This is a genomic window from Kitasatospora sp. NPDC030952 (assembly GCF_055571335.1).
This window is the reverse complement of sequence record NZ_JBVIFM010000027.1, coordinates 1-112,540: the sequence shown is the minus strand read 5'-3', so window position 1 is coordinate 112,540 and position 112,540 is coordinate 1. Positions and strand designations below refer to the sequence as shown.

98 protein-coding genes, 5 tRNA genes and 1 riboswitch are annotated in these 112,540 nt (G+C 73.7%); of the genes, 43 read left to right on the top strand and 60 right to left on the bottom strand.

What is annotated here, in order from left to right; genetic code table 11:
• The first annotated feature begins 308 nt into the window (after positions 1–308).
• Entirely contained in the window at positions 309–1,421 is a 1,113-nt protein-coding gene (locus tag ACZ47G_RS33815; RefSeq protein WP_465749355.1) for a hypothetical protein, read from the top strand.
• Here ACZ47G_RS33815 and ACZ47G_RS33810 read toward each other — a convergent pair.
• The 4 genes from ACZ47G_RS33810 to ACZ47G_RS33795 all read right to left on the bottom strand — a co-directional run bounded on the left by ACZ47G_RS33810 (position 1,418) and on the right by ACZ47G_RS33795 (position 4,276).
• The gene (locus ACZ47G_RS33810) at positions 1,418–1,864 is read right to left on the bottom strand and encodes a GNAT family N-acetyltransferase (RefSeq protein WP_465749353.1); all 447 of its coding nucleotides are present in this window, start codon (positions 1,862–1,864) and stop codon (positions 1,418–1,420) included. The two genes, ACZ47G_RS33815 and ACZ47G_RS33810, sit on opposite strands and share 4 nt — an antisense overlap.
• A gap of 36 nt (positions 1,865–1,900) precedes the next feature.
• Positions 1,901–2,668, bottom strand: coding sequence for a hypothetical protein (locus ACZ47G_RS33805; protein WP_465749351.1), 768 nt, complete (start codon positions 2,666–2,668; stop codon positions 1,901–1,903).
• Positions 2,669–2,781: 113 nt separating this feature from the next.
• Positions 2,782–3,525 (bottom strand): sensor domain-containing protein, encoded by a 744-nt coding sequence (locus tag ACZ47G_RS33800; protein ID WP_465749349.1) that lies wholly within the window; start codon positions 3,523–3,525, stop codon positions 2,782–2,784.
• A gap of 181 nt (positions 3,526–3,706) precedes the next feature.
• On the bottom strand, positions 3,707–4,276 hold the full coding sequence (locus ACZ47G_RS33795; protein ID WP_465749347.1) for a GNAT family N-acetyltransferase: 570 nt from the start codon (positions 4,274–4,276) through the stop codon (positions 3,707–3,709).
• A 42-nt stretch (positions 4,277–4,318) separates the two neighbouring features.
• On the opposite strand from ACZ47G_RS33795, the gene ACZ47G_RS33790 reads away from it, so the two are divergent.
• Positions 4,319–5,191, top strand: a complete 873-nt coding sequence (locus tag ACZ47G_RS33790; protein ID WP_465749345.1) for a hypothetical protein — start codon at positions 4,319–4,321, stop codon at positions 5,189–5,191.
• An 81-nt stretch (positions 5,192–5,272) separates the two neighbouring features.
• On the opposite strand, the gene ACZ47G_RS33785 is transcribed toward ACZ47G_RS33790, so the two are convergent.
• Positions 5,273–6,106, bottom strand: a complete 834-nt coding sequence (locus tag ACZ47G_RS33785; protein ID WP_465749343.1) for a M23 family metallopeptidase — start codon at positions 6,104–6,106, stop codon at positions 5,273–5,275.
• A gap of 12 nt (positions 6,107–6,118) precedes the next feature.
• Positions 6,119–6,277, bottom strand: a riboswitch (cyclic di-AMP (ydaO/yuaA leader).
• A 195-nt stretch (positions 6,278–6,472) separates the two neighbouring features.
• Between ACZ47G_RS33785 and ACZ47G_RS33780 the strand changes: the two genes are divergently transcribed.
• From ACZ47G_RS33780 to ACZ47G_RS33730, 11 genes are all read left to right on the top strand, one after another.
• Positions 6,473–6,763, top strand: a complete 291-nt coding sequence (locus ACZ47G_RS33780) for a YiaA/YiaB family inner membrane protein (protein ID WP_465749341.1) — start codon at positions 6,473–6,475, stop codon at positions 6,761–6,763.
• Positions 6,764–6,863: 100 nt separating this feature from the next.
• Positions 6,864–7,688: an alpha/beta fold hydrolase gene (locus tag ACZ47G_RS33775; RefSeq protein WP_465749339.1), complete on the top strand. Its 825-nt coding sequence runs from the start codon at positions 6,864–6,866 to the stop codon at positions 7,686–7,688.
• Positions 7,689–7,734: 46 nt separating this feature from the next.
• Positions 7,735–8,307 carry a TetR/AcrR family transcriptional regulator gene (locus tag ACZ47G_RS33770; RefSeq protein WP_465749337.1) on the top strand — a complete coding sequence of 191 codons (573 nt, stop codon included), beginning with the start codon at positions 7,735–7,737 and terminating at the stop codon, positions 8,305–8,307.
• 275 nt (positions 8,308–8,582) lie between these two features.
• Positions 8,583–10,718, top strand: a complete 2,136-nt coding sequence (locus ACZ47G_RS33765) for a SpoIIE family protein phosphatase (protein WP_465749335.1) — start codon at positions 8,583–8,585, stop codon at positions 10,716–10,718.
• 280 nt (positions 10,719–10,998) lie between these two features.
• A complete protein-coding gene (locus tag ACZ47G_RS33760) occupies positions 10,999–12,210 on the top strand; it encodes a sensor histidine kinase (protein WP_465749371.1) in 1,212 nt (403 codons plus the stop codon).
• Positions 12,211–12,269: 59 nt separating this feature from the next.
• Positions 12,270–12,683, top strand: a complete 414-nt coding sequence (locus tag ACZ47G_RS33755; protein ID WP_465749333.1) for a roadblock/LC7 domain-containing protein — start codon at positions 12,270–12,272, stop codon at positions 12,681–12,683.
• Positions 12,680–13,045 carry a DUF742 domain-containing protein gene (locus ACZ47G_RS33750; protein ID WP_465749331.1) on the top strand — a complete coding sequence of 122 codons (366 nt, stop codon included), beginning with the start codon at positions 12,680–12,682 and terminating at the stop codon, positions 13,043–13,045. Before ACZ47G_RS33755 ends, ACZ47G_RS33750 begins: the two co-directional genes overlap by 4 nt.
• Entirely contained in the window at positions 13,023–13,649 is a 627-nt protein-coding gene (locus tag ACZ47G_RS33745) for a GTP-binding protein (RefSeq protein ID WP_380462380.1), read from the top strand. Before ACZ47G_RS33750 ends, ACZ47G_RS33745 begins: the two co-directional genes overlap by 23 nt.
• Positions 13,646–15,172 carry a cytochrome P450 gene (locus ACZ47G_RS33740; RefSeq protein WP_465749328.1) on the top strand — a complete coding sequence of 509 codons (1,527 nt, stop codon included), beginning with the start codon at positions 13,646–13,648 and terminating at the stop codon, positions 15,170–15,172. Before ACZ47G_RS33745 ends, ACZ47G_RS33740 begins: the two co-directional genes overlap by 4 nt.
• Positions 15,157–16,248, top strand: a complete 1,092-nt coding sequence (locus ACZ47G_RS33735) for a cytochrome P450 family protein (RefSeq protein WP_465749326.1) — start codon at positions 15,157–15,159, stop codon at positions 16,246–16,248. Before ACZ47G_RS33740 ends, ACZ47G_RS33735 begins: the two co-directional genes overlap by 16 nt.
• A 79-nt stretch (positions 16,249–16,327) precedes the next feature.
• Positions 16,328–16,585 carry a hypothetical protein gene (locus ACZ47G_RS33730; RefSeq protein WP_465749324.1) on the top strand — a complete coding sequence of 86 codons (258 nt, stop codon included), beginning with the start codon at positions 16,328–16,330 and terminating at the stop codon, positions 16,583–16,585.
• A 69-nt stretch (positions 16,586–16,654) separates the two neighbouring features.
• Here ACZ47G_RS33730 and ACZ47G_RS33725 read toward each other — a convergent pair whose 3' ends face one another.
• Positions 16,655–17,467: an isocitrate lyase/PEP mutase family protein gene (locus ACZ47G_RS33725; protein ID WP_465749322.1), complete on the bottom strand. Its 813-nt coding sequence runs from the start codon at positions 17,465–17,467 to the stop codon at positions 16,655–16,657.
• 8 nt (positions 17,468–17,475) lie between these two features.
• Complete coding sequence (locus tag ACZ47G_RS33720) at positions 17,476–17,949, bottom strand: carboxymuconolactone decarboxylase family protein (RefSeq protein WP_465749369.1); 474 nt, start codon at positions 17,947–17,949, stop codon at positions 17,476–17,478.
• Positions 17,950–18,178: 229 nt separating this feature from the next.
• Between ACZ47G_RS33720 and ACZ47G_RS33715 the strand changes: the two genes are divergently transcribed.
• From ACZ47G_RS33715 to ACZ47G_RS33705, 3 genes are all read left to right on the top strand, one after another.
• The gene (locus ACZ47G_RS33715; protein ID WP_465749320.1) at positions 18,179–18,961 is read left to right on the top strand and encodes an NRDE family protein; all 783 of its coding nucleotides are present in this window, start codon (positions 18,179–18,181) and stop codon (positions 18,959–18,961) included.
• A 250-nt stretch (positions 18,962–19,211) separates the two neighbouring features.
• Positions 19,212–19,406 carry a hypothetical protein gene (locus ACZ47G_RS33710; RefSeq protein WP_465749318.1) on the top strand — a complete coding sequence of 65 codons (195 nt, stop codon included), beginning with the start codon at positions 19,212–19,214 and terminating at the stop codon, positions 19,404–19,406.
• Positions 19,407–19,505: 99 nt separating this feature from the next.
• Entirely contained in the window at positions 19,506–20,423 is a 918-nt protein-coding gene (locus tag ACZ47G_RS33705) for an undecaprenyl-diphosphate phosphatase (protein WP_465749316.1), read from the top strand.
• A 152-nt stretch (positions 20,424–20,575) separates the two neighbouring features.
• Here ACZ47G_RS33705 and ACZ47G_RS33700 read toward each other — a convergent pair whose 3' ends face one another.
• Complete coding sequence (locus ACZ47G_RS33700; RefSeq protein WP_465749314.1) at positions 20,576–21,472, bottom strand: sigma-70 family RNA polymerase sigma factor; 897 nt, start codon at positions 21,470–21,472, stop codon at positions 20,576–20,578.
• A gap of 256 nt (positions 21,473–21,728) precedes the next feature.
• Here ACZ47G_RS33700 and pdxR point away from each other — a divergent pair, with 256 nt between their 5' ends.
• The gene (gene pdxR, locus ACZ47G_RS33695; protein ID WP_465749312.1) at positions 21,729–23,150 is read left to right on the top strand and encodes a MocR-like pyridoxine biosynthesis transcription factor PdxR; all 1,422 of its coding nucleotides are present in this window, start codon (positions 21,729–21,731) and stop codon (positions 23,148–23,150) included.
• A 54-nt stretch (positions 23,151–23,204) separates the two neighbouring features.
• Here pdxR and ACZ47G_RS33690 read toward each other — a convergent pair whose 3' ends face one another.
• The 8 genes from ACZ47G_RS33690 to ACZ47G_RS33655 all read right to left on the bottom strand — a co-directional run bounded on the left by ACZ47G_RS33690 (position 23,205) and on the right by ACZ47G_RS33655 (position 32,747).
• Entirely contained in the window at positions 23,205–23,411 is a 207-nt protein-coding gene (locus ACZ47G_RS33690) for a DUF6126 family protein (RefSeq protein ID WP_465749310.1), read from the bottom strand.
• Between the two features lie 30 nt (positions 23,412–23,441).
• Entirely contained in the window at positions 23,442–24,077 is a 636-nt protein-coding gene (locus ACZ47G_RS33685) for a helix-turn-helix domain-containing protein (RefSeq protein ID WP_465749308.1), read from the bottom strand.
• 75 nt (positions 24,078–24,152) lie between these two features.
• Positions 24,153–25,886, bottom strand: a complete 1,734-nt coding sequence (locus ACZ47G_RS33680; protein ID WP_465749306.1) for a pyruvate dehydrogenase — start codon at positions 25,884–25,886, stop codon at positions 24,153–24,155.
• A gap of 122 nt (positions 25,887–26,008) precedes the next feature.
• Positions 26,009–28,414 (bottom strand): glycoside hydrolase family 65 protein, encoded by a 2,406-nt coding sequence (locus tag ACZ47G_RS33675; protein WP_465749304.1) that lies wholly within the window; start codon positions 28,412–28,414, stop codon positions 26,009–26,011.
• A 100-nt stretch (positions 28,415–28,514) separates the two neighbouring features.
• Positions 28,515–29,264 carry an HAD family hydrolase gene (locus ACZ47G_RS33670; protein WP_465749302.1) on the bottom strand — a complete coding sequence of 250 codons (750 nt, stop codon included), beginning with the start codon at positions 29,262–29,264 and terminating at the stop codon, positions 28,515–28,517.
• An 89-nt stretch (positions 29,265–29,353) separates the two neighbouring features.
• On the bottom strand, positions 29,354–30,154 hold the full coding sequence (locus ACZ47G_RS33665; RefSeq protein ID WP_465749300.1) for a VOC family protein: 801 nt from the start codon (positions 30,152–30,154) through the stop codon (positions 29,354–29,356).
• A 249-nt stretch (positions 30,155–30,403) separates the two neighbouring features.
• A complete protein-coding gene (locus ACZ47G_RS33660) occupies positions 30,404–30,853 on the bottom strand; it encodes an SRPBCC family protein (RefSeq protein WP_380460676.1) in 450 nt (149 codons plus the stop codon).
• Between the two features lie 106 nt (positions 30,854–30,959).
• Entirely contained in the window at positions 30,960–32,747 is a 1,788-nt protein-coding gene (locus ACZ47G_RS33655; RefSeq protein ID WP_465749298.1) for an LCP family protein, read from the bottom strand.
• A gap of 675 nt (positions 32,748–33,422) precedes the next feature.
• On the opposite strand from ACZ47G_RS33655, the gene ACZ47G_RS33650 reads away from it, so the two are divergent.
• Positions 33,423–34,142 (top strand): G1 family glutamic endopeptidase, encoded by a 720-nt coding sequence (locus ACZ47G_RS33650; RefSeq protein WP_465749296.1) that lies wholly within the window; start codon positions 33,423–33,425, stop codon positions 34,140–34,142.
• Positions 34,143–34,504: 362 nt separating this feature from the next.
• Here ACZ47G_RS33650 and ACZ47G_RS33645 read toward each other — a convergent pair whose 3' ends face one another.
• The 3 genes from ACZ47G_RS33645 to ACZ47G_RS33635 all read right to left on the bottom strand — a co-directional run bounded on the left by ACZ47G_RS33645 (position 34,505) and on the right by ACZ47G_RS33635 (position 35,998).
• On the bottom strand, positions 34,505–35,014 hold the full coding sequence (locus ACZ47G_RS33645) for a F0F1 ATP synthase subunit B family protein (protein WP_465749294.1): 510 nt from the start codon (positions 35,012–35,014) through the stop codon (positions 34,505–34,507).
• A gap of 110 nt (positions 35,015–35,124) precedes the next feature.
• Positions 35,125–35,197: transfer RNA gene (locus ACZ47G_RS33640), tRNA-Lys, on the bottom strand.
• 48 nt (positions 35,198–35,245) lie between these two features.
• Positions 35,246–35,998, bottom strand: a complete 753-nt coding sequence (locus ACZ47G_RS33635; RefSeq protein ID WP_465749292.1) for a nucleotidyltransferase domain-containing protein — start codon at positions 35,996–35,998, stop codon at positions 35,246–35,248.
• A 123-nt stretch (positions 35,999–36,121) separates the two neighbouring features.
• Here ACZ47G_RS33635 and ACZ47G_RS33630 point away from each other — a divergent pair, with 123 nt between their 5' ends.
• The 3 genes from ACZ47G_RS33630 to ACZ47G_RS33620 all read left to right on the top strand — a co-directional run bounded on the left by ACZ47G_RS33630 (position 36,122) and on the right by ACZ47G_RS33620 (position 38,941).
• Positions 36,122–37,342 (top strand): DNA glycosylase AlkZ-like family protein, encoded by a 1,221-nt coding sequence (locus tag ACZ47G_RS33630; protein ID WP_465749290.1) that lies wholly within the window; start codon positions 36,122–36,124, stop codon positions 37,340–37,342.
• 10 nt (positions 37,343–37,352) lie between these two features.
• Positions 37,353–38,114: an SDR family oxidoreductase gene (locus ACZ47G_RS33625; protein WP_465749288.1), complete on the top strand. Its 762-nt coding sequence runs from the start codon at positions 37,353–37,355 to the stop codon at positions 38,112–38,114.
• Positions 38,115–38,245: 131 nt separating this feature from the next.
• Positions 38,246–38,941 (top strand): tyrosine-protein phosphatase, encoded by a 696-nt coding sequence (locus ACZ47G_RS33620; RefSeq protein WP_465749286.1) that lies wholly within the window; start codon positions 38,246–38,248, stop codon positions 38,939–38,941.
• A 14-nt stretch (positions 38,942–38,955) separates the two neighbouring features.
• Here the strand turns inward: ACZ47G_RS33620 and ACZ47G_RS33615 are convergent, their stop codons facing one another.
• On the bottom strand, positions 38,956–39,411 hold the full coding sequence (locus ACZ47G_RS33615) for an RICIN domain-containing protein (protein ID WP_465749284.1): 456 nt from the start codon (positions 39,409–39,411) through the stop codon (positions 38,956–38,958).
• A gap of 278 nt (positions 39,412–39,689) precedes the next feature.
• Here ACZ47G_RS33615 and ACZ47G_RS33610 point away from each other — a divergent pair, with 278 nt between their 5' ends.
• Positions 39,690–40,784 (top strand): hypothetical protein, encoded by a 1,095-nt coding sequence (locus tag ACZ47G_RS33610; RefSeq protein ID WP_465749282.1) that lies wholly within the window; start codon positions 39,690–39,692, stop codon positions 40,782–40,784.
• A gap of 127 nt (positions 40,785–40,911) precedes the next feature.
• Positions 40,912–41,247, top strand: coding sequence for a hypothetical protein (locus ACZ47G_RS33605; RefSeq protein ID WP_465749280.1), 336 nt, complete (start codon positions 40,912–40,914; stop codon positions 41,245–41,247).
• A 36-nt stretch (positions 41,248–41,283) separates the two neighbouring features.
• Here the strand turns inward: ACZ47G_RS33605 and ACZ47G_RS33600 are convergent, their stop codons facing one another.
• The 6 genes from ACZ47G_RS33600 to crcB (ACZ47G_RS33575) form a co-directional block, all read right to left on the bottom strand.
• Positions 41,284–42,117: a TIGR02452 family protein gene (locus tag ACZ47G_RS33600; RefSeq protein ID WP_465749278.1), complete on the bottom strand. Its 834-nt coding sequence runs from the start codon at positions 42,115–42,117 to the stop codon at positions 41,284–41,286.
• A 233-nt stretch (positions 42,118–42,350) separates the two neighbouring features.
• Positions 42,351–44,513: a DEAD/DEAH box helicase gene (locus ACZ47G_RS33595; protein ID WP_465749276.1), complete on the bottom strand. Its 2,163-nt coding sequence runs from the start codon at positions 44,511–44,513 to the stop codon at positions 42,351–42,353.
• A gap of 195 nt (positions 44,514–44,708) precedes the next feature.
• Positions 44,709–45,326 carry a hypothetical protein gene (locus tag ACZ47G_RS33590; RefSeq protein WP_465749274.1) on the bottom strand — a complete coding sequence of 206 codons (618 nt, stop codon included), beginning with the start codon at positions 45,324–45,326 and terminating at the stop codon, positions 44,709–44,711.
• Between the two features lie 142 nt (positions 45,327–45,468).
• Positions 45,469–45,843 carry a fluoride efflux transporter CrcB gene (gene crcB / locus ACZ47G_RS33585; protein WP_465749272.1) on the bottom strand — a complete coding sequence of 125 codons (375 nt, stop codon included), beginning with the start codon at positions 45,841–45,843 and terminating at the stop codon, positions 45,469–45,471.
• Positions 45,840–46,196, bottom strand: coding sequence for a DUF190 domain-containing protein (locus tag ACZ47G_RS33580; protein WP_380460641.1), 357 nt, complete (start codon positions 46,194–46,196; stop codon positions 45,840–45,842). Before ACZ47G_RS33580 ends, crcB (ACZ47G_RS33585) begins: the two co-directional genes overlap by 4 nt.
• The gene (crcB, locus tag ACZ47G_RS33575) at positions 46,193–46,666 is read right to left on the bottom strand and encodes a fluoride efflux transporter CrcB (protein ID WP_465749270.1); all 474 of its coding nucleotides are present in this window, start codon (positions 46,664–46,666) and stop codon (positions 46,193–46,195) included. The genes ACZ47G_RS33580 and crcB (ACZ47G_RS33575) overlap by 4 nt, the downstream gene beginning before the upstream one ends.
• A gap of 70 nt (positions 46,667–46,736) precedes the next feature.
• On the opposite strand from crcB (ACZ47G_RS33575), the gene ACZ47G_RS33570 reads away from it, so the two are divergent.
• From ACZ47G_RS33570 to ACZ47G_RS33555, 4 genes are all read left to right on the top strand, one after another.
• Positions 46,737–47,078, top strand: a complete 342-nt coding sequence (locus ACZ47G_RS33570) for a metallopeptidase family protein (protein ID WP_380460707.1) — start codon at positions 46,737–46,739, stop codon at positions 47,076–47,078.
• Positions 47,079–47,195: 117 nt separating this feature from the next.
• A tRNA-Glu gene (locus ACZ47G_RS33565) sits at positions 47,196–47,268 on the top strand.
• Between the two features lie 55 nt (positions 47,269–47,323).
• Positions 47,324–47,397 (top strand) — tRNA-Asp (locus tag ACZ47G_RS33560).
• 27 nt (positions 47,398–47,424) lie between these two features.
• Positions 47,425–47,498: transfer RNA gene (locus ACZ47G_RS33555), tRNA-Phe, on the top strand.
• Positions 47,499–47,586: 88 nt separating this feature from the next.
• On the opposite strand, the gene ACZ47G_RS33550 is transcribed toward ACZ47G_RS33555, so the two are convergent.
• Both ACZ47G_RS33550 and ACZ47G_RS33545 read right to left on the bottom strand, forming a co-directional pair.
• Complete coding sequence (locus ACZ47G_RS33550; RefSeq protein WP_465749268.1) at positions 47,587–48,636, bottom strand: alpha/beta hydrolase family protein; 1,050 nt, start codon at positions 48,634–48,636, stop codon at positions 47,587–47,589.
• Between the two features lie 29 nt (positions 48,637–48,665).
• On the bottom strand, positions 48,666–49,586 hold the full coding sequence (locus ACZ47G_RS33545) for a zinc-binding dehydrogenase (RefSeq protein WP_465749266.1): 921 nt from the start codon (positions 49,584–49,586) through the stop codon (positions 48,666–48,668).
• 541 nt (positions 49,587–50,127) lie between these two features.
• Between ACZ47G_RS33545 and ACZ47G_RS33540 the strand changes: the two genes are divergently transcribed.
• A complete protein-coding gene (locus ACZ47G_RS33540; protein WP_465749264.1) occupies positions 50,128–51,087 on the top strand; it encodes a LysR family transcriptional regulator in 960 nt (319 codons plus the stop codon).
• 48 nt (positions 51,088–51,135) lie between these two features.
• Here ACZ47G_RS33540 and ACZ47G_RS33535 read toward each other — a convergent pair whose 3' ends face one another.
• Together ACZ47G_RS33535 and ACZ47G_RS33530 are read right to left on the bottom strand one after the other, a co-directional pair.
• On the bottom strand, positions 51,136–52,182 hold the full coding sequence (locus ACZ47G_RS33535; protein ID WP_465749262.1) for a hypothetical protein: 1,047 nt from the start codon (positions 52,180–52,182) through the stop codon (positions 51,136–51,138).
• Positions 52,179–52,697 carry a SigE family RNA polymerase sigma factor gene (locus ACZ47G_RS33530; protein ID WP_465749260.1) on the bottom strand — a complete coding sequence of 173 codons (519 nt, stop codon included), beginning with the start codon at positions 52,695–52,697 and terminating at the stop codon, positions 52,179–52,181. The genes ACZ47G_RS33535 and ACZ47G_RS33530 overlap by 4 nt, the downstream gene beginning before the upstream one ends.
• 267 nt (positions 52,698–52,964) lie before the next feature.
• Here ACZ47G_RS33530 and hrpA point away from each other — a divergent pair, with 267 nt between their 5' ends.
• Complete coding sequence (gene hrpA / locus ACZ47G_RS33525; RefSeq protein WP_465749258.1) at positions 52,965–56,945, top strand: ATP-dependent RNA helicase HrpA; 3,981 nt, start codon at positions 52,965–52,967, stop codon at positions 56,943–56,945.
• Positions 56,946–57,086: 141 nt separating this feature from the next.
• A tRNA-Asp gene (locus ACZ47G_RS33520) sits at positions 57,087–57,160 on the top strand.
• Between the two features lie 336 nt (positions 57,161–57,496).
• Here ACZ47G_RS33520 and bldC read toward each other — a convergent pair.
• Complete coding sequence (gene bldC, locus ACZ47G_RS33515; protein ID WP_014137253.1) at positions 57,497–57,703, bottom strand: developmental transcriptional regulator BldC; 207 nt, start codon at positions 57,701–57,703, stop codon at positions 57,497–57,499.
• A gap of 487 nt (positions 57,704–58,190) precedes the next feature.
• Positions 58,191–59,105: a DUF8083 family protein gene (locus ACZ47G_RS33510; protein ID WP_465749256.1), complete on the bottom strand. Its 915-nt coding sequence runs from the start codon at positions 59,103–59,105 to the stop codon at positions 58,191–58,193.
• A 206-nt stretch (positions 59,106–59,311) separates the two neighbouring features.
• Between ACZ47G_RS33510 and ACZ47G_RS33505 the strand changes: the two genes are divergently transcribed.
• Both ACZ47G_RS33505 and ACZ47G_RS33500 read left to right on the top strand, forming a co-directional pair.
• On the top strand, positions 59,312–60,469 hold the full coding sequence (locus ACZ47G_RS33505) for a Glu/Leu/Phe/Val dehydrogenase dimerization domain-containing protein (protein WP_465749254.1): 1,158 nt from the start codon (positions 59,312–59,314) through the stop codon (positions 60,467–60,469).
• Positions 60,470–60,852: 383 nt separating this feature from the next.
• A complete protein-coding gene (locus ACZ47G_RS33500) occupies positions 60,853–61,110 on the top strand; it encodes a DUF3073 domain-containing protein (RefSeq protein ID WP_380463500.1) in 258 nt (85 codons plus the stop codon).
• A 202-nt stretch (positions 61,111–61,312) separates the two neighbouring features.
• On the opposite strand, the gene purM is transcribed toward ACZ47G_RS33500, so the two are convergent.
• From purM to ACZ47G_RS33485, 3 genes are all read right to left on the bottom strand, one after another.
• Complete coding sequence (gene purM / locus ACZ47G_RS33495) at positions 61,313–62,398, bottom strand: phosphoribosylformylglycinamidine cyclo-ligase (RefSeq protein WP_380459343.1); 1,086 nt, start codon at positions 62,396–62,398, stop codon at positions 61,313–61,315.
• 98 nt (positions 62,399–62,496) lie between these two features.
• Positions 62,497–64,080, bottom strand: a complete 1,584-nt coding sequence (purF, locus tag ACZ47G_RS33490) for an amidophosphoribosyltransferase (RefSeq protein WP_380459341.1) — start codon at positions 64,078–64,080, stop codon at positions 62,497–62,499.
• 240 nt (positions 64,081–64,320) lie between these two features.
• Positions 64,321–65,169 carry a diacylglycerol kinase catalytic domain-containing protein gene (locus tag ACZ47G_RS33485; protein ID WP_465749251.1) on the bottom strand — a complete coding sequence of 283 codons (849 nt, stop codon included), beginning with the start codon at positions 65,167–65,169 and terminating at the stop codon, positions 64,321–64,323.
• Between the two features lie 126 nt (positions 65,170–65,295).
• Here ACZ47G_RS33485 and ACZ47G_RS33480 point away from each other — a divergent pair, with 126 nt between their 5' ends.
• Complete coding sequence (locus ACZ47G_RS33480) at positions 65,296–66,579, top strand: adenylosuccinate synthase (RefSeq protein ID WP_380459335.1); 1,284 nt, start codon at positions 65,296–65,298, stop codon at positions 66,577–66,579.
• Positions 66,580–66,719: 140 nt separating this feature from the next.
• The gene (locus ACZ47G_RS33475) at positions 66,720–67,322 is read left to right on the top strand and encodes a GNAT family N-acetyltransferase (protein WP_465749249.1); all 603 of its coding nucleotides are present in this window, start codon (positions 66,720–66,722) and stop codon (positions 67,320–67,322) included.
• A gap of 51 nt (positions 67,323–67,373) precedes the next feature.
• On the opposite strand, the gene ACZ47G_RS33470 is transcribed toward ACZ47G_RS33475, so the two are convergent.
• From ACZ47G_RS33470 to ACZ47G_RS33415, 12 genes are all read right to left on the bottom strand, one after another.
• Positions 67,374–67,637 carry an acyl-CoA carboxylase epsilon subunit gene (locus ACZ47G_RS33470; protein ID WP_465749247.1) on the bottom strand — a complete coding sequence of 88 codons (264 nt, stop codon included), beginning with the start codon at positions 67,635–67,637 and terminating at the stop codon, positions 67,374–67,376.
• A gap of 87 nt (positions 67,638–67,724) precedes the next feature.
• Positions 67,725–68,834, bottom strand: coding sequence for a class I SAM-dependent methyltransferase (locus tag ACZ47G_RS33465; RefSeq protein ID WP_465749245.1), 1,110 nt, complete (start codon positions 68,832–68,834; stop codon positions 67,725–67,727).
• 46 nt (positions 68,835–68,880) lie between these two features.
• Positions 68,881–69,621 carry a 3-oxoacyl-ACP reductase FabG gene (gene fabG, locus ACZ47G_RS33460; RefSeq protein ID WP_465749243.1) on the bottom strand — a complete coding sequence of 247 codons (741 nt, stop codon included), beginning with the start codon at positions 69,619–69,621 and terminating at the stop codon, positions 68,881–68,883.
• On the bottom strand, positions 69,618–70,652 hold the full coding sequence (locus ACZ47G_RS33455; protein ID WP_465749241.1) for a beta-ketoacyl synthase N-terminal-like domain-containing protein: 1,035 nt from the start codon (positions 70,650–70,652) through the stop codon (positions 69,618–69,620). Before ACZ47G_RS33455 ends, fabG begins: the two co-directional genes overlap by 4 nt.
• Before the next feature lie 64 nt (positions 70,653–70,716).
• Entirely contained in the window at positions 70,717–71,949 is a 1,233-nt protein-coding gene (locus ACZ47G_RS33450; protein ID WP_465749239.1) for a beta-ketoacyl-[acyl-carrier-protein] synthase family protein, read from the bottom strand.
• Positions 71,950–72,022: 73 nt separating this feature from the next.
• The gene (locus ACZ47G_RS33445) at positions 72,023–72,271 is read right to left on the bottom strand and encodes an acyl carrier protein (protein ID WP_380459318.1); all 249 of its coding nucleotides are present in this window, start codon (positions 72,269–72,271) and stop codon (positions 72,023–72,025) included.
• A gap of 35 nt (positions 72,272–72,306) precedes the next feature.
• Complete coding sequence (locus tag ACZ47G_RS33440) at positions 72,307–72,513, bottom strand: MbtH family protein (RefSeq protein WP_030289532.1); 207 nt, start codon at positions 72,511–72,513, stop codon at positions 72,307–72,309.
• 156 nt (positions 72,514–72,669) lie between these two features.
• Positions 72,670–79,815, bottom strand: a complete 7,146-nt coding sequence (locus ACZ47G_RS33435; RefSeq protein WP_465749237.1) for an amino acid adenylation domain-containing protein — start codon at positions 79,813–79,815, stop codon at positions 72,670–72,672.
• Positions 79,812–87,602, bottom strand: a complete 7,791-nt coding sequence (locus ACZ47G_RS33430; protein ID WP_465749235.1) for an amino acid adenylation domain-containing protein — start codon at positions 87,600–87,602, stop codon at positions 79,812–79,814. Before ACZ47G_RS33430 ends, ACZ47G_RS33435 begins: the two co-directional genes overlap by 4 nt.
• A gap of 32 nt (positions 87,603–87,634) precedes the next feature.
• Positions 87,635–88,642 carry a 2,3-diaminopropionate biosynthesis protein SbnA gene (sbnA, locus tag ACZ47G_RS33425; protein ID WP_465749233.1) on the bottom strand — a complete coding sequence of 336 codons (1,008 nt, stop codon included), beginning with the start codon at positions 88,640–88,642 and terminating at the stop codon, positions 87,635–87,637.
• 317 nt (positions 88,643–88,959) lie between these two features.
• Positions 88,960–89,178 (bottom strand): hypothetical protein, encoded by a 219-nt coding sequence (locus ACZ47G_RS33420; RefSeq protein WP_465749231.1) that lies wholly within the window; start codon positions 89,176–89,178, stop codon positions 88,960–88,962.
• A 254-nt stretch (positions 89,179–89,432) separates the two neighbouring features.
• Positions 89,433–89,735 carry a hypothetical protein gene (locus ACZ47G_RS33415; RefSeq protein ID WP_465749229.1) on the bottom strand — a complete coding sequence of 101 codons (303 nt, stop codon included), beginning with the start codon at positions 89,733–89,735 and terminating at the stop codon, positions 89,433–89,435.
• A gap of 153 nt (positions 89,736–89,888) precedes the next feature.
• Between ACZ47G_RS33415 and ACZ47G_RS33410 the strand changes: the two genes are divergently transcribed.
• On the top strand, positions 89,889–90,902 hold the full coding sequence (locus ACZ47G_RS33410; protein WP_465749227.1) for a LuxR family transcriptional regulator: 1,014 nt from the start codon (positions 89,889–89,891) through the stop codon (positions 90,900–90,902).
• An 80-nt stretch (positions 90,903–90,982) separates the two neighbouring features.
• Here ACZ47G_RS33410 and ACZ47G_RS33405 read toward each other — a convergent pair whose 3' ends face one another.
• Together ACZ47G_RS33405 and ACZ47G_RS33400 are read right to left on the bottom strand one after the other, a co-directional pair.
• Positions 90,983–91,801 carry an ABC transporter permease gene (locus ACZ47G_RS33405; protein ID WP_465749225.1) on the bottom strand — a complete coding sequence of 273 codons (819 nt, stop codon included), beginning with the start codon at positions 91,799–91,801 and terminating at the stop codon, positions 90,983–90,985.
• Complete coding sequence (locus tag ACZ47G_RS33400; RefSeq protein ID WP_465749223.1) at positions 91,798–92,877, bottom strand: ATP-binding cassette domain-containing protein; 1,080 nt, start codon at positions 92,875–92,877, stop codon at positions 91,798–91,800. Before ACZ47G_RS33400 ends, ACZ47G_RS33405 begins: the two co-directional genes overlap by 4 nt.
• A gap of 455 nt (positions 92,878–93,332) precedes the next feature.
• Between ACZ47G_RS33400 and ACZ47G_RS33395 the strand changes: the two genes are divergently transcribed.
• Both ACZ47G_RS33395 and sbnB read left to right on the top strand, forming a co-directional pair.
• Positions 93,333–95,564 carry an MMPL family transporter gene (locus tag ACZ47G_RS33395; RefSeq protein WP_465749221.1) on the top strand — a complete coding sequence of 744 codons (2,232 nt, stop codon included), beginning with the start codon at positions 93,333–93,335 and terminating at the stop codon, positions 95,562–95,564.
• Positions 95,565–95,606: 42 nt separating this feature from the next.
• Positions 95,607–96,614 (top strand): 2,3-diaminopropionate biosynthesis protein SbnB, encoded by a 1,008-nt coding sequence (gene sbnB, locus ACZ47G_RS33390; RefSeq protein ID WP_380459291.1) that lies wholly within the window; start codon positions 95,607–95,609, stop codon positions 96,612–96,614.
• Positions 96,615–96,797: 183 nt separating this feature from the next.
• On the opposite strand, the gene metG is transcribed toward sbnB, so the two are convergent.
• The 3 genes from metG to ACZ47G_RS33375 form a co-directional block, all read right to left on the bottom strand.
• Complete coding sequence (metG, locus tag ACZ47G_RS33385) at positions 96,798–98,519, bottom strand: methionine--tRNA ligase (RefSeq protein ID WP_465749220.1); 1,722 nt, start codon at positions 98,517–98,519, stop codon at positions 96,798–96,800.
• 173 nt (positions 98,520–98,692) lie between these two features.
• The gene (locus ACZ47G_RS33380; protein ID WP_465749218.1) at positions 98,693–98,893 is read right to left on the bottom strand and encodes a DUF397 domain-containing protein; all 201 of its coding nucleotides are present in this window, start codon (positions 98,891–98,893) and stop codon (positions 98,693–98,695) included.
• The gene (locus tag ACZ47G_RS33375; RefSeq protein ID WP_465749216.1) at positions 98,890–99,738 is read right to left on the bottom strand and encodes a helix-turn-helix domain-containing protein; all 849 of its coding nucleotides are present in this window, start codon (positions 99,736–99,738) and stop codon (positions 98,890–98,892) included. Before ACZ47G_RS33375 ends, ACZ47G_RS33380 begins: the two co-directional genes overlap by 4 nt.
• Before the next feature lie 349 nt (positions 99,739–100,087).
• Here ACZ47G_RS33375 and ACZ47G_RS33370 point away from each other — a divergent pair, with 349 nt between their 5' ends.
• Positions 100,088–100,240, top strand: coding sequence for a hypothetical protein (locus tag ACZ47G_RS33370; protein WP_465749214.1), 153 nt, complete (start codon positions 100,088–100,090; stop codon positions 100,238–100,240).
• 132 nt (positions 100,241–100,372) lie between these two features.
• On the opposite strand, the gene ACZ47G_RS33365 is transcribed toward ACZ47G_RS33370, so the two are convergent.
• Positions 100,373–102,370 carry a serine hydrolase domain-containing protein gene (locus ACZ47G_RS33365; protein ID WP_465749212.1) on the bottom strand — a complete coding sequence of 666 codons (1,998 nt, stop codon included), beginning with the start codon at positions 102,368–102,370 and terminating at the stop codon, positions 100,373–100,375.
• Positions 102,371–102,688: 318 nt separating this feature from the next.
• Here ACZ47G_RS33365 and ACZ47G_RS33360 point away from each other — a divergent pair, with 318 nt between their 5' ends.
• Both ACZ47G_RS33360 and ACZ47G_RS33355 read left to right on the top strand, forming a co-directional pair.
• A complete protein-coding gene (locus ACZ47G_RS33360) occupies positions 102,689–104,056 on the top strand; it encodes a sensor histidine kinase (protein ID WP_465749210.1) in 1,368 nt (455 codons plus the stop codon).
• Positions 104,020–104,670, top strand: a complete 651-nt coding sequence (locus tag ACZ47G_RS33355; protein ID WP_380459276.1) for a LuxR C-terminal-related transcriptional regulator — start codon at positions 104,020–104,022, stop codon at positions 104,668–104,670. Before ACZ47G_RS33360 ends, ACZ47G_RS33355 begins: the two co-directional genes overlap by 37 nt.
• Before the next feature lie 4 nt (positions 104,671–104,674).
• Here the strand turns inward: ACZ47G_RS33355 and cutA are convergent, their stop codons facing one another.
• From cutA to ACZ47G_RS33335, 4 genes are all read right to left on the bottom strand, one after another.
• On the bottom strand, positions 104,675–105,004 hold the full coding sequence (gene cutA / locus ACZ47G_RS33350) for a divalent-cation tolerance protein CutA (RefSeq protein WP_465749208.1): 330 nt from the start codon (positions 105,002–105,004) through the stop codon (positions 104,675–104,677).
• 81 nt (positions 105,005–105,085) lie between these two features.
• Complete coding sequence (locus ACZ47G_RS33345) at positions 105,086–105,979, bottom strand: methyltransferase domain-containing protein (RefSeq protein WP_465749206.1); 894 nt, start codon at positions 105,977–105,979, stop codon at positions 105,086–105,088.
• Between the two features lie 62 nt (positions 105,980–106,041).
• Positions 106,042–107,010 carry an NAD(P)/FAD-dependent oxidoreductase gene (locus ACZ47G_RS33340; RefSeq protein ID WP_465749204.1) on the bottom strand — a complete coding sequence of 323 codons (969 nt, stop codon included), beginning with the start codon at positions 107,008–107,010 and terminating at the stop codon, positions 106,042–106,044.
• Between the two features lie 64 nt (positions 107,011–107,074).
• Positions 107,075–108,043, bottom strand: coding sequence for a hypothetical protein (locus ACZ47G_RS33335; RefSeq protein ID WP_465749202.1), 969 nt, complete (start codon positions 108,041–108,043; stop codon positions 107,075–107,077).
• 155 nt (positions 108,044–108,198) lie between these two features.
• Between ACZ47G_RS33335 and ACZ47G_RS33330 the strand changes: the two genes are divergently transcribed.
• Positions 108,199–109,254 (top strand): aldo/keto reductase, encoded by a 1,056-nt coding sequence (locus tag ACZ47G_RS33330; protein WP_465749200.1) that lies wholly within the window; start codon positions 108,199–108,201, stop codon positions 109,252–109,254.
• Positions 109,255–109,317: 63 nt separating this feature from the next.
• Here the strand turns inward: ACZ47G_RS33330 and ACZ47G_RS33325 are convergent, their stop codons facing one another.
• Together ACZ47G_RS33325 and ACZ47G_RS33320 are read right to left on the bottom strand one after the other, a co-directional pair.
• On the bottom strand, positions 109,318–109,887 hold the full coding sequence (locus tag ACZ47G_RS33325; protein WP_465749198.1) for a GNAT family N-acetyltransferase: 570 nt from the start codon (positions 109,885–109,887) through the stop codon (positions 109,318–109,320).
• Positions 109,888–109,910: 23 nt separating this feature from the next.
• Positions 109,911–110,795, bottom strand: a complete 885-nt coding sequence (locus ACZ47G_RS33320; protein ID WP_465749196.1) for an NAD(P)-dependent oxidoreductase — start codon at positions 110,793–110,795, stop codon at positions 109,911–109,913.
• A 97-nt stretch (positions 110,796–110,892) separates the two neighbouring features.
• Here ACZ47G_RS33320 and ACZ47G_RS33315 point away from each other — a divergent pair, with 97 nt between their 5' ends.
• Positions 110,893–111,225, top strand: coding sequence for a winged helix-turn-helix transcriptional regulator (locus ACZ47G_RS33315; protein WP_380459258.1), 333 nt, complete (start codon positions 110,893–110,895; stop codon positions 111,223–111,225).
• A 10-nt stretch (positions 111,226–111,235) separates the two neighbouring features.
• On the opposite strand, the gene ACZ47G_RS33310 is transcribed toward ACZ47G_RS33315, so the two are convergent.
• Positions 111,236–111,724, bottom strand: a complete 489-nt coding sequence (locus tag ACZ47G_RS33310; RefSeq protein WP_465749194.1) for an LURP-one-related/scramblase family protein — start codon at positions 111,722–111,724, stop codon at positions 111,236–111,238.
• Positions 111,725–111,810: 86 nt separating this feature from the next.
• On the opposite strand from ACZ47G_RS33310, the gene ACZ47G_RS33305 reads away from it, so the two are divergent.
• The gene (locus ACZ47G_RS33305; protein ID WP_465749192.1) at positions 111,811–112,317 is read left to right on the top strand and encodes a GNAT family N-acetyltransferase; all 507 of its coding nucleotides are present in this window, start codon (positions 111,811–111,813) and stop codon (positions 112,315–112,317) included.
• Positions 112,318–112,540: the final 223 nt, after the last annotated feature.

Genomic DNA, 112,540 nt, shown 5'->3' with positions numbered 1-112,540 from the left:
GCCGCCCCTGCCTGCGCAGGGTGAGGCCCCTGGCCTCCGGCAGGCGAAATCCACAGCAGTCACCCGGTCCGCGGGCTCACCGGAACATCCCCGGTGCCGCGACGCCAGGCCAGTGCACGGGCCGGCGTCGCGGAGCAGCCCGCGGGCCGTCTGCGTTTCCGGGGCCGGGCCTCCTCAGCGGCCGCCCCCGTCGTAGCGGCGGCGCCCCCGGGGCGTTCCCGTGGTGGGGCCCCGGCGCTAGAGTCGGCGCGGCCCTACCACGGGAACGACGGGGCGCGGCGGAGCGGCGCGGACACAGGGGGTGGGCGATGACCAGGGCGCGGCGACGGGCCGGTGCGTCGGCACTGCGGACGGCGCAGTGGACGGCGGCCGGGGTGCTGGCCGGCACCGGACTGCTCGGACTGCTGATGTTCTCGCTCGGCCGGGAGCACGCCTGGCAGGCGCTCGGCGGCGGCCTGGTGGTCGCCGGGGCCTCGACGGTGCTCGGCGGTGCGCTGGGCTTCCTGTTCGGGGTGCCCCGGGTGAAGAGCGGCTCCGGCGAGCCGCAGGGCTCGTACGCGCCGAACACCAATCTGGAGCAGGTCTCCGACTGGCTGACCAAGGTGCTGCTGGGCGTCGGGCTCACCCAGCTCGGCTCGCTCGGCGAGCGGCTGCACCAGCTCGGTACGGCGCTGGCGCCCGTGCTGGGCGGCGCGGACGCCGCGGTGCCGTTCGCGGCCGCGCTGGTGCTGTACTTCCTGGTCCTCGGCTTCCTGGCCGGCTGGCTGGTCACCCGGCTGGCGCTGCCGCGGGTGCTGACCGAGACCGACGAGGCGCTGGACCTCTTCCTGGCCGGGCAGGACCGCGACCGGCGGGGCGACAAGGTGGGCGCGGACGACCTCCGGGTGCGCGCGATGCAGCAGCTCGGACTGCTCGGCGGCAGCGCCGACCAACCCGCCGCGCTGGCCGCGCAGTTGCCGCCCGCCTCGGACTCCCCCAACGGGCCGGAGGGCGTGGTGGCGGAGGTCCGCTCGACCGCGAAGCGCTCGGCGCTCACCGCCGACCAGGTGCGGGACCTCTACGCCGACGGCTCCGAGGGCCGCCGGATCCAGGCGCTCGCGCTGATGCAGGGCGACCCTTCGCTGGCGGACCTGCCGAGCGTGCTGGACGCGATCGAGCACCCGCGCTCGGGCTTCGAGCAGTACCACGCGCTGCTGGCCGCCCGGGGCCTGCTCTCCCGGCTGCCCGGCGCCGAGGCGCAGCGGCTGCGGGACGCGGTGGCGGCGCAGTTGGTCGACCCGCGGGGCATCCCGTACGGGTCGGACCGCAGTTGGCTGGCGGAGAAGATACTGTCCCGGCTGCAGACGGCGGCCTTCGTCCCGGCCCAGTCGGCGGCGGCACCGGACCCCGCCCAGGGCGGCTGCCCGCAGGTGAACTCCTAGACGGTGAAGCGCAGTTCGGGCTGTTCCCAGGGGGTCTTGGGCCGCGGCGGGCGGGTGCCGGTGCGCTCGGCGCCCACCTGGCGGTAGAAGCCCTCGGCGGGCGGGTGCGAGACGACCTTGACCGCGGCGATGCCGGCCGCCCGGGCCCGGTCCAGCATGTCCGTGATCAACGCCCGCCCGATGCCCAGTCCCTGGGCCTCGTCGGCGACGAACATCAGGTCCAGTTCGGCCGGTTCGTGGATCAGCGCGTAGAAGCCGAGCAGTCGGTCGTCGGTGCCGTCCACGGCCATCCGCACCTCGTGGCGCTCGATGTAGTCGGGCCTCACGACGTAGCCGTCGATCATCGCGAAGTAGGCGCCGCGGTAGGCGGTGGAGGCCTGGATCAGTGCGGTGAGCCGGTCGGCGTCGGCCGGCCGGGCGGGCCGGATCGTGGTCTCGCTCATGCGGGCGAGTATAGGGGCAAACCAGGGTAGTGACCATTACGGGCCGGTTGTCGGGGACGACCGGCCGAGGCGTCGGTCGGCGGCCCGCAGGACCATGACCCTCCCGGCGCGGCCGTCCCCGAGCGGCACCCGGCGGACCTCGCTGGCTATCCGGCGCTCGCCGAGCGCGTACCGCAGCCGGTCCAGGTGCCCGCAGCGGCGGCCGTGGCCGTCGTTCAGCGGCTGGACCCGTACTTCGCCTCCCGGGGCCGTCACCCGGACCAGCTCGGCGAGAGCGGCCAACTGGTGCTCCGGCCCGAACAGTTCGGGGTAGGCGAAGATCAGGTAGCCGCTCAGGGTGAGGGCGAAGGCGCCGTCCGCGAAGGGCAGCCGGGGCAGCACCGCGGCCAGGTAGCTCTGCGGGTGGGCGGCCGAGTCGGCGGCGAACAGCAGGCGGGCGCGGTCCCAGCTGCGCAGGTAGCGCTCGGGGCGGGGCGGCCGGTACGGGCGGGACGAGGGGTAGAGGTGGGGTCGCGCGGCCATCGCGAGGGCCATCGAGGCCCGGGCGGCCAGTGCCCGGGCCTGGATCTCGGGGAGCGGCAGCGCGTACGCCGGGTCGACCGCGATCACCCGGCAGCCCAGCTCGCGTGCCTCGGCGGTCAGGCCGGCCGCGCCGCCCGGGCAGTCCAGCAGCGGGCCGGGCAGGGCGGCGAGCTGTGCGCGGGTGAGGCCGAACAGGGCGCAGTACTCGTCCAGCGGGCGGGAGGTGACCAGGACGGCCTGGTCCGGGGCGCGGGGCCGGCCCGGGTCGGGGGCGGTGATCACCCGGTCATCCGAACACGAGCCCGCCCCGCCCGCATCCGGAACACGGACGGGGCGGGGCGGGGGCGGAACGGGGGGCGGGGGCGGCGGCGGAGCGGAGTGGCGGGCGCCGGGGCTCAGCGGCCGAGCAGGCCCTGGGCGGCGGCCCGGTTGACGCCGGTCAGGCCGCGGACCATCCGCGCGGTGAGGAAGATCAGCAGCACCCCGATCGCCGAGAAGGCGGCGATCTGCCCGGTGCCCTCGACGTAGTAGGCGTGCCGGACGTGGTGGCTGTCGGTGAAGTCGAACAGCTGGTAGCCGCGCCAGGAGGTGTAGCGCGGGAAGACCCAGTGGTAGAGCGGGTAGAGCGCCATCGCCCAGCCGAGCACCAGGAACGTCAGCGTCATGCAGAAGCTGAACACCGCCCAGGGGAACATCACCAGCTGGTACAGCGCGGCCTTCCAGCCCGGGCCGTCGGCCAGCCGCGCCGTGATCGCGCCCCAGTTGCCCGGGCGCACCTGGCGCACCGGCGCCGGGCCGGGCACGTCCAGGGCGAGCATCCCGCGCACCCGGGCCCGCTCCGCCCGGCCCAGGCCCCGGGAGGCGCTGGTCAGGCCCGCCAGCACGGGCAGGCCGAGGACGGTGACGAAGGTGCCGATCCCGACCGAGAACAGGGCGATCGCGACGGTGAAGCCGACGATCGCCACCGGCAGACCGGTGAGTGCGTAGCCGACCTCCCGGTAGTAGTGGCCGGAGAACGGCGCCCGCCAGAAGCCCGGCGGCTGCTCGGTGCGACGGGCCCCGGCCGGGCGCGCACCGTCGTCGCCGTAACGGCCAGGGGCGTCCCACTCCTGACCCAGCGTGCTTCGGCTACTGCTCATCCCCGGCCCCCGGCCCCTCGTTCGTGCTCGCGTTCGTACCTGCTGACGTGTTCAAGTCTGGCCGGGGGGCGGCCCGGCAAACATCCGGAGGACCGGCGGATCGGGGGTGGGGTTAACCCCCGGCCGCTGCCCTCAGCCCCTGCCCTCAGCCCCTGCCCCCTGCCCTCAACCCCCGCCCCCGCTACTGCCGGCCGGGCCACTCGTCGGCGAGCAGCGAGTACTGGTACGAGTCGCACCAGACCCCGCCCTTGAACAGGTCGTGCCGGACCCGCCCCTCCAACTGGAAGCCGAGCCGGGCGAGCACCCTGGCCGAGGCGGTGTTGTCCACGTCGACCCGGGCGGCCAGCCGGTGCAGGCCGAGCCGGCCGAAGGAGAGCTCGCAGAGCAGTCCGGCGATCTCGCCCGCGTAGCCGAGGCCCCACACCGGGCGGCTCAGCACGTAGCCGAGGTAGGCGGAGCGGGACCTGCCGAGGGTGAGGCTGGCGTGGGCGACCGGCACCGCGTCGGCCGGGTCCTCGGCGTCCTCGCGCCGGACGACGGCGAGCCGGTAGGTGTCCCGCTCGTCGGCCATCGCCTCCTCCAGGTAGAGCTCGATCTGGTCGGCGCAGGTCTCCCGGTCACGCGGTTCGAAGGGGAGGTAGCGGGTCACCTCCGGGTCGCCGAACAGCGCGTGCAGCGCGTCCACTTCCGCCGGGGTGTGGTGGTACTCGCGGACGGCGAGCCGGGGGCCGGTGAGACGTACGGGGACCATGGCTGCCGACCCTATCCCCGTCCGGCGGCTACCGTTCGGAACATGAACGACGAAGACCTGCGACTCGCCCCGCGCACCAGGGCCGCCGACCTGCTCGCCTGGGCGGCCGGGCAGGACCGGGCGCCGGTGGCCGAGAGGCCGCTGCGCACGGTGCTGGCGCTGCTGGAGCTGGGCGAGGGCAGGATGCACGACGGCTGGCCCGAACTGACCTCCGACGCGGTGGAACACCTGCTGTACGAACGGCTCCACCTCTACGTCCAACCCGACCCGGAACAGGACCCGTTCGCCTACGGCGAGGCCGTCCGGCTGCTGGTCGACCACCAGCGGGCGGCGAAGCGGCTCAACGCCAAGCGCCAGGAGCGGCTGCACGCCGAGGCCGAGTGGCAGGGCGAGGTCGCCGTCGGGCTGCTGCGCCGCGCCGACCTGGTGACCTGGCCCCGGCTGTACGCGGTGCTGCTGCACGCCCACGGGGTGGACGTCACGGACCCGGCGGCCGTCCGGGACTGGCTGGCCGGCTTCGCCGGGCTGGGCGAGGAGGAGCGGCTCGCCGGGTACGAGGCGCTGACGCCGACCGGCTGGCTGGACGATCCGGACGAGCAGGGCTGGGGGCCGGGCCGGGTGCTGTCGGTCGGCATGGCCACCGACGGCGCGCGGCGGCTGCTGGAGCAGGGCCTGATGCGGCGCAGCTACCGCAACCTGGCCGAGCTGAACGCGCTGGGGCGGCCGATGCCGGACGAACTGGCCGGGGACTTCGAGGACTTCGAGGCGGCCGCGGCCGAGGTGGCGCTCGACCTGCTCGGCGACTGGACGGTGCCCGGGCTGCCGCGGCTGCTGGTGGAGGAGTTCCCCGAGCTCGCGCCGGAGCCGGGACCGGCCGAGATCGACGCGTACCTGGCGCAGCTGCCGCCGGAGTGACGCGTACCCGGCGCAGCTGCCGCCGGAGTGAGGTGCCGCGGAGGCCCCGGACGCGGGTGCGTCCGGGGCCTTCGACGGTGGCTACGGGGTGAGGCCGCGCTGCTGGAGCCAGGTCTCCGGGTCGACCGGGGCGCCGCCGTCGGGGCGGACCTCCAGGTGCAGGTGCGGGCCGGTGACGTTGCCGGTCGCGCCGACCTTGCCGATCTGCTGGCCGGCGGTCACCTTGCCGGAGCCCTTGATGATCGAGGAGAGGTGGCAGTACCAGATCTCGGTGCCGTCGGGCAGGGTCTCGACGATCCGGTAGCCGTACGAGCCGGACCAGCCGGCCGAGGTGATGGTGCCCTGGCCGACCGCGAAGACCGCGGTGCCGGTGTCGGCGGCGAAGTCCAGGCCGGTGTGCAGGTGGGCCCAGTAGCGGGCGCTCTGGCCGTAGTGGGCGGAGAGGTTGTAGTCCTTCACCGGCAGGGTGAGGGCGGCGGCCTTGGCCCGCTCGACCTCGTCGGCGGCGCGCTTGGCCTCCGCCTCCTTGGCGGCGGCCTTGGCCTCGGCCTCCTGGGCGGCCTGCAGCCGGGCGCCCTCCTCGGCGGCGGTGCGCTGGCTGTCGGCCTGCTGCTGGATGCGGGCGGCGAGCGCGAGGCCGGGGTCGGCGGCCAGGGCGACGGGCGACTCGTCCGGGGCCTCGACGGCGGGCGCGGCGGCCGGGGTCGCGGAGGCGAAGCCGGTGGCGCCCAGGGTGGCGGCGACGGCGGTGACGCCGAGCAGCGGGGAGGCTCCGCGGGTCTGACGCGGCATCCGGTGGCGGTTGGCCTCGGCCTCCGGGGCGAACGCCTCCGGGCCGTCCGGGCCGGGGTGGTCGAGGAGCTGGGTACCGGCTGCGGGGCCGGCCGGGTGTGCCGGGGTGTGCGTCGACGCCACGGAGGCGCGCTCCTTTCCTTCCTTCGCGCCTACCGGGTTAGCTGACGGGTTCGGAGCAGGAAGGTCTCCTACGGCCGGGCCGGGGCCCCGCCGATTCACCCCAAGGAACGTGGTTCCCCGGCTCCCTGACCTGCCCGGAGGCCGGCCGGTGGGATTAGGCGACGGCGCACGGTGCCGTCTGGGTACGGCGTTGACGACCGCGCTGCGTTATCAAACGTTAATCCTAGGAGGCCCTGATTCCAAGCCATCCGTCCGGGACGGCTGGGGAACAGGTGATCGGTCGTCAACGAACGGCCCTTCATTCGCCAGGCCCATCTGAGTACTCCTACTCATGTGCGACCGGCCCGCTCGCCGCATCCTGGCGCCATGAACGCACCGATGCAGTCACGGACCACGGCCGCGTACTACGTCCAGGCCGTCCTCTCCTTCACCATCTCCGGCACCGCCCTCGCCGCCGGGATCGCCTACCTGCCCGTCGGCGGCTGGACCCGGGCCTTCCTCGGGATCGGCCTCCTCTACACCGTCACCTCCACCTTCACGCTCGCCAAGGTGATCCGGGACCGGCAGGAGTCCTCGGACACCGTCGCCCGGGTCGACCAGGCCCGGCTGGAGAAGCTGCTCAGCGAGCACGACCCGTTCAGGGTCGAGGGGGTCTGAGCGGATCCGGGAAGGGCCCTTGACGGCTAAGGCTATTAGCCTTAGCTTTATGGCTATCGGAAGCAATCGCCAGCACCGAGCGAGCCAGCGGAGGCCCACCATGACCGGCACCACCACCCCGAGCACCCAGTACCTCGACGTCCCCGGCGGCCGCCTCGCGTACGACGACACCCGGCAGGGCGACGGCACCCCCGTCGTCCTGCTCCCCGGGATGCTCGACTCCCGCCGCGCCTACCGGCACCTGCACCCGCTGCTCACCGCCGCCGGCCAGCGGGTCATCACCATGGACCTGCGCGGCTTCGGCGAGTCCTCCATCGTCTGGGACGACTACGGCCCGGCCGCCGTCGCCACCGACGTCCTCGCCCTGCTCGACCACCTCGGCATCGAACGGGCCGTCCTGGTCGGCCAGTCCTACACCGGCGCGACCGTCGTCAAGGTCGCCGGGGACGCCCCCCAGCGGGTCGCCGGGATCGCCCTGATCGACGCCTTCGTCGAACACCGGACCAACGCCCTCATGCGGAGCGTCATGGTCGCGATGGGCGCCGCCATGGTCCAGTGGCCCGGAGTCTGGGGCTTCTACCTGCGCAAGATGGCCTTCCCCGGCCCCCGCCCCGCCGACCTCGACGGCTACGTGGACGGACTGGTCGCCGCCCTGCGCACCCCCGGCCGCAAGACCGCCACCCGCGGCCACGTCACCGGCGACTCCGCGCCGATCGGCTGGACCGCGGCCGTCCGCTGCCCCGCCCTCGTCCTGATGGGCAGCAAGGACCCCGACTTCCCGAAGCCGGAAGCCGTCGCCGACCTCCAGGCCGAGAAGCTCGGCGCGCGGAAGGTCATGATCGAGGGCTCCGGGCACTACCCGATGGCCGACAACCCCCGGGCCGTCGCCGACGCCCTGCTGCCCTTCCTGGCCGAACTCGCCTGATCCCCCGCCTGCCCCGCCCCCACCGCCGCACGGAGAGCCCGAAGCCATGCCCCGCGTAGGACTGACCCCCGACCAGGTCGTCGACCACGCCCTCGCCCTCATCGACGACCAGGGCGCCGAAGCCCTCACCCTCGCCTCCGTCGCCACCCGCGCCGGAGTCGCCACCCCCTCGCTGTACAAGCACGTCAGCGGCGGCCTCGCCGAACTGCGGCGGCTCGTCGCCGTCCGGGTCACCGAGGAACTCGCCGACCGGCTCGCGGAAGCCGCCGTCGGCCGCAGCGGGGACGACGCGGTCACCGCCGTCCTGCGCGCCTACCAGGACTACGCCACCGAACACCCCCACCGCTACGCCGCCCTCCCCCAGGCCCCCCAGCCCGACGACGACCTCACCCGCGCGGCCACCCGGCTCGTCGGCGTCATCGTCGCCGTCCTCCGCGGGTACGGCCTCGACGGCTCCGAGGTGATCCACGCCGCCCGCACCGTCCGCTCCCTCGCCCACGGCTTCGCCGCCCTCTCCATCGGTGGCGCCTTCCAACTCTCCGAGGACCTCACCACCACCCACGACCGCCTCGTCACCACCCTCACCACCGGCCTCCGCACCTGGCCCCGCTCCCGGTGACCGAGCGGCCCCGGCCGCCTTCCTCCGCGCCGCCGGCGGGAGCGGCGCGCGCTGGGCAGCGGGTTCGGGCGTGCACGGGAAGTCGGGCCCGCCGACTTCCCGTGCAGCGGACCTCCCCTGCAGCGGACGTCCCGTGCAGCGGGCGGGTGGCGCGGGACGTCGCGGACGACCGGCCCCTGGTGCTGGTGCGGCGGCTGGGGCGACGGGCCCGCGCTGAGCCGGACGGGGCCGAAATGGGGTATGAAGATTCAGTGCCCACCCCCGCCCGTAGTCCGATGCGCTGTGTGCGCCTGCTGCTCGGCTGCACCAGTGCCGCCGAGCTGCTCGGCACCGTGCTCGCCGAGGGCCCGGGCTGGATCACCGGTGAGGGCTCCGCGCTCTACCTGCTGGACGCCGCCGGGTCGCTCCGGCTGACCGCCTCGCACGGGCTGCCGGACTGGGCGCTCGAGCGCTACGGCCTGGTCGACCCGGCCGGCGAGCTGCCCGCCGCGATGGCGTTGAAGCTGCGCCGCCCGTACCTGCTCAGCCCGGAGCACACCAGCGTCGACCACCCGAACCGGAACGCCGGCCCGGGCACCGGGATGGTCGCCGTGGTGAGCCTGCCGCTGGTGGTGGACGAGCGGGCGATCGGCGTGCTGGCCCTCGCGCTGGCGCACCGGGGCACCGTCCCGGGGCGCGACCTGGACGTGCTGGAGACGATCGCCGGGGCCTGCGCCCACCGGCTGCACCACCTGCTGGACCACGTGCTGGAGCACACCGCCGCCCCGCCCCCGCGGCCGGCCGGTCCGGGCCCCGCGCCGGCCCGTCCGCTGCTGTCGCTCGCGGTGCGGGCCGCCGGGCACGGCGCCTTCGAGCGGGACCTGGTCACCGGGGAGAGCCACTGGGACGCCGCCGCCTTCGCGCTCACCGGGCGGCCCGTCGACCCGGAGGGGACGGCCCCGCCGCTGGAGCGGATCGTCCACCCGGAGGACCTGCCGGACGTGCAGGCCGCGCTGGCGGAGGCGCTGGCGAGCGGCGGGCGCTACCGGATCGGCTACCGGGTGCTGCGCGCGGGCGGGAAGGTCGCGCGGGTCGAGGAGTCCGGCGAGGTGATGCTGGACGTGCACGGCCGCCCGGTGCGGATGGCCGGGCTGCTGGCCGACGTGGACCACCGCCCGGCCCGGGACACCGGGCCGCCGAACGACCCGGCCGGGGCCCGGACGGCGCTGCTGCTGTCGCTCACCCGGGCGCTGTCCCGCGCGGTGACCGTACGGGACGTCACCACCGCCGTCACCGACGTCGCCCGCCCGGCCTTCGGCGCCGCCGGCATCGTGCTCGACCTGGTGGACGAGGGCCGGCTGCTGCCGGTCTCGCACACCGTGTACGGCGGTCCGCGCCGGGCCGAGCTGACCAGGTTGGCGGACCTCTCCGAGCCGGTGATGCAGCACTCGCCGGCCCGCTCCGCCCCGCTGTTCAGCCAGCCCGGCGGCACGCCGCGCGGCTCGGACGCCCCGGCCGCCTGGGCGGTGCTGCCGCTGGTGGCCTCCGGCCGGCAGGTCGGCTCCTGCCTGATCACCTTCGCCGCCGAGCGCGCCTTCAGCCGCGAGGACCGCACCCTGTACTCGGCCTTCGCCGGCATCCTGGCGCAGTCCCTGGAGCGGGCCCGGCTGTACGACATCCACCACCACCGGGCCGGCGAGCTGCAGCGCGCGATGCTGCCGCGCTCCCTGCCCCGGCTGCCCGGGATCGCCAGCGCCGCCCGCTACCTGCCGAGCACCGAGGGCATGCAGATCGGCGGTGACTGGTACGACCTGCTGAGGCTGCCGGACGGCCGGATCGGGCTGGTGATCGGCGACGTGCAGGGCCACAACGCCGAGGCGACCGCCGTGATGGGCCAGTTGCGCAGCGGCCTGCGGGCGTACGCCACGGACGGGCACGACCCGGCCGCCACCCTGGCCCGGACCAGCCGGCTGCTGGCCGAGCTGGACACCGAGCTGTTCGCGACCTGCCTCTACCTGACCCTGGACCCGGCCGACGGCCGGCTGACCGCGGCCCGGGCCGGGCACCCGGCGCCGGTGCGGATCACCGCCGACGCCGCCGCCGTGGAGCTGGAGCTGCCGGGCGGCCCGCCGCTGGGGGTGGACCCGGGGCAGCCCTACCCGCTGGTGGTCGACCGGCTGGCGGGCGGCGAGACGCTGCTGGCGTACACCGACGGGCTGGTGGAGGACCGCGAGGAGGACTACGACGAGTCGGTGCAGCGGATGCTCGGCGGGCTGGAGCTGTGGGCCCGGCAGACCGGTCCGGGGCGGATCGGGCCGGCGTCGGCGCTGGAGCGGCTGGCCGATCTGCTCACCCTGAACGTGACGGAGCGCAGGCACCGGCCGGACGACGTGGCGCTGCTGCTCCTGCACCGGGTGGCGTCCGTTCCGTAGCGCCCGCGGAATGGTTCACCTGCACCGAATGTCGCACGTTCAACAACATGGTGCACACAAGCCCCACACATTCCGGGATGCGAACCGGCCACCACCCGTCACACCGAAGGGGGCCGGAAGCCCCTGGACGAACGACCGGATACCTCGTCAGCAACCCGGGATCGCGTCCGAACGACGGGGGAATGACGGCGTATTGACTCGATATTGACGAGATCCGGTCACTTGGCGGGATCCGTTCACACCTTCGTAGGATCATCGCCCTAGAATTCGCCGCGTGACGATGACTCAGTGGTGCGCAACGGCTACCGGCGTGCTCGCCGTCCTCGCCCTCGTGGCAGCCGCGCGGTACCGCGCCGTGTCCGTCACCCAGCGCGGCCGGGCCGACCGGCTGGACGGCGAACTCGCCCGGCTCCAGGAGCGGCTGACCACCGAACTCTCCCACCGGGGCGCCGACCTGGCCGCCGTCCAGCAGGAGCAGGAGCACACCGCCTCCACCCAGCGGGCCTTCCTCAGCGTCGCCCGCCGGATCCTCGTCATGGCCCACGACCAGCAGGCCCTGCTCGACGAGATGGAACGCACCCACGACGACCCGGCGCTGCTGGAGGGCCTGCTCAAGGCCGACCACGCCGCCGCCCAACAGGCCCGGCTGGCCCAGACCCTGGCCGTGCTGTGCGGCGCCCGGGCCGGCCGGCACTGGCCGGAACCGGTCTCGCTGGAGGACGTGGTGCGCGGCGCCCAGTCGCGCATCCTGCCGTTCCAGCGGGTGGTCGTGCGCAGCCGGATCGAGACCGCGGTGGTCGGCGCCGCCGCCGAGGCGCTGATCCACGCCATCGCCGAGCTGCTGGACAACGCCACCCGCTACTCCCCGCCCAGCACCCAGGTGTTCGTCACCCTGATGCCGGTGCACAACGGCGCCGTCATCGAGATCGACGACGGCGGGGTCGGCATGCCGGAACAGGCCGTCGCCAAGGCCGCCGACGCGCTCGCCGGGGGCAGCAGCCTGGAGGTCTCCCGGCTCGGCGAGCTGCCGCAGCTGGGCCTGGCCGCGGTCGGCCGGCTCGCCGAGAGCTACGGCTTCCGGGTCACCCTCAGCTCGGCGCCCTCGCCGTACGGCGGGGTACGGGTCGTGGTGCTGCTGCCGAACGCCCTGCTCACCGAGCCGCTGCCGCCCACCGTCCCCGGACTCGGGCCGGACGACCGGGCGTTCAGCCCCGGCCCGAGACCGGCCGCCGGCTTCGACCGGCCCGCCGCCGGCCACCCCCTGGTGGACACCCCGCCCGGGCCCCCCGCCGCCGACACCCCGCCGCCGCTGCCCCGCCGGAGCCACCGGCGCGACCGCGCGAACCGCCCCGCCCAGCACGCCGCTCCCCCGCCGCCCGAGCCGCCGTACCGCTCGGCCCGGGACGCCCAGGCGTTCATGGCGATGTTCCAGGCCGGGACCGCCAGCGGCCGCTCCGCCGCCCGCGGCCAGCACCCGCCCGGCCCCCACTGACCTTCCCGCTCCCCGTCTCCCCCGTCTCCCCCGACTTCCCCAGCGCTCCGGAGAGTTCCATGACCACGACCCCCGATCTCGGCTGGCTGCTCGCCGACATCATCGCCGTCCCCCACGTCCAGCACGCCGTCGTCGTCTCCAACGACGGCCTGGAGATCGGCCGCAGCGCCGACATCGCCCGGGAGGACGCCGAACGGCTCGCCGCCGCCTGCTCCGGACTGCAGTCGCTGGCCCGCGGCGTCGCGTCCGGCTTCGGCGGCCCCGGCAGCGCCACCCGCCAGATCATCATCGAGTACGGCGGCGGCTACCTGTTCATCGTCGCCGCCGGGGCCGGCGCCCACCTGGCCGTGGTGACCAGCGAGGCGGTCGACGCGGGACTGGTCGCCTACCAGATGCAGGTCCTGGTCGAGCGGATCGGCACCCACCTCACCAGCCCGCCGCGTGTCGACCACGCGGCGGGGGGCCACCGGTGAACGGGCCGGTCCGGCCCTACGTCATCACCGGCGGACGCAGCCGCCCCACCCGCACCGACCTCGCCGTCGAGAGCCTGGTCAGCGCCCTGCCCGGACCATTAGGGCTGGCCGAACCCCCGGCACTGCCCGAGCACGTCCTGCTCAACCGGGAGCACCGGCGCATCCTCGGGCTCTGCCACAGCCTGCTGTCCGTCGCCGAGGTGGCGGCCCACCTGGGGCTGCCGCTCGGCGTCGTCAAGGTGCTGGTCGGCGATCTCTGGGACCTCGGCGCCGTGCAGGTGCTCCCGCCCGTCCCGCAGGCCGAACGCCTGCCCACAACCCTTCTGGAAGAGGTGCTCGTTGGCCTCCGCCAACTCCGCTGAAGCCCCCGCCGCCCGGCCGACCGGACCGCAGTACCTGCCGTCCTCGGTGCAGGGCGCGGTCAAGATCCTGGTCACCGGCCCGTTCGGGGTCGGCAAGACCACCCTGGTCGGCTCGCTCAGCGAGATCACCCCGCTGCGCACCGAGGAGACCATGACCGCCGCCAGCAGCGGCGTGGACGACCTCACCGGGCACAGCGGCAAGACCACCACCACGGTCGCGCTGGACTTCGGCCGGATCACGCTCAACTCCCGGCTGGCGCTCTACCTGTTCGGCACGCCCGGGCAGCAGCGGTTCTGGCCGCTCTGGGACGACCTGTCGCGCGGCGCGCTCGGCGCCATCGCGATGGTCGACCTGCGCCGGCCGGACGAGAGCTTCGACGTGCTCGGCCGCCTGGAGGAGCAGCGCATCCCGTTCGCGGTCGCCGTCAACACCTTCCCGGACACGCCGAGTTACCCGGAGGAGGAGCTGCGCTCGGCGCTGGACCTGCTGCCGGACGTGCCGATCCTCCACTGCGACGCCCGGGACCGGCGGCAGTCCTACGACCTGCTGATCGACTTCGTCGACCACCTGCACCGCAGCTCGCTCCTGGAGCTCCAGCCGTGACCGCGCCCGAACCGCCCCGGGGGTCCGGCTGCCCGGTCGCGCACGGCGCCCCGACCGGCCCCTCGCGCGGCCCCTCGCACGGACCCTCGCACGGCCCCTCGTACGGTCCCCCGCACGGCAGCGGACTGCCCGTCGGCGTCCCGCTCACCCCGCTGTACGGGCAGGCCGTCGCCGACGACCCGCACGGCCTGTACGCCCGGCTGCGCGAGCGCTACGGGCCGGTCGCGCCGATCGAGCTGGAACCCGGGGTGGAGGCCTGGCTCGTCCTCGGCTACGCCGAACTGCTCGAACTCACCCGCAACGAGGCCCTGTTCTCCAAGGACTCGCGGCACTGGAGGGTCCCCGCCGAGGGCCGGCTCGCCCCCGACTCCCGGCTGCAGCCGATGACCGCCTGGCGGCCCACCCTGCTCAACCTGGACGGCGCCGAGCACCAGCGGCTGCGCGCCGCCGTCTCGGACACCCTGGCCCAGATCGACCACCGGCAACTGCGCGAGACCACGGAGGCCGCCGCCGACGGCCTGATCGACAGCTGGGGCCCGGACGGCACCGCCGACCTGATCGGCCAGTACGCCCGGGCGCTGCCGCTGCTGGTCTCCACCCAACTGGTCGGCCTGCCCACCGGCAGCGGGCCGCGGATGATCGACCTGATCAGCCACTTCGTCGACAGCGGGCCCGAATCGGTGCGCGCCGCCGGGGAGTTCCAGAGCACCCTGGCCGAACTCGTCCGGCACCGGCGCACCGCGCCCGGCGCCGACCTCACCTCCTGGCTGCTCGCCCACCCGGCCGCGCTGACCGACGAGGAGGCGGTGCACCACCTGGTCGTGATGATGGTCGCGGGCAACGAGACCTGCATCAACTGGATCGGCAACACCCTGCGGCTGCTGCTCACCGACCGGCGCTTCCGGGCCACCCTGACCGGCGGGCGGCTCACCGTCTCCGACGCGCTGGAGGAGGTGCTCTGGCGCGACCCGCCGACCCAGAACTTCCCCGGCCGCTGGGCCACCGGCGACACCGTGCTCGGCGGCCAGTACGTCAGCGCCGGCGACATGCTGGTGCTCGGCCTGGCCGCGGCCAACGCCGACCCGGCCGCCCAGGGCGCCGCCTCCGCCGCCCAGGGCTCGCTCGGTGGCAACCGGGCCCATCTCGCCTGGGGCGCGGGCAGGCACGTCTGCCCGGCCCAGCACCCGGCCCGGATCATCGTCGAGACCGCGATCGAGACCCTGCTGCACCGACTGCCGGACCTCCAACTGGCCGTACCACCCAGCGAGTTGACCTGGCGGCCGTCCCCCTGGTCGCGGGCCCTGGTCGCCCTGCCGGTGCTGTACAGCGCCTTCACCCCGCCCCGCCCGCCAGCCCCCGAGAGGCCCGCATGGACACCGCCGACGACTCCCGCGGCTCCCGCCCCGAGCCCGTCCGGCTCGACCCCTTCGGACGCGACCAGCACGGAGAGAACGCCCGCCTCCGGGCCGCCGGACCGGCCGTCCTGGTGGAACTCCCTGGTGGGGTGGTGGTCTGGGCGGTAACCCACCACGACACCCTCCAGGCGCTGCTGGCCGACCCCCGGGTCGGAAAGAACCCCCAGCTGTGGACGACCTTCCGGGAGGGCCGGCTGCCGTACGGCTGGCCGCTGCTCAACTTCGTCGTGGTGCCCGGCATGATCACCGCCGACGGCGAGGACCACAAGCGGCTGCGCGGGCTGGTCAGCCAGGCCTTCACCCCGCGCCGAATAGCCGCGCTGGCCCCCGCGATCGAGTCCCGGGCCGTCGCCCTGCTGGACCGGGTCGAGGAGTTGGCGGGCGAGTTCGACCTGCGCGAGCACTTCGCCTACCCGCTGCCGATGCAGGTGATCGGCGAGCTGCTCGGCCTCGCCGCGGCGCAGCAGGACGCCCTGCACGCCCTGTCCGACACCATGGTCTCCAGCTCCGCCACCCCGGACGCGGCCCTCGCCGCCCAGCGCGACCTCAACGCGCTGCTCGCCTCGGTGGTCGCCGCCAAGCGGGCCGAACCCGGCGACGACCTGACCACCGACCTGATCGCCGCCCGCGAGGCCGGCGACGGGCTCAGCGAGGCCGAACTCGTCGGCACCCTGCTGCTGATGCTGGTCGCCGGGCACGAGACCACGCTCAACCTGATCACCAACGCCGTCCGGGCCCTGCTCGCCCACCCCGACCAGCTGCGGCTGGTGCTGGACGGCGCCCTGCCGTGGTCGGCGGTGGTGGAGGAGACCCTGCGCTACGACTCGCCGGTCGGCCAGTTCCCGCTGCGCTACGCGAGCGAGGACATCGAGGTCGGCGAGGTGGTCATCCGGCGCGGCGAGGCGCTGCTCGCCTCCTACGCCGCGGCCGGCCGGGACGCCGGGCACTACCCGGACGCCGACCGCTTCGACCTCACCCGGCAGCCCGCCCGGCACCTGTCGCTCGGCCACGGCCCGCACTTCTGCCTCGGCTCGGGGCTCGCCCGGTTGGAGGCCGAGACGGCGCTGCGGCACCTGTTCGGCCGGTTCCCCGGGCTGGCCCTGGCGGAGGGCGAACGGCCGGAGCCGATCGGCTCGTTCGTGAGCAACAGCGTGCGGACCCTGCGGGTGCGGACCCGGAAGTGACGTGACGCCACCGGGCCGTTCGAGGGTGACGGTCGGCGTCCCCCGGTTACCTGAGGGCGGCCCGGTCGTTCGGCAGGGCATGAAGAAACTCGCCACCCTGGCCGCCCTCACCATGGCGGGCCTCGCCCTCGCCGTCCCGGCGGCCTCCGCCACCAGCCAGACCGCCAGCTCGCCGGACGCCACCGGCGGCCTCACCGACGGTCTCAACCTCTCTCCCGCCGACCTCGCCCTGCAGACCGCGGGCAAGCTCCCGGTGGTCGGGCACACCGCCGACGAGGTGGAGGCCATCGGCACCAACCAGATGAGCCACCCGGGGATCAGCGGGCAGATCGGCTGACCGACCCCCGTCCGGCCAGCCGATCCGCCCGGGGACGGGCCCGTCCGGGCCCGTCCCCGTCCCGTACCCTCAGCCCTGGAAGAGGCCGTTGAGCTCCGGGTAGGTCAGCCCGCCGTCCAGGGAGGTGTACGTGCCGCTCGCGTACACCTCCTCGGCCGCACGGCGGACCGCCGCATAGGCCACCCTGGCCAGGCCCGGGCCCAGGCTGATCCGGGCCACGCCGAGCTTCGCCAGTTCGGCCACCGACGGGGAGCCGGGGCCGGCCAGCAGGTTCAGCGGGGCCGGGACGGCCTCGACCAGCGCGGCCACGGTCTCCGGGTCGGCGACGCCGGGGACGAACACGCCGTCCGCGCCCGCCTCGACGTACGCCCGCAGCCGACGGACCGCCTCGTCCAGCCGGCCCTCGGGCTCGCCCAGGGCGTGCAGGAAGACATCGGTGCGGCCGTTGACGAAGAGCGGCACGCCCGCCGCGTCCGCCGCCGCCCGGGCCGCCGCGATCCGCTCGGCGGCCTGCTCGGGGGTGTGGTCGGCGTCCTCCAGGTTCACCCCGACGGCGCCGGTGGCGAGCAGCGCGGTGACGGTCTCGCCGACCCCGGCCGGGGTGTCCGCGTAGCCGCTCTCCAGGTCCGCGGTGACCGGCAGGTCGACCGAGCGGACCACCTCGGCGGTCCGGGCCAGCACCTGGTCACGGTCGGCGCCGCCGCCGTCCGGGCTGCCGAGCGACCAGGAGACGCTGGCGCTGGCCGTCGCCACCGCCCGCGCCCCGGCGCCGGCCACCAGCCGGGCGCTCGCCGCGTCCCACACGTTGGCCAGCACCAGCGGCTCGCCCGGGCGGTGCAGCTCCCGGAGCAGCCGGGCCTTCTCCCGCTGACTGGTCACCATGGGCCCGCTCACTTCGCGGCCGGGCTCATGCGGGTGGACACGCCGATCCGGTTCCAGGCGTTGATGGTGGTGATCAGCGCGATCAGCTGGGCCAGCTCGGCCGGCTCGAACTGCGCGGCGGCCTCGTCGTACACGGCGTCCGGCACGTGGCCCTGGGTCAGCAGGGTGATCGACTCGGTGAGGGCGAGGGCGGCGCGCTCACGGGCGGTGAACCAGGGGGTCTCGCGCCAGGCCGGGAGGGAGAGCAGGCGGTGGTCCTGCTCGCCGTTCTTGCGGGCGTCGGTGGCGTGCATGTCGATGCAGAAGGCGCAGCCGTTGATCATCGAGGCGTGCACCTTGACCAGCTCGGCGAGGGTCGGGTCCAGACCCTCCCGAGAGGCCCGGTCCACGGCGATCATGGCCTGGTAGAAGGCGGGGGCGAGCTTCGGCATCGGGAGGCGCTGCTCGGGGGCGGGCACGTGGGGCGCGGTCTCGTTCGTCATGGTCTCGTCCTGGGTCGCGTTCATCGGCTCGGCGGTCGGCTCGGCGGTCGTCACGGCCGTCGGCTCAGCCGTCGGCTCGGCGGTCGTCACGGGAGCCAGCCTAGAAGCCCACTGGCCCCCGGCACTGGTGCATTCGGCACCTGCTTCCTTGGGCCACTTCCGGTCCGCGAACAGGCGTGCGAGGATCGCTGGTGGATCTTCGGGACGACCAGGTCAGGGGGACGGGACCGTGTGCACGGCGTTCATCAGCATCGAACCCGACGCGGCGGTACCGGTGCTGCTGCTGTCCGTCCGGGACGAGTACCTCGGCCGCGCCTGGCAGCCCCCGGGCCACCACTGGCCGCAGCGGCCCGGACTCGTCGGCGGACTGGACCTCGCGGCCGGCGGCACCTGGCTGGCCGTCGACCCCGACCGGCGCACCGCCGCCTGCCTGCTCAACGGCTTCGGCCCGCTCGCCCCCGCCGCCAGCCGGCTCAGCCGCGGCGAACTGCCGCTCACCGCCGCGCGCGAGGGCGGGATCGGACACCTCGACCTCGCCCCGTACGACCCCTTCCACCTCGTCCAGGTCCACCCGGACGGCGCCGAGGTCACCAGCTGGGGCGGCGACGGACGGCCGACCGAGCACCAACTGCCCACCGGGCTCAGCGTGGTGGTCAACGACGGCCTGGAGGGGACGGCCGCCAACCGTACCGCCTCCGAGCGGATCCGCTCCCTGATGGCCGCCCGCGCCGACCACTTCCGGGCCCGCCTGCTGGCCGAGCCCCGGCCCGAACCGACCGCCGACGGGACGGCCGAAGCGGCCTGGGGCAGCTGGCTGCCGGTCGTCACCGGCGACGGACTGGCCCTGGACGACGACGCCGCGCTGATCCAGCGCCGGGACTTCGGCGACGGACGGATCTGGGGCTCCTCCTCGATCTCGCTGCTGGCGCTCGGCCCGGAACTGCTGCGCTACGACTTCGCGACGGCGCCGGTGCCGGCCGACGGGTCGGGCTGGCGGCGGGTGGACGTCTGAGCCGACCGGGCGCCCGTCCGGGTCGTACGTCCGCTCAAGACGGACGTACGACCGATACGGACGTCCGTCCAAGTCGGACGCCTGAGACGGAAGCCTGAGATGCAAGTCTGAGACGGACGTACGAGCCAGACGGACGTACGCCTGAGACGGACGTCCGAACCGGCCCCTCCCGAAAAGGACTTGAACCTGACGCTGCGGCAGGCCGCATCGTGGGCGGGTGTCGACCCCCTGCCCCGATGGAGGCCTCCCGATGGACCGTCGGCCGCGGCTGTACGCCGCACTGACCGTCGCCCTGCTGCTCGGCGGCACCCCGCTCGCGGCGACCGCCGGGGTGCTGCTCGGCCAGGCCGTCCAGCAGGCGGTGCCCGCCGGACTGCCGGGCGCCGTCGCCGAGTTGCTGGTCCACCGGCTCGGAGCCGGTGACACCCGGACATACGCTCGATGAACTTCTGGCGGCGGGGCTGCCGGGCGTCTACATGCCCGTAGTAGCTTCGCGGAGGCCACCGGAACCCACCGGCCGCAGACCCCAGAGCGAAGGTGCGCGATGTCCACCCTGACCTACCCGGAAGCGATAGGCGTCGGCCTGCTGCAGGGTGTGACGGAACTCTTCCCGGTGTCCAGCCTGGGCCACAGCATCCTGGTCCCGGCCGTGATCGGCGGGAAGATCCAGCAGGACCTCGACATGACCGCCGACGGCTCCTCCTACCTCGCCGCCCTGGTCGCCCTGCACCTGGCCACCGCGCTGGCCCTGGTGGTGTTCTTCTGGCGGGACTGGGTCCGGGTGGTCAGCGGACTGGTCGGCTCGATCCGGCACCGCCGGGTGCAGACCCGGGACGAGAAGCTCGCCTGGCTGCTCATCATCTCCACCATCCCGGTCGGCGTGGCCGGCCTCGTCCTGGAGAAGGCCCTGCGGCACGCGCTCGGCAAGCCGCTGCCGGCCGCCGTCTTCCTCGCGCTCAACGGGCTGGTGCTGCTCGGCGCGGAACGGCTCAAGCGCGGCGGCAGCGGCCGCCGCCGGGCCGGACACGCCGCCCCCGCCGACGAGCCCGGGCTGGACCCGGCGGCCGCCTCCGACGTCCGGCTGACCAGGCTCAGCTTCGTCCAGGGCGCCTGGATCGGCTCCGCCCAGATCCTCGCGCTGTTCCCGGGCATCAGCCGCTCCGGCGTCACCATGAGCGCCGGCATCCTGCGCGGACTCCACCACGAGGACGCCGCCCGGTTCTCCTTCCTGCTCGCCACCCCGGTCATCCTGGCCGCCTCGGCGCTGAAGGTCCCCGAGCTGTTCAAGCCGGAGAACTCCGCCGTGCTCGGCCCGGTGGCGGCCGGCAGCGTCGCCGCCTTCGTGGCCGGCTACATCTCGGTGCGCTTCCTCACCAAGTACTTCGAGACCCGCAGTCTGACGCCGTTCGCGGTGTACTGCTTCCTGGCCGGCGTCGGCAGCGCGATCTACCTGTCGGTCTGACCCCTCCCGAACCCGCCACGGGCCGTCCGGCAGCTCGCCGGACGGCCCGTCCGCGTTCCGTAGCGCGTCGTTCCCGTGCCCCGCAGTTCCCGTACGGCGCAGTTCCCGTGCCCCGCAGTTCCAGTACCGCGCAGTTCCCGTACCGCGTCCGGCTACGCGGTGAGGCCCAGCGCCGCCAGCCGGACCGGGTCGGTGAGGATGTCCAGACCGGTGATCCGGCCCTGGTGGATGGTGAACGACATGACCGACAGCGCACGGCCGTCGGCGAAGGGCACCACCCCGGGCGAGCCGTTGACCAGCACCAGGCGCCCGTCCGCGGCGAACCGGGCGAAGGTGATCGCCTGGGAGGCCACGTCGGCCGCGCCCCGGCGCAGCACGCTCGGCACCAGCGTGCCGCCGTCGGACCGGGCCACCACCTCCGGGTCCAGCACCGTCATCAGGGCGTCGAAGTCACCGCCCCGGGCCGCGGTCAGGAAGGCCTCCACCACCTGGCGCTTGCGGACCTCGTCCGCGTCGGCGGCCGGGGTCGCGCCCTGCACCCGGCGGCGGGCGCGGCTCGCCAGCTGGCGGGTCGAGGCGGCGGTGCGGCCGAGCACCTCGGCGATCCCGTCGAAGGGCACCTCGAACATGTCGTGCAGCACGAAGGCCACCCGCTCCGCCGGGGAGAGCGTCTCCAGCACGACCATCAGCGCGATCCCCACCGAGTCCGCGACCAGGATCTCGTGCACCGGGTCCAGTGCCGTCAGCCCGCTCACCACCGGGTCCGGCAGCCGCACCTGCCCCTCCTGCTCGGGCAGCGGGTCCTCCCGGCGGGAGGCCCGGGAGCGCAACTGGTCCAGGCAGACCCGGCCGACCACGGTGGTCAGCCAGGCCCCGAGGTTGCGCACCTCGCCCACGTCGCTGCGGCTCAGCTTCAGCCACGCCTCCTGGACGGCGTCCTCGGCCTCGGCGACCGAGCCGAGCATCCGGTAGGCCACGGAGCGCAGTTGGGGGCGCTCCGCCTCGAACTGCGCGGCCAGAAGATCGGTTCGGGAGGTTTCCTCGCTCATCTGTCACATCCTCGCGTCGGGATCCGTCGGTCCAGTGACGGACGCTAACCGACCCGGAGGACAGCACGATGACCACCACCGCCGGCACCACTACCCCCGCCGCCCCCGCCGGCACCGCCCGGATGCTTCGACGAGGAGCAGCTCTCCGCGATCATCCTGATGATCGGCCTGACCAACTTCTTCAACCGCGTCAACACCGCGATCGAGGAGCCCGCCGGCGCCACCTGGTGACCACCGGCCACGCGAGAATGGGTCCGTGAACGGCTCCTGGACCTCCTTCGGCGGCGACCTGCACCTGGACCTCAGCGAGCGGCGCGCCGCCGGCGCCGGACTGCGGGCCGCCCTGGAGGACGCCCTGCGCGAGGCCGTCCAGGACGGGCGGCTCGCGCCCGGCACCCGGCTGCCGTCCTCCCGGGCCCTCGGCGAGGACCTCGGCATCGCCCGCAACACCGTGGTCGAGGCGTACGGGCAGCTCGCCGCCGAGGGCTGGCTCAGCTCCCGGCAGGGCTCCGGCACCACCGTCGCCCGGCGGGCCGTGCCCGTGCGCGGCGAACGGCCCGTCCCGGCCCGGGAATCGCCGCGCACCCCCCGGCACGACCTGCGGTCCGGGCGCCCCGACCTCTCGCTCTTCCCCCGCACCGCCTGGCTGGCCGCCGCCCGCCGCGCCCTCGCCACCGCCCCGCACGAGGCGCTCGGCTACGGCAGCCCGCTCGGAAGGATCGAACTGCGCGAGGCGCTCACCCACTACCTGGCCCGGGTCCGCGGCGTCCGCACCGACCCGGACCACCTGCTCATCTGCGGCGGCGTCCAGCAGGGCCTCGGCCTGCTCTGCGCGGCCCTGCGGGAGCGCGGCGCCCGCTCGCTCGCGGTCGAGGCGTACGGGCTGCCGCCGCAGCACGCCGTGGTGCGGGCTTCCGGGCTGTCCACCGTCCCGCTGCCGCTGGACTGCGAGGGCGCCGTCGTCGACCGGCTCGACGCCCACTGCGGCGCCGCCCTGCTGACCCCCGCCCACCAGTACCCCACCGGCGCACCGCTGTCCGCCGACCGGCGGGCCGCCGCGGTGCGGTGGGCGCGCGAACACGACCGGTACGTGGTCGAGGACGACTACGACGGCGAGTTCCGCTACGACCGGCAGCCGCTCGGCGCGATGCAGGCGCTCGACCCGGAACGGGTGGTGTACGCCGGCACCGCCGCCAAGAGCCTCGCCCCGGGCCTGCGACTGGCCTGGCTGGCCCTGCCGGACGCGCTGGTCGAGCCGGTCGCCCGGCTGAAGGTGCTGGCCGACACGATGTCCCCGGTGCTCGACCAGCTGACCCTGGCCGAGCTGATCACCTCGGGGACGTACGACCGCCACGTGCGGCGCTGCCGGCTGCACTACCGGCGCCGGCGCGACCGGCTGGCCGCCGCGGTCGCCGAGCACACCCCGTGGGTCGAGGTCACCGGCATCGCGGCCGGCCTGCACGCCGTCCTCCAACTCCCGCCCGGGTCCGCCCCGGAGGCCGAACTGATCGCCCGCGCCGAGGCCGCCGGCCTGGCTCTCAGCGGTCTCGACTGGCACCGCGCCGACCCGACCGCCGAGGCGGGCGACCCCGCCCTGGTGATCGGCTACGCGACCCCGCCGGAACACGCCTTCCCGGCGGCCCTGGACGCGCTCTGCCGGGTGCTCCGCACGGCGTGACCGGCCCGCCCCGGGGCGGCCGGGGGCGGGCGCTCGCCAGCCGGGGCAGCCGAACTACTTGTTCCGGCTGCCCAGTTCGAACAGCAGCATGATGAAGCCGGCGAAGGCGTGGATGCCCGCGGTGTAGATGACCAGGCGGAGGTAGACCCGCTTGTTGGCCCACTTCCCGGCGTCCATGGTCTTCGGGCCGGTGGCGGTGTCGGCGGCACCGACCGGGACCGCGGTGGCGGCGGGGGCGGTGGGGGTGGTGGGATCGGCCATCGGGATCTCCTCCAAGCGTCTGACGGCTGGTCAGTGGGTCGGGGCGGGGCCGCCGCCGAGGCAGAGTTCGCCGCCGGGGCTCTGCAACAGGGTGTGGACGAAGAGCAGTTCGACGCCGGCGTCGGATTCGGCGGCGATGCAGTGCGGGGTGAGCGAGTCGTAGTGGGCGGAGTCGCCGGGCGCGAGGTGGTGGACGCGGTCGCCGAGGGTCACCCGCAGCTGCCCGCGCAGGACGTAGATCCACTCCTCGCCGGGGTGGACCCGGACCACCGCGTCCTGGACGCCCGGCGGGACGTGCACCCGCAGGGCCTGCATGGCGCGGCCGGGGGCGCCGGCCCGCCGGTAGCCCCAGCCACCGGCCCGGCCGGGATCGATGGCGCCGCCGCGGACCACCGGGTCGGGTTCGACCATGGCCTCGCCGAGCAGCCCGGAGACGGTGGTGCCGTAGGCGCGGGCGAGGCCGAGCAGGACGGGCAGCGAGGGCTGGCGGCGGCCGGTCTCCAGCCGGGACAGATAGGCTGGGGAGAGGCCGACCCGGCCCGCGGCGACCTCCAGCGTGAGCCGGCTGCTGTGCCGGTGCTCGCGGAGGCGGGCGGCGAGGCCGGCGACCTCCTGGTCGTCGAGCTGGTCGCCGTCGCCGGGGGTGCCGGTGGAGCTGGTGGTCATGTTGTCCAGTGGACACCCGGCCTGCCGCAGGGGCAAGAAAGTTGCCTCAGAGGCAAAGCCGGCGACGAGGTCCGCTCACGGCCGGGGAACGTTGCGCAGGTTGCTGCGCGCCAGGTCGACCATCCGCCCGACACCGCCCGACAGCACCGTCTTCCCGGCCGCCAGCGCGAAGCCCTTCAGCTGGGCGGCGGTGATCCGCGGCGGGATGGACAGCGCGTTCGGGTCGGTGACCACGTCCACCAGGGCCGGACCGGGCCGCTCCAGCGCCTCCGCCAGCACCTCCCGGACCCTCGCCGGGTCGGCGACCCGCTTGGCCGGGATGCCCATCGCCCGGGCGATGCCGGCGTAGTCCACGTCCCCGTTGTCGATCTCGTACTCCGGGTAGCCGGAGACCAGCATCTCCAGCTTGATCATGCCGAGCGCGCCGTTGTTGAAGACCACCGTCTTCACCGGCAGCCGGTGCTTGGCCACCGTGAGCAGTTCGCCGAGCAGCATGCCGATACCGCCGTCGCCCGCCATCGCGATCACCTGCCGCCCGGGGCAGGCGAGTTGGGCGCCGATCGCGTGCGGGAGGGCGTTCGCCATCGAGCCGTGCAGGAAGGAGCCGATCACCCGGCGGCGGCCGTTCGGCTGGAGGTAGCGGGCGGCCCAGACGTTGTTCATGCCGGTGTCCACGGTGAACACCGCGTCGTCGGCGGCGACTTCGTCCAGCACCGAGGCGACGTACTCGGGGTGGATCGGCAGGTGCTTCTCGATGTCCCGGGTGTAGGCGCCGATGACGTCCTCCAGCGACTTGCAGTGCTTGCGCAGCATGCCGTCCAGGAAGGTCCGGTCGGGCTTGGCGTCCAGCAGCGGCAGCACGGCCCTCAGGGTGGCCGCGACGTCGCCGTGCACGGCCAGTTCCAGCGCGGTGCGGCGGCCCAGCCGGGTGGCGTCGTGGTCGACCTGGACGGTGTGCGCCTGCGGCAGGAAGGAGTCGTACGGGAAGTCGGTGCCGAGCAGCAGCACCAGGTCCGCGGAGTGCAGCGCCTCGTGGCAGGCGCCGTAGCCGAGCAGCCCGCTCATGCCGACGTCGTACGGGTTGTCGAACTGGATCCACTCCTTGCCGCGCAGCGAGTGCCCGATCGGCGCGTTCAGCGCCTCGGCGACGGCCATCACCTCGGCGTGCGCCCCGCGCACCCCGGCGCCGCAGAACAGGGTGACCCGGCGGGCCGCGTTGAGCAGCCGGGCCAGCTCCTGCACCTGGGACCAGGGCGGCGCGGCGACGGCCTGCTCGGTGAGGAAGTGGCTGCTGCCGGTCGGCCCGGCGGCCGGCAGGGCGGCGACGTCCCCGGGGAAGGCCAGCACCGAGACGCCGTGCGAGCCGAGCGCGTGCTGGATGCCGACCCGCAGCAGCCGGGGCAGCTGGGCGGGGGTGGAGAGCATCTCGCACCAGTTGCTGCAGTCGGTGAACACCCGCTCGGGGTGGGTCTCCTGGAAGAAGCCGGTGCCGATCTGCCCGGACGGGATGTGCGAGGCGAGCGCGAGCACCGGCAGGCCGCTGCGCTGGGCGTCGTACAGGCCCTGGATGAGGTGGGTGTTGCCGGGGCCGCAGGAGCCCGCGCAGACCGCCAGCCGGCCGCTGAGTTCGGCCTCGGCGGCGGCCGCGAAGGCGCCGGCCTCCTCGTTGCGCACGTGCACCCAGCCGATGCCCTCCGCCCGCCGGATCGCGTCGACGACGGGGTTGAGGCTGTCGCCGACCACGCCGTACACCCGCTCCACCCCGGCCTGCCGGAGCACCTCCACCATCTGTTCGGCCACGGTCGCCACGGGGACTTCCCTTCGCTCGCCACAGGACACCTGCAGCCTCCGACGGGGCGCAGCCGGCCGCACACGGGGCCGGGCGAACGAGTGAGCGGGTACGGGGCCGGACGCGGGGCCCGGCCCCGCGGCTACTCCGCGGCCAGGTGGTCCTGCTGGCCGAGCTTGCCGGCCACCAGCCCCGCCTGGGGCTGGCGGCGGGCCGGCTCGCGGCCGGGCGGCTGGGCACAGCGCTCCTGGGCGGGCGGGGCGGTGGTGGGCACGGTGACCGGGGCGCCGGCCTTGACCTGGACCAGCTCGCCGTCGTGCCGCAGGTGCATCACCTCGCCGCGGCGCAGCGTGTAGGTGGTGCCCCCGTGGGTGATCCGGACGCCGAGCAGGTGGCCGCGGACCATCAGGGAGAAGCTCAGCTTCATCAGCCCGGAGGGCAGCCGGGGCCGGAAGTCGAGGATCTCGCCGTGGTCGCGCAGGCCGCCGAACCCGGCCACCAGGGCGATGCAGGCGCCGGCCAGGGAGGCCATGTGGAGGCCGTCGCGGGTGTTGCCGCCGAGGTCGTGGAGGTCCATCAGGGCGGCTTCGGCGGTGTAGTCGTACGCGAGGTCGAGTTGGCCGACCTCGGCGGCCATGACGGCCTGGGTGCAGGCGGAGAGCGAGGAGTCGCGGACGGTCAGGCGCTCGTAGTAGGCGAAGTTGCGGGCCTTCTGCTCGTCGGTGAAGGCGTCGCCGCGGACCTGCATGGCGAGCACCAGGTCGGCCTGCTTGACGACCTGCTTGCGGTACAGGTCGAAGTACGGGTAGTGCAGCAGCAGCGGGTAGTTCTCCGGCGGGGTGTTCTCGAAGTCCCAGACCTGGTGGTGGGTGAAGCCGTCGGCCTGCGGGTGGACGCCGAGGTCCTCGTCGTAGGGGACGTACATCGCGGCGGCGGCGTCCCGCCAGGCCGCGGTCTCCTCGGTGTCGACACCGAGTTCGGCGGCCTCGCGGGGGTGCCGGACGGCGGCCTCGGCGGCGGCGCGCAGGTTCGCCTGCGCCATCAGGTTGGTGTAGACGTTGTTGTCGGCGACGGCGCTGTACTCGTCGGGGCCGGTGACGCCCTCGATGCGGAACTTCCCGGCGGTGTCGTGGTGGCCGAGCGAGCGCCACATCCGGGCGGTCTCGACGAGCAGTTCCAGGCCGTACGCGCGTTCGAAGTCCTCGTCCCCGGTGGCCCGGACGTAGCGGGCGACGGCGGTGGCGATGTCGGCGCCGATGTGGAAGGCCGCGGTGCCGGCCGGCCAGTACCCGGAGCACTCCTCGCCGCGGATCGTCCGCCAGGGGAACACCGCGCCGGCCAGGCCGAGTTGGGTCGCCCGTTCACGGGCGAGCGGCAGGGTGGTGTGCCGCCAGCGCAGGGCCTGGTTGACGGCCCCGGGCAGGCAGTAGGTGAGCACCGGCAGGACGAAGGTCTCGGTGTCCCAGAAGCTGTGCCCGTCGTAGCCGGGGCCGGTCAACCCCTTGGCGGGGATGGCGCGTTCCTCGCTGCGGGCGCCGGCCTGCAGGACGTGGAAGACGGCGAACCGGACGGCCTGCTGGAGTTCGACGTCGCCCTCGATCTCGACATCGCTGGTCTCCCAGAACTCCTGGAGGAATTCGGCCTGTTCGTCGACCAGGCCGTCCCAGCCGGTGTACCGGGCGGCGGTCAGCGCGGCCTCGACCTGGTCCCGGACGGCGGGCAGCGAGCGGGTGGCGGACCAGCCGTAGGACATGAACTTGACCAGCCGCAGCCGCTGTCCGGGCTCCAGCACGGTGGTGACGCTGATCCGGCAGTGGTCGGCCTCGGCCTCGGCGACGGTGTCCAGCCGCTCCGGTCCCTCGATGAGGTGGTCCATCCCGGCGGCGACCCGGATGCCGCTGAAGCGGGTGCGGTGCACCAGGACGGCCTTGGTGCCGCTCGCGTGGTGCACCTCGGGCTGCAGCGGCGCCTCGAGGACGGCGGCGGCGCGCGGGTCGCCCTCGGGGCCGCCGGGCAGCTGCTCGTTGGCGACCAGCTCGGACTGGAGCACGATCCGCACCGGCCCGTCCACCGCCTCGACGCTGTACGCCACCGCGGCGATGGCGCGCTGGGTCAGCGAGACCAGCCGGGAGGAGCGCACCCGGATGGTCCGCCCGGCTGGGGAGGTCCACTCGCACTCGCGGTGCAGCAGGCCCTCGCGGAAGTCCAACCAGCGGGTGTGGTTGACCAGTTCGCCGTAGCGCAGGTCGAAGGGCTCGTCGTCCACCAGCAGCCGGATGATCTTGCCGTTGGTGACGTTGATGACGCTCTGGCTGGACTCCGGGTAGCCGTACCCGCCCTCGCCGTAGGGCAGCGGGCGCAGTTCGAAGACCCCGTTGAGGTAGGTGCCGGGCAGGCCGTGCGGCTCGCCCTCGTCCAGGTTGGCGCGCAGCCCGATGTGGCCGTTGGAGAGCGCCAGGACGGACTCGGCGCGGGCCATCGAGGCCGGGTCGACGCCGTGTTCGGTGATCTGCCAGGGGTCGATGGTGAAGTTGTCCGCAGGACTCATGCGCCCACCTCGCTGCGCTCGGTAGGGGCATTCGCCCACACGCGCCCCTCGATGATTCTCCCCCAGCCTTCGGCCGGGGGGACCCCCATGCTCCGCTCGCTCATGCCTTCTCATCCCCCAGCAGCTCGGAGAGGTCGTCGACGACCACGGTGGCGCCGTCGCGGCGCAGTTCGGCCGCCTGCCCGGTGCGGTTGACCCCGACCACCGCGCCGAAGCCGCCGGCCCGGCCGGAGGCGACCCCGGCGAGCGCGTCCTCGAAGACGGCGGCGTGCGCGGGTTCGACGCCCAGCTCGCGGGCGGCGTACAGGTAGGTGTCCGGGGCCGGCTTGCCGGGCAGGGACCGCTGCTTGGCGACCACGCCGTCCACGATCACGTCGAAGAGGTCCAGGATGCCCGCCGAGCGCAGCACGTCCCGGCAGTTGGCGCTGGAGGAGACCACCGCCCGGGGCAGCCCGAGCGCGCGCAGCCGGTGCACGTAGGCGACCGAGCCGTCGTACGGCGCGACGCCCCGCTCGTGGATCAGCCGCAGCACGGTGTCGTTCTTGGCCCGGCTGATGCCCTGCACGGTGCGGGCGTTCGGCGGGTCGTCCTCGGCGCCCTCGGGCAGGTCGATGCCCCGGCTCTGCAGGAAGGCCCGGGTGCCGTCCAGGCGTGGGCGGCCGTCCACGTAGGTGTCGTAGTCGGTGACGGCGTCGAAGGGGACGAACTGCCCGCCGGTGCGGGCCGCTTCGGCACGCAGGAAGGCGTCGAAGGTGTCCTTCCAGGCCGCGGCGTGCACCGTGGCGGTCTGGGTGAGGACCCCGTCGAGGTCGAAGAGGAAAGCGCGGATGTCGTCCGGTAGCCCCAGCATGGGTGCAGTCTGCCCCGGGAACGCGGGGGATGCCGCCCATTCCCGGCGGCGCGTCGCGGGAAGGGCGGCTTCCGGTTGCCGCCGCCGGATCAGGGCGAGTCGGGCATCTGCGCCTCGGGCGACTGGATCACCGCGAAGACCGCGCCCTGCGGGTCGTTGACCACGGCCATCCGGCCGGCCTGCATGTCGAACGGCGGCTGGATCACCGAGCCGCCGGCCTTGACCAGGGCGTCCACCACCGAGTCGGCGTCGTCCACCAGGAAGTACGTCATCCAGTGCGACGGCGTGCCCGGCGCGAGGTACTTCGGGATCTCCTGGAGGCCGCCCACCGTACGGTCGCCGACGTTCAACGAGAAGTAGCCGTCCATGCCCTGGATGGTGGCCGGGCGCAGCCCGAGGGCCGGCTGGTAGAAGCGGCGGGCCGCCTCGGTGTCGGCGGTGTTGAGCTCGTTCCAGACCAGCGCGCCGGGCTCGTTGACCACGCCCGCGCCGATGAAGTCCATCGCCTGCCAAACGCCGAACACCGCACCGGTCGGGTCGGCGGCGACCAGCATCCGGCCGATCGTGCCGACGTCCATCGGGTCGTAGAGGACCGTGCCGCCGGCTCCGACGATGGCGGCCCGGGCCGCGTCGGCGTCGTCCGAGGCCAGGTAGGTGGTCCAGGCGACCGGCGGCAGCGGCTGGCCCTCGGGCGCGGACTGCGCCATGATCCCGGCGACCGGGCGGTCGTTGAGGGTGCACACGGCGTAACCGCCGAACTCGGCCGGGCCGACCTCGCCCTGCCAGCCGAACAGGTCGCGGTAGAAGTCGAGCGCGGCCTGCTGGTCGCTCGCCATCAGGTCGATCCAGCACGGGGTGCCGGGCTGGTACGGATCGGTCACTACGGGCATCGCTGGGCCTCCCGGAGGCGGTGGTGGCCGGCTGTCGGTCGTGGGGCTGCTGTCGTGGGGCTGGAGTCGTGGGGCTGCTGGACTTGTGGGGCTGCTGGTCGTGGCTGCCTGTCGTGGGGCTGCTGCTCGCCGGGTCGTGGCCGTCGGAGGGCGGGGCCCGGTGCGACGGCGCCACACCGCCCACCTTCGGTCCGCCGCCGCGTTCCCGCCACCGGACGGCGCCCTGGCGGGCGACCGGTCGCCGCGCGGTCACTCCTCGTCGTGGCGCAGCGTGGTGACGAAGTACGGCTGCGCCTTGCCGCTCTGCGCGTAGTCCTTGAGCCGGACCAGCAGTTCGGCCCAGGTGCCGGCCACCATCGGGACGCCCTCCTCGCTGCCCGGCTGCCAGCCGCCGTGCCGGAACAGCAGCCGGGTGCGCTCGGGGGCGTCGGGCTGGTCGGAGAGGTCCCAGCTGATCCAGGTGCCGGCCCAGTGCGGCGGGAACGCCCCGGCGTTGGCCCACAGCACCCGGTCCAGGTCGGCCCGCTCCCGGCGCAGCCGGAACGGCTCGGGCACCCCGGGGAAGTCGAACAGCAGCACCTCGCCCTCGCGGTCCACCCCGGTGGTCCACCAGCTGGTCAGCCCGCCGTGCGTGTTGAGCGCGTCGAGCACGGCGGCGCGGGGTGCGGCGATGTCGATCTGCATGGCGATCTCGGGCATGGGGTCCGCCTTTCGGTGACCGGTGGGCCGTCCCCTCCACGGCCACGATGGCACGACCCCGGGGCGTACGCGCCCCGGGGTCGTGCGGTCGGTCGGGCGGGTGCGGTCAGCCGCCGCTGCCGTAGGTGGTGTTCGCGCAGATGTCGTCGTCCGCCGAGCGGGCGTCGTTGGTGACGGTGGTGGGCAGCGGCTGCGCGGGCGTCTGGGCGCCGGGGGTGGAGCCCGCGGCGGGCGCACCGGCCCCCATGCCGTTGGCCGCGGCGAAGTCCTGGCCGACGATCACCGAGATGCCGCGCGAGCTGCCGGGTTCCAGGCTGGCGCCCGGGAACAGCGCGGCGACCTTCTCGGCGTTCGCCTTCTGGCTGGAGCTGTACTCGATGGTGGTGGTCTTGTACTTGGTGCTCGCCGCCTGGCCCGCCGTGCTGGCCGAGAACTTGGCGCCCTTGAGCAGCTCGGTCCCCTTGCCGGCCAGGCCGTTGGCGAGGGTGCCGTTGTAGACGGCGACCTTGATCGAGGCGTTGGAGGCGTCCGCGGCCGCCGCGGCGGTCGTGCTGGGCGCGGCCTGCTGCCCGCCGGCGCTCGGGCTGGCGGTGGCGTCCGGCTGCTGGCCGGTGGCGTTCTGGCCGTCGAGGGTCTGGTCGGCCTTGAGGGCGTCCCAGAGCTTGTTGGCGTCCGGCTGGACGAGGTCGATGTTGGCGTCCTGGGTGCGGTAACGCCAGGGCGCCGTCACGAACTTGAGGTCGTGCATGTCGATGTTCTTCAGCGACAGGCCGAAGGAGAGCAGCTTGTCCGCGGAGTCCAGTCCCGGGTCGACGGTCAGCGACTTGGTCGCCGCGTCGGCCAGCGGCAGCAGGTTGGTGGGGCTCAGCCCGTCCTTCTTCATCTTGGTGGCGAGCGAGCTCATGAACGCCTGCTGGCGCTTCATCCGGCCGATGTCGGAGCCGTCGCCGATGCCGTGCCGCAGCCGTACGTAGTCCAGCGCCTGCTGGCCTTCGACGGTCTGCTTGCCCTGCGGGAGGACGAGGTTGCCCTTCTTGTGCAGGTTGGGGTTGATGTCGCCCTCGTAGATCGGCTTCGGCAGGCAGATGTCCACGCCGTTGACGGCCTTGGTCATCGAGGAGAAGCCGTTGAAGTCGACCACGATGGTGTGGTCGACCCGGATGCCGGTGACCTTCTCCACCGTGTTCTGGGTGCAGGCCGGGTTGCCGCCGTCGCTGCCGCCGACCGAGAAGGCGGCGTTGAACAGGTCGTTGCCGCCCTTGGTCCACTTGCCGTTGGGCAGCTTGCAGGACGGGATCGGCACGATCGTGTTGCGCGGGATCGAGATGCCGACGGCGTGCTTGTGGTCGGCGTAGACGTGCAACAGGATCGTGGTGTCCGAGCGGGCGCCGCCGTCCTCGCCGCCGCCGAGGTCGGAGTTGTTGCCGCCCCGGCTGTCGGAGCCGATCAGCAGCACGTTGACCGGCTTGTTGCCGTCCGCGTCGGCCTTGGCCTCGGGCGGGCGGTCGGTGGCTATCGCGTCGGCGTCGAAGGACTTGATGTTGGCGTTCAGCTTGTAGTAGATCGCGCCGCCGGTGCCCGCGATCAGCACCAGCACGCCGGCCGCCGACCAGGCGACGATCTTCTTCACGTTCTTCTTGGGCTTGGCGCCGCGCCGCGCCGCCGCCCGTCCGCCTGAGGCGCCGGGGGTGCCGGGGGTGCCGGGGGCGCCGGATCCGCCGTCGCCCCGGTTCCCGCCCTCGCCCCGGCTCCCGCCCTTGGACTGGGCGGCACGGCGGGCCTCGGCCCGGCCTCCGGAGCGCGGGGCGGGCACGCCGCCCGCCGCCCCTTCCGCCGGGACTGCCTCGGGCGCGCCCTCGCCCTGAGCCGGGCTCTCGCCCCTGCGACCTGCCATGCGCGTACCTTTCACCGACGGAAGCGACGCCCCGGACGATCTGGCGCACCGCACAGAGGAAGACGGCCCCAACCGCTCCCTGGTTGTACGTACGAAGGTCAGTACAGAATGACCATCGTGGCTTCCGATCATATTGAGACCAAAGGTGATCACTGACCTCCGGTACACCAACGACCTCATCGGCACCGGGGACATCTCGCTACAGACCGGCTGAAAACGCCTGATTCGGACAGGCGGTGACCGGCCCGCCCAGGGCGCCGGCGGCGAGGGGTGGCACCCCGAAGGTGACGACCGTCTCGTCGGCCCGACCCGGCTCCTGCGTGCCGGCGGCCATCACCCCGCGGCGGGACGCGAGCCGCCCGCCCGCGTCCTCAGCACTCCGCCGTACCCGGCCGCGATCGCCGCGTGGGTCTCCCAGGGAAACACCGGAGCGGATGCGGCCGAACCGGTTCGACGTCAATTTGCCGTCCCTACAGACGATTTGGCTGCGATTGCACCTGCCGGTGCAGTCAAGTCCCCCACCTGACAGGGCAATGCCTTCGCCAACCTTCCCCCTACCCCTCTTGCCCCGCTCATGACAGCCCGGTCATTCTGTACTGCCACCCGCCAACGTCCGCCCCCACGGCTCGGGTTGGCGCGTGGACCTCCTGTTCGTCCCCTCACGAAGGAGCCAGCATGCGCAGATTCCTGATACGCGTCGCCACTCTCGCGGCAGCGGCCACGACACTGGCCGTCCCCGCCGCGCCGACCACCGCGGCGGCCGCACAGGGACTGTCCTTCCGCCCCCTGCAGTACAACACCAACGGCTACAACTGGGGTGGCTACGCCGCCACGGGCAGCGGCTTCAGCTCGGTCGCGGCGTCCTGGACCGAGCCGAACGCGGTCTGCAACTCCACCAACGACCTGTACGCCCCCTGGGTCGGCATCGACGGCTACGGCTCGTCGAGCGTGGAGCAGACCGGGGTGGCGACCGACTGCTCCAGCGGCAGCCCGGTGAACCAGGCCTGGTACGAGATGTACCCGGCGGCCCCCGTCTACCTGAGCCTCAGCTCGTACCCGGTGTCGGCCGGGGACCACATCTCCGCCTCGGTGACCTACGCGGGCAGCAGCCGGTACACCCTCAAGCTGACCGACTCCACGCGGGGCTGGACGTACACCACGACCAAGTCCACCTCCGCGCAGCGGACCAGCGCCGAGGTGATCATCGAGTCGCCGACCGGCGCCTACCCCGACTTCGGGACGCTCAACTTCACCTCGGCCACGGTCAACGGCAAGTCGCTCGGCTCCACCAACCCGGTCGCCCTGGACCCCAGCTCCAACGGCGCCTACGAGGCCACCACCGGCGGGCTCGGCTCCAGCGGCACCAGCTTCTCCGAGACCTTCCTGCAGGAGTAGCCACCCCGGCGGGGCTCGCCCCCGCGCGAAGCGGCTCGTCCTCTGCCCGCAGGGGGCGAGCCGTTCTCGGCACGACAGTTTGACGAGCCGCGCGCTCGCCTGGTTCGGGGCCACCGGCGGACTCAGCGGCGTCTGCGGCCACCCGGACCCCGGCCCGGCCGTGACCCTCCGAGGCCAGCCGGCCCGCCGGACCCCGACGCCGCCGACCAGCGAGTACGAGCGGACCTTCACCACCGGTCCGCCGACCGGGGCCGTGATCACCGGTGTCCGGGTACAGAACGGCCCGGGTCCCGGCCGGTGGCTGGACCACCGACCGGGACCCGGGCCGTCGAAGCGTTCCCAGGGGAGGTACGAGCAGGGGGTCAGGCGTCGGCGCCCGCCTTGGCGTCGTACGCGGCGAAGAACTCGTCGGCGATCGCACGGGTGCGCGGCAGCTCGGCGACCGGCTCGCCGATCACCCGGCCCGCCAGCTCGCCGGCCAGCCGGACCACGTCCTCCCGCAGCGCGGCCTCGGCCAGCACCCGGTCCGCCGCCAGCTGCACCTGCGCCTCCGCGAGCATCCCGTCCCGCAGCCGCTGCCCCTCGGCCCGCAGCCGCGCGATCAGCGCCGCCCCCTCCTCGGTGGCCGTCTGCCGGATCTCCGCCGCCTCGTGCCGCGCCGCGGTGAGCTCCGTCTGGAACTCCTCGTACACCCGCAGGGCCTCCGCCCGCACCGCCTCGGCCCGCTCGACACCCCCCTCGGTGGCGTCCCGGCGTTCCGCCAACAGCTTCTCGATCCGCGGCAGCACCACCACCCCGAGGATCCCGAAGATCAGGAAGAAGCAGACGAGTCCGACCACGAGTTCTGCAAGATCAGGCTGCAAAGGTCCCATGACACCAAGATAGTTGAGCCCTTGTCACTCACCTCCGCCGCCCCCCGGACACGACGAAGGGCGCCCTCCCCGACGGGGAGAACGCCCTGGTCCTGAACGGATCGTTCGTGTGGGCCGCCAGGGGCTCGAACCCTGAACCTACGGATTAAAAGTCCGCAGCTCTGCCAATTGAGCTAGCGGCCCGCGGCCCTCCGTGCCGGGTGGTCCCGGGTGGGGAGGGCCACGGTGATCCTACCCGGTGGGCCCCAGGGCTCCGCCAGTGGATTGGGTGGGCGCGCCGGGGGCGGGGGGTGGGGCTTGCGGCGGGCTGTAGTGGGCGGCGCGGACGCGGCGGAGCCAGGCCTCGGCGGGGCGGGGGTCGGGGGTGTCGGGCAGGACGCCGGGGCGGGCGAGCCGGTCGGCGGCGTCGGCGAGCAGGCGTTCGGCGGTCGCGGGGCGGTCGGCGATGCGTTCGCCGAGGTCGCGGACGCGCTCCGGGTCGGGCAGCCGGATCAGGTTGCGGCCGGTGCGGTGCAGCCGGACGGCCTGCTCGACCAGCCGGACGAGGTGCCGGGCGTGCTTGGCGGCCCGGCGGCGGGTGGCCGGCTCGCTGGTGTCGCGGGTCAGCAGTTTGCGGAACTGCTGCTCCGCGTAACCGAGATAGGCCTTGCGGACGGCCGGCGCGCTGAGGAAGCTCGACCGGATCCCGACCAGTTCGCGACCGAGCGGGGTGGTGGTCTCGTACAGGTCCTCGGGCAGCCAGACCAGTTCGGAGGCGGTCGGGTTGCAGGACAGCGCCAGCCGGCACCACTTGGCGGCCTCGTGCAGGGTGACGTCCGGCCCGGTGGTGACGTGCGACTCGGCCGGGCGGTGCAGGCCGTGCAATTCCTCGGTGGGGACGGCGAACAGGCCCAGCCGGTCGAGGTCGGAGCCGGCGTGGGCGAAGCCGTAGGCGGTGGAGCCGACGATGCCGGAGAGCAGCACGGTGCCGGGTGCGGCGGGCATGCGTTCTCCTCTCGATCACCAGTGGCGGCGGGACCGCGGTGGGTACCGCATCATCTCCGGAGCGGGCCGCGCCGGGCGAGCGATTTCCGGTCCGGGGCCCGCCCGGGCGCCGATACTGGGCGCATGGAGCACAGCCACGGGATCGACACCGAGAAGCTGCGGGCCTGGTGGTCGCACCGGCAGTGGCTGGACCTCCCGCACCCCGGGGCGTCCGCCGCCGAGGTGCTGGCCGCCACCGGCTGGGCCCGCTCGGTCGGCGGCGCGGCCCCGTACCTGGGCCTGTTCGCCCGGGCCGGGCTGGGGCGGGCTGCGGTGGACGCGGCGGTGGCGGGGCTGGAGGTGCACGAGCTGCCGTCCGCGCGCGGCTGCACCTACGTGCTGCCCGCCGCCGACTTCGCGCTCGGCCTGGCGGCGGGCGCGGCCGCCCCGGAGGGTGAACTGGCCGCCGCGGCGAAGCACCTGGGGGTCGGCCGGGACGAGGTGGAGCAGCTCTGCCTGGCCATCGAGCGGGCGCTGTCCGGCGGCGGGCCGCTGGACCCGACCACCATCCGGGAGTCGGTCGGCGACGCCGTCCGGTCGCTCGGCGAGGCCGGCAAGAAGCGCGGCCTGTCGACCACCCTGCCGCTCGCCCTCGGGCTGCTCCAGTCGCGCGGCCGGATCCGCCGGGTGCCGGTCAACGGCCGCCTGGACCAACAGCGTTACGGCTACGTCGGCTGGGACCAGCCGGTCGCGGGGGACGCCGTCGACCTCGCCCGACGCTACTTCTCCTGGGCCGGTCCGGCCACCCTCGGGCACTTCCGCTGGTTCTCCGGCTTCTCCGCGGCCACCGCCCGCCGGGCCGTCACCGAGCTCGGCGCCGCCCCGCTCGCCCCCGGCTCGGACCTCCTACTGCCGCCCGAACTCGCCGACGAGTTCGCCGAGTTCGAGGCACCGGCCGAGCCGCACTACACCCTGCTGGCCGGCATCGACGGCATCCACCTGCTGCACCGCGACCTGCCCCGGCTGCTCGACCCGGCCGACGCCGCCCGCCCGCTGCCGGCCGGCCGGGCCGGGCGCACCTTCGGAAGCGAGGCCGACCCGCAGACCCACCTGGTGCTGGACCGCGGCCGGATCGTCGGCCTGTGGGAGTACGACACCGAACGGGCCGAGATCGTCCACCAGTCCTTCGTCCCGCCGGACGACGCGCTGCGCGCGGCGGTGGCCCGCACCGAGGCGTTCGTCCGGGACGAACTGGGCGACGCCCGCGGCTTCAGCCTCGACTCGCCGAAGAGCCGCGCACCGAAGGTCGCCGCGCTGCGCCGGGCCGCCGCGCAGGGGCAGCGGTCCGGACAGCGGGCCGGATAACGTACTCGGCATGTCGACCCCCAGCACCGACGAAGTCCTGATCGTCACCGGCGCCGGCCGCGGCATCGGCGCCGCCACCGCCCTGCTGGCCGCCCGCCGCGGCCACCGGGTCTGCGTCAACTACCGTACGGACGAAGCCTCGGCCACCGCCGTCGTGGACGCCGTCCGGGCCGACGGCGGCACCGCGATCGCCGTCCGGGCGGACGTCAGCCGCAGCGCCGAGGTGGAGCGGCTGTTCGCCACCGTGGACGCCGAACTCGGGCCGCTCACCGGGCTGGTGAACAACGCGGGCACGCTGGAGCGGCAGTGCCGGCTGGAGGAGATCGACGAGGACCGGCTGAACCGGATCTGGGCCGCCAACATCACCGGCCCGTTCCTGTGCGCGGCCCAGGCCGTCCGCCGGATGTCCACCCGGCACGGCGGGCGCGGCGGCGCGATCGTCAACGTCGGCTCGGCCGCCTCCCGGATCGGCTCGCCGAACGAGTACGTCGACTACGCGGCCGCCAAGGGCGCGGTGGACTCGATGACCCGCGGGCTCGCCCTGGAGGTCGCGGCCGAGGGGATCCGGGTCAACTGCGTCCGCCCGGGCCTGATCCGGACCGGCATCCACGCGCTCGGCGGCGAGCCGGGCCGGGTCGACCGGGTCGCGCCGAACCTGCCGATGCGGCGCGGCGGGGAGCCGGAGGAGGTCGCCGAGGCGGTGCTGTTCCTGCTGTCCCCGGCCGCCTCGTACACCACGGGGGCGTTCCTGGAGGTCTCCGGCGGGCGCTGAGGCCTCCGGCCCCGGCGAGTACCGAGAACCCGAGAACCCTTGGAAACCGCCCTGCCGGGGGCGGGGCTTCAGCGAACAGCCCCCTCCGGTTTCCTTCCCCCCGGTCCGTCCGCACCCCTACGGTGGACGCCATGACCGCTGCCTTCATCGACATCCCCGGTGTGCGCAACTTCCGTGACGCGGGCGGGATCGGCGCCCTGCGCCGGGGCGTCCTGTACCGCTCCGGCTCCCTCCACACGCTCACCGAGGAGGGCGCCCGGAAGCTCAAGGACCTCGGCCTGCGCACGGTGATCGACCTGCGCAGCCCGGTCGAGCTGGAGGTCTGGCCGGACCAGCGGCACGGCCTCGACCACGAGACCCTCAACCTGCCGACCCTGCCCGCCAACCGCGGCGACCTCGACCGGCCCTGGCCCGAGGGGCAGGCCGAGCTCTACACCTTCATGCCGGAGACCGCCGGGCCCTCGCTCGCCGCGGTGATCCGCCGGCTCGCCGCCCCGGACGCGCTCTCGGTGATCGTGCACTGCGCCGTCGGCAAGGACCGCACCGGCCTCACCGTCGCCGTCCTGCAGTCCCTGCTGGGCGCCTCGGACGCCGACATCACCGCCGACTTCCTGCTCTCCAACACCGGCCTCGGCCTGGACGACGGCCCGACCCCGTACATCGACGAGACCGGCAGCGAGCGGATCTCCCGCCCGATCAGCGCCGAACTCATCGCCTCCTCCCTCGGCTGGATCCGCGCCCACCACGGCACCGTCCCCGCCTACCTCCACTCCCACGGCGTCACCGAGGCCGAACTGGCCGCCCTCCGGGCCAACCTCTCGGCCTAGGGAATCGCCGGGATCTAGAAGCGCTCGAAGCGCCACCACTGGGTGGGCGAGTCGGTGTCCTCCCACTGCTGGACGCCCGCGTCCGGGGCCTGCGTCGCGGTGAGCGGCTTGCCGCTGATGAAGCTGGTGACGGTGTACGTCCCCGGGGCGTCGACGTGGGCCTCCAGCAGCCATTCCTGGGCGCCGAAGGCGTTGGCGGACCACTGCTGGATCGGGACGCCGTCCTCCGGGGAGGCTCCGGTGACGTCGAGGCGCTTGCCGCTGCCGGCGTTCTCGATGTGGAAGAGGGCGCCGCCGGGGTGGACGGCGGTGAGCCGCCAGAGCTGGGCGTCGGTGCCGTCGTCCGCGCCCAGGCGGATCCGGGCGCCGCTGCGCCGGGAGGCCTCGGCGACCTCCAGCAGCAGGCCGCTGCCGACGTTGCGGATCCGGTAGCGGCCGTCGGTGATCGCCCTGCTCGCGTCGTCAGTCACGCTGGGAGTCTCCCATCCGGGACCGACAGCGGGCCTCGTGGCCGAAGACCGCGGCCGGCACCACGACCACGGCGGCGACCTGCACCAGGGCCGACCCCCGGTGCCCGGCGGGACCGTGCCGGCGACCGGCGCGGAGCCGGTCAGCGCGACGGCCTGCGGCGTGGTGATGGCGGCGGCGGGGTCGGCGGCGCCCGTACTCCTGCGAACCGTGCCCCGGCGACCGTGCCCCGGCGACCGTGCCCCAACGGACCACACCCCGGCGAACTATGCTGCGGCGGATGTCCACCCAGAACACCTCGCCGAACCGTCAGCAGCCCGCCCTCCTCGAAGCGGTGGCCGAACTGGAGGCGGTGGTCGCGGCCGGCGACGACGAGGGCTTCGGCCCCGCGCTGGGCCTGGTCGGCGGGCTGTTCGGCCCGGCCGAACCGGCCGAGCGGCGGGCGGCCGGGCCTCGGCTGGCCGCGCTGCTGCCGGACGCGCCGCCGTTCCCACGGGCGCACCTGGCGATGGTGGTGGGCGCCTGCGTGGAGTCCGGTGCCGATCCGGTGGCCTGCGCGGGGCCGGTGCTGGCCGGGCTGCGCGGGGCGCTGACCGGCGCCCAGCGGCTGGTCGAGCACTGGGCGCGGACCGGCGGCGGGCCGCTGCCGGACCAGGAGGCGGACGATCCGGCCGAGGCGCACGCCCGGATCGAGAGCCCGGAGCACCTCGACACCTGGCGCGCCCACCTGGCCGTGGTCGCCTGGTGGACGCTGCACCTGTGGCAGCAGGCCGCCTGGGCGGTGTACGCCCACCCGCCGGTCCGGGCCGAGGCCCGCGCCTCGGGCGTCACCGGAGTGCTGCTGGAGCTGTTCGACCGGTACGAGGGCGAGCGGCACGACTTCAAGGGCCTGACGCACCTGGCGCTGGTGCTCGACGACGAGCCGCTGCTGGTCCTGGACCGCCCCACCGGCACCGGGTACCTGCTGCGGATGAGCGGCCTGAGCGACACCTTCCAACTGCACACCCTGCTCGCCGACGTGCTGATCGGCGGCGGCCACCTGCCCGGCACCCCGCAGGACCCGGAGGTGGTGGCGCTGGCCCGGACGGAGTTGCTGGAGGGCCGCCGGCTGATCGCCACCGGGGCCTTCAACCTGGTCGCGCCGGACGGCTCCTGGCTCTGGAACGAGGGCACGCCCAGCGACATCCCGGTGCTGGACGGCGTGCGCACCCTGGTGCTGGAACCGCTGCCGTACCAGCGCAGTTGGTCGGCCGGGCGGTTCATCCAGGAGCTCCCGGGCGACCTGCGGCTGGAGCGGGTGCTGGACCGGGCGGAGGCGGCGCAGCGGCTGGGCCGGACGGTGCCGGGGATGTCGACGGTTTCGGCCTTCGGGTAGTCGGCCCCGGGTACGGGCTGCAGGTACCGGCCCCGGGTACGGCCCCCCGGATCCCCGCCCCGTTCGCCGGGTTAGGGTCGGAAGCCGGAACGCGAACCCCTGCGCGTGGAGACGAGTGGAGTCGACGATGGCGAAGGTCCCGAACGCACTCGCGGCCGCCACGCCCGCCGCGCTGACCGCGGCGAGCGGTCTGGTCGGCGGTTACGGTGTCGCCCGCTGGACCGGCCGGCGCGAACTGGGCGGCGCGGTGCTGGCGGTGGCCGGTGCCGGGGCGGCCGCGCAGTGGCGCCGCAGTTCGGGCCCGGCCGCCGCGGCGGCCCTGACCGGTCTGTACGTGGCGGCCTTCGGCGGTTCGCACCCGCTGGCGAAGCGGATCGGCGCCTGGCCGTCCGTCTTCGCCGTCACCGGGGTGGTCGCGGCGGCCTCCACCGCCGCCACGGTGCTGTCCGCCCGCAAGCGCTAGGGACCGCCGGACAGGCCCCGGGCCCGCCCCCGCCGTTCAGGAGGGGACGACCGCCGCGCCGAACCGCGCCTCGAAGGCGGCCCGGTTGGCCGAGACCGGTGAACGGTCCCAGACCGCGAACACCACTTGCTCGAACGCGCCCCCGTACCGGGCCAGCGCGCCCTCGAAGGCCTCGGCGACCTGGGCCGGGTCGTTGCGGAACACCCCGCAGCCCCAGGCGCCGAGCACCAGGGCCCGGACGTCGTGCCGGGCCGCCGCGGCGAGCACCCGGACGGCCCGCTCGGCGAGCACGCCCCGGACGTCCGCACCGGCCGAACGCCGTTCCAGCTGGCCGGCGTTGGGGGCGGGAGAGGTCAGGAAGGTGACCGGGTACGGCCGGGCCAGCAGCTCGCCCCGGCGGCCCCGGATCACCGGCACCGCGGGCGAGACGATCACCCGGTGGCTGTACCGCAGGTCCGCCGAGGCCCGGTGCGCCTCGTAGTAGTCCGGCGCCTCCACCAGGCAGCTGTACAGCAGCGCGCTGCGGCACAGGTCCTCCTCCTGGGCGCGGGCGCCGCGCAGGTACCCGCCGCCGGGGTTGCGCGCGGAGGCGAAGTTCAGCACCCCGACCGGCCCGGCGCCGGCCGCGACCAGCCGCCCGGCGGCCTCCATGCTCCCCTCGGCCGTCACCTCGACCCGGCCGGTCAGCGCTCCCCGGCCCCCTTCGGCCAGCAGCGCCTCCAGGCCGCCCGGCGCGTACGACACCGTGCCGGCCCGCGCCGCCGCCAACTGCTCCCCCACCCGCACGGTTTCGCCCCCGGCCGTCCGGTAGCTGCCCCGCTCGGCGATCTCCTCGTTCACCCGTGCCACGTCATGCAGTCTGCTGCTCATGTCCGTGACGCTACGGGACTACCCTCATCGCGCGCCACAGGTTATTCTCACCTCCAGAACAACACCTCGGGGGGCGAGCAGCAGCGAGGTGTTCGGGGGGATCGGGGGACACGGGGGAACGCGAAAGGCCCGCTCCGGGGGACGGAGCGGGCCTTTCGTTCGTGGTCCGGCGGTGCGGACCGACGGTGTTCGTTCAGTCGGCCGGCCGGCGGTCGATCACCGGCCGTACGACGTCAGTTCTTCCAGCGCGGCTTGCGGTCGTCGCGGTTGAAGCCGCCGCCGTTGAAGCCGCCGCGGTCACGGTTGAAGCCACCGGAACGCTCGCGGTCACCGAAGCCACCACGGTCGGCCTGCGGACGGCCGGCGGTGCGGTGGTCGTCGCGGCGGGAGAACGGACGGCTGCTGCTGCCGCCGCGCTCGTCACGGTCCCGGCCGAAGGACGGGCGGTCGCCGAACGAGCGGGCCGGACGGTCGCCGAAGCCACCCGAGCGGCCACCGCGGTCGTCGCGGTCACGGTTGAAGCCACCGGAACGCTCGCGGTCACCGAAGCCACCGGAACGGCCACCACGGTCATCGCGGTCACGGTTGAAGCCACCCGAGCGCTCGCGGTCACCGAAGCCACCGGAACGGCCACCACGGTCGTCACGGTCACGGTTGAAGCCACCCGAGCGGCCACCGCGGTCGTCACGGTCACGGTTGAAGCCACCGGAACGGCCGCCGCGGTCGTCACGGTCGCGGTCCCGGCTGAAGGCCGGACGCTCGCTGCGCGCCTCGCGGTAGGCCGGGATGCGCTCCTCGGCCTTGGCGGCGGGCGCCTCGACAGCGGCCGGGGCGTCGGCCTGGGCGGTCGCCTCGCCGGCCTCCTCGGACGCGGCCGGGGCCTCGTCCTCGATGCCCAGGTCGGCCCGCTCGCGCGCCGCACGGGCGGCCAGGCGGTCGGCCTCCTCGCGCAGCTCGGTGGCGCGGCGCTGCGCGCGCTCCAGCTGGCGGGTCATGTCGGCGAGCTCGCGCTCGGCGGCACCGGCGATGTTGGCGGCGCTCTCGGCCTGGACCTCGGTGAGCGAGCGGGCGCCGGTGATCTTGGCGACCTCGGCGTCGAAGGCGTGGTCCAGGATGTGGCGGCTGGCGTCGACGCCCGCGTCCTCCATCAGGCGGAAGACACCGCGACGCTGGTGCGGCAGCACCAGGGTGACGACGGCGCCGGAGCGGCCGGCCCGCGCGGTGCGGCCGGAGCGGTGCAGGTAGTCCTTGTGGTCGCCGGCCGGGTCCACGTTGAGGACCAGGTCGATGCCGTCGACGTGGATGCCGCGGGCGGCGACGTCGGTGGCGACGACGACGTTGACGTAGCCGTCCTTGAAGTCGCCGAGGACGCGGGTACGGGCGCCCTGGGTCATGCCGCCGTGCAGCGCGTCGGCCTTCACGCCGGCCTCGATGAGCTGCTCGGCGACGCGGTCGGCGCCCATCTGGGTGCGGACGAAGATGATCGTGCGGCCCTTGCGGGCGGCGATCGCGTTGGTGATCGGCGCCTTGTCCTTGGGCTTCACCACGAGGATGTGGTGGGTCATGGTGGTGACCGCGCCGGCCGACGGGTCGACCTCGTGGGTGACCGGGTTCTTCAGGTAGCGCTTGACCAGGGTGTCGATCTCGTTCTCCAGGGTGGCGGAGAACAGCAGGCGCTGGCCGCCGGCCGGCACCTGGTCGAGGATCTCGGTGACCTCGGGCAGGAAGCCCATGTCGGCCATCTGGTCGGCCTCGTCGAGCACGACGGTCTTGACGTCGGCGAGCTTGGCGGAGCCGCGGTTCAGCAGGTCGCGCAGGCGGCCGGGGGTGGCGACGAGGACGTCGACGCCGCGCTCCAGCGCGTAGATCTGGTTCGACATCGAGGTGCCGCCGCAGACGACCTTCAGCTTGAGGCCGAGCACCGAGCCGAACGGCTCCAGGGCGTCGGCGACCTGCATGGCCAGCTCGCGGGTCGGGACCAGGATCAGGCCGCGCGGGTGCTTGGGCTTGGTGCGCTCGCCGTCGGCGAGGCGGGTCAGCAGCGGCAGGCCGAAGCTGAGGGTCTTGCCGGAGCCGGTGCGGCCACGGCCCAGCACGTCCTTGCCGGCCAGGGCGTCCGGGATGGTCGCGGCCTGGATCGGGAACGGGGTGGTGACGCCGCGCTTGGCGAGGGCGCGCACGACGTCGTCGTGCAGGCCCAGGTCGCCGAAGGTGATGGTGGGCTCGGCGGCCTCCGCCGGCTCCTCGACGGTCTCGACGGCGTCGGTGGTCTCGGTGACCTCGGCCGCGATCTCCGCGGCCTCGGTGGTCAGTTCGATGGTGTCGGTGGTGTCGGTGACATCGGCGGCAGCCTCGTTCGCGGGCATGGCGAAGCGGGCGTCGTCAACGAGAGACATGCAAAACCTTCCGGAAGTGGCACGCGCCAAAGTCCGGGGTTCTGTTTCACAACCGCCTCTATGCGGTCAGCCACGGATCGCCGGAACGCGCCAAGGGCGCCAGATGGGAATAGGGCGCCAATCAAATGAATCAAACGAACGATCTACCACCATAGACGACCCTCGGGATCAGAGGCAAATGCCCTGGCCAGCCCCCTAATGCGCACCCGCGTGCGGGCTCGGGGCCGAGGAACCGGAGCTGCCGGCGGAGGGCTCCGGATTCGGCGGGACGGTCGCGGCGGGCGTGGTGTGCTCCGGCTCGGGGGAGCCGGACGGGCGGCCGCTCGGCGGCGCCGACGGACTCCCCGCCGTACCGCCGCCGGAGCGGCCCTCGCCGGTACCGCCGGTGCCCGCCGAGCCACCGGCCGAGGAACCGGCGGGGTGCGGCGCGGGGCTGGCGTTCGCGCCGCCCGGCGCGCCCTCGGAAGCACCCGCCCCCGGCACCGGGACCACACCGGCCACCGCGCCGTTCGCGCCCGGCGCGAGCTCACCCGGCGCGCTGGCCGTGGCCCCGGCCGGCGCGTTCTCGGCCTGCAGGCCCCCCTGGTGCTCCGCGCGCCCCGACGCGCCCCCCGGGTGCCCGGCGCCCGCCGAGGCCGAGGGACCGCCCGTCGCCCCCGGCCGGCCCGCCGGACCGGCCTGCCCGACCGGTGCCACCCCGCCGTGCTTCTCCTCCGCCGCCGGACCGACCGACATGCATCCGGTCAGCCCCAGCCCGGCCACCGCCAGCACCGCCGCCGCCCGTACCACCGCTCCCGAACGCACCGAAGCCACCGAGCTCCCTCTCCATCGCCCCACCCGGGCCGCTCACAGGCGCGCGGCCGCTTTCGGTGCCCAACGCGCGCCGGGCGCACCGGGACACGGGTCGGTGGCGCAGTTCTCGGCCGCGCCCCGCGCCGGCCCGGCGGGCGGGGGATCAGCCCCAGAGCGCCGAGGCCAGCTCCGCCCCCGCGTACACCGCGGTCAGCCCGGCCGCCAGGCTCCCGGCCGCGTTCGCCAGCGCGTACCGCCCGGCACCGGACTCGGCCAGCCGCAGCGTCTCGTACGAGAAGGTCGAGTAGGTGGTCAGCGCCCCGCAGAAGCCCGTGCCGACCAGCAGTTGGACGTGCGAGGAGGCCGCCCCGGCCGTCACCGCACCGGCCAGCAGCCCGAGCACCAGGCAGCCGACCACATTGACCGTGAAGGTGCCCCACGGGAACACCGAGTCGTGCCGGGACTGCACCGCCCGGTCGGTCAGGTACCGCAGCGGCGCGCCGACCACGGCACCCGCCACCACCAGCAGCCAGTTCACCGCTCGCCCTCCCCCGCACCCCGGCCCCGGTAGTGGACGACCTCGCAGCGGTCCAGCAGCACCAGCCCCTCCGCGACCAGCTCCTCCAGCTGCGGCAGGAACGCCCGCACCCGCTCCTCCTCGTCCACGATCACCACCGCCACCGGCAGGTCCTCGCTCAGCGACAGCAGCCGCGCCGTGTGCACCAGCGACGAGGCGCCGAACCCCTCGATCCCCCGGAACACGCTCGCCCCGGCCAGCCCGGCCGCCCGCGCCCGGTGCACGACCTCGCTGTACAACGGCCGGTGGTGCCAGGTGTCGCTCTCCCCCACCAGGACGGTCAGCCGCAGCGCCGGCCCGCCCAGCCGGCTCACCGGGCACCCCCGCGGTGGATCAGCCGCCGGGTCAGCGCCGCGGCCGCCCACACCGCGCCCAGCGCGCCCAGCAGGGTCAGCCCCAGGTACGCCAGCCCGGGGCCGAGCCGCCCGGCCTCCAGCAGCCGGCGGACGTCCACCGCGTACGTCGAGAAGGTGGTGAACCCGCCCAGCACCCCGGTGCCGAGGAACGGCCTCAGCAGCGGATGCGCGGGCCGCCCCTCGGTGATCGCCACCAGGAACACCCCGATCACCGCGCAGCCGACCACGTTGATCAGCAGCGTCGTCCACGGGAACGCCGACGGCCCGGTCCCCCAGCCGAGCCCGGCCGCGTACCGGGCCACCGCCCCGATCGCCCCGCCCACCGCGACCACCGCCACCGCGGGCCCCTGCCCGCGCAGCACCGACGGTCGGGGCGGCGCCGGAGCCGCCGTCACGGTGTCGTCCAACGCGCCCTCCGAGGTCGTCATAGGCCCATCAAACAACGGCGCCCGCCGCCTGGCACACCGTCACCCCAGACCCGACAATGATCCGGTGGAGATGACCCGGGAAGAGTTCGAGACGCTGGTCAGTGACGCCCTGGACCAGATCCCCCCGCAGCTCGCCGCCATGATGGACAACGTCGCGGTCTTCGTCGAGGACGAACCCGACCCGAGCGACCCCGAACTCCTCGGCCTCTACGAGGGCACCCCGCTCACCGAACGCGGCGAGTGGTACGCCGGCGTCCTGCCCGACCGCATCCTGATCTACCGCGGCCCCACCCTGCGGCACTGCGAGACCCGCGAACAGGTGGTCGACGAGGTCCGCACCACCGTCATCCACGAGGTCGCCCACCACTTCGGCTTCGACGACCACGAGCTGGACGAGCTCGGCTGGTCCTGACCGCCCCGCCGGAGCCCCCACCCCCGCCCGGCCCAAACCCGTTTTGGCGTTCGGCCCCACATCCCATATGCTTCTCGACGTCCCCGGGAACGCTGGAAACAGCCGAACGGACCACAAGCCCTCATCGTCTAGTGGCCCAGGACGCCGCCCTTTCAAGGCGGTAGCACGGGTTCGAATCCCGTTGGGGGCACGCAGTACCGTAGTAAAATGCAGTGCCGCAAGACCTTGGTGGTTCGCCGCCATAAGGTCCCGTGGAGCAGTTGGTTAGCTCGCCACCCTGTCAAGGTGGAGGTCGCGGGTTCAAGTCCCGTCGGGATCGCTCGTCTCGCAAGAGACGGTGCAGTACGGCCAGGTAGCTCAGTTGGTACGAGCGTCCGCCTGAAAAGCGGAAGGTCGCCGGTTCGACCCCGGCCCTGGCCACAACCAGCGAAGGCCCCGGAGAGTCCACTCTCCGGGGCCTTCTGCGTACCCCGAACTCGCCCACCCGGCCGGGCAGTTGCGCGAACCGTCAGGCCAGCTGGCCGCTGAGCCAGTCGGCGGTGGCGGGGAGCCAGTCGGGGAGGGCGGTGCCGAGCAGGTGGTTGCCGTGGGGGACGAGGAGCAGTTCGGCGTTCGGGGCGTGCTCGGCGAGGACGGTGGCGTTGGTGACGCCGGGGATGCGGTCCTCGCCGCCCTCGACCACCAGCAGCGGGAGGGTGATCGTCGGGGCCAGGGCGGTCAGGTCGAGCCGGTCGGCGAAGGCGCGGGCCGCCTCCGGGCCGCCGCAGCGCTGGACCAGGGTCTCGGTGACGAACGGGGGCAGGGCGTCCCAGTCCAGCCGGTACGGGCCGCTGACGGTCACCGCGGCCCGTAGCCGCGGCTCGTGGGCGGCGGCCTTCGCCGCGTAGTGACCACCCATGCTGAGACCGACCACGGCGGTGCGGGCGAGGTCCAGGCCCTCGTGGGCCGCCAGCGCGTCCAGGGCCCGGCCCACCACCCGGTGGTAGTCCGGCTCCGGCGCGCTCCCCGCCGCCAGGACGCCCTGCCCCGGCCCGTCCATCGCCAGCACGGCGACCCCCCGGTCCAGCAGCGCCCCGGTCAGCAGGTGGAACTCCTCCTTCGACGAGTCCATGCCCGGCACCACCAGCACCACCGGGGCGCCCGCACCGCCGTCCGCCGCCGGCCGGCGCAGCCAGCCCGCGAAGCCCTCGCCCTCGACCCGCCGGGCGTCCGGCTCCAGCAGCGCCAGCGAGCGCCGCATCGCGTCGTCGGCCTCGGCGGCGAGCCGGGCGGCGGCGGCCCGGTCGGGGTGCGGCAGCAGCCCGGCGGCGTGGAACCAGCGGGCGGCGCGGCGGTAGCCGGTGCCCGCGGTGACCGTACGGCCCTCGGCGGCCGCGCGCCCGGCCTCGGCGAGGTACCGCCGGCCGACGGCGCCGAAGGCGTCGGGCCAGTCCAGCAGGGAGGTCAGCGGGGCGGTCGCCCGGTCGTACTCGTAGAGGTCGAGTCCGGCGCCGTGGGCGCGCGGGCGGACCAGCTCGACGAACGCGGGCAGCAGACCGGGGGTGTCGAAGAAGGACACGGCAGGAGTTCCTTTCCAAAGAAGAGAGTTCAGGCGACGGTCAGCACGGCTTTGCCGCGGATCCGGCGGTCGCGCAGGTCGGTGAGGGCGGTCGCGGCCTCCGCCCAGGGCGCGACCCGGCCGATCTCCGGGGTCAGCCGACCGGCCGCCGCCAGGCGCACCAGGGTGGCCAGGTCCTCGCCGTACGGGACGTCCGAGTCCGCGTAGTGGAAGTGCCGCAGGGTGGCCGACTCGGGGCCCTTGAAGAAGTCGAAGAAGTCCAGCGTGACGGGCGTCCGGGAGGCCTGGCCGAACCAGACCAGGGTGCCGCGGCGGGCCAGCCGGGCCAGCGCCACCGGCAGGTTCGCACCCCCGGTGGACTCCAGCACCAGGTCGTACGGCCCGCGCACCTCCCCGAGGTCGTGCACCACCTCGGCCGCCCCCAACTCCGCCAGCCGACGGCCGCGCTCCGGCGAGGCGGTGACCACCGTCAGCTCGGCCCCGGCCGCCGCGGCCAGCTCGGTGAAGTAGTGCCCCACCCCGCCGGACGCCCCGGTCAGCAGCACCCGCCGCCCGGCCACCGCCCCCACCGTGCGCAGCAACCGCAGCGCGGTCAGCCCGGCCAACGGCAACGCCGCGGCCCGCACGGCGCCCAGGCTGTCCGGCAGCTCGGCCAGCGAAGCGGCGGGCACACACACGTACTCCGCCCACCCACCCGCCGGCGGGTGGGCGACCACCCGCCGACACACCGCGGGCCCCGACCCGTCAGCAGCGGCCTGCACCACCAGCCCGGCAACGTCCTTCCCCGGCCGCCACCCGGCCCTGGGCGCCTCCAGCTGAAAGGTCTCCCCCCGGTTCACCGAGAACGCCTCCACCTTCACCAGCACCTCACCCGGCCCCGGCCGCGGCTGCTCCACCTCCGCGAACCGCACCGGCTCCACCGCGTCCCCCGTCGCCACCAGCGCCTTCATCCCCGCACTCCCTCCACTCGCCATGCCCCCACCCCACCGCCCCCACCACCAACCGGTCCAACAACCGACCGGGCCCACCGACAACCACCAGCTGTCGCCCGCCCCTCACCCCGCCCCGGCGAGAGGCACAAGCTGCGGAAGTGGCCGGTGGAGGGTGGCAGAGGAGGGCGAGGGGCCCTGACGGATGATCTTCCGAACGCCCCCTCACCCCGCACGGTGGGCGCGCGGGCAACGCCCCGCGCGCCCACCACCTCCCCCTCCCCACCTCCCCCCTCACCCGACCAAGGCGAGAGGGACGCGCTGCAGAAGGGGGCGGTGGAGGGGGTGGGTGCGGAGAGGGGCGTGACGGGTGATTTTCAGACCGCCCACGGCGAGCACCCCCCACCACGAGGGTCGGCGGTCCGAAAATCACCCAGCCCCCGGAGCGCCCACCCCCGGAACCGCCCCCGGCACCACCCACCCTCCCGAAAGCCCACCCCCCAACCACAGCCCCGCGCAGCGGCCCCCACCCCCGCCCGAACCCCCCGCTAAGGTGCCCCCCGTGGATCTGGATCTGGGACAGGTACGAGCCTTCGTGGTCACCGCCGAAGAACTGCACTTCGGCCGCGCCGCCACCCGCCTGGGCATCAGCCAGCAAGGCCTGTCCAAGCGCGTGGCCCGGCTCGAGGCGGCCCTCGGCGCGAGGCTGCTGGAGCGGGACCCCCGGGGCGTGGGCCTGACCGGCGCGGGTTCGCGGTTCCTGGAGCCGGCCCGCCGGGTGCTGTCGCAGGGGGACCTCGCGGTGGCGGCCGTCCGCGGGGCCGGGCGGCCGTTGCGGATCGACGTCTGGGGCCACCTGTACGCACCGATGCGCACCCTCGCCCAGGCGGTGGACGCCGCCCCGGGCCTGGACGTGGAGCCGGTGCCCGGGCGTGACCTGCCGTCGGTCGCGGCGGCGCTGCTGCGCGGGGAGTCGGACGCGGGTTTCGGCCGGGTGCACGCCCTCCCGGACGGCACCGACGCGGGCCTGACGCACCGCCTGGTCCGGCTGGAGCCGGTGGACGCCCTGCTGAGCGTCGACCACCCGCTGGCGGGCCGCGACGCCCTGACGCCGGCCGAGCTGCGCGGCAGTGTGCTGCGCTACCCGGCGGCGGTGGACCGCCTGGACTTCCTGACCCGTTTCGCCGCCCGGTTCGGTGTCGCCGACCGGGTCGGTTCGACCAATCTGGGCCTGGAGCACTTCCTCGACCAGGTGGCCGCCGATCCGAGCTGCTTCTCGCTCGTCCCCGCCGACGGCCCGCTGCCCGGCCGTCCGGGCATCCGCACCGTGCCGCTGGTCGGCCCGACCCCGCTGTACGCCTGGTCGCTGCTCTGGCGGACCGACCGGGACACCGACCGGGACGGCCAACTGGACGTCCTACTAAGGGCGTTCACCGCCGAGGCGGCCCGCTGCCGATGGCTGGAGTACGACCCGGCCCGGGACTGGCTCCCGGACGCCGACGAGGCCGCGCTGCTCCCCTGATCCCGACGGCCACCCTGACGCCCCACCCCGACGGCCGCCGCCGCCGGATCACCACCAGGTGGTCTGGGTCCGCAGCACCGACCCGTCCGCAGCGTAGGAGGTGGCGGTGTTGTTCATGGAACCCGGTCGGCGGACGACGGCGTACCAACGGGACGGGGAGTCCCCGACCGCGACCGGCACCGCCTCGACGGAGCCGCCGTTCTTCCAGGCGACCACGACCTTCGCGACCTCGGGCCGGGCCCGGACGACCACCATCTCCGGGATGCCCACCGCCCCGACCACGCGGTTGAGCACCACGCCGTTGATGACGGCCTCCGGGCCGTCCTTCTCCGTCCCGTTCGAGGCGGTGGTCGACTCCACGAAGTCGCCGGGCTGCCGCTTGCCGTCCGCGACCAGATAGACGTCGACCCGGTCCTTGTGCGGGTCCCAGACCGCGTCACCGCCCATCGGAATGCGCGTCGGAGTGCCCGTCGGAACGCCCGGCCCGGAACTCGGCACCGCACTCGGCACCACACCCGGCCCGGAGCCCGGCCCGGAACTCGGCACCGCACCCGGCCCGGCACTCGGCACCACACTCGGCCCGGCCCCCGGCACCGCACTCGGCGGCAGCCTCGGGTCGGCGGCGTGCCGCTCCTCCCAGATCATCCGGCCCTGCTTCAGCCCGTCCTCCGCCGTGGGGGCCGCCGGCCACAGCGCGACCCAGGCCTCCAGGGCGTGGCCGTCCGCGGTGCCCTCGCCGACCTTGACCCGGATCGGGCTGAACGGGTCCCGCGCGGCCCCGGTCGGAGCGTCGACGCCCGACGGGACGGCCGACGCCGTCAGGGACACCGTGGAGGCCGCCGGGCCGACTCCGTGCCCGAGCCCGCCGAGCGCCGTCCCCGCCCCGCCGACCGCCACCACCAGCGCCGCGCCCGCCACGGCGATCAGCAGCCGCCGGCGCCGCAGCCGCCGCCGTCCGCCGGCGATCAGCCGCTCGTAGGGCACCGGCCCGGCCTCGACGCTGTCGGCCAAATCGCCCAGTTCCCACGAGACGGCGACCGCGGCGGCCTCGGCGGCCTCCAGGTCCTCGTTCCCGGGCATGGACTCCGTGCTCATCTGTTGCCTCCGATGCTGGTCAGTCCGTGGAGTGAGGAGGCTTCGCGCAGCTTGGCCAGCCCCCTGGCGGCCTGGCTCTTCACCGTGCCGACCGAGCAGTTCATCGCCACCGCGGTCTGGGACTCACTGAGGTCCTCCCAGTACCGCAGGACGACGGCCTCGCGCTGGCGCGGCGGCAGGGCGGCGAGCGCGGTGAGCAGCACGGCCCGGTCGTCCGGGTCGTGGCCGGTCGGGGCGGGCCGGTCGGGGAAGGCCTCGACCAGGTACTCGGCGGGTCGGCGCCGGTACCGCCGGGCGTGCTCGTTGATCAGGATGCGGCGCACGTAGGCGTTCGGGTCGTCCGCCGCCCGGACCTTGTTCCAGTGGACGTAGGCCCGTTCCAGCGCCTGCTGGACGAGGTCCTCGGCGCCGTGCCGGTCCCCCGCGAGCAGGTACGCCGTGCGCAGCAGCCGTGACCACGCGCTGCCGGTGAACTCCCGGAACTCATCGTCCCGGGCGGCCTTCTGGGCTCCCATGAGCACCTCCTCGCCCCTCCAGAGTCCGTAACCCCCGCCGACCGTTGCCCGGCCTCCGTGATTCGGCATCCGCGACCCCACCCCCGCGACCCCACGCCCGCGACCCCACGCCCGCGGCCCCACGCCCGCGGCCTCACGCCCGCGACCCCGCGCCCGCGACCCCACCCCCGCGATCCGGCATTCGCGATCGGCCGCCGGCGGCTGTGACACTGGAGGGGCTCGAAAACCGAGGTGCGCTCCACCGTGCCTCCTTGCGAACCTAGAGGGATGCCCGCAGTGAGTTCTCCCGCAGTCCAGTCCGCCGCCGTTCCCGCCGAGGGTCCCGGAATCGGTGAGCTGGCCGCCCGCCTTCCCGAGCTGACCCTGCGCGACGAGGTGCGGATCGGGCGCCGGCTGGAGGGGGCCCGCAGGGTCCGCAAGCCGGAGGCCCGGCAGAAGGTCGCCGCCGAGATCGCCGCCGACATCGACCGTGCCGAGCTGCTGGTCGAGCAGCGCCGGGGCGCCGTACCGAAGATCACGTATCCCGCCGAGCTGCCGGTCAGCCAGAAGAAGGACGACATCCTGGCGGCGATCCGGGACCACCAGGTGGTGATCGTCGCCGGTGAGACCGGTTCCGGCAAGACCACCCAGATCCCCAAGATCTGCCTGGAGCTGGGCCGCGGCGTCCGCGGTCTGGTCGGCCACACCCAGCCGCGCCGGATCGCCGCCCGTACGGTGGCGGAGCGCGTCGCGGAGGAGCTGGACACCCCGCTCGGCGAGGCGGTCGGCTGGAAGGTCCGGTTCACCGACCAGGTCGGCCAGGACACCCTGGTCAAGCTGATGACGGACGGCATCCTGCTGGCGGAGATCCAGACCGACCGGGACCTGCGCCAGTACGACACCCTGATCATCGACGAGGCGCACGAGCGCAGCCTCAACATCGACTTCCTGCTCGGCTACCTCAAGCAGCTGCTCCCCCGCCGCCCCGACCTCAAGGTCGTGATCACCTCCGCGACCATCGACCCGGAGCGCTTCGCCCGGCACTTCGGCGACGCCCCGGTCATCGAGGTCTCCGGCCGCACCTACCCGGTGGAGGTCCGCTACCGCCCGGTCGTCGACGAGGGCGACGACGAGCAGGACGAGAACGACCGCGACCGCGACCAGATCCAGGCGATCTGCGAGGCCGCCCAGGAGCTGCAGGACGAGGGCCCGGGCGACATCCTGGTCTTCCTCTCCGGCGAGCGCGAGATCCGCGACACCGCCGACGCCCTCACCAAGCTGAAGCTCCGGAGCACCGAGATCCTGCCGCTGTACGCCCGGCTCAGCTCGGCCGAGCAGCACCGGGTGTTCCAGCGCTCCAACAGCCGCCGGATCGTGCTGGCCACCAACGTGGCCGAGACCTCGCTGACCGTCCCCGGCATCAAGTACGTGATCGACCCGGGCACCGCCCGGATCTCCCGCTACAGCCACCGCACCAAGGTGCAGCGGCTGCCGATCGAGGCGATCAGCCAGGCCAGCGCCAACCAGCGCAAGGGCCGCTGCGGCCGCACCTCGGACGGCATCTGCATCCGGCTGTACTCGGAGGAGGACTTCCTCTCCCGCCCGGAGTTCACCGACGCCGAGATCCTGCGCACCAACCTGGCCTCGGTGATCCTCCAGATGACCGCGGCCGGCCTGGGCGACATCGCCGCCTTCCCGTTCCTGGACCCGCCGGACTCCCGCAACATCAAGGACGGCGTGCACCTGCTGCACGAGCTGGGCGCGCTCGACCCGGAGGAGAAGGACCCGCGCAAGCGGCTGACCGGGCTCGGCCGCAAGCTCGCCCAGCTCCCGGTGGACCCGCGGATGGCCCGGATGGTGCTGGAGGCGGACAAGAACGGCTGCGTGCGCGACGTCATGGTGATCGCCGCCGCGCTGTCCATCCAGGACCCGCGCGAGCGCCCCGCCGAGAAGCGCCAGGCCGCCGACGAGCGGCACCGCCGGTTCACCTCGGAGACCTCCGACTTCCTCTCCTACCTGGCGATGTGGCGCTACGTCCGGGAGCAGCAGAAGGAGCTGTCCTCCTCGGCCTTCCGCCGGATGTGCAAGTCCGAGTTCCTCAACTACCTGCGGATACGGGAGTGGCAGGACGTCTACACCCAGCTGCGCACCGTGGCCAAGCAGTTGGGCGTCACGATCGAAGAGCCGCACCCGGACGCAGAACCGGACGCGGACCGGATCCACCAGTCGCTGCTGGCCGGACTGCTCTCCCACATCGGCCTGTTCGACTTGGAGAAGCGCGAGTACGGCGGTGCCCGCGGCGCCCGCTTCGCGGTGTTCCCGGGCTCCGGCCTGTTCAAGAAGCCGCCGCGTTGGGTGATGTCGGCCGAGCTGGTGGAGACCTCCCGGCTGTGGGCGCGGATCAACGCGAAGATCGAGCCCGAGTGGGTCGAGCCGCTGGCCGGGCACCTGATCAAGCGCAGCTACAGCGAGCCGCACTGGGAGAAGAAGGCCGGCGCCGTGCTGGCGTACGAGAAGGTGACCCTCTACGGGATGCCGATCGTCGCCCAGCGCAAGGTCAACTACGGGAAGATCGACGCCGAGCTCTGCCGCGAGCTGTTCATCCGCAACGCGCTGGTCGAGGGCGACTGGGAGACCCACCACAGGTTCTTCGCCGAGAACCGCAGGCTGCTCGGCGAGGTCGAGGAGCTGGAGAACCGGGCCCGCCGCCGGGACATCCTGGTGGACGACCAGACCCTGTTCGACTTCTACGACGCCCGGCTGCCGGAGGAGATCGTCTCCACCCGGCACTTCGACTCCTGGTGGAAGAAGGCCCGGCACGAGCAGCCGGACCTGCTGAACTTCGAGAAGTCGATGCTGATCAACGACGCCGCGGACGGCGTCACCGAGGCCGACTACCCGGACCACTGGCAGCAGGGCAAGCTCCGCTTCAAGCTGACCTACCAGTTCGAGCCGGGCAGCGACGCGGACGGCGTGACCGTCCACATCCCGCTGCCGGTGCTCAACCAGGTCACCGCGGAGGGCTTCGACTGGCAGATCCCGGGGCTCCGGGAGGAGCTGGTCACCGCGTACATCAAGTCGCTGCCCAAGGCGGTCCGACGCAACTTCGTGCCGGCCCCGGACTTCGCCAAGGCGGCGCTGCGGGCGGTGAAGGACCGCCAGGAGCCACTGCTGCCGGCCCTGGAGCACGCCCTGAAGCGCCTGACGGCCGTCACCGTGCCGCCGGAGGCCTGGGACGACGAGCGGGTGCCGGAGCACCTCAAGGTGACCTTCCGGGTGGTGGACGGCAAGCGCCGGCTGGCCGAGTCCAAGGACCTGGAGGAGCTGCGGCTGAAGCTCAAGCCCAAGCTGAAGGAGACGCTCTCCTCGGCGGCCTCCGGCCAGGGCATCGAGCAGGGCGGGCTGACCGCCTGGCCGGCCGGGCTGCCGGTGCTCCAGCGCACCTTCGAGCAGCGCTCCCGCGGCCACTCGCTGCGCGCCTACCCGGCCCTGGTGGACGAGGGCGCCTCGGTGGGCGTGAAGCTGTTCGACACCCCGGAGGCCCAGGCGCGGGCGATGTGGGAGGGGACGCGCCGGCTGCTGATGCTGACCACCACCTCCCCGGCCAAGTCGATCCAGGGCCGGCTGGGCAACCAGGCGAAGCTGGCGCTCTCGCACAGCCCGCACGGCTCGATCGCCGCCCTGTTCGAGGACGTGGTCGCCGCCGCGACGGACCGGCTGATGACCCTGGCCGGCGGCCCGGCCTGGGACGAGGCGGCCTTCGGCAAGCTGCACGACAAGGTGCGGGCGGACCTCTACGACCTCTCCGCGGACACCACGCTGAAGACGGCCACCGCGCTGATCGCCTTCCACAAGGCGTCGACCCGGCTGAAGGCGGTGAGCAGCCCGGTGCTGCTGAACGCCGTGAACGACGTCCGGCTGCACCTGGCCTCGCTGGTGCACCCGGGCTTCGTGACCGCCACCGGCTGGCAGCGGCTGCCCGACCTCAAGCGCTACCTGCTGGCGGTGGACCGCCGACTGGAGGCGCTGCCCAACCACCCCCAGCGGGACGCCCAGCAGCTGCTGAAGGTCCAGCAGGTGCAGCAGGCGTACGGGGAGCTGCTGGCGGCGGTGCCGGCCGGGCGGCAGCCCTCGGCGGAGGTACGGGCGATCCGCTGGATGATCGAGGAGCTGCGGGTCAGCTTCTTCGCCCAGGGGCTGGGCACGCCGAGCCCGGTCTCGGAGAAGCGGATCATGAAGGCGATGGAGGCCGCCCGGGCGTCCCTGTGACCCCGGCGTGCCCCCCGCGGCGCCCTGAGCTGCGGGTGCGCGGGGGGCCTTCAGGAGCCAGTTCGACCTGGGGGCCCACCATGGGCTAGAGTCTGTCTTGTTCGCAGCGCGGCAAGCGAGTGAACGAGATCAGAACACTCTGGTCCTGTGGAGCAGTTGGTTAGCTCGCCACCCTGTCAAGGTGGAGGTCGCGGGTTCAAGTCCCGTCAGGATCGCCGCAGTGCGAGAGGCCCGGAACCGTCAGGTTCCGGGCCTCTCGCTTTTGACCGTCCGTCCGCTACCTCGGACCAGGCCCGGACCACAAGTGACGGACCGTGTGACCGTCGTCACCTGAACCCTCCGGGAATCACCCCCGAAACGCCCCGTTCCGTACGGCACTAATTTAATATGTAAAATTGTACTTCTATTCACTGTAAATCCCCCCCACCCCACGAGCACCAAATCGTTATCCGGAGTTAAACATTCCGAGCGTCGACAGGCATGACAAAGGGGCTGCCGACCGGACCCGGCGGAGTCCGGTTAGCAGCCCCTTCGAAAGAGCCTTTGGCCTATCAGGCCTCAGTGCGCTGAGCGGGAATCCCGGCCAGCAGTGCGCGCACCTCCGCCTCACGGTAACGACGGTGACCACCGAGCGTGCGGATCGACGTCAGCTTGCCCGCCTTGGCCCAGCGGGTGACCGTCTTCGGGTCAACGCGGAACATGGTGGCAACTTCCGCCGGCGTCAGCAGCGGTTCAGCATCAGGGGTACGAGCGGTCATGAGCGGCCTCCTCGGGAGAACCGAACCAGGGCGGTTCTATCCTTCAAATTCTGCACCTTGGCCCGCGATGCCCGAAATGGCATAGACGGGCCGAGTCGGTTATAGGACGAACGGCTTGTCCTGGTGTCTACAACTACACCATCCGTCCAGCCCTATCGACCAAACCGCCAAAATTGACCCCTCACGGGTTCAAGGCCGACGGATGGCGATGGACCACCCCATAACGGACAGTCACTCGATAGTGACGTCCGGTTACGAGGGGACCAGACCCTCCGTTTCCCCGCAAAGCACGCATCGACTCCAGAACCACCCAAAAGTGGGCATGCTCACGTGAAGTTGGGCTGGTTGTCCCATTTTTGCACATAGGGGTTAGTTCGCGTCAACGGTGAGTAGTGTCACGTTCGACAGCTATTGACCCGAACCGGGACCTTGGTCGGCGCCGTTGCGGACCAAAGACCTCTGACAGTCATACACGGGCGGTCGGACGTCAGTTCGCGTGCCGCAACGCCAGCACCCGCCGCCACCGCCCCGTCAGTTCCCCGTACGCGCGGAGCGCGCCGTCGGTGTCCCCGGCCCGCAGGGCGCGCAGCCCCTCCTCCAGCTCCCCCGCCGAACGGTCCGCCAACAGCCGCTCCGGCCCCAGCAGATGCACCAGACCCCCGTAGTCCAACTCCACCAGCGAACGCGGGTGGAACTCCTCCAGCCAGCGCCCGACCTGCTCCGCCCCGCGCACCAGCTCCCCGTCCGGCACCGCCTCGCGCAGCGCCCGGTAGGCCCGCGCCACCCGGCGCCGGGCCTGGGCCATCGGCACCAGGTAGAACAGCGCCGCCGGCCTCCCCCGCTCCCCCTCCTCCTCCCGTCCTCCCCCTCCGGTGCCCGCTCCCCCCGGAACGAAGCACCGGTCCTCGTCCCCGAACGGCAGGAACCAGCGCACCGGCACCTCCCACCGGCTGGTGAGGATCCACGGCCGGGCGTCCGGGTGCCCGACCCGCCAGCGCTCCCGGTCCGCCTCGGCGGCCGCCCGGGTCACCGGCGGCAGCGCGGTGTCCAGCAGCGCCACCGGAGCCCCCGCCCGCAGCTCCTCCAGCGCCTGCCAACTGCGCAGCCTGGTCGCCCACGGGCACACGTACAGTACGCCGTCGACGGTCCGCAGGTACGCCCGCCCGCTCTCCTGCTCCGGCAGCGCCCGGGGCGTGCGGGCGGCCAACTCCACCAGGGCCTCCCGCTGCTCCTCCAGCGCCGCCTCCGCGACCGACTGCTCCGCCACCGCCGCGTCCGGCCCGTGCTCGGCCGCGTAGGCCTGCCAGCGCGCCCGCTCGGGCTCCGGATAGGCCGCCAGCGGCTCGTAGACCCGCAGGTGGGCGGCGTAGGGCGGCAGTACGGAAGTGCGTACGACGGTCACGTCCTGCATGGTCGCACGAGCCGCGCGGGCCCGGGAGGGCGCGACCCCGAACCGTTCGCGCCCGCACCGCGGGGCCCTTCCCGTCTCACCCTTCGGACAACCGGCACAAGCTCGGACAAGACGGCTGATCGGCGGCTCCGGCGCGACTACGCTTCGCCCCAGACGCCCGCACCACAGCAGCGGGCCGCGATACTGGAGTCACCACAGTGACCGACGTACAGACCCCCGCCACGCACCCCGCACCCGGCGTGCTCAGCAGGATCTTCCGCACCGAGCAGGACGGCGCCCCCGGCGACGGCCACGAGCAGGTCGTCCTCTGCCACGACCGCAGCTCCGGGCTCAAGGCGATCATCGCCATCCACTCCACCGCGCTCGGCCCCGCCCTCGGCGGCACCCGCTTCTTCCCGTACGCCTCCGAGGAGGCGGCCCTGGAGGACGCGCTGAACCTGTCCCGCGGCATGTCCTACAAGAACGCGCTGGCCGGGCTCGACCTCGGCGGCGGCAAGGCCGTCATCATCGGCGACCCGAACAAGGACAAGAACGAGGCGATGCTCCGGGCCTACGGCCGCTTCGTGGAGTCGCTGCGCGGCCGCTACATCACCGCCTGCGACGTGGGCACCTACGTCCAGGACATGGACGTCATCGCGCGCGAGACCGAGTTCGTGACCGGCCGCTCGCCCGAGCACGGCGGCGCCGGCGACTCGTCCATCCTCACCGCCTTCGGCGTCTTCCAGGGCATGCGCGCCAGCGCCCAGGCCCGCTGGGGCCAGCCCACCCTGCGCGGCAAGCGGGTCGGCGTCGCGGGCGTCGGCAAGGTCGGCCACTACCTGGTCGGCCACCTGGTCGCGGACGGCGCCACCGTCGTCGTCACCGACCCCTTCGAGGCCGCCGTCAACCGGGTGCGCGCCGCCCACCCGGAGGTGGAGGTGGTCGCCGACACCACCGCCCTGCTCCAGGCCAAGCTGGACGTCTACGCCCCCTGCGCCCTCGGCGGCGCGCTGACCGACCCCGTGGTCGCGGCGCTCGGCGAGTCCGGCACCTCGATCGTCTGCGGCGCGGCCAACAACCAGCTGGCCCACCCGGGCGTCGAGAAGGACCTGGCCGACCGCGGCATCCTCTACGCCCCCGACTACCTGGTGAACTCCGGCGGCGTGATCCAGGTCGCCGACGAGATCGACGGCTTCAACTTCGAGCGGGCCAAGAACAAGGCCACCAAGATCTTCGACACCACCCTGGAGATCTTCACCCGGGCCGCCTCCGACGGCATCCCGCCGGCGGTCGCCGCCGACCGCCTGGCCGAGAAGCGGATGCGCGAGATCAGCGCCCTGCGCACGGTGCTGCTGCCGGGCAGCCGCCGCGGCTGATCGCGGTCGCTCCGCCGACCCGGTGCGCGGGGGGCCGTCACCTCCGGCCCCCCGCGCATCACGATGTGGAACCGGATTCTCACTTCTCCGCCCGAACGGGTGATCCGAGGTCCCCCTTGGGGGGATAATCAGTCCTGGAACGACGGACCACGAACACCTCGGGACAGCGTGCAAAACGCCGCAAAACCTCCCCTGACCTGGGAAGACCTGGTCGCGGGTGCAGTCGGTGCGCGCCACGTCACACTGACGACGTACCGTCCAGCGGCGGAAACAGGTACCGTTAATGCTCCAAGGGACGGTCCTCCCATTCGGGCAGGCCGGACCTGATCATGAACACGTGTCAGACTCGGGGCCGTGAGCCCCATCGTTGAGGGGGTCGACCCATGGGGCGCGGCCGGGCCAAGGCCAAGCAGACGAAGGTCGCCCGCGAGCTGAAGTACAACAGCGGCGGGTTCGACGCTAACCGTCTGTCCAACGAGCTGGGCGTATCGCCGTCCACCGCTTCGATCGACCCCGAGCCGATCGAGGAGGAAGAGGACGACGACCCGTACGCGGAGTACGCCGCCCGCTACGCCGACCTCGACGACGAGGACGACACCGGGCCGGGCACCGGGCCGTCGCAGGCCTCCCGCCGCTCGTAACCACAGCTTCGCCGGACCGGTCCTGACGCCCCTGGGCGCCGGACCGGTCTTCGGCGTTCCCCCGGGCGGGCCGGGACGGCTTGCGCGCCGTTCCGGGCCGGGCCGGGTCGGTCGGCCGGCCGGCCGGCGGCCGTGAACGCCCAGGACGTGCGAGAGGGCCCCTCCGGTGCGCCGGAGGGGCCCTCTCGCGTCCGCGGGCCGGTCAGCCCGCGGTGAAGCCCTCGTAGGCGTTGTACAGGGCCGCGCCGGCCTCGTGCTCGTCGGTGCGCTCCACGATGTCGCCGAGCAGCCAGGCCTCGACGCCGCGGTCCTCCAGGATCGACAGCACCGCGTCCACCGAGTGCGGCGGGACGACGGCGACCATGCCGACGCCCATGTTGAGCGTCTTCTCCAGCTCCAGGGTGGCCACCCGGCCGACCTCGGCGACGGTCCGGAAGACCGGCAGCGGGGTCCAGGTGCCGCGGTCCAGGCGGGCGTGCAGGCCGTCCGGGACGACCCGGGCCAGGTTGGCCGCCAGGCCGCCGCCGGTGACGTGCGAGAAGGCGTGCACCTCGGTCGCGCGGGTCAGCGCCAGGCAGTCCAGCGAGTAGATCCGGGTCGGCTCCAGCAGCTCCTCGCCGAGGGTGCGGCCGAACTCCTCGACCTTGCGGTCCAGCTTCCAGCCGGCCTCGTTCAGCAGCACGTGGCGGACCAGCGAGTAGCCGTTGGAGTGCAGGCCGGAGGCGGCCATCGCGATCACCACGTCGCCGGCCCGGACCCGCTCGGAGCCCAGCAGCGCGTCGGCCTCGACCACACCGGTGCCGGCGCCCGCGACGTCGTACTCGTCCGGGCCGAGCAGGCCCGGGTGCTCGGCGGTCTCGCCGCCCACCAGGGCGCAGCCGGCCAGCGCGCAGCCCTCGGCGATGCCCTTGACGATCGAGGCGACCCGCTCCGGGACGACCTTGCCGACGCAGATGTAGTCGGTCATGAACAGCGGCTCGGCGCCGCACACCACGATGTCGTCCACGACCATGCCGACCAGGTCGTGGCCGATGGTGTCGTGCTTGTCCATGGCGGCCGCGATGGCCACCTTGGTCCCCACCCCGTCGGTGGCCGAAGCCAGCAGCGGCCGCTCGTAGTTCTTGAAGGCGGACACGTCGAAGAGGCCGGCGAAGCCGCCGAGACCGCCGACCACCTCGGGGCGGTTGGCCTTCTTCACCCACTGCTTCATGAGCTCGACGGCGCGGTCGCCCGCCTCGATGTCGACACCGGCGGCGGCGTAGGTGGCACCGTTCTGGTTCGTGGTCACTGCGTGCGGCCCTTTCGGGTCAGGGTGGGGGCGGTTCGTTACAGCAAGGGGGTGGAACGGCGGAGGGGCCCCGGTTCGCGGGACCCCACCGTGCGTTCCTACGGGCGGCGCAGCGCGTCGGCCGCGCCCGCCCCGCCGAGCAGCGACTGGACGCCGTCCAGGTCGCTGCCGCTGGTCGGCTTGCCGCGGACGGCGGGCTGCTGCCGGCCGCCCTTGATCTCGGCCTCCAGCAGGAGCTTGCCGAGCAGCGCCGGGTCCGGCAGCTCCATCGGGTACTCGCCGTCGAAGCAGGCCCGGCAGAGCTTGTCCTTGGGCTGCTTGGTGGCCTCGATCATGCCGTCGATCGAGATGTAGGAGAGCGAGTCCGCCCCGAGGGTGCGGCCGATCTCCTCGATGGTCATGCCGTTGGCGATCAGCTCCGCGCGGGTGGCGAAGTCGATGCCGAAGAAGCAGGGCCACTTCACCGGCGGCGAGGAGATCCGGATGTGCACCTCGGCGGCGCCCGCCTCGCGGAGCATCTTCACCAGCGCGCGCTGGGTGTTGCCGCGGACGATCGAGTCGTCCACGACCACCAGGCGCTTGCCGGCGATGACCTCGCGCAGCGGGTTCAGCTTGAGCCGGATGCCGAGCTGGCGGATCGTCTGGCTGGGCTGGATGAAGGTGCGGCCCACGTAGGCGTTCTTCACCAGGCCGGAGCCGTACGGGATGCCGCTGGCCTCGGCGTAGCCGATCGCGGCGGGGGTGCCGGACTCGGGCGTGGCTATCACCAGGTCGGCCTCGACGGGCGCCTCCTCGGCCAACCGACGGCCCATCTCCACCCGGGAGAGGTGCACGTTGCGGCCGGCGATGGAGGTGTCGGGGCGGGCCAGGTAGACGTACTCGAAGACGCAGCCCTTGGGCTTGGCCTCGGCGAACCGCGAGCTGCGCATGCCGTTCTCGTCGATGGCGATCAGCTCGCCCGGCTCGACCTCGCGGATGAAGGAGGCGCCGCAGATGTCCAGCGCCGCCGTCTCGGAGGCGACCACCCAGCCGCGCTCCAGCCGGCCGAGCACCAGCGGGCGGATGCCCTGGGGGTCGCGGGCGGCGTAGAGGGTGTGCTCGTCCATGAAGACGAGCGAGAAGGCGCCCTTGACCTTGGGCAGCACGACCTTGGCCGTCTCCTCGATGGAGAGGTCCGGGTGGCCGGCCAGCAGGGCGGTCACCAGGTCGGTGTCGTTGGTCGCGGCGGTCCGGCCGGAGCGCGATACGTGCTCCTCGCCGGGCAGTTCGGCGACCATGGCCGCCAGTTCGGCGGTATTCACCAGGTTTCCGTTGTGCCCGAGGGCCAGCGAACCGTGCACGGTCGCCCGGAAGGTCGGCTGGGCGTTCTCCCAGACCGAGGAACCGGTGGTCGAGTAGCGGGCGTGTCCGACGGCGATATGCCCGTGCAACGACCCCAGCGAGGCCTCGTCGAAGACCTGGGAGACGAGCCCCATGTCCTTGAAGACGAGAATCTGGGAGCCGTTGCTCACTGCGATGCCCGCGGATTCCTGACCGCGGTGCTGCAGGGCGTAAAGGCCGAAGAACGTGAGCTTGGCGACCTCCTCGCCGGGAGCCCAGACACCGAAGACGCCGCAAGCGTCCTGGGGGCCTTTCTCACCGGGAAGAAGATCGTGGTTGAGTCTTCCGTCACCACGTGGCACGCCTTCGAGTCTAGGGCAGTTGACCAGGGCTTCCGGAACCCGGGAGGTCCGGTTCGGACCGGGATCGCGGAGTAACGCGCGTAGACAAAACCCCTTACGGGGCCGGGAATTCGGGTGGGGGAATTCCGGCGGACGGCGGTTGGCCTTGTGGTTCGCGCCCGTTGGGGCTTTCCGTGTGCGGAACGGTGATCGGCGGGCGGCCCCGAACGTGAGCCTGCTCACCCGTCGTTCACCCGGCGGTCACGCCGCGGGCAGCAGCAGGCCCCAGGCGCCCGGGTGGACCGTCCAGGTGCGGGCGCGGACCGGGCCCACCGGGTGACCGTCCGCCTCGTAGCCGAAGCCGCGCCCGACCACCGAGACGCTCGCCGCGCGCGCCCGCACCGGCGCGCCCGGGCCGCGGACCACCACCTCCAGCACGCCCGCGCCGGCCGCGTCCCCGGCGCCCGGGAGGAAGACCTGCACCAGCCGGACCGGGCGGTGCACGTCGGCCAGCAGCCGGCCGTCCGCCTCGACCCGGACCCGGGGGCTGTGGTCGACGGGCTCCGGGGTGAGTGCGTTCGCCTGCTCGGCCGCAGCCAATTTCGCCCATAGCGAACGCCAGCCACCCGGACGGCCCCCCAGCCGGCGCCCGCCGCCACCGATGATCCGCACCCCGCCCAGCGCCACCCCGCCGCCGTCGTCCACCAGCAGGTCGAACGTGCGCGGCGCACCCGACAGCACCGCCCGCGCCGCCCGTACCGGCTCCCCCGGCACGCCGAGCGCGCGGGCCGTCGCCAGCTCCTCCGCCCGGCCGACCGGAACCATCCCCACCGGATCGGCACCCAGCTCACGCTGCCGGTGCAGGGCCTGCAGCACCCGCTGCAGCGCCAGGTCGGACCCGATCACCACCGGTCTCCGCCGACCCCGGTGCGAAAGCATCCGGTCGAGTTCGAACTGGCTCTCCGGATAGGCCACCTTGACGTCCGCGCCCCCGCACAACACGTCCTTCGCGATCCGCACCGACTCCCCGTCGGTCTGCCGGGCCACCGGGTCGAGCAGCAGCAGAAGGGGCTCGGGACCGCCGGTAGCAGGCGTGGACAGGGACGACACGACCGGTCCTTCCTCAGGTAATCTCTCGGTGCAAGAGCCCCTTGCGCCATTGCGCCAGGGGCTTCGTCTATCTCGGGGCAGACTGCGGCCTACGCAGGATGCCCCAACCGGAAGGGGTGTACGCCTGTGCCGGCACTCGTGCTCGTTGGCGCTCAGTGGGGGGACGAGGGCAAGGGGAAGGCCACCGACCTCCTCGGCGGCTCCGTCGACTACGTCGTCCGCTACCAGGGCGGCAACAACGCCGGTCACACGGTGGTCATCGGCGACCAGAAGTACGCCCTGCACCTGCTCCCCTCCGGCATCCTCAGCCCGAACGTCACGCCGGTCATCGGCAACGGCGTCGTGATCGACCCGGGCGTGCTGCTCTCCGAGCTCAACGGCCTGAACGAGCGCGGCATCGACACCTCGAAGCTGCTGGTCTCGGGCAACGCCCACCTGATCACCCCGTACCACCGGACCATCGACAAGGTCGCCGAGCGCTTCCTCGGCAAGCGCCGGATCGGCACCACCGGCCGCGGCATCGGCCCGACCTACGCGGACAAGATCAACCGCGTCGGCATCCGGGTCCAGGACCTGTTCGACGAGTCGATCCTGCGCCAGAAGATCGAGGCGGCGCTGCACGACAAGAACCAGATCCTGGTCAAGCTCTACAACCGCCGCGCCATCCCGGCCGACCTGGTGGTCGAGGAGTACCTGGGCTACGCGGAGAAGATCAAGCCCTTCCTCGCCGACACCACCCTCGTCCTGGACGAGGCCCTCAAGGCGAACAAGGTCGTCCTGCTGGAGGGCGGCCAGGGCACCCTGCTCGACGTCGACCACGGCACGTACCCCTTCGTGACCTCGTCGAACCCGACCGCGGGCGGCGCCTGCACCGGCGCCGGCATCGGCCCGACCAAGATCGACCGAGTCATCGGCATCCTCAAGGCCTACACCACCCGCGTCGGCTCCGGCCCGTTCCCGACCGAGCTGCTCGACGAGGACGGCGAGGCACTGCGCCGCATCGGCGGCGAGCGCGGCGTCACCACCGGCCGCGACCGGCGCTGCGGCTGGTTCGACGCCGTCATCGCGCGCTACGCGACCCGGGTCAACGGCCTCACCGACTTCTTCCTCACCAAGCTCGACGTGCTGACCGGCTGGGAGCAGATCCCGGTCTGCGTCGCGTACGAGATCGACGGCCGCCGGGTCGAGGAACTCCCGTACAACCAGTCCGACTTCCACCACGCCAAGCCGATCTACGAGACGCTGCCGGGCTGGACCGAGGACATCAGCAAGGCGAAGACCTTCGCCGAGCTGCCGAAGAACGCCCAGGCCTACGTGAAGGCGCTGGAGGAGATGTCGGGCGCGCCGATCTCCGCCATCGGCGTCGGCCCGGGCCGGGACGAGACGATCCAGATCAACTCGTTCATCTGATCGCTCACCGGACCGCTCTCCACGAAGGGCCCCGCGGGACGCACCGTCCCGCGGGGCCCTTCGTTCTGCGCCACGTCGGGAGTATTGAACTAGTGCATATATGCATTGCCTCTAGTGCAGAGTCGCGCTACGTTCTGGGCATGACCGCAAAGCAGCCCGCACCCGTCACCCTCACCGGCCGGCACATCCGCCTGGAGCCGCTGGAGCACCGGCACACCGCCGACCTCTGGGCCACCGTCGGCCCCGACCCCGAGGTCTGGCGCTGGACCATGTCCCTCCCGCCCGCCACCGAGGAGGACCTCGGCCGGGACCTCGACGCCCGCATCGCCGAGGCCGCCACCGGCGAGTGCGTCTACTTCGCCGCCGTCGACCTCGCCACCGGCACCGCCGTCGGCATCACCGGCTACCACGACATCAGCACCCGGAACGAGTCCGTCGAGATCGGCGCCACCTTCTACGGCCGCTCCTACTGGCGCACCGCCGTCAACACCGAGGCCAAGCTGCTGCTGCTCACCCACGCCTTCGAGGACCTCGGCATGGGCCGGGTCTACTGGAAGACCGACGCCGACAACGAGCGCTCCCGCAACGCCGTCCTGCGCCTCGGCGCCCAGTTCGAGGGCGTCCACCGGCGGCACCGCCTCCGGCCCACCGGCACCTGGCGCGACACCGCCTACTTCTCGATGCTCGCCGACGAGTGGCCCGCCGCCAAGTCCCGCCTCACCGAGCGCCTCTCCCGCGGCTGACCGGCCGGCCCCGGTGGCCCCGGTCGGGGGGCGGGGCCGACGGGGGTGGGGTCAGGCGACGATCTGCCAGGACGTGGTGGGCACGGGGGGCCGGAGCGAGACGTCGTGCCAGCGGACGGTGCGGCGGGCGGGGCGGGGCGCCGGGGCGGCGGCACCGCGGGCTCTTCGCAGGAGCAGCACGGTGAGGGCGGCGATCTCCTCGGGGGTCAGGTCGGTCCGGTCGGTGCGGAAGAGGGCGGGCCGGTCGGGCCGGACGTGCTGGACGTGCTGGACGTGCTGGATGGGCTGGATGGGCTGGTCGGGCCGGTCGGGCATCTGGGCCTCCTGGTGCGGGAACCCCGACGGCCCCGACGCGGTGCGTCGGGGCCGTCGAGGGGGGTTGGCGGCGCTGGGGTCGGGGCGTCAGGCGTGCTTGACGAGCAGCAGGCGGTGCATCGGGGTGTCCAGCAGGGCGACCCGGCGCAGGCCCGCGTCGGCCAGCCACTGGTCGTAGTCGTGGACGGTGAAGGCGTCACCGCCGCCGGTGGCGAGCATGGACGCGGCGAACAGCCGGAAGAAGCGGTTCTGGGTGTTCCCGTCGGTGCTGTCCTCGTCGACGATGTGGTCGGCGATCGCGATCACACCGTCCTCGGTGAGCGCCTTGGCCGAGCGGAGCAGCAGCTCGCGGGCCGACTCGGGGGTCTGCAGGTGGAAGATGTTGACGAACAGGGCGACGTCGACGCCGGTACCCCAGTCGTCCGCCCAGAAGTCGACGACCTCCGGGTTGAAGCGCTCGGCGACCCCGAGGCGGTGGGCCTGGGCGTTGGCGATCGGGATGATCCGCTCGGCGTCCAGGGCCCGGGCGTTGAGGCCGCTGAACTCCTGGAGCAGCAGCTGGCTGTAGATGCCGGTGCCGCAGCCGACGTCGAGCAGGGTGCGGCCGGTGCCGTCGGTCCAGCCCTGCTCGCGCAGCGCGGTGGCGAGGGTGGCGGCGATCGGCGGCGCCCAGAAGTTGATGCCGCGGACCAGGGAGGTGTAGTCCTCCTCGGAGATCTGGTTGAGCTGCTGGGAGCCCTCGGAGTTGCGGGCGCCGGTGCGGACGTTGGTGGCCAGGTTGCGCCAGGCGCCCCAGGCCACGTTGCGGTCGTGCCGGATCTTGCCGACCAGGCTGTACAGGCCCTCGGGGGCGAAGATGTCGTGCATCTCCGGTGGCAGGGTGTAGACCGCCTGGCCGTCCGCCGCGCGGCTGCGCTCGACCACGTCGTAGGCGGCCAGGCCGTCCAGCAGGACGCGGGTGGCGCGCAGGTCGGTGCCGAGGCGGGTGGACAGCTCGCCGGCCGTGGCCGGGCCGCCGATCAGGGCGGTGAAGGCGCCGAGGTCGTGGGCGGCCTCGATGACACCGGTGGCCCAGATGCCGATGAGGTGCTCGTACATCCGGTGGGCGGCGCTGACACCGCTGCCGCGGCCGGGGAGCAGCTCGGTGTCGACCAGCGGGGTGTGGTTGTCGAAGGTGCGCACGGCGGGGATGGTCATGGTCGTATCTCCTAGTCGAAGTTGACGGTGCGTCTGGTGCGTCTGGTCACAGGACGATTCCGCCGTCGATCTGCAGGACCGAGCCGGTGAGGTAGGCGGACTGCGGGCCCGCCAGGAAGGCGACCGAGTCGGCCACCTCGTCCGCCGTGCCGAAACGGCCGAGCGGGATGTGCTTGAGTGCGTCGGTGCGCTGGTTGTCGGTGAGCACCGAGGTCATGTCGGTCTCGATCATTCCGGGGGCGACCGCGTTGACCCGGACCCCGTACCGGCCGACCTCCTTGGCCAGGGCGCGTGTGAGCGCGATGATGCCGGCCTTGGAGGCCGCGTAGTTGCTCTGGCCGGGGTTGCCGTAGACGCCGGAGACCGAGGACAGGGTGATGATCGAGCCGCCGCGGCGCTTGACCATCGGGAAGGCCACCGCGCGGCACAGGTTGGCGGTGCCGTTCAGGTTGGTGTCGGTGACGGACCGCCAGTCCTCGTCGGCCATCAGCAGCAGGGGCTTGTCCCGGGTGATGCCGGCGCTGGCGATGGCGACGGTGATCGGGCCGAGCTCCTCCTCGGTGCGGGTGACCCAGGCCCGGACCGCGGCGGCGTCGGTGACGTCGACCTTCACGGCCAGGACGCCGACGCCGAGGGCGTCGAGTTCCTTGGCCAGGAGGTCCGCGGCCTGCTGGTCGGACTGGTAGCAGAAGCTGATCGCGTAGCCCTCGGCGGCCAGGCGCAGGGCCGCCGCCTTGCCGATGCCGCGGGAGCCGCCGCTGATCAGGGCGATGCCCGGGGTGCTCATCGGCCACCGCCGGTGAGGCGCAGGACGGCGCAGGCGGCCAGGCCCTGGTGGTCGAGCGAGGCGATCACGGCGAGGCGGCCGGCGGCCGCGGGGTCGTGCTCGGCCAGGGACAGGACGGTGGTGAGGGAGAAGACGGTGCCCGCGGAGCCGGTGTCACCGAGGAGTTCAGCCGTGCGGATCCGGCTGACGGCCTCGGTGCCGACCAGTTCGGCGAGTTGTGCCTCGGCCGGCTGCCCGGTGACGGCCGCGGCCCAGACCTGGTCGGGCGTCGCGTCGGCCTGGGCGAGGGCGTCGCGGACGGTGGCGGCCAGGGCCGCCTGCGGGTCGTCGTCGACGTCCAACCGGACGTCCAGGGCCAGCAGTTCGGCCAGCACCCGGCGGCCGGTCGGCAGCGTCCGCGCGGTCTCCACCAACAGCACAGCACTGCCCTCGCCGGTCGGCTGGTCGTGGTCGCCGGCCAGCCACTCGCGGGCCTCGGACTGCTCCTCCACCGCGCCGACCACGGCGCGTTCGGCGCGGCCGGCCGCCAGCAGGCGGCGGGCGTAGCCGAGGGCGAGCAGGCCGCCGGCGGCGCCGCCGGCCAGGGTGGTGTTGGGGCCCTTGAGGTCGAAGCGGATGGCGGTGGCCGCGGCCGGGCCGTTCATCAGCACGTTGGGCATCAGCTGGGCGGGCACGTCGTAGGGCTTGTCGCCCTCGAAGGAGGCCCGGCTGAACCCGGCGGCGCTCTGGGCGCTGCCGAGGGTGGTGCCGAGGACGAGGGCGGTGCCGCCGCCGGTGGCGATCGGGCTCTGCGCGGCCTCGGCCTCCCCGAGGAGTTCACGGACGGCGGTGACGACCAGGCCGGTGGCCCGGTCGAAGGTGCGGGTGCCGGCCTTGCCCAGCACCTTGCGGGTGTCGAAGTCGGGTACCTCGTGGGCCGGTTCCCCCCGGCCGACCCCGGCCGCGAACGCGTCGCGGCCGAGGCCGAACGGGGAGACGGCGGACCACGCGGTGATCAGCGGCCGGTCCCGGTGGATCGTGGTCGCGCTCATGCGCCCGCCTCACTTCGCTCGGCAGGGGCATTCGCCCACGCGCGCCTCTCAATGATTCGCTCGCTCATCGGCTGGGCTCCTCCTCATGGCGCCCCAGGACGACGGAGGCGTTGTTGCCGCCGAAGGCCAGTCCGTTGTTGACCACCACCCGGAGGTCCGCGGGGACGGAGTGGTTGGGCACGCAGTCGATCTGGCACTGGGGGTCGGTGGTGCGGTGGTTGACGGTGGGCGGGACGAACCCGTGGGTCAGCGCGAGCGCCGAGGCGGCCGCGCCGAGCGCGCTCGCCGCGCCCATCGAGTGGCCGAGCATCGCCTTGAGGGCGACGGTGCGCGGCGGGGTGTCGCCGAAGACCTCGCGGATCGCGCGGGTCTCGGTGATGTCGTTGGTGGGGGTGCCGGTGCCGTGGGCGGAGACGAGGTCCACCTCGGCCGCCTTGACCCCGGCGTCGGCGAGCGCCAGCTCCATGCAGCGGGCGACGCTCGCCTGGTCGGGCGCGGTCGGGTGGTGGGCGTCGCAGTTGAGCCCGTAGCCGAGCAGTTCGGCGTAGATCCGGGCGCCGCGGCGCTTGGCGGACTCCAGCGTCTCCAGGACGAGCACCCCCGCGCCCTCGGCCGTGAGCAGCCCCTCGCGGTCGGCGTCGAACGGACGGCAGACGTCGGAGGAGACCAGGCCGAGCCGGCTGAACCCGGCGAAGGTGCGGCGGCAGATCGCGTCCGCGCCGCCGACGACGGCGATGTCCGCCTCGCCGGTGCGCACCGCGTCGAAGCCGTCGCCGATCGCGTAGTTGCCGGCCGCGCAGGCGGTGCCGAGGACGGCCGGGACGACCCGGGGGAGCCGCAGCTCCCGGGCGATCGCCAGGGCCAGCTGGTGGGCCGGCAGGCGGCCGGCCACCAGCTGGTCGGCCGGGTGCTCCGGCCCCTTCGCGACGGACTCCGCCATCAGCTTGTCCAGCTCGGGGGCCTCACCGTCGGTGGTGCCGATGGTGATCTGGGCGCGCAGTCCGGCGAGCTCCTGCTCGTCGAGGCCGGCGTCCTGGACGGCCATCCGGGCCGCCGCGACGGCGAACTGGGTGGCGCGGCCGAGCTGTTCGACGTCGAGGCGGCGGATCCACCGCTCCGGCTCGAAGCCGTCGACCTCGTGGCCGTTGGTGCGCAGGAAGCCCGTGGTGTCGAAGCTGGTGATCGGACCGGCGCCGCAGCGGCCCTCGCGCAGGGCCGAGGTGAACTCCTCGACGCCGTTGCCGATGCTCGACAGGACGCCGATGCCGGTCACCACCACGCGCTGCGGCTCGCTCATGCTTCCACCTCGCTACGCTCGGCAGGGGCATTCGCCCATGCGCACCTTTCGATGACTCGCCCGCTGCGCTCGCTCATCGGGCGGTCGCCCGGGAGAGGACCTCCAGCACGGCGGCCAGGTTGACCATGTTGGGCAGCTCCTCCTGGGGGATGGTGACGTGGAACTCCTTCTCCAGGCGGGCCAGGACCTCGATGGCGTTCAGCGAGTCGGCGCCGTAGTGGTCGATGAAGTGGTCGGTGAGGGTCAGCTCGTCGAGCTCGAGGTCGAGGCAGTCGGCGACGATCTCGCGGACCTTGGGCTCGTTGATGGCGACGGTGCTCATGGGGTGCTCCAGAGGTGTGTTGGGTGAGTCGGTGCTCAGGCGGTGGCGTCGATCAGGCTCTGCGGGCGAAGGTCGGTCCAGGTGCGCTCGATGTGGTCCAGCGCCTCCTGCCGGGTGCTGGCGCCCTTGACGGTCCGCCAGCCGGCCGGGACCTCGGCGAAGGCGGGCCAGAGGCTGTGCTGGTTCTCGTGGTTGGCGAGGACGAGGAAGGTGCCCTGCTCGTCGTCGAACGGATTGCTCATGATTTCTCGGTCCTTTCGGAGTTCCCGGAAATCGTCCGGTTTCGGGCGCAGTGCCCCCGGGGTGGAATTTCCGGGGCGGCCGCCGGTTCTTTCAGGATGGCCGTTTCGGGACGGCCGGTTCAGGACGGCCATTTCAGGACGGCTATGTCAGGACGGCTATGTCAGGACGGCCGACAGGGTCTTTCCGATGAATGCGGCCGGCGCCGGTTCGAGCATCGAGTCGTGGTCGCTGTCGACCGGGTGCCGGAGGATGCGGCCGGTCACGTGCTCCCGCCAGGACTCCGCGTCCGGGTCGCCGGGGGCGAGGCCGCGGGTGGCCGTGAACAGGAGCAGGTCGCCCCGGTAGTGGCCGGGCCGGTGGGCGTCGCCCAGCAGGCTGTGGGTGCGGATCACCCCGAGCAGCCTGACCAGCTCGGTCTCGTCCAGTTCCGCGAGCGCGTTGCCGGCCTCGGCGAGGCGTTCGCGGGCGGTGGCGAGGTCGACCGGGCCGTCGCCGGGGAGGCCGGCCCGTTCGAGCAGTTCGGTGAGGACGGCCGCGTCGTCCGGCGCGTCCTCGGCGGGCGAGCCGCTGCCGGGGTAGCCGTCCAGGTCGGCGAGCAGTTCGACCTGTTCGCCGCGGGCCTGCAGCTGGACGGCGATCTCGTGGGCGACGACCCCTCCGAACGACCAGCCGAGAATACGGTAAGGCCCCTGCGGCTGGATTTCCAGCATTTCGCCGAGATATTTTCCGGCGATTTCCCGAACGGACTCCGGGGCCTTTTCCGAGGAGCGTACCCCGGCCGCCTGGAAAGCGTACACGGGAATGTCCGCGTCAATTTCCGCGGCGAGGGTCAGGAACGGCCAGCCGAGTCCGACGGCGCCGTGCACGCAGAACAGCGGTCGGCCGGTGCCGGTCGGGCGGACGGCCAGGACGGGCGCGAACGGGTCCTCGGGCACACCGGTGCCGTCGACCGTGCCGGCCACCAGGGCCAGCCCGGCCACGGTGCGGTGCGCGAAGACGTCGGCGGGGGTGAGCGACAGCCCGGCCGCGCGGGCCCGGCTGACCAGCTGGATGGACTTCAGGCTGTCGCCGCCCAGCTCGAAGAAGCCGTCCTCGGCCCCGACCTCGTCCAGGCCGAGCACCTCGGCGAACACCCGGCCGAGCGCGAGTTCCACCGGCCCGCTGGGGGCGCGGCCGTCCGAACGGGCCACCGCCCGGTCGCCGGCCCCGGGCGCGGGCAGCGCCTTGCGGTCCACCTTGCGGTTCGGGGTGAGCGGCAGCGCGTCCAGCGGGACGTAGCCGGCCGGGAGCATGTACTCCGGCAGCACGGCCGCCAAGTGGGCCCGCAGCGCGGCGGGTTCGGGCCGTTCGGGGCCGGCGGGCACCAGGTAGGCGACCAGCCGGCGTTCGCCGGGCGAGTCCTCCCGGTCGATCACCGCAGCCTGTCCGACCAGCGGATGGTCGGTCAACACGGCCTCGATCTCGCCGAGTTCGATCCGGAAGCCGCGGATCTTCACCTGGTGGTCCACCCGGCCGAGGTAGTCGACCGAGCCGTCCGGCCGCCAGCGGGCGAGGTCCCCGGTGCGGTACATCCGGGAGCCGGGCGGCCCGTACGGGTCGGCGGTGAAGCGTTCGGCGGTCAGGCCGGGGCGGTCCAGGTAGCCCCGGGCCAGGCCGGTGCCGGACAGGTACAGCTCGCCGACCACCCCCGGTGGCACCGGGCGCAGCGCGGCGTCCAGCAGTCGGACCTGGTTGCCGGCCAGCGGCCGGCCGATCGACGGGGTGCCGGTGTGGTCGGGCGGCAGGTCGACGGCGAGCGAGTAGATGGTCGTCTCGGTCGGACCGTACAGGTTGGTGACCTTCGCCGCGGCGCCGGTCAGCGCGGCGGCCAGGGCCGGGCTGAGGGCCTCGCCACCGGTCAGGGCGTGCACCCCCGCCAGCGCGTCGGGCCGCGTGGTGACCAGGGCGTGCCACAGCGTGGGGGTGGCCTGCATGACGTCCGCGCCGGCGGTGAGGGCCAGGTCGGCCAGCAGCTCCGGGTCGCGGACCGTGTCGTGCGGGGCGAGCACCAGCCGGGCGCCGCCGAGCAGCGGGCAGAAGAGCTCCAGGTTGGCGATGTCGAAGCCGAAGGTGGTGACGGCCAGCAGGCTCCGCCCCGGCCGCAGGCCGAGCCACCCGGTGAGGTCCAGCAGGTGGTTGGCCAGCGCGCGGCGCGGCACCACGACGCCCTTGGGGCGGCCGGTGGAGCCCGAGGTGTAGATGACGTACGCGGCGTGCTCGGGCCGTACCGGTCCGGCCAGTTCGGCCGGGCGCAGGTGGTGCGCCGCCTGGCCGTCGACCAGGGCGCGGGTGGCCGGGTCGTCGAGCCGCAGGAGCGGGCCGGCGTCCAGGCCGGGGACGGCGGCGGCCACCTCGGCCGTGGTGACGGTCAGCACCGGCCGGGCGTCCTTGACCATCCCGGCGATCCGGTCGGCCGGGTAGGACGGGTCGATCGGCAGGTAGGCGGCGCCGCTCTTGATCACCGCGAGTGCCGTCACCACCAGGTCGGCCGAGCGCGGCAGGGCGATCGCGACCAGTTCGTCCGGGGCCGCGCCCTGGGCGACCAGGGTGCGGGCGAGCCGGTTGGCGCGCTGGTGGAGTTCGGCGAAGTCGAGCCGCTGATCGGCGAATTCGAGGGCGACGGCGTCCGGGTGGGCGTCCGCGGTGGCCTCCAGCAGGGCGGCCAGCGGCTGCCCGTCGCCCAGGGCCTCGGTGCCCGTCCCGACCGCCCGCAGCTCCTCCTGCTCGCCGGGCAGCAGCACCGGTGCGGCACCGATCGGCCGGTCCGGCTGGTCGACCAGGGCGCCCAGCAGGTGCACCAGCCGGTCGGCGAGGCGCTGGGCGCCGGCCGCGCTGAACAGGTCGGTGCTGTACTCCAGCCGGCCGTCCAGCCCGCCGGGGCCGTCCGGCCCGGGGAGTTCGGCGAGTTCGAAGCAGAGGTCGAGCCGGGCCACGCCCAGCTCGGCCGCGCCCGCCTCGGCGGTGATGCCGGGCAGCTCCAGCCGGGCGGCGGCGTTGTTGTGCAGCGCCAGCAGGGTCTGGAACAGCGGGTTGCGGGCCGGGGCGCGCTCGGGGCCGAGGGCGTCGACCAGCTTCTCGAACGGCAGGTCCTGGTGGGCGTAGGCGGCCAGGTCGGTGGCCTTGACCCGGTCCAGCAGTTCGCGGAAGGTCGGGGCGCCGGACAGGTCGGTGCGCAGCACCAGGGTGTTGACGAACATCCCGACCAGGTCGTCCAGGGCGTCGTCGGTGCGGCCGGCGATCGGGGTGCCGAGCGGGATGTCCTCGCCCGCGCCGAGCCGGCCGTACAGGGTGGCCAGCGCGGCCTGGAGCACCATGAACAGGCTGGCCCCGCTCTGCCGGGCCAGGGCGACCGCCCGCCGGTGGAGTTCGGCCGGGACGGCGAAGCGCACGCTCGCGCCGCGGTAGCCGGTGGTGGCCCGGCGGGCGGTCTCCACCGGGAGCTGGAGCTCGTCCGGGATTCCGGCCAACCGCTCCTTCCAGTAGGCGGTCTGGCGGGCGATGAGGGACTCCTGGTCGCCCTCCTCGCCGAGCAGTTCGCGCTGCCAGAGCGCGTAGTCGGCGTACTGCACCGGCAGCGGCGTCCAGGCGGGGGCGCGGCCGGCCAGCCGGGCGGCGTAGGCGGTGGAGAGGTCGCGGGCGAGCGGGCCGTTGGACCAGCCGTCGCCGGCGATGTGGTGGATCACCACGACCAGCAGGTGGTCCTCGGGGCCGGCCGCGAGCAGGGTGGCGCGGATCGGCGGCCGGTGCGCCAGGTCGAAGCTGCCGGTGGCGAACTCCTCGGCGGCCCGCGTGAGTTCGCGCTCGGCCAGTTCGCGGACGGGCAGCTCGACGGCGGCCTCGCCGACCGACAGGACGCGCTGGTACGGCAGCCCGTCGCGGTCCGGGAAGACGGTGCGCAGGCTCTCGTGCCGCTCGACCACGTCGGCGAGCGCGGCGGTCAGCGCGGCGCGGTCCAGCGGTCCGCGCAGCCGCAGCGTCCAGGGCAGGTTGTAGGTGGCGGAGGGGCCCTCCAGCCGGTCCAGGAACCAGAGCCGCTGCTGGGCGTACGACAGCGGCAGCAGCTCCGGGCGCTCCCCGGCGGTCAGCGCGGGGCGGACGGCGTCCTGGGTGAGCCGGCCGGCCAGCGCGGCCACCGTGGGGGCCTCGAACAGGGTGCGGATCGCCAGTTCGGCGCCGAGCAGCGTGCGCACCCGGCTGACCAGCCGGGTGGCGAGCAGCGAGTGGCCGCCGAGCTGGAAGAAGTCCTCGTCGATGCCGACCCCGGGCAGGTCGAGCACCTCGGCGAAGGCGGCGCACAGCACCTCCTCCTGGGGGGTGCGCGGGCCCCGGCCGGTCGAGGCGGCCAGGTCGGCCTCGGGCAGCGCCTTGCGGTCCACCTTGCCGTTGGGGGTCAGCGGCAGGGCGTCCAGCACCACCAGGGCGGAGGGCACCATGTACTCGGGCAGGATCGCGGCGGCCGCCGCCCGGCCCCAGGCCGGGTCGAGGTCGCCGGTGACGTAGCCGACCAGCCGGGCGTCGCCGGCCCCGCCGCGGCGGACCACCACCACGGCGTCGCCGATCCGGTCGATCGAGCGCAGCGCGGCCTCGACCTCGCCGGGCTCGATCCGGTGGCCGCGGATCTTGACCTGGTGGTCGACCCGCTCCAGGAACTCCAGCTGGCCGTCCGGCCGTCGGATCACCCGGTCGCCGGTGCGGTACATCCGGGCGCCGGGCAGCGGGCTGAAGGGGTCGGTGACGAACACCGCGGCGGTGCGCCCGGGCTGGTCCAGGTAGCCGCGGCCGACACCGCGGCCGCCCACGTACAGCTCGCCGGGGACGCCGTCCGGGACGGGGCGCAGCGCGTCGTCCAGGACGTACAGACCGGTGCCGCGCACCGCCCGGCCGATCGGGGCCCGGACGGAGTCCAGCTCGGCCGGGGAGCCGATCACGGCGTGGGTGACGTCGTCCGAGCACTCGGTCGGCCCGTACGCGTTGACCAGCGGGATCGCCGGGTAGCGGGCGAACCAGCGGTGCGCCAGGTCGGCGGGCAGCGCCTCGCCGGTGACGACCAGCTTGCGCAGCCCGTCCAGTACGGGCGGCCTGGCGCCGTCGTCCCAGCTGTCCAGGACGGCCCGTAGCAGCGAGGGGACGACCTCCAGCACGGTGACGCCCTCGGGGGCGACCAGGCCGAACAACGCCTGGGGGTCGGCGGCGAGTTCGCGGCCGGTGACCCGCAGCCGCCCGCCGACGACCAGCGCGGAGAGCATCTGCCAGACCGAGATGTCGAAGGTAACCGGGGCGTTGTGGACCAGCACGGTGCGCTCGTCCAGTTCGAGGTCGGCGATCTTGGCGAACAGGTGGTTGACCATGCCCGCCCGGTGCACCATGGCGCCCTTGGGGCGGCCGGTGGAGCCCGAGGTGAAGATGACGTACGCCAGGTCGTCGCCGGCGCCGCGCGGGGCGGGCAGCCGCTTGGCGGTGTCCGTGCCCAGCTCCAGCACCGGGACGTCCAGTCCGGCCTCGGCCAGCAGTTCGGCGGCCATGGCGCGCTCGCCGGGGCCGGCCAGCAGGGCGCTGATGTGCGCCTCGCCTGCCAGGACGGCGCCGCGCTTGACCGGTGCGGCGACGTCCAGCGGCAGCCAGGCGGCGCCGGCGCCGAGCACGCCGAGCACGGCGGTGACGAAGCCGCAGCCGGGCTGGGCCAGCACGCCGACCGGTCCGGTCCCGGCGCCCGCGGCGACCAGCGCCCGGGAGAGGGCGCCGGCCCGGCCGGCCAGCTCGCGGTAGCCGAGCCGCTCGGTGCCGTCGGAGACGGCGATCGCGGCCGGGGTGGCGCGGGCGAACTCCTGGACCCGCGCCACCACGTCCGTCCACGGGTCGGTCTCGGCCGGCTCGGGGGCGGGGACGGCCAGCCGGGTGCGCTCGCCGGGCAGCAGGAGGTCCAGCCGCCCGAGGGGGCGGTCCGGCTCGGCCTGGGCGGTGCGCAGCACGTGCAGCAGCCGCTCGGCGACGACGGCGGCCTCGGCCGGGGTGAACCGGGCGGTGTCGTAGCCGATCTGAAGCCGCAGCCGCTCGCCGGGCAGGGCCATCAGGCTGAGCGGGTAGTGGTTGGCGTCGCCGGCCCGCAGACCGGTCAGCCGCAGCCCGGCGACCTCGCCGGCCAGCGCCTCGGGGTCGAGCGGGTAGTTCTCGAAGACCAGCACGCTGTCGAAGAGGTCGCCGACCCCGGCGAGGCGCTGGATGGTGTTGAGGCCGAGGTGCTGGTGCGGGAGCAGCAGGGACTGGCGGTCCTGGAGGGCGGACAGCAGGTCGGTGAAGCTCCGCGCCGGGTCCAGGTCGACCCGGACCGGCAGGGTGTTGATGAACAGCCCGACCATGCCCTCGACCCCGGGCAGCTCCGGCGGGCGGCCGGAGACGGTGCCGCCGAAGACGATGTCGCGCAGTCCGGTCAGGGTGCCCAGGACGGTCGCCCAGGCGCCCTGCACCACGGTGTTGACGGTCAGGCCGCGGCTGCGGGCCCAGCCGGTGAGCGCGGCGAACTCCTGCTCGTCCAGCTCCACGGCGTGCTCGCCGGGCATGCCCCTCGGTGCTTCCGGGGCGCCGGCCGCGCCGGACAGCCGGGTGGGCTCGGTGAAGCCCTCCAGCGCGGCCGTCCAGGCCGCCTCGGCCGCCGCGCGGTCCTGCCGGGCCAGGTGGGCCAGGTAGGACTTGTACGGGGCGGGGCGGGGCAGCGAGACGCCGCCGTCGGCGTAGCAGGCGAACAGTTCGCGCACCACGATGGGCATGGACCAGCCGTCGAAGACGATCTGGTGGGAGGTCAGCACCAGCCGGTGCCGCCGGTCGGCCAGCCGCAGCAGGCTGAAGCGCAGCAGCGGCGGGCGGGCCAGGTCGAAGGGGCGCAGCCGGTCGCGCCGGCAGAGCTCCTCGCTCTCGGTCTCCCGGGCGGCGGCGGGGACGGCCCGCAGGTCGACCTCCCGCCAGTCCAGCGGGACCTCGCGCGGCACGATCTGCACCGGGTCGCCGTTCTTGCGGTAGCGGAAGGCCGCCCGCAGGTTGGGGTGGCGCTCCAGCAGGGCGCCGACCGCGCCGCGCAGCCGCGCCGGGTCCAGCTCGCCGGCCAGGTCCAGCACCAACTGCACGGTGTAGACGTCGAGTTCCTCGCGGTGGTACTGCGCGTGGAACATCAGGCCTTCCTGCAGCGGTGCGACCGGCAGGATGTCGCTCAGATTGGAGCTCCGCGCGGGTCGTCGCCCGGTGCGGGGCTCGGCCGAGGCCGTGGTCACAGCTCGTCCCCCCAGTCGTCCATCTCGTCCTCGAATTCGTCGATCTCGTCCTGGCTGAGTGCCACCAGGTCGAGGTCGGACGGCGTCCAGCCGCCGGCGCCCGGCTCCCGGGTGTGCCGCACCAGGGCCCGCAGGGCGGCGAACCAGCCCTCGGCGAGGTCCTCGGCGTCGGTCTGCGCCATGGCCTGGCCGGCCCAGGTCCAGCGGGCGCTGAGCCGGGGTCCGTCCGGGCCGTCCTCGGTCACCGCGTTGACGTCCAGGACGTGCGGCAGCGGCATCCCCGGGTCGGCCCCGGCGGCCAGGGCGGCGGACTGCCCGGTCAGCGACCAGTCCTCGCCGGTGGGCGCGGGCAGCCGGCCCAGGTAGTTGAAGCCGAGCTGCGGCCGGGCGGTGCCGGACAGCTCCTCGGCGCTCCCGCTGCCCAAGAACCGCAACAGGCCCCAGCCGAGCCCGTGCGCGGGCACCATCCGCAGGTGCTCCTTGACCAGCTTGAGGCTGTGCCCGGCGGCGGGACCGCCGGCCAGTGCCTCCGCGAGGTCCACCGCGCCCGGGTCCAGCCGCAGCGGGTAGGCGGTGGTGAACCAGCCGACCGTGCGGGAGAGGTCCACGCCGGGGGCGAACTCCTCGCGCCCGTGGCCCTCCAGCTCGACCGGGACCGGCCCCTCCGGCCGCCCGGTGCGCCGCCGCCAGTCGGCGACGGCGAGCGCCAGGGCGGTCAGCAGCACGTCGTTCACCTCGGCGTGGAACGCCCCGGTGACCTCGGTGAGCAGCGCCGCCGTGGTGTCGGCGTCCAGGACCAGGTGCAGCGTCCGGGCGGTGGCGAAGGTGTCCACCGCCGGGTCGGCGGCCCGGTGCCCCAGCGGGGCCTCGGCCGCGGCCGACTCGGCGCGCCACCAGTCGAGTTGGGCGCGCGTCCCGGGCTCGGCCGCGGTGCGCTCCAGCAGTCCGGACCAGTGCCGCAGCGAGGTGCCGACCGGCTGCAGCCGCACCGGCTCGCCCGCCCGGACGGCGCCGTGGGCGCGGGCCAGGTCGGGCAGCAGCACCCGCCAGGACACCCCGTCCACCACCAGGTGGTGCAGGGTGAGCAGCAGTTCCCCGGCGCCCCGGTGCCAGAGCGCCTGGACCATCACGCCCTCCCACGGCACCAGCCGCTGCCGGGCCGCGACCGCCTCGGCCGGCCAGTCGGGCGCCGGGCCGTCGATGACCCGCAGCAGGGCGGCGGCGTCCACCGTGCCGGCCTCGGTGATCAGCAGCGACCAGTCCGGCAGCAGCCGCATCCGCAGCCCGTCGTGGTGGTCCAGCACGGCCTGCAGGGCGGCGGTCAGCGACTCCGGGGTGGCGTCGGCCGGGGTGCGGACCAGGACGGCCTGGTGGAAGCCGTCCACCGGCCCGCCGAGTTCGCGCAGCCAGTGCCCGATCGGCAGCTGGCCGAGCGGGCCGACGCCGTCGTCGGTGCCGACCGTGACCGGCACCCCCTCGCCCTCGCCGTCGCGGGCCACCACGGCCAGTGCCGCCGGGGTCCGGTGGGTGAAGACGTCCTGCGCGGTGACCACCAGCCCGGCCGCGCGGGCCCGGCTGACCAGCTGGATGGAGACGATGCTGTCGCCGCCCAGGTCGAAGAACCCGTCGTCGGCGCCGACCTCGGGCAGTCCGAGCACCTCGGCGAAGACCGCGCAGAACGCGGCCTCCCGGGCGTCGGCGGGGGCCCGGCCGGTGGAGGCGGCGGCGTAGTCGGGCGCGGGCAGCGCCCGGCGGTCCAGCTTGCCGTTGCCGGTCAGCGGCAGGGTCTCCAGCGGGACGAACGCGGAGGGCACCAGGTAGTCCGGCAGCTCCGCCGCGAGCGCCGCCCGCAGCTCGCCGACCGGCAGGCCGGCCGGGGTCACGTAGGCGACCAGCCGCTTGTCGCCGGGGCGGTCCTCGCGGACCACCGCGGCGGCCTGCTCGACGCCCGGCTGGGCGAGCAGCGCGGTCTCGATCTCGCCGAGCTCGATCCGGAAGCCGCGCAGCTTGACCTGCTCGTCGACCCGGCCGACGTAGTCCAGCTGGCCTTCGGCCGTCCAGCGGACCAGGTCCCCGGTGCGGTACATCCGGTCGTTCAGCCCGCCGTACGGGTCGGCGGTGAAGCGCTGGGCGGTGAGCTCCGGCCGGTGCAGGTAGCCGAGGGCCACCCCGGCGCCGGCCACGTACAGCTCGCCGATCACGCCCGGCGGGACCGGCCGCAGCGCCTCGTCCAGCACGTACACCCGGGCGCCGGCCAGCGGTCGGCCGATCGGCGGCTTGACCGCTCCGGCCAGTGGTTCACTGACGGTGGCGCAGACCGTGGTCTCGGTCGGGCCGTACGCGTTGAGCATCCGCCGGCCCGCGGACCAGCGCTCGACCAGTTCGGGCGGGCAGGCCTCGCCGGCCGTGATGAGGGTCAGCCCCTCGGGCATCGGCAGCCCGACCGGCCAGGCGGCGAGCACCGTCGGAGGCAGGCAGACCACCTCGATGCCGGCCTTCGCGACCAGCTGGGCGAGCGGCTCGCCGGGCGCCCGGTCGGCCTCGGCGGCCAGCACCAGGACGGCGCCGTTGAGCAGCGCGGTGAGCAGCTCCCAGGCGGCGGCGTCGAAGCTGAACGAGGCGAACTGCAGCAGCCGGGTGCCCTCGCCGACGCCGAACCGGTCGTGCTCGGCGGCCAGCGCGGCCACCGCCCGGTGCGGCACCAGCACGCCCTTGGGGCGGCCGGTGGAGCCGGAGGTGTAGATCACGTACGCCGGGTGGTCGGGCCCCAGCGGGGTGGTCCGCTCGGCGTCCTGCGGGTCGTGCCCGGGGGCGCCGGCGATCGCGGCGGTGGTCGCCGGGTCGTCCAGCAGCAGCACCGGCGCGGCCGGCCGCTCGGGCAGCCGCCCGGCCACCGAGCCGTGGCTGAGCACCGCCAGCGGGCCGGAGTCCGCCAGCAGGTAGGCGATCCGCTCGCGCGGGTACGCCGGGTCGACGGGCAGGTAGGCCGCGCCGGTCTTGAGGACCGCGAGCACCGCGACGACCGCGTCGACCGTGCGCGGCAGCGCCAGGGCGACGATCCGTCCGGGGCCCGCGCCCAGGGCGATCAGGTGGTGGGCGAGCCGGTTGGCGCGCTCGTTCAGCTCGCCGTAGCCGAGCTCGGTGCGCACCGCGCCGTCCTCGAACCAGCGCAGCGCGGGCCGCTCGGGCGCGCGCCGGGCCTGGGCCTGGAACAGCTCCGGCAGCCGGACCGCGCCGACGGTGGTCGGCGTGGCGGCCCCGCTCCAGGAGCCGAGCAACCGCTCGCGCTCCTCGGGCAGCAGGGCGTCCAGGCCGCTGAGCGGCCGGTCGGGCTCGCCGGTCAGCAGCCGCAGCAGGTGCGCCAGGCGGTCCGCCAGGCCCTGCGCGGTCCGCTCGGTGAACAGGTCGGTGCTGTACTCCAGGGTGCCGGTGAGGCCGTCCGGCTCGCCCGACGCGCCGTACTGCTCGACGAGTTCGAAGGCCAGGTCGAACTTGGCGGTGCCGTTGCCGACCGGGCTCACCTCGGCGGTGATCCCGGGCAGCTCGGGGCGGGCCCCGGCGTTGTTCTGGAAGGCCAGCATCACCTGGAAGAGCGGCTGGCGGGCCAGCGAGCGGCCGGCGCCGAGCCGGTCGACCAGCCTCTCGAACGGCACGTCCTGGTGGGCCAGGGCGGCGAGCACGGTCTCCCGGGCCCGGCCGACCAGGGTGCGGAAGGTCGGGTCGCCGCCCAGGTCGGTGCGGAGCACCAGGGTGTTGACGAAGAAGCCGACCAGGTCGTCCAGGGCGTCGTCGGTGCGGCCGGCGACCGGGGTGCCGAGCGGGATGTCGGTGCCGGCGCCGAGCTTGCCGAGCAGGACGGCCAGTGCCGCCTGCGCCACCATGAACGGGCTGGCGCCGGACTCGCGGGCCAGCTCGGTCAGGGCGCGGTGCGCCGCGGCGTCCAGCCGCAGCGGCACGGTGGCGCCCCGGTAGCTGGGCACCGCCGGGCGGGGGAAGTCGACGGGCAGCGCCAGCTCTTCCGGGAGGTCGGCCAACTGACCGGCCCAGTAGTCGAGCTGACGACTCATCAGACTGTCCGGGTCGTCCGGCTCGCCGAGCAGCCGGCGCTGCCAGAGCGTGTAGTCGGCGTACTGGACGGGCAGTTCGGCCCACTCCGGGGCACCGCCGGCCAGCCGGGCCCGGTAGGCGGCCTGGAGGTCGCCGACCAGCGGGCGCACCGACCAGCCGTCGGCCGCGATGTGGTGCTGCACCAGCAGCAGCACGTGCTCCTCGACGCCGGTCTCGAACAGCACCGCGCGCAGCGGCGGTTCGGCGGCCAGGTCGAAGGGCGCGCCGGCCCGGGCGGCCAGTTCGGCGTCCAGCTGCTCGGCCGGACGGCCCGCGAACGGCACCACCGGTAGCTCGGGGCCCGCCTCGCCGACCGGGAGCACCCGCTGGTGCGGGCGGCCGTCCTCGGCGGGGAAGACGGTGCGCAGGCTCTCGTGCCGGGCCACCACGTCGGCCAGCGCCTCGGCGAGGGCCGCCCGCTCCAGCGGGCCGGTCAGCCGGACCGCGTGCGAGAGGTGGTAGGTGGCACCGGCGGCGTCCAACTGGGAGAGGAACCACAGCCGTTGCTGCCCCGGGGAGAGCGGGACCAGCTCCGGCCGGGGGCCGGCCACCAGCTTCTCCCGGGCCGCCTCGGCACCGTCCAGGGCGAGGGCCAGGGCGTACGGGGTGGGCGCCTCGAACAGCGTCCGGATCGGCAGCTCGACGCCGAGCCGGGCGCGCAGCCCGGTGACCACCCGGCCGGCCAGCAGCGAGTGCCCGCCGAGCTGGAAGAAGTCCTCGTCGGCGCCGACCTCGTCCAGCTCCAGCACCTCGGCGAAGAGCGCGCACAGCAGCGCCTCGCGCTCGGTGGCCGGGGCCCGCCGCTCGCGGCGCAGCGCGCTGAAGTCCGGCAGCGGCAGGGCCTTGCGGTCCACCTTGCCGTTGGGGGTCAGCGGCAGCGCGGCCAGCGGCACCAGCACGGCCGGGACCATGTAGTCGGGCAGTGTGCGGCCCAGTTCGGCGCGCACCCCGGCCGGGTCGGCGCCGCCGGTCAGGTGGGCGACCAGCCGGGTGCCGCCGGAGGGGTCCCGGGCGACGGTGACCACCGCGTCGGCCACGCCGGGCACGGCGCGCAGCGCGGCCTCGACCTCGCCGGGCTCGATCCGGTGGCCGCGGATCTTGACCTGGTGGTCGACCCGCTCCAGGAACTCCAGCTGGCCGTCGGCCCGGTGCACCACCCGGTCGCCGGTGCGGTACATCCGGGCGCCGGGCGCCGCCGCGTACGGGTCGGCCACGAAGGCGCCGGCGGTGCGCCGCGGGTCGTTCAGGTAGCCGCGGCCGACGCCGCGCCCGCCCACGTACAGCTCGCCGGGCTGGCCGGCCGGGACGGGCTGCAGCGAGTCGCCGAGCACGTAGAGCCGGGTGTCGCGGACCGGGCGGCCGATCGGGGCACGCACCGAGTCCAGCTCGGCCGGGGAGCCGATCACGGCGTGGGTGACGTCGTCCGAGCACTCGGTCGGGCCGAAGGCGTTGACCAGCGGGATGCCGGGGCGCAGCGCGAACCAGCGCCGGGCCAGGTCGGCGGGCATCGCCTCGCCGGTGACCACCAGCCGTCGCAGCGCCGCGAGTCCGGGCAGCGCGGCGCCGGCCTCCCAGGAGTCCAGGGCGGCGCGCAGCAGCGAGGGCACGACCTCCAGCACGGTGACGCCCTCGGCGTCGGCGAGCGCGAACAGCGCGCCCGGGTCGGCGGCGAGCTCGCGGGAGACCACGCGCAGCCGGCCGCCCGCGACCAGCGGGCTGAGCATCTGCCAGACCGAGATGTCGAAGGTGACCGGGGCGTTGTGCACCACGGTGTCGGCCTCGGACAGCTCCAGGTCGGCGTGCTTGGCGAGCAGGTGGTTGACCATGCCGTCGCGGTGCACCATGGCGCCCTTGGGGCGGCCGGTGGAGCCCGAGGTGTAGATAACGTAGGCCAGTTCGGCGGGGCCGCCGGCGGGCGCCAGCAGCTGCTCGTCGCGGGCGTCGTCGAGGGTGAGGACGGCGGGGCGGTCCGGCAGGGCGCCGAGCAGGGTGTCGACGTACGGCCGCTGGTCCGCGCCGTGCAGCAGGACGGCGGCGCCGGCGGCCTCCACCAGGGCGGCGCCGCGGGCGGCCGGGGCGTGGACGTCCAGCGGCAGCCAGGCGGCGCCGGCGCCGAGCACGCCGAGGACGGCGGTCACGAAACCGGTGCCGGGGGCGGCGGCGATCGCCACCAGCCGGTCCGGTCCGGCGCCGGCGTCGAGCAGTCGGCGGGAGAGGGCGCTGGCCCGGGCGACCAGCTCGGCGTAGTCGAGCCGGCCGGCGTCGTCCTGGACGGCGACGGCCCGGGGCTGCGCCAGGGCGAGGGCACGGATCCGGGGCAGCACGTCGGTGAAGACCTCCGGCTGCTCCCCGTAGCTGTTCCACTCGACCAGGACGCGCTCGCGCTCGGCGTCGGGCAGCGCGGTGATCCGGCCGACCGGCAGCTCGGTGGAGACGGTGGCGAAATCGGCGAGGTAGCCGAGCAGGGCGTCGCGGAAGAGGTCCAGCCGCTCCTGGGGGTAGCGGTCGGCGTCGCCGTCGACCCGCAGTTCGCAGCCTTCCGTGCCGTTGTCCAGGAAGAGGATCTGGAGGTCCGGGACGGGGCCGGTGGACAGGTTGCGGACCTCGGCGCGGCAGTCGCCGAGGGCGAACTCGCCGCCGGTCTGCAGCACGTTGACGGTCGGGCCGAAGGTGCGGCCGGCGTCGCCGGTGAGTCCGAGCTCGCGGCGGATGGCGTCGTGCCGGTGGCGCTGGTGGCGCAGTGTGCCGCGCAGAGCGGCGGCGACCTGGGTGAGCAGGCCGTCGCGGCCGAGCGCGGGGTGCGCGGAGAGCGGCAGCGGCAGGAAGTTGGCGCGCATGCCGGGCACGGACTGGGCGAGCGGGGTGGTCCGGGCGGCGACCGGCAGGGTCAGCACGACCCGGTCGGTGCCGCAGAGCTGGGCCAGGCAGCCGGCGGTGGCGCCGATCAGCAGGGTCTGCCAGGTGACCCGCTCGGCCCAGGCGGCGTCCTGCAGCCTGGTGACGGTCTCGGACGGGATCAGGCCGCTGCTGCGCAGGGTGGCCCGGGCGGGCGTGCCGAGGTGGCCGGAGAGCACGGTGGGCTCGATGCCGTCGGCCAGCCGCTCGGCCCAGTAGGCGCGGTCGCGCTCGTGGGTGGCGGAGGCGAGGTAGTCGCGCTCCTCGGCGAGCAGTTCGGCCAGGGTCGGGTCGGTGGCGGGCTCGGCGTCGGGCAGGTCGTACTCGGCGGCGAGCCGGCGGTAGACCAGGGTGCGGCTGAAGCCGTCCAGCAGGATGTGGTTGGCCTTGACGTACAGCCAGGCCAGTTCGGGGCCGATCAGCAGCAGGGTGGCCGCGAGGGAGTCGGGGCCGAGGCTGGACGGGAGCCGCCGGTCGGCCTCCAGAAACGTTTCAGCGGCGGCCAGCGGGTCGGACTCACCGGTCAGGTCGAGCACCGGGAGGGGGCGCTCGCGGGGCGGCTCGACGATCTGCACCGGCCGGCCGTCGCGCTCGGCGAAGCGCACCCGCAGGCACTCGGTGCGGTCCTGCACCCGCTGCCAGGCGGCCCGCAGCCGGTCGTGGTCCAGCGGGCCGGTCAACTCCAGGCAGTCCGCCATGGTGAACACCGGGTTGCCCGGGTCCAGCTGCTGGGCGAACCACATCTCGCGCTGGGCATCGGACAGCGGCAGCTCTTCGGGATGCACTGCTTCAAAAGGACGCGCGACGTGACGCATCGTCATCTTACCCCCGTGGCAATGGCGTTGGGCGGCGCCAGGCGTTCGATCGCATCCAGTGCGTCGGCGCCGTAGATGTCGCGCACCCACGCGCTCTGGTAAATGGTGTCGAGGTAGCGGTCACCCAGGTCGGGCGAGACGGCGACGGCGACCACGTCGTCCCGGCCGGCCCGGTGCTCCGCCAGCCAGGCCGCCGCTCCGCTGACCACCGTGCCGGTGGAACCGCCGAACAGGAAGCCGCCGCGGGCGAGCCGGTGACAGGTGCGGACGGTGTCGATCTCGGGCACGTGCACCACGTCGTCGACGAAGTTCTCGTCCAGCAGGGCCGGCCGGACGCCGGCGCCGAGCCCGGGGAGCATCCGCGGCCCGGACTCACCGCCGAAGGTGACGGAGCCGACGCTGTCCACCGCGACGATCCGGGTGGACGGCCGGTGCTCCCTGAAGTAGCGGGCGCAGCCCATCAGCGTGCCGGTGGTGCCGGCGCCGACGAACAGCAGCTCCAGATCAGGGAATTGACTCAGGATGGCCGGAGCCGTGGTGCGGTAGTGGGCCCGCCAGTTGTCCGGGTTGGCGTGCTGGTTCAGCCAGACGTAGCGGGGCGAGGAGGCGCACAGCTCACGGACGTAGTCGAGCCGGGCGCCCAGGAACCCGGTCTCCGGCGAGGGCTCGGTGATCATGTGCACCTTGCCGCCGAGCGTTTCGATGAGCTGACGGGTGGACAGATTGGTACGTGGGTCGACGACGCAGATGAACTGGTAACCCCGGACGGAGGCGATCATGCTCAGCGCCATCCCGAGGTTCCCCGAGGAGGACTCCACCAGGATGGAGTCGCGATTCAGCCGTCCGTCGCGCTCGGCGGCGTCGACCATGCTGAGGGCCGCCTTGAGCTTGACGGAGCCGGCGAAGTTGAAGCCCTCGCACTTGAGGTACAGCGGGTAGTCGAACATCGCCCGCAGGTCGACGAAGAGTTCGTCCTCGTTGAACTCCTGCGGCGTTCTGATGATGGGCATCGCCCGTCCCCCTTCGCAGTGGAGTGAGTGACGGGACGTCAGTCCCAGATGATGTCGTCGCCCTGCACGGAAGCGGTGCCCGCGGTGCCCGCGGTGGCCGGGACGGCGGCGGTGCGGGCGGCGACAACGGTGCTGCTGCTCATGATGAATCCCCGGAGACGATGGAGCCGCGGGCCGTGGAATCGGCGGCGGCGAAACGGCTGGAACGGATGAGCGCTCGGCCGGGCTCGGCTCCCGCGCTGAATCGCTGGGCGAAACCCGGAATCCCGGATCGCGGGAGGGGGCTTCCGGCCCCCTTCGCGTCGAGTGGTGGGAGGTCAGTCCCAGATGATGTCGTCGGCGTGCGCGGAACCGGCGCCCTTGGCGACCGGGCCGTCCCAGATGATGTCGTCGCCGTGCACCGAACCGGCGCCCTTGGCGGCCGGGGCGGTCGCCGTGGCGGCGGCGCCGGCGACCGGCGCGGTGAGGGCGACGCCGGCGACCAGCAGGCCGAGGACGGCGGCGGTGCGGGCGGCGACAACGGTGAAGCTGCTCATGATGAACCCCCGGTGACAATGGTGCCGCGGGCCGTTAAATCGGCGGCGGCGAGACAGGCCATACGGATGAGTGCTGTGCCTGGTTCAATTCCCGCGGTGAATGATCGCGCGGGCCGGCTCTCGAATCCCCCCGGAAGGGGGTTCCGGCCCCCTTCGGCATGACCAAGTCTGTCTCGCACACACGTTCCGTGCCACAGTTCTCCACTGTCAGGGTCCTGCCCTGGCAGCACCCTGCACAGCGGCCGACCCCGGGGTCACTCCTCCAACAACGGCAGCCTGTCGTCGCTGAATTCGGCCGCCAGCCGCCATCCGCGCAGTTCAGGTGCATCGCGCAGGCAGCGGCTGGCGATCCGGTGCGCAGCGGAATCCAGGTTTCCGGATTTAGGTGGGCCGAGAAAGAAGACGAGATCCGCCCCCAGGGGGTCGATCTCGACGTAAACGTGCTCCAGTCCGTCGGCCGGTTCGGCGGCCTTACGGAGCAGTTCGACGAGTTTGTCGGGCGTGACCTGTTCCGGCCCGACCATACCCCGAACCAGACGTCCGACAGTGATATACATGTCAAATCCTCTCGTGGGTGGACCCTCTCGAAGTCCGCAGGAAAGGCCCTGAACCCGAAACGGCGGGTGGCTGTGGGCAGGGTGTCGTAGCATGCCCCCGAGATCCGGCAATGACGTGGCGTCATCAGGTTCGAGATATCGGGGGGGCAGGCGGTGCTGTCAGTGTTAGGACTGGATCCCGACGCCGAGGCCGTGTACCGGACGGTGCTGACGCGTCCGGAGCTCGGCATCGCGGGGGTGGCGCAGGACCTCGACTGGCCCGAACAACGCGTCCGGGACGCCCTGGACGGGCTGGCCCGGCTCACCCTGATCAGGCACTCCGAGCTGGATCCCGGGCACCTGCTCCTGGTGAACCCGGAGGTCAGCCTGGCCATGCTGATCGGCCGGCAGGAGGCCGAACTCGCCGAGCGGCAGCGCCAGATCGCGCAGAGCCGGCTGGAGGCCGCCAAGCTCGTCGCCCAGTACGCGGAGAACCGCAAGGGTGAACGCGGCCTGGGCGTGGAGCAGTTGGAGGGCGTCGACCAGATCCGGCTGCGGCTGGAGGAGCTCTCGCACTCCTGCACCAGCGAGATCATGGGCTTCGCGACCGGCGGCGGCCAGTCCCCGGCCGCCCGCAGAGCCGGCCAGACCGCCGACCAGGAGGTCTTCGACCGCGGCGTGCAGATGCGCAGCATCTACCTGGAGAGCGCCGCCAACGACGGCGGCACCATCTCCCACCTGGACTGGCTCACCGAGCGGGGCGCCCGGGTGCGGATAGCCCCGTCGCTCCCGATGCGCCTGGTGGTCTTCGACCGCAAGGTGGCCGTCGTCCCCACCGATCCGGACGACACCAGCGTGGGGGCCCTGGTGCTGTCCGGTCCCGGACTGGTCTCCGCGCTCTGCGCGCTGTTCGAGTACGTCTGGGAGAACGCCGCCCCGTACGGGAAGGCCTCGGCCAAGGGGGCCGACGGCCTGAACCCGCAGGCGATGGCGGTGCTCAGCCTGCTCGCCCAGGGCCACACCGACGAGGTGGTGGCCCGCAAGCTCGGCGTCTCGGTGCGCACTTCGCGCCGGATCACGGCGGAGCTGATGGCCTGGCTCGGCGGCCGGAGCCGCTTCCAGGCCGGGGTGATCGCCGGCGAGCGCGGTCTGCTGCAGGGCGGCGCGGCGGCGCGCGAGGTCGACTGAGACCCCCGCGCGCCCACGCCGACGGCCGGTCCGGGCGGGACGGGGACCGCCTCGCCCGAACCGGCCTGCCCGGTGGAGCGTCAACGCGTCACCGCGGTGCGGTAGACCCTCAGGTTCACCGGGATCAGCACCGCCAGCAGGGCCGCCACCACGATCACCGCGAGCAGCACCGGATGCCGGTCCGGCAGGCTGCCGCCGACCACCGCCGGGGCGTTGCCCCACAGCTCCCGGCAGGCCGCGGCCACCAGGCTGACCGGGTTCCACTCGGCCACCGCGCGCAGCCAGGCGGGCAGCCCGGACAGCGGCATGAACGAGTTGGACAGGAACGACAGCACCACCAGGAACAGCGCCGAAATGCCGTTGATCGCCTCGGCGTTGCGCATCAGCATGCCGACCAGCGCGCCCAGCCAGAGCATCGCGTAGGCGAAGGCCAGCACCAGGACGAAGCCCAGCGCGGCCGAGCCGACGTCCTTGTGGATCCGCCAGCCGACCCCGAGGCCGGCCAGGGTGACCGCGAAGGTGGCGGCCGCGGCGGTCAGCAGGTCGGCCGCGGTGTGGCTGACCAGGACGGCGGAGCGGCCCATCGGCAGCGAGCGGAAGCGGTCGATCAGCCCGGTGCGCAGGTCGGTGGCCACGCCCAGCGCGGCCACGCCGACGCAGGTCAGGCCGACCTGGGCGAACACCCCGGCCATCACGTAGTCGTGGTACTCACCCGAGCCGGTCACCGTCACCACGCTGGCGAACAGGTAGCCGAGCACGACCACCATGGTCACCGGGGTGAGGGTGATCGCGATGATCTTCTCCGGGGTGCGCCGCAGATGCCGCAGGTGGCGGCCGATCAGCGCGGCGGTGTCTCCGAGGGCCGTGCCGAGGCCGGCCGGGGCGCCGATGTCACTCACTGCTGGTCTCCCGTCCGTCCGGCGGCGACGGCCACCGGTTCGCGCTGCTCCGGCCCGTCCGGCCCGTCCTCGTCCTGCTGTCCGGCCTGACCGCCGCGCTCGAGCTGCGGGGCGGCCTGCTCGGGGGCCCGACCCACCTGGGTGTCGCGCCCGGTCAGGTGGAAGAACACGTCGTCCAGCGACGGGCGGCGCAGCGCGAAGTCCGTCACCGGCACGCCGGCCGTCTCCAGGGCGACCGCGGCGGCGGCGATCGTGCCGATGCCGTCGGCCAGTTGGACGGTGATCCGGCGCCCGGTGCGGTCCACCTCGGGCTGGGCGGCGGCCACCGGGGCGAGCACGGCCAGGGCCTGCGGAAGGGCCGCGTCGGTGGCGACGCCCACTTCCAGCCACTCCTCGCCGACCTTGCGCTTGAGCTCGTCCGGGGTGCCCTCGGCGATCACCTGGCCGGTGTCGATCACCAGGATGCGGTCGGCCAGGAAGTCGGCCTCCTCCAGGTACTGGGTGGTGAGCAGCACGGTCACCCCCTGGGCGACCTGCTCGCGGACCATCTCCCAGAGCACCAGCCGGCTCGCCGGGTCCAGCCCGGTGGTCGGCTCGTCCAGGAACAGCACCTCGGGCCGGCCGATCAGCGCGGCCGCCAGGTCCAGCCGGCGGCGCATGCCGCCGGAGTAGGTCTGGGCCGGCTTCTCGGCGGCGTCCTCCAGCTCGAACCGGGCGAGCAGCTCGGCCGCCCGCTCGCGAGCGCCCTTGCGGCCCAGGTGCAGCAGCCGGCCCAGGAGTTCGAGGTTCTCGCGGCCGGTGAGCAGCCCGTCCACGGCGGCGTACTGGCCGGCCAGGCCGATCCGCCGGCGCACCTGGCGCTGCTGGCGGACCACGTCGTAGCCGGCCACCTCGGCGCGGCCCTGGTCCGGCTCCAGCAGGGTGGCCAGCAGCCGGACGGTGGTGGTCTTGCCGGCGCCGTTGGGGCCGAGCAGGCCGAGCACGGTGCCGGCCGCCACCTCCAGGTCCACGCCCTTCAACGCATGGTGATCGCCGTATCTCTTGCCGAGTCCGGTCGCCCGAATCGCGGTGTCCATCATTCATTCCCCCTTCCACGGAGGTCAGTGGATCGTTTGGAAAGCAGACGCCGGAGCGAATTCCCGGCGTGGGATCACGAAATTCCTCGGAATCGTGCGGGCGTCGGCCCGGTCGGGTAGCGAGGTACTCGACGACCGGTCGGTCGCGTGCGGCGGCCTGCCGACTTTCCCGAATCATTGGCCCGGCGTCACCCGAATGTGGCCCGCTCGAATGGTTGTCCCTCAACGGGGACCGACCGTAGCACCGGGGAAACGGGCCCGGTAAGGGGCTCCGGCCCGGCTCGGCTGGCAGCAGCTTGCCACCGCAGGATGCTGCAACTCCCAGGGGCTCCGCAGCCGTTCGGAAGGCTCTACGGTCATGGGTATTCCCCCGGTCTCCCTCATGCCGGTGAGGACACATCCCGACCCACTGTCGCCACCGCGGCTTGATCATGCCGCCGATCGCAGGAGAGGTAATGGCAAGTCAAAGGAATTTCGCGGCTCGGCTGGGCGAGTGGAGTGCCCAGCACCGCAAGACCGCCGTCTTCGGCTGGATCATCCTGGTCGTCCTGGTCACCGTGCTCGGTGGCATGGCCGGCCAGAAGAGCCTGACCCAGGCCGACTACGGGACCGGGGAGTCGGGCCGCGCCGCCCAGGTCCTCAAGGACGCCGGGATCAACGACCCGGTCAACGAGCTGATCCTGGTCCACAGCGACGGCCTGACCTCGGACTCCCCGGAGTTCCGCAGCGCCGTCCAGGCCACCGCCGACGCGGTCGGCAAGACCGGTCTCGCGGAGAACCTGCGCGACCCGTACACCACCCAGGCCTTCTCGGCCGACAAGCACTCCGCGCTGATCATGTTCTCCGTCACCGGAGACCCGGACACCGCGGCCGACCGGATCGACCCGGTGATCACCGCGGTGCAGGACACCGCCAAGGCCCACCCGCAGGTGACGCTCGGCGAGTTCGGTGGCGCGACCGCCCTCAAGGGCATCAACGACAGCCTCGGCGAGGACTTCACCCGTGCCGAACTCACCGCGCTGCCGGTCGCGTTGGGCATCCTGCTGGTGGTCTTCGGCGCCTTCGTGGCGGCCGTGCTGCCGGTCGCCCTGGCGGTCACCGCCTGCATCGGTGCCATGGGCCTGCTCGCGCTGAGCAGCCAGGCGGTGCCGGTGGACGGCATGACCAACTCGGTGATGTTCCTGATGGGCCTCGCCGTCGGCGTCGACTACTGCCTGTTCTACCTGCGCCGTGAGCGCGAGGAGCGGGCGGCCGGCCGGGACAAGGCGACCGCGCTGCGGATCGCCGCCCACACCTCGGGCCACTCGGTGATGGTCTCCGGCCTCACCGTGATGGTCGCGATGGCGGGCATGTTCCTCTCCGGACTGACCGTCTTCGAGGGCTTCGCGATGGCCACCATCGAGGTCGTCGCCGTCGCGGTGGTCGGCTCGATGACCGTCCTGCCGGCCCTGATGTCGATGCTCGGCGACAAGGTCGCCTCCGGCCGGATCCCGTGGATCAGCAAGCGCCGCCAGGCCGCCGCGGCCACCCCCAAGCCCGCCAACGCGCTGCTGCGCGGTGTGCTGGCCCGCCCGGGGATCTTCGCCGCGCTGGCCGCCGCCGTGCTGCTGGTGCTGGCCCTGCCGGCCCTCGGCATGAAGACCGAGAAGCTCGGCATGGACAAGCTGCTGCCCTCGGACAACCCGCTGGTCTCGGTCTCGCAGCAGATCGACCGGGAGTTCCCCGGTTCGCCCTCGCCCGCCACCGTGGTGGTCAAGGCCGACAACATCGACTCGCCGCAGATCGCCAAGGGCATCGAGGACTTCAAGCAGGCCGCGCTGGCCTCCGGCAAGACCGGCAACCAGATCGACGTGCGGTACTGGAAGGACAAGAACATCGCCCAGATCAGCGTTCCGCTGGCGGGCAACGGCACCGACGCGACCTCCAAGGCGGCCCTGACGGCGCTGCGCGGGCAGCTGGTGCCGCAGACCCTCAAGTCCGTCCCCGGCACCACCGCGCTGGTCGCCGGTGACCTCGCCTTCTCGGTCGACTACAACAACCAGCTGGACAAGAGCATCGTCCCGGTGTTCGCCTTCGTCATGGGCGTCACGTTCCTGCTGATGCTCTTCTCCTTCCGCTCGCTGACCATCTCGATCACCTCGATCCTGCTCAACCTGCTCTCGGTGGCGGCCGCGTACGGCGTGATGACCGCGGTGTTCCAGCACGGCTGGGGGGCCTCGATCGTCGGCACCAAGGCGCCGGGCGCGATCGAGTCCTGGATGCCGCTGTTCGTCTTCGTGGTCCTGTTCGGCCTCTCGATGGACTACCACGTGTTCGTGGTCTCCCGGATCCGCGAGGCCTACCTCTCCGGCAAGTCCAGCCGGGAGGCGGTCGGCCTCGGCATCCGCAACACCGCCGGGGTGGTCACCAGCGCCGGTCTGATCATGGTCGCGGTGTTCGCGGTCTTCGGCACCCTGGGCATGCAGGACTTCAAGCAGCTCGGCATCGGCCTGGCGGTCGCGGTCCTGCTGGACGCCACCCTGGTCCGCGCGGTGCTGCTGCCCGCGGTGATGGCCCTGCTCGGCGACGGCAACTGGTACCTGCCGCGCTGGCTGGGCGGCGGTCGCACCGCCCGGGCCGCCCACGCCGCCGGGGCGCCCGCCGCCAACGGGCACCACGAGCCCGCCGGCACCGCCTACGTCGGCTGACCGAGCGCCCCTCCTCCTCCGTTCACCACTGGAGCCACCACCGTGTTCGAGTTCAGAGTCATCGACGGCACCACCGCCCGCGAGGTCATCGCGGGAGCCCGGCCGCGGATCGTCCAGGAGGTCCGGGAGACCTACCTGACCCACGGCGCCGGCGAGTCCGTGAACCCCGACAGCTACTTCCTGCGGTTCCCGGCCAAGCCCGACGCCCGGATCATCGCCCTCCCGGCCTACCTCGGCGGCGGCGTCGGCCTGGCCGGCCTCAAGTGGATCAGCAGCTTCCCGGCCAACATCGAGCGGGGCTTCCCGCGCGCCTCGGCCGCCCTGCTGCTGAACGACTACGAGACCGGCTACCCGTTCGCCGTCCTGGAGGCCTCGCAGATCAGCGCGGCCCGTACCGCGGCCTCCGCCGTGCTCGCCGCCGAGGTGCTCGGCGGCGGCCGTACGGCGGGCCGGCTCGCGGTGGTCGGCGCCGGCATCATCGCCCGCAACATCCTGGAGTTCTTCGGCGCCCAGCAGTGGGCGATCGACGAGCTGGTGGTGCACGACCGCAAGGCCGAGTACGCCCAGGCGCTGGTGGACCACGCCGACGCCGAACTCGGTTACCCGGCGCGGGTGGTGGAGGACCTGGGCGAGGCGCTCAAGGGCGCCGACGTGGTGGTGCTGGCGACCACCGCGGGCGAGCCGTACATCCTCGACCCGGAGACCTTCGCCCCCGGCCAGCTGGTGCTCAACATCTCGCTGCGCGACCTCGCCCCGGAGATCATCGGCGGCGCGTACAACGTGCTCGACGACGTGGAGCACTGCATGAAGGCGAACACCTCCCCGCACCTGGCCGAACAGCTCTACGGCAACCGGGAGTTCGTCACCGGCACGCTCGCCCAGGTGATCGAGGGCGAGGTCGCCGTCGGCACCGACCGCCCGGTGGTCTTCTCGCCGTTCGGCCTCGGCGTGCTCGACCTCGCGGTCGGCGCGCTGGTGCACGACGAGGCGGTGGCCGCGGGCAAGGCCACCGAGATCCCCGGCTTCTTCGCGGAGACCACCCGCTGGTAGGCCTCGACGCGGACCCGCCCCACCGGGACCGCTGACACCGGGCTCGTCCCCCAGGCCCTGTCCGGCCTAGCGGGCCCGTCACCACCGACGAGGGCCCCGACCGTTCACCACGGTCGGGGCCCTCGTGGGGTTCCGGACTCGGACCGACCGGACTCGGACCGATCGGACTCGGACCGGTCGGTCTCAGGCGTCGGTGCCGCCGAACCGGGCGGTCCAGGCCGCCAGGTCCTCGTCGGTGATCTTCGCGAACAGCACCGGCGGCACGGTGAACGGCGTCCCGGCCGGGACGAGGTCCAGCGCCCGCGCCTCGTCCCCGGTGATCCAGCCGCGCTCGTCCGCGGGGAGCGCGAAGGCTCCGCGCATCGCCGCCGCCGCGGCCGGGACGAACGGCTCGGACACCACCGCGTACAGGTGGATCAGGTTCATCGCGGTCCGCAGGGTCAGCGCCGCCGCCTCCGGGTCGGTCTTCACCTGCCGCCAGGGCGCCGTCTCGTCCAGGTAGGAGTTGCCCGCGCTCCACAGCGCGCGCAGCGCCTGGGCGGCCTTGCGGAAGTTGAGCGCGTCCAGCTGGGCCTCGTACTCGGCCAGCAGGCCGGCGATCTGCTCGCCGAGCCGCGCCTCGGCCTCGCCCGCCGCCGCCCCGGCCGGGACGTCGTCGCCGAAGCGCTTGCGGCTGAACGAGAGCACCCGGTTGACGAAGTTGCCGAGGGTGTCGGCGAGGTCCTTGTTGACCACCGAGGCGAAGAGGTCCCAGGTGAAGCTGGAGTCGTCCGACTCGGGGGCGTGGGCCATCAGGAAGTAGCGCCAGTAGTCGGCCGGCAGCAGTTCCAGCGCGACGTCGGTGAAGATGCCGCGCTTCTGGCTGGTGGAGAACTTCCCGCCGTAGTACGTCAGCCAGTTGAAGGCCTTGACGTAGTCGACCTTCTTCCACGGGCGGCGCGAGCCGAGGATCGTCGCCGGGAACATCACGGTGTGGAACGGGACGTTGTCCTTGGCCATGAACTCGGTGTAGCGGACGGCCTCGTCGGCCTCGTACCACCAGGACTTCCAGTCCCGGGCCCGCCCGGCCGGGGCGGCGTCCGCCCACTCCTTGGTGGCGCCGATGTACTCGATCGGGGCGTCGAACCAGACGTAGAACACCTTGCCCTCGGCGGCCAGTTCGGGCCACACGTCGGCCGGCACCGGGACGCCCCACTCCAGGTCGCGGGTGATCGAGCGGTCCTGGAGGCCCTCGGTCAGCCACTTGCGGGCGATCGAGGAGGCCAGCACCGGCCAGTCGTCGCCGTGCTCGACGATCCAGGCCTCGACCTCCTCGGTCAGCTTCGACTGGAGCAGGAACAGGTGCCTGGTCTCCCGGACCTCCAGGTCGGAGCTGCCGCTGATCGCCGAGCGCGGCTCCAGCAGGTCGGTCGGGTCCAGCACCCGGGTGCAGTTCTCGCACTGGTCGCCGCGCGCCTTGTCGTAGCCGCAGTGCGGGCAGGTGCCGACGATGTAGCGGTCCGGCAGGAAGCGGCCGTCGGTGTTGGAGTACACCTGGCGGACAGCGCGCTCCTCGATGAAGCCGTTGCGCTGCAGCTCACGGGCGATCTCCTGGGTGATCTCCCGGTTCTGCGGCGAGGAGCTGCGGCCGAAGTGGTCGAAGGACAGCCCGAAGCCGTCGTACACCGCCTTCTGCGCCTCGTGCGCCCGGGCGCAGAACTCGGCGACCGGCAGCCCGGCCTCCTGGGCGGCCAGCTCGGCGGGCGTGCCGTGCTCGTCGGTGGCGCAGATGTACAGCACCTCGTGGCCCCGTTGGCGCAGGTAGCGGGAGTAGACGTCCGCCGGGAGCATCGACCCGACCATGTTGCCCAGGTGCTTGATCCCGTTGATGTACGGAAGGGCGCTGGTGATCAGGTGCCGAGCCATCCTCGGATGCTCCGATTTCTCCCGCACGCGCACCCCACCCGGAGTGCTGTGCCAGGCGCAGGGGTCCACTGTGGGCTGCCCAGCCTACCGCCGCCGGCCCGGCCGACCGCTCCGCCGCCCGGCCGGGGCGGCCGGATCCACGGCCAGGTTCACAGCCGGATCCACGGCCGGGTTCACGGCCGGGCGGGGTCGGCGTACCGGTCGAACTCCCCGGCCTTCACCCCGCGGACGAAGGCCGCCCACTTGCGCGGCGTCGTCCGCACGACCACCTCGGGCCGGTCCGACTCGCGGATCTCCACCAGGCCGCCCCTCGCTCTGACCTCGACGCAGTCGGTGCTCTCACCGCTGGCCGACGCCTTGCGCCAAACGTTCATGCGAAATCTTTCAGTAAGGCCCGGATGAAGTCCCGGGACTCCGCCGTCCCGAGCGCGATCGCCGCGGTCTTCTCCTTGATCCGCCGGTAGGAGGCCAATTCCGCTTCGGAGTGCACGAACTTCGGCCCGTGGGAGAGGTCGATCTGGACGGTGTCCAGCTCCGGGACGGGCCCCCGGGCGAGATACAGGCTCTCCCCGGACCCGGTGTAGGTGGGGACGCTGAACGGGATCACCCGGATCTCCACTCCGGGGCGTTCGGAATTCTCCAGCAGGCCCAACAGCTGGCAGCGCAGCACTTCCGGGCCGCCGAACTGCATGCGCAGCGCGGATTCGTGCAGGATTGCGCTGTACGGCTTCGGACGGTCCACGAAGATCTGCTGGCGCCGAATCCGGAATGCCTTCCGGACCTCCGCCTCCTGCCGGTGCTGTGCGGGGAGCCGCTCGAACACCGCGGCCGCGTAGTCCGGGGTCTGCAGCAGCCCGGGGATGAAGGTGCTGTTCAGGATGGACAGCGAGGCCGCGTGGTGCTCCATCTCCGCGATGTCAACGATCCCGCTGGGCATCCGCCCCCGGTAGCCGTCCCACCAGTACTTCCGGCGGTCCTGCGTCATGGTGAGCAGGGCGTCCAGGTACGGCCCGTCCGGGCAGCCGCAGGTGCGCGCCCAGAGCCGCAGCCGCTCGGCGCTGATGCCCGACTTCCCGTTCTCCATCTGGGAGATCTTGGGCAGGTCGGTGCCGATCGTGGCCGCCAGGCTTTTGGGCGTCACGCCCACGCGTTCGCGCATCCTGCGCAACTCGATCCCCAGGCGCTGCTGGCGCACGGTCGGCGACAAGCGGGGTGGCATGACTCTCTTCTCCGGATCGCGGCTACGGTCGATGCTTCCGGTGAAGTGTGCCGTGCACACCGGGCCCTAGCTAGCGAATTGGGGGATACCCCACGATGGAGTGAACGTCCAGTCCCTCGGTAGCAACTCTGGCACCCTGACTCTATGGTCATCCGTGTCACTCACTGACTTGTTGCCCCCTAAACAGTCGCCAATCAGCCGTTAATACACACCAGATGCATGGTCAGGGCGCTCGACATCACCGACCGGAGACAGCCATGCCCCTTCCCCCGCCTCTCCGCCTTCCCCATCGCCCCCACCTTCGCCGGCGCATTTCCGCACCCCGGTGAATGCCCTTCTCGTCGCCGGATTGTCCGCCCTCCTCCTCGCCGTCCTATTCGTCGGCTGGCTGGTCTGGCTGGTCAGCGTCCAACCCCGGGAACTCCGGGCGACGACCCGCGAACTCCGGTCGACGAAGCACGACTTCACCCCTGGCCCGCCAGTGCCCGGCCGGCCCGAGTAGCGGACCGCCCCGCCGACGCCGCCGCCCCGGCCGCCGGCGGCGCCGCACCCCCGGAGACGCAACGAGGCCCGGAAACGCCACGAGGCCCGGAGCCTCCCCGGCCCCGGGCCCTCCCGCACCCCCGCCCCGCCCTCACCCGATCAGATCCAGCGTCCCCGCCCAGGGCCCCGTCCCGATCAGGTCGTAGCCGCCCGCCAGCACCAGGAACAGCAGCGCCGCCAGCGTCACCCCGGTGTAGTGCAGCCGACCGAACACCCCCCACCAGCCGCGCCGCCAGGCGACCACCGCGCAGACCACCATCAGCAGGGTGAGCACCGCCGCCCCCGCGTACATCGCCGGCACCACCTTCAGCAGCGGCGAATCCCCCAGGAAGAGCGTCTGGTTGAGCGCGTTGGAGTCCGAGGTGAGGAGCGCGAAGCACCCGGTGGCGACGACCAGCACCGCGCCGGTCACCCACCCCAGCAGCCGCACCACCGGCTGCCCGGCCCGCCCCTTGCCCCGCGCGGCCCGCACCACCGCGGCCACCAGCCAGCCGATCACGGTGAGCCCCAGCAGCGCCAGGCTCCCGATCGCGATCCGCTGGTGCAGCTCGGGGGCCTGGTACCAGGCCAGCGGCTGGTAGGCGATGGTCGGGTCGCTGTCCGTGACCATCGAGACGACGTCTCCGTCCCCGTTCAGCTCGAAGGCGAGCTGCGCCGCGCCGCCGACCTGCTGGAAGAGGCCCGGCTGCACCTGCTCCCACTGGGTCTCGTCGACCTGCGGGTCCCGGCTGACCGGCCCGGTCACGATCAGCTTGCCGTCCCGGGCGGCGATGTGGACGGAGCCCATCAGCGCCGCCGCCTTGGTCAGGTTGGACTGGCTGACCCGGGTCGACCGGTAGTCCCCGGTGAACTTCCCGAGGTCCCCGCCGATCGCGGCCGGCGCGGCGGCGGCAGCGGCGGCCGGGTAGAAGCGGTCCACGAAGGCGTTCAGCACCTGCTGGGTCATCCACCCGCCGGTGGCGTCCTCACCGTCCCCGTTGACGGTCACGTACAGCCCGACGCCCCGCGCCGGCAGCAGCGCCAGGTTGCTGTGGAAGCCGGGCACGTCGCCGTCCTTGACCAGCAGCTGCTGCCCGTTCCGGTTGCGCTGTTCGAGCAGGTACGCCATGCCGGGGATCCGCTGGTCGGGCCCGAAGTGCCGGGCGAGCAGCAGGGCGTCGCCCTCCCGGTCGAGGATCGAGCGGCCGTCCAGCGAGCCCCCCTGGAGCTGGGCGAGCATCAGCCGCCCCATGTCGGTGACGGTGGTGACGGCGGCCGCGCCGGTCGGGGTGAGCGGGCCGTAGAGCCCCTTGGTCTCGGTCTGGCCGTCGCCGTCCGGCCGGTAGCCGTGGGCGAGGTCGGCGTCGATGCCGGCCGGGTGCGGCTGGGCGAAGGTGGTGTGGTCCATGCCGAGCGGCTGCAGGATGTGCTCGGCGACGTACTGGTCGAACGGCTGTCCGGAGACCACCTCGACCAGGTAACCGGCCAGCGCGACACCGTAGTTGTCGTACGCGGCGGTCAACCCGGGCGCCCGGACCCGGTCCGGCTGGTGGGCGGCCAGCGCCGCCCCCAGGCCGCCGACGTGCTGCGGGGCGGCCTCGGCCAGCCCCATGAAGGTGTCGTCGAAGCCACCGGTGTGGGTGAGCAGGTTCTCCACGGTGACCGGGTGCCCCGGGTAGCTGTCCTTGATCTTGAAGTCGGTCAGGTAGGTGTTGACGTCCGCGTGGAGGTCCAACTTCCCGGCCCCGACCTGCTGGAGGACGGCCACGGCGGTGAACACCTTGGCGTCGGAGCCCATGAAGAACGCGGTCCGGGCCGGGTCGACGGCCTTGCGGTTCGGCACGTCGGAGACCCCGTACCCGCCGGCGAAGACCTGCCGCCCGCCGGCCACCACGCTGACCGCCGCGCCGGGGATCTTGTGCTCGGCGAGCAGTTTCGGCACGATCTCGTCGAACAGCCGCTTCACCGACTCGGGGTCGGGTGGTGCCGTCGAGCCGCCCGCCGCCGCCGAACTCCCGCTGCCCGCCGTCGTGGTGGCGGCGTGGGCGCGGTCCGGCGTGAGCCCGTACAGGAACAGACCGATCGCCGCGAGCACCAGGATCAGTCGCACCCAACCCCGCCGAACCAGCGGCCGGTTACCCTCTGCACGTCGCACGCTCATGGTGAACTCCCGTTCGGTACAAGTGGCTTGTGGAAGCTCCGGCGCCCTGCGGCGGGTTGCCTCCCGACACCCCCAACACTAGGTCGGGGAGCACCTCCGGGACATGGCCTCTGGGCGTCGATCGGGGGGTGTACCCAGGTACCACCAACAGGGGTCCAGGGCCCAGTGATCGGAGCGGCGCCGGACGGCAGTCTTGTTGTCGTCAGCAAGCGACGCAACGGGTAGGGATACCGGCCGCGAGGCCGTCACGGAAGGGGCCGAGCGGTCATGACCAGCAGCATCACCACGGGAGTTGTGAGCAACGTGCAGAACACCGACACCACGAGCGGCCGATCCGGCCGGCGGAACCCGCTCGGCGCGCTGCGCAACGCCGTCGCGTCGCTCTTCCGCGGCCCGGCCCTGGCCGCCTTCGCGGTGCCGCAGCTGGCGCTGCTGGCCGCCGCCTCGGTCACCGCCTCCCTGCTGGGCCTCGGCGTCGGCGCCCTGCTGGTGCCGCCCACGATCCTGGCGGTCCGCGGCCTGGCCGGGCTGCGGCGCCGGCTGGCCGCCCGCTGGTCCGGGGTGGAGATCCGCGACCCCTACCAGCCGCTGCCGGAGGGCGAGGCGGGCTTCAAGGGGGCCTGGAAGCGCTGCCAGGCGATGCTGTCGGACCAGGCCACCTGGCGCGACCTGCTCTGGCTGCTGATCGACCCGATGATCGGCTTCACGATGGCGCTGCTCCCGCTCGCGGTGGTCGCCTACGGCGTCCTCGGCCTGGTGCTGCCCCAGGTGTGGCAGTCGATCGCCGACAACGGCGGCAACACCTGGTACCTCTGGTTCCACGTCACCGACTCGGCCACGGCCGGCACCGCCGCCCTGTTCGGCGTCCCGGTGATGCTGGCCGGCCTGGCGCTCGCCCCCGCCGCCCTGCGCGGCCACACCGCCCTCGCCAAGGCGCTGCTCGGCCCGACCGCCCGGGCCGAGGCACTGGCCGCCGAGCGCAAGGTCGCCCACCTCACCGAGACCCGCCGCGACGCGCTGACCACCCAGGCCGCCGAGCTGCGCCGGATCGAGCGGGACCTCCACGACGGCGCCCAGGCCCGGCTGGTCGCCATGGGCATGAACCTGGGCGTCGCCGAGCGACTGGTCGAGCGTGACCCGGAGGCCGCCAAGCAGCTGCTCGCCGAGACCCGTCAGGCCTCCGCCTCCGCCCTCAACGAGCTGCGCGACCTGGTCCGCGGCATCCACCCGCCGGTGCTCGCCGACCGCGGACTGGCCGACGCCGTCCGGGCCCTGGGCATGGACAGCCCGCTGAACGTGACCGTCTCCGCCGAACTGCCCGGCCGCCCCGAGGCCCCGGTCGAGTCCGCCATCTACTTCGCCGTCTCCGAGGCCCTCACCAACGCCGCCAAACACTCCGGCGCCGCCCACGTGGACGTCCAACTCTGGTACGAGAACGGCACCCTGAAGGCCCAGATCACGGACGACGGCACCGGCGGCGCCGACCCCTCCCGCGGCACCGGCCTGCGCGGCCTGGAGCGCCGACTTGCTACCTTCGACGGAGTCCTGGCCGTCCGCAGCCCGCTCGGCGGCCCCACGACCCTGACGATGGAGCTGCCGTGCGAGTTGTACTCGCGGAGGACCTCTTCCTCCTGAGGGACGGTCTGATCCGGATGCTGCAGGCCTACGACTTCGAGGTCGTGGCCGCGGTGGACACCGGACCGGACCTCCTGCAGGCCCTCCTCACCGAACGGCCGGACGTGGCAGTCGTCGACGTACGACTCCCCCCGACGTTCACCGACGAGGGCCTGCAGGCGGCTCTGGAAGCGCGCCGGCAGATCCCGGGTCTGCCGGTGCTCGTGCTTTCCCAGTACGTGGAGCAGCTCTACGCCAAGGAGTTGCTCGCCGACGGCAGCGGAGCGATCGGCTACCTGCTGAAGGACCGGGTCTTCGACCCCGACGAGTTCGTCGCCACCGTCCACCGGGTGGCCTCGGGCGGCACCGCGCTCGACCCCCAGGTGATCGCGATGCTGGTCAGCAACACCGAACGCACCAAGCCGCTGGCGCGCCTGACGCCCCGTGAGCGCGAGGTGCTGGAGCTGATGGCGGAGGGCCGCTCGAACGGGGCGATCGCCGAGCGGATGGTGATCACCGAGCGGGCGGTGAAGAAGCACACCGCGAACATCTTCCTCAAGCTCGACCTGCCGCCCTCCGAGGAGGACCACCGCCGGGTACTGGCGGTGCTGGCCTTCCTCCAGGTCGCCCCCTGACCGGCTAGGACACCGTCTCCCCGGCCACCCAGCGCAGGTAGCCGGGGCTGCCGGACACCACCGGCACGGCGATCACCTCGGGCGTCTCGTACGGGTGCCGCTCGGCGACGAACCCGGCCAGCCGGTCGGCGAGTTCGGCCCGGGTCTTGAGGTCGATCCGCCACTCCTCGGCGTCCTGCACCTCGCCGTCCCACCAGTACACCGACCGCACCGGATACACCTGGGCGCAGGCCGCCAGCCGCTCCCGCACCACGGCGGCGGCCAGGCCCCGGGCCTGCTCCTCGCTCTCGTGGGTGGTGGTCACCACGACGAAACCCTGCTCGTTCGCTGCCATCCCCCGAGCCTAGGGCGTGGCCGGTCGTGGCGGATCAGCCCGCCGCGGCCTCGGGAGCGCGGCGGGCGGGGCCGGAGTCCCTCACCCCCTGCGGGCGGTGTGGACGGTCATCGCGGACAGGTAGAAGGCGTCCGGCCGGTGCAGGATCCCGGTCGGGGCGTCCTCGTCGATCAGCGCCGCCAGGGTGGCGCGGTCCTCCGGGTCGAGCACCTCGGCGAGCTGGTCGTACCGCCGGGCGAGCTGGGTGCGCAGGTACGCACGGACCGGGGGGTCCAGCGGGGCCGGGCGGTCGACGAGGAAGGTGCGGGTGCCGCTGGGGGTGAGCCCGGCCCGCCGCAGCATGGCCGGCCAGTCCTCGATCTCCTCGGTGGTGCCCGGGAGTTCGGCCCGCATGGTGGTGAAGCCGTCCTCGTGGGCGGCGTCCAGCCGGGCCTGGAAGCCGGGTCGGCCGAGGCCGAAGTCGCGGGGCAGGAAGCGCGGCGGCAGTCCGCTCTCGGCGACGGCGAGCAGTCCGCCGGGGCGCAGCCGGCCGGCCAGGGCGGTGAGTGCGGCCTGCTGGTCGCCGAGGTGGTGGATGGCGTTGCCGGACCAGATCAGGTCGGCCTCGCCGAGCTTGTCGAACTCGGCGGGAAGATCGGCCTGTTGGGTGCCGAGCCGGCCGCCGGAGCGGGTCCGGGCGCGCTCCAGCAGGGTGGCCGACTGGTCGACGGCGACCACCTCGGCCGCCGGGAACACGTCCGCGAGCAGCCCGGCGATCACCCCGGGCCCGGCGCCGACGTCGAGCACCCGGCGCACCGCGCCGTCACCGGCGAGGCCGGCCAGCCAGTGCCCGGCCCCGGTGACGGCCTCGGCGCGCAGTTCGGCCTCCTGCTCCAGGTGCGCCGCGAGGGCGTCCCAGTCGAGGTCGGCGGCGGGCACCTGCCCATGACTGTGGCCGTGGCCGTGCTGCTGCTGGTGCTGCTGGTGTGCGGACATGGTGTCCCCTCTCAGGTGGTGGATCGGTGGTGGATGGTGCCGGTCGATGGCAGCCTGCCCGCTCAGACGGCCGGCGCCGGACCGGACGCGCGGCCGAGCGCGACCGCTCGGCCGATCTCCTCGTCCAGCAGGTCGTGGTCGAGGGCGAAGGCGGCGGCCGCGCCCGCCCCGGCGGCGACGACCACCTGGGCGCGCGGGTCGGCGACGTTGCCGACCGCCCAGACGCCGGGCACGCTGGTGCGGCCGGTCCGGTCCGTGGTGACCCAGCCGTCGTCGTCCCGGGCACAGCCCAGGCCGGCGAGCAGCGCGTCCCGGGGCACCGGCCGCGGGACGACGAACACCGCCTCCCGGTCGACCACCCGCCCGCCGTCCAGTTCGACGCCGCGCAGCCCTCCGTCGTCGGCGACCAGCCGGACGATCCGGCCCTCGACCACCCGTACGCCGCGCGCCGCGAGCCGCTCCCGCTCGGTGGCGGTCGGCTCCAGGGTGTGGGCGAGCAGCACCACGTCGGCCGACCACTGCCGCAGCAGCAGCGCCTGGTCGACCGCCGCCGGGGAGGTGCCGAGCACCCCGAGCGGCCGGTCGCGGACCTCCCAGCCGTGGCAGTACGGGCAGTGCAGCACGTCCCGGCCCCAGCGTTCGGCGAGGCCGGGCAGGTCCGGCAGTTCGTCCCGCAGCCCGGTGGCGACGACCAGCCGGCGCGCGTGCAGCACCGGCCCGCCCGCCAGGTGCACGACGAAGCCGGCTTCGGCCGGTCCGGCGTCCTCGACGTGCTCGACCCGTCCGTCGACCAGGTCCACCCCGTACCGGGTGACCTCCTCCCGGCCGACCGCCAGCAGCGCGGCCGGCGGCATGCCGTCCCGGCTCAGGAAGCCCTGCAGGTGGGCCGCGGGGGCGTTGCGCGGTTCACCCGCGTCGACCACCGCGACCCGCCTTCGGGCCCGGCCCAGCACCAGGGCGGCGTTCAGTCCCGCCGCACCGGCCCCGACCACGACCGCGTCGTAGCGCTCCGCCGTACTCTTCTCGCTCATCGTCGCTCACCTCCACCGCCAGGCTGCGACCGACCACCCGATTCCGGCAAGCCTTGTTGCCGTCTCAGCAAACATCTCCCGTCCCGCTCCCGGTCCGCCGCCAGTACGAGCGGGCGGCCACCGCCAGCGCCACCCCGTACCCGGCGAAGGCCCCGGCCCCGACCCAGGCCACCTGCAACGCCTGCCCGGGCGTGGCCAGTTCGCCCTGCCGGATGCCGACCACCCCGAGCGAGCACAGCGACAGGTAGCCGATCCCGACCAGCCCGTACGGCACCAGCGTGGCCGCGCCCAGCAGCGCCGGGGCGAGCGGCAGCCAGCGCGGCACGGCGCGGCCGCGCAGCGGCGGCGTCCAGCGCGGGAACACCTGCCCCCACGGCCGCACCAGCCCCCACAGCAGGAACACCCCGACCGCCGCCAGCAGCACCGTCCCGTCCAGCCCCCGGCGCTCCAGGGCGAGCCACAGCCCGGAGGAGCCGTTGTGCACGTAGGCGGCGTACATCTGCTCGCCGCTGATCCCCGCGAAGCTGCCGCCGAACGCCCAGATCAGCTTCATCACCACGTACGGCAGGAACGCCAGGCTCCCGGCCCAGGCGGCGAGTTGGACGGCCGCCGGAGCCACCGAGGGACCCGGTCCGCACCCCGGCCCACCCACCACCGGCCGCCGGGCCCGGGCGGTACCGGCCAGCAGCAGCGCCCCGGCCGCCGCCAGCGCCTTGTGCACGGCGTCCGGACCGCTGTCCACGCCCTGCCCGAACAGCAGCGTCACCACGTCCATCAGCAGGCTCCAGGACGCCACCGCGGCCAGCCCGCACAGCAGCCACAACACCCCGGACAGCCACCGCCCCGGCCACCCCCGCACCACCGCCCACCCGGCCCCGGCCGCCGCCAGCCCCACTCCGGCGACCACCCACCCCAGCCCGGCGGCACCCCACAGCGCCGTCCCGCTCAGCGCGCAGACCAGCCCGAACCCGGCGTAGCCGACACCCCAACCGGCCACCGCCGCACCACCCTTGACCCACCCGTACCCGACCATGGCCCCAGACTCGCCCGCCCGGCCCGGCCCGGGCCTCCCCCACGGTGGCCATCCCGTTCCCCCGCCAGGGGGATCCCCGGAACTCCTTGCCCTGGAGCGCACTCCAACTCCTAGCATCTCCCCCGACCCACCGACTCACCGACCAAAGGACCCCCATGCGCTACCGCGCCCTCGGCGGCACCGGCATCGAGGTCAGCGCCTACTGCCTCGGCACGATGATGTTCGGCGCCATCGGCAACCCCGACCACGACGACTGCGCCCGGATCATCAACACCGCGCTCGACCGGGGCATCAACTTCGTCGACACCGCCGACATCTACTCGGCCGGCGAGTCCGAGGAGATCGTCGGCAAGACCCTGGCCGCCCGCGGCGACCGGGACGACATCGTGCTGGCCACCAAGGCGCACTTCCCGATGGGCGAGGGCCGGGGCCGCGGCGGCAACTCCCGCCGCTGGATCGTCCGCGAGGTCGAGGAGAGCCTGCGCCGGCTGCGCACCGACCGGATCGACCTCTACCAGATCCACCGGCCGGACCACACCACCGACATCGAGGAGACCCTCGCCGCCCTGGGCGACCTCGTCCGGGCCGGCAAGATCCTCTCCTTCGGCTGCTCGACCTTCCCCGCCGAGCAGATCGTGGACGCCCACCACGTCGCCGAGCGCCGCGCCCTGCCCCGCTTCCGCACCGAACAGCCGCCCTACTCGCTGCTCGCCCGCGGCATCGAACGGGACGTCCTGCCGGTCGTGCAGCGGCTCGGCATGGGCGCCCTGACCTGGGGCCCGCTGGCCGGCGGCTTCCTCACCGGCCGCTACCGCAAGGGCCGTCCGGTCGACCTCAGCACCGGCCGCCCCGCCATCAACCCGGGCCGCTTCGACCCGGCGCTGCCCACCACGGCCGCCAAGCTGGACGCGGTCGAGGCCTTCACCGAACTCGCCGACGACCTCGGCCGCACCCTGCCCGAACTGGCCACCGCCTTCCCGCTGGCCCACCCCGCCGTCACCTCGGTGATCATCGGCCCCCGCACCATGGACCAGCTCGAGTCCGCCCTCAAGGGCGCCGACCTGGTCCTGGACGACGCCACCCTGGACCGGATCGACGCCATCGTCCCGCCCGGCACCGACCTCTACCAGGCCGACGGCGCCTGGCAGCCCCCGTCCCTCACCACCCCCGCCCTCCGCCGCCGCCCCACCCCCGACCGCCCGGCCGCCTAAGGCGTGTCTTCAAACCCCCGTCTGCGGGAGCTCCAAGACACGCCCCAAGGTCCGGCACCGAACTCACGCCCTCGGCGCGGCGAAGCAGTGGACCAGAACCGTACGGCCGGAGGCCCAGCACTGTTCGCCGCTGCCGAGCAAGGTCCAGCCGAGGCGGCGGTAGAGGGCCAGGGCGGCGGTGTCGGTGGCGAGCACGTCGAGCACCGGGTGCAGCCCGAGCGTCCGGGCGTGCACCACGGCGTGGGCCAGCAGCCGGGTGCCGGCGTCCCGGCCGCGGGCGGCCGGGGCCACGTACAACCGGCCGATCACGGCGGTGAGTTCCGGTCTGCCGCCGGTGCGCAGGCTCCACAGTCCGGGGGCCAGGTCCCCGGGTCCGCTGCGGACCAGCCCGACGTGGCCGGCGATCCGGCCGTCCGCCTCGGCGATCCAGGCGGCCAGCAGGCCGTCCGGGGTGAGCCAGGCGGCCGGCCGCTCGGGCCACTCGGCGGGGTAGCCGTCGGTGGCGTGGACGTCGCCCAGGGCCCGTACACAGTCGGCGAGGTCGGCGGCGCGGCGCCGACGGACGCCCACCCCCACCCCGCTCCACGGTGGGCCGGACGCGACGACATTGGCGCGTTCTTCAAGGTCAGCCATGCCGGTACGTTACCGGCAGGCCCTCACCGCCGCAGCAGGTCGACCACGCCGGTGAGGTCCTCGGCGCCACTGCCGAGCGCCAGCCGGTGCTCCATCAACCGGAAGTACGGGGACAGCAGTTCGACGCTCACCCCCTGTTCCCCGGCGGTGCGCAGCAGCGTGCCCTTCCCCGCGACCTGCATCGCCAGGTTGGAGGCCACCCCGGTGGTGTAGTCCCCGCTCTCCAACCGCTCCGCCGTCCCCGCCACCGACCCGGCCATCGCGGTGAGCCAACTCCCCAGCAGCGGAGCCAGCTCGCCCGGCGCCACCCCCGACCCGCGCACCAGCGCGAACGCGTGGGCGACCCCGGCGAACATCCCGTACATCGCGCTGAGCAGGGCCACGTCGTGCAGTGCGGCGTGCCCGGCGTCCGCACCGACGTACCGGGCCCCCGCCGGGACGCCCAGCACCTCCCGGTGCTCCTCGAACAACTCCCCCGAACCGCTGTAGAAGACGTACGCCCCGGCCCCCGGCACCCCGATCATCGGCGGCACCGCCATGATCCCGCCGTCCAGGTAGCGGGCCCCGCGCGCCTCGGCCCAGGCCGCGCGGGCCCGCGCCTGCCCCGGGGTACCGGTGACCAGGTTCACCACGTCCTTCCCCGCCAACTCCACTCCGGTCAGCGCCTGTTCGACCGACTCGTCGTCGAGCAGGCAGACCACCACCAGCCGCCCGGCGGCGACGGCCTCGGCCGCGGTGGCCGCCACCGCGGCGCCCTCGGCGGCCAGCGGTTCGGCGCGGGCGGCGGTGCGGTTCCAGACGGTGAGCGGATGCCCGGCGGCGAGCCAGGCGCGGGCCAGCGCGGTGCCCATCGCCCCGAGGCCGAGCAGGGCGACGGGGAACTGATTCTCAACTACCTTCTCCGACATGCCGATCAGCCTCGATCAACCCCCACCCCCGATCAAGTACGCACTTCGGAGTGGGTGGTTACCCTGGGGTGAGCGACGAGGTCGGAAGGGGTGGGGCATGGCGACCGTGCCGAGGCCGGGGGCGCACGTCTGCGGAATCGACGCCGCGATGGACGTGATCGGCGGCAAGTGGAAGGTGCTGATCCTGTGGGCCCTCGGCGAGCGCCCGCACTGCCGCTTCGGCGAACTGCGCCGGCTGGTGCCGGGCATCACCGAGAAGGTGCTGGCCGCTCACCTGCGCGAGCTGGAGGCGGACGGCATCGTGCACCGGGAGGCCCACCAGGAGGTGCCGCCCCGGGTCGAGTACGCGCTGACCGAAGCGGGGCGGCACCTGAACGCGGCCCTGGCCCCGCTGGGCGCCTGGGGCCGGAGCCACGTCCTGAACCGGTGACACCGATGCCTCAGTGCTCCTCCTCCGCCAGGTGGTCCACACAGGCCGCGATCGCGAGCAGCAGCCCGGTGTCCGCCCCGTCCGCGACCTCCACCCCGTAGGTGTCGCGGACCCGGAACCACTTGCGGGAGATCCGGGCGAGCTGGTCCCCGTGGTGGTTCTCGATCCGGTAGTCCTTGTCGATCAGGTCGCCGTGGATCCGCAGCTCACCACCGCCGGCCAGCTCCACCAGGTACTTGTCCCGGAACGGGGTGAACAGCTTCTCCCGTACGGTCGCCACCACCTCGCCGTCGGCGTCCTCGATCCTCATCGCGTCGCGGACGGTGAGCATCTTCTCCTTCACCACCGCGACCACCCGCCCGTGGGCGTCCTTCAGCTCGAAGGTGTGCCGCAGCCGCAGCACCTTGCCGTCCACCAGGTAGGCCTTGTGCCCCCGGTCGTCCTCGATCCAGTAGTCGTCACCGACCGCGAACAGCTTCTCCCGCACCAAGTACCGCACCACAGCCTCCTCCGAACCCGACTCGAACCACCCATTCGACCCGAGCCCCCACCCACCACCAAGCACCGCCACGCTTCAATACCGCCATGCTGATCACCCCCCTGCACACCGAGCGCCTCGACCTCCTCCCCCTCACCCCCGACCACGCCGACGAACTCGCCGCCGCCCTCGCCGACCCCGCCCTGCACACCTTCACCGGCGGCCGCCCCGCCACCCCCGAGGAACAGCGCGCCCGCTGCGCCCGGCTCGCCGCCGGCTCCCCCGACCCGGCCGAGGTCTGGGCCAACTGGGTCCTGCGCCTGCGCGCCGACGCCACCCTGACCGGCTACGTCCAGGCCACCGTCCACCCCGCGGCCGCCGAAGCCGAACTCGCCTGGGTGGTCGGCACCCCCTGGCAGGGCCGCGGCCTGGCCACCGAGGCCGCCCGCGCCCTCCTCACCCACCTCACCGCCACCGGCATCACCACCGCCACCGCCCACATCCACCCCGCCCACCACGCCTCCACCCACATCGCCCGCACCCTCGGCCTGCACCCCACCCCCCACACCCAGGACGGCGAAACCCGCTGGCAGACCGCCCTCCCCCACCCGTAGGCACCCCCACCCCACACCCACCCACCTCACCCAGCACCCAGCACCCCCATCACCCCCAACCCACACCCACCCACCCACCCACCTCACCCCCTCCCCACCCGACCAAGGCGAGAGGGACGCGCTGCGGAAGGGGGCGGTGGAGGGGGTGGGTGCGGAGAGGGGCGTGACGGGTGATTTTCAGACCGCCAACGGCGCCCGGCCATCTGCCCACAGGGTCGGCGGT

What these genes read in the sequence shown, in the direction of transcription:
- ACZ47G_RS33815 (WP_465749355.1), top strand. Translation starts at nt 309, where the DNA reads ATGACCAGGGCGCGGCGACGGGCCGGTGCGTCGGCACTGCGGACGGCG.
- ACZ47G_RS33810 (WP_465749353.1), bottom strand. Translation starts at nt 1,864, where the DNA reads ATGAGCGAGACCACGATCCGGCCCGCCCGGCCGGCCGACGCCGACCGG.
- ACZ47G_RS33800 (WP_465749349.1), bottom strand. Translation starts at nt 3,525, where the DNA reads ATGAGCAGTAGCCGAAGCACGCTGGGTCAGGAGTGGGACGCCCCTGGC.
- ACZ47G_RS33795 (WP_465749347.1), bottom strand. Translation starts at nt 4,276, where the DNA reads ATGGTCCCCGTACGTCTCACCGGCCCCCGGCTCGCCGTCCGCGAGTAC.
- ACZ47G_RS33790 (WP_465749345.1), top strand. Translation starts at nt 4,319, where the DNA reads ATGAACGACGAAGACCTGCGACTCGCCCCGCGCACCAGGGCCGCCGAC.
- ACZ47G_RS33780 (WP_465749341.1), top strand. Translation starts at nt 6,473, where the DNA reads ATGAACGCACCGATGCAGTCACGGACCACGGCCGCGTACTACGTCCAG.
- ACZ47G_RS33775 (WP_465749339.1), top strand. Translation starts at nt 6,864, where the DNA reads ATGACCGGCACCACCACCCCGAGCACCCAGTACCTCGACGTCCCCGGC.
- ACZ47G_RS33770 (WP_465749337.1), top strand. Translation starts at nt 7,735, where the DNA reads ATGCCCCGCGTAGGACTGACCCCCGACCAGGTCGTCGACCACGCCCTC.
- ACZ47G_RS33765 (WP_465749335.1), top strand. Translation starts at nt 8,583, where the DNA reads ATGCGCTGTGTGCGCCTGCTGCTCGGCTGCACCAGTGCCGCCGAGCTG.
- ACZ47G_RS33760 (WP_465749371.1), top strand. Translation starts at nt 10,999, where the DNA reads ATGACTCAGTGGTGCGCAACGGCTACCGGCGTGCTCGCCGTCCTCGCC.
- ACZ47G_RS33755 (WP_465749333.1), top strand. Translation starts at nt 12,270, where the DNA reads ATGACCACGACCCCCGATCTCGGCTGGCTGCTCGCCGACATCATCGCC.
- ACZ47G_RS33730 (WP_465749324.1), top strand. Translation starts at nt 16,328, where the DNA reads ATGAAGAAACTCGCCACCCTGGCCGCCCTCACCATGGCGGGCCTCGCC.
- ACZ47G_RS33725 (WP_465749322.1), bottom strand. Translation starts at nt 17,467, where the DNA reads ATGGTGACCAGTCAGCGGGAGAAGGCCCGGCTGCTCCGGGAGCTGCAC.
- ACZ47G_RS33720 (WP_465749369.1), bottom strand. Translation starts at nt 17,949, where the DNA reads ATGACGAACGAGACCGCGCCCCACGTGCCCGCCCCCGAGCAGCGCCTC.
- ACZ47G_RS33710 (WP_465749318.1), top strand. Translation starts at nt 19,212, where the DNA reads ATGGACCGTCGGCCGCGGCTGTACGCCGCACTGACCGTCGCCCTGCTG.
- ACZ47G_RS33705 (WP_465749316.1), top strand. Translation starts at nt 19,506, where the DNA reads ATGTCCACCCTGACCTACCCGGAAGCGATAGGCGTCGGCCTGCTGCAG.
- ACZ47G_RS33700 (WP_465749314.1), bottom strand. Translation starts at nt 21,472, where the DNA reads ATGAGCGAGGAAACCTCCCGAACCGATCTTCTGGCCGCGCAGTTCGAG.
- ACZ47G_RS33690 (WP_465749310.1), bottom strand. Translation starts at nt 23,411, where the DNA reads ATGGCCGATCCCACCACCCCCACCGCCCCCGCCGCCACCGCGGTCCCG.
- ACZ47G_RS33685 (WP_465749308.1), bottom strand. Translation starts at nt 24,077, where the DNA reads ATGACCACCAGCTCCACCGGCACCCCCGGCGACGGCGACCAGCTCGAC.
- ACZ47G_RS33675 (WP_465749304.1), bottom strand. Translation starts at nt 28,414, where the DNA reads ATGAGTCCTGCGGACAACTTCACCATCGACCCCTGGCAGATCACCGAA.
- ACZ47G_RS33670 (WP_465749302.1), bottom strand. Translation starts at nt 29,264, where the DNA reads ATGCTGGGGCTACCGGACGACATCCGCGCTTTCCTCTTCGACCTCGAC.
- ACZ47G_RS33665 (WP_465749300.1), bottom strand. Translation starts at nt 30,154, where the DNA reads ATGCCCGTAGTGACCGATCCGTACCAGCCCGGCACCCCGTGCTGGATC.
- ACZ47G_RS33660 (WP_380460676.1), bottom strand. Translation starts at nt 30,853, where the DNA reads ATGCCCGAGATCGCCATGCAGATCGACATCGCCGCACCCCGCGCCGCC.
- ACZ47G_RS33655 (WP_465749298.1), bottom strand. Translation starts at nt 32,747, where the DNA reads ATGGCAGGTCGCAGGGGCGAGAGCCCGGCTCAGGGCGAGGGCGCGCCC.
- ACZ47G_RS33650 (WP_465749296.1), top strand. Translation starts at nt 33,423, where the DNA reads ATGCGCAGATTCCTGATACGCGTCGCCACTCTCGCGGCAGCGGCCACG.
- ACZ47G_RS33645 (WP_465749294.1), bottom strand. Translation starts at nt 35,014, where the DNA reads ATGGGACCTTTGCAGCCTGATCTTGCAGAACTCGTGGTCGGACTCGTC.
- ACZ47G_RS33635 (WP_465749292.1), bottom strand. Translation starts at nt 35,998, where the DNA reads ATGCCCGCCGCACCCGGCACCGTGCTGCTCTCCGGCATCGTCGGCTCC.
- ACZ47G_RS33630 (WP_465749290.1), top strand. Translation starts at nt 36,122, where the DNA reads ATGGAGCACAGCCACGGGATCGACACCGAGAAGCTGCGGGCCTGGTGG.
- ACZ47G_RS33625 (WP_465749288.1), top strand. Translation starts at nt 37,353, where the DNA reads ATGTCGACCCCCAGCACCGACGAAGTCCTGATCGTCACCGGCGCCGGC.
- ACZ47G_RS33620 (WP_465749286.1), top strand. Translation starts at nt 38,246, where the DNA reads ATGACCGCTGCCTTCATCGACATCCCCGGTGTGCGCAACTTCCGTGAC.
- ACZ47G_RS33610 (WP_465749282.1), top strand. Translation starts at nt 39,690, where the DNA reads ATGTCCACCCAGAACACCTCGCCGAACCGTCAGCAGCCCGCCCTCCTC.
- ACZ47G_RS33605 (WP_465749280.1), top strand. Translation starts at nt 40,912, where the DNA reads ATGGCGAAGGTCCCGAACGCACTCGCGGCCGCCACGCCCGCCGCGCTG.
- ACZ47G_RS33600 (WP_465749278.1), bottom strand. Translation starts at nt 42,117, where the DNA reads ATGAGCAGCAGACTGCATGACGTGGCACGGGTGAACGAGGAGATCGCC.
- ACZ47G_RS33595 (WP_465749276.1), bottom strand. Translation starts at nt 44,513, where the DNA reads ATGTCTCTCGTTGACGACGCCCGCTTCGCCATGCCCGCGAACGAGGCT.
- crcB (WP_465749270.1), bottom strand. Translation starts at nt 46,666, where the DNA reads ATGACGACCTCGGAGGGCGCGTTGGACGACACCGTGACGGCGGCTCCG.
- ACZ47G_RS33570 (WP_380460707.1), top strand. Translation starts at nt 46,737, where the DNA reads ATGACCCGGGAAGAGTTCGAGACGCTGGTCAGTGACGCCCTGGACCAG.
- ACZ47G_RS33545 (WP_465749266.1), bottom strand. Translation starts at nt 49,586, where the DNA reads ATGAAGGCGCTGGTGGCGACGGGGGACGCGGTGGAGCCGGTGCGGTTC.
- ACZ47G_RS33535 (WP_465749262.1), bottom strand. Translation starts at nt 52,182, where the DNA reads ATGAGCACGGAGTCCATGCCCGGGAACGAGGACCTGGAGGCCGCCGAG.
- ACZ47G_RS33530 (WP_465749260.1), bottom strand. Translation starts at nt 52,697, where the DNA reads ATGGGAGCCCAGAAGGCCGCCCGGGACGATGAGTTCCGGGAGTTCACC.
- hrpA (WP_465749258.1), top strand. Translation starts at nt 52,965, where the DNA reads ATGCCCGCAGTGAGTTCTCCCGCAGTCCAGTCCGCCGCCGTTCCCGCC.
- bldC (WP_014137253.1), bottom strand. Translation starts at nt 57,703, where the DNA reads ATGACCGCTCGTACCCCTGATGCTGAACCGCTGCTGACGCCGGCGGAA.
- ACZ47G_RS33500 (WP_380463500.1), top strand. Translation starts at nt 60,853, where the DNA reads ATGGGGCGCGGCCGGGCCAAGGCCAAGCAGACGAAGGTCGCCCGCGAG.
- ACZ47G_RS33475 (WP_465749249.1), top strand. Translation starts at nt 66,720, where the DNA reads ATGACCGCAAAGCAGCCCGCACCCGTCACCCTCACCGGCCGGCACATC.
- ACZ47G_RS33470 (WP_465749247.1), bottom strand. Translation starts at nt 67,637, where the DNA reads ATGCCCGACCGGCCCGACCAGCCCATCCAGCCCATCCAGCACGTCCAG.
- ACZ47G_RS33465 (WP_465749245.1), bottom strand. Translation starts at nt 68,834, where the DNA reads ATGACCATCCCCGCCGTGCGCACCTTCGACAACCACACCCCGCTGGTC.
- fabG (WP_465749243.1), bottom strand. Translation starts at nt 69,621, where the DNA reads ATGAGCACCCCGGGCATCGCCCTGATCAGCGGCGGCTCCCGCGGCATC.
- ACZ47G_RS33455 (WP_465749241.1), bottom strand. Translation starts at nt 70,652, where the DNA reads ATGAGCGCGACCACGATCCACCGGGACCGGCCGCTGATCACCGCGTGG.
- ACZ47G_RS33450 (WP_465749239.1), bottom strand. Translation starts at nt 71,949, where the DNA reads ATGAGCGAGCCGCAGCGCGTGGTGGTGACCGGCATCGGCGTCCTGTCG.
- ACZ47G_RS33445 (WP_380459318.1), bottom strand. Translation starts at nt 72,271, where the DNA reads ATGAGCACCGTCGCCATCAACGAGCCCAAGGTCCGCGAGATCGTCGCC.
- ACZ47G_RS33440 (WP_030289532.1), bottom strand. Translation starts at nt 72,513, where the DNA reads ATGAGCAATCCGTTCGACGACGAGCAGGGCACCTTCCTCGTCCTCGCC.
- sbnA (WP_465749233.1), bottom strand. Translation starts at nt 88,642, where the DNA reads ATGCCCATCATCAGAACGCCGCAGGAGTTCAACGAGGACGAACTCTTC.
- ACZ47G_RS33420 (WP_465749231.1), bottom strand. Translation starts at nt 89,178, where the DNA reads ATGAGCAGCTTCACCGTTGTCGCCGCCCGCACCGCCGCCGTCCTCGGC.
- ACZ47G_RS33415 (WP_465749229.1), bottom strand. Translation starts at nt 89,735, where the DNA reads ATGTATATCACTGTCGGACGTCTGGTTCGGGGTATGGTCGGGCCGGAA.
- ACZ47G_RS33400 (WP_465749223.1), bottom strand. Translation starts at nt 92,877, where the DNA reads ATGGACACCGCGATTCGGGCGACCGGACTCGGCAAGAGATACGGCGAT.
- ACZ47G_RS33395 (WP_465749221.1), top strand. Translation starts at nt 93,333, where the DNA reads ATGGCAAGTCAAAGGAATTTCGCGGCTCGGCTGGGCGAGTGGAGTGCC.
- metG (WP_465749220.1), bottom strand. Translation starts at nt 98,519, where the DNA reads ATGGCTCGGCACCTGATCACCAGCGCCCTTCCGTACATCAACGGGATC.
- ACZ47G_RS33380 (WP_465749218.1), bottom strand. Translation starts at nt 98,893, where the DNA reads ATGAACGTTTGGCGCAAGGCGTCGGCCAGCGGTGAGAGCACCGACTGC.
- ACZ47G_RS33375 (WP_465749216.1), bottom strand. Translation starts at nt 99,738, where the DNA reads ATGCCACCCCGCTTGTCGCCGACCGTGCGCCAGCAGCGCCTGGGGATC.
- ACZ47G_RS33360 (WP_465749210.1), top strand. Translation starts at nt 102,689, where the DNA reads ATGACCAGCAGCATCACCACGGGAGTTGTGAGCAACGTGCAGAACACC.
- cutA (WP_465749208.1), bottom strand. Translation starts at nt 105,004, where the DNA reads ATGGCAGCGAACGAGCAGGGTTTCGTCGTGGTGACCACCACCCACGAG.
- ACZ47G_RS33345 (WP_465749206.1), bottom strand. Translation starts at nt 105,979, where the DNA reads ATGTCCGCACACCAGCAGCACCAGCAGCAGCACGGCCACGGCCACAGT.
- ACZ47G_RS33340 (WP_465749204.1), bottom strand. Translation starts at nt 107,010, where the DNA reads ATGAGCGAGAAGAGTACGGCGGAGCGCTACGACGCGGTCGTGGTCGGG.
- ACZ47G_RS33335 (WP_465749202.1), bottom strand. Translation starts at nt 108,043, where the DNA reads ATGGTCGGGTACGGGTGGGTCAAGGGTGGTGCGGCGGTGGCCGGTTGG.
- ACZ47G_RS33330 (WP_465749200.1), top strand. Translation starts at nt 108,199, where the DNA reads ATGCGCTACCGCGCCCTCGGCGGCACCGGCATCGAGGTCAGCGCCTAC.
- ACZ47G_RS33325 (WP_465749198.1), bottom strand. Translation starts at nt 109,887, where the DNA reads ATGGCTGACCTTGAAGAACGCGCCAATGTCGTCGCGTCCGGCCCACCG.
- ACZ47G_RS33320 (WP_465749196.1), bottom strand. Translation starts at nt 110,795, where the DNA reads ATGTCGGAGAAGGTAGTTGAGAATCAGTTCCCCGTCGCCCTGCTCGGC.
- ACZ47G_RS33315 (WP_380459258.1), top strand. Translation starts at nt 110,893, where the DNA reads ATGGCGACCGTGCCGAGGCCGGGGGCGCACGTCTGCGGAATCGACGCC.
- ACZ47G_RS33305 (WP_465749192.1), top strand. Translation starts at nt 111,811, where the DNA reads ATGCTGATCACCCCCCTGCACACCGAGCGCCTCGACCTCCTCCCCCTC.